This window comes from Paraburkholderia sp. CI2, assembly GCF_014201055.1.
In the GTDB taxonomy this organism is placed as follows: Bacteria; Pseudomonadota; Gammaproteobacteria; order Burkholderiales; family Burkholderiaceae; genus Paraburkholderia; species Paraburkholderia tuberum.
Window position 1 is genome coordinate 1 of record NZ_JACHDL010000018.1, and the last position, 115,343, is coordinate 115,343.

The window sequence follows — 115,343 nt, forward strand, 5'->3', positions numbered from 1 at the left end:
AGATGGTGTCCATGACGATCTCCCATAAGGAAACAGCCCGATCAGCGTAAGCCGATCGGGCTGTTTCGGTCAGGCTGACCATCTCATTAAAGCCCGTTCAAGTTCCCATGAACGGGCTTTGTCTGGCGGAGTGGACGGGACTCGAACCCGCGCCCCCCGGCGTGACAGGCCGTATCATATAGGCTGCGACGCCGGACTGGCATGGCGTGTGACTCCTGAGTAACGGAACACCACTCGTGAAATGAGTATATCGATGCGTATATCACGACCACATCAAGTCAAATATTTATTGAAAATCAACAGCTTGTGCAACCGATGAAAATCGCCACCTGGAACGTCAACTCCCTCAAAGTCCGCCAGCAACACGTCATCGACTGGCTCGCGAGCAGCGGCACCGACGTGCTGTGCCTGCAGGAACTGAAGCTTCCCGACGAAAAATTTCCGCGCGCCGAACTCGAGGCGGTCGGCTATCGAAGCTGGTACGCGGGTCAGAAAACCTATAACGGTGTCGGCATTCTGGTGCGCGAAGGTTTGAACGTCGACGAAAGCAGCATCGTGCGCAACATCCCCGGTTTCGAGGACCCGCAGCAGCGCGTGATCGCGGCAACCATCGACGGCGTGCGCATCATCTCCGCATATTTCCCCAACGGCCAGGCGCCCGGCACCGACAAGTTCGCGTACAAGCTGCGCTGGCTCGACGCGCTGCACGACTGGCTCGCAACCGAGATGACGCTGCATCCGAAGCTCGCCTTGCTCGGCGACTACAACATCGCGCCCGACGATCGCGACGTGCACGATCCGAAGGCATGGGAAGGTCAGAATCTGGTGTCGCCCGAGGAACGCGCGGCGTTCGTGCAGCTGATCGGCCTCGGCCTGCTCGACGCGTTCCGCCAGTTCGAGCAGCAGGAAAAAATCTATTCGTGGTGGGACTACCGGATGATGGCGTTCCGTCGCAACGCGGGACTGCGCATCGATCACATCCTGCTGTCGAAGGCATTGGCCGACACCTGCTCGGCGTGCGACATCGACAAGGTGCCGCGCAAGTGGGAGCAGCCGTCGGATCACGCGCCAGTGTTCGCGCAGCTGGGCTGATCCGGAATACAGCGACGAAACGAGGCAGCGCTGCCTCGCGTCCCTATTGCTTCAAGCGCCGCCCAGCACACCCCACAAGAACCCGAACACCATCGCATCATGCTCGGCCTGCTCCAACTCATCGGAGCCGCCGTGGCCGCCTTCCGTATTCTCCCGATACCACACGTGCTGCGCGCCCAGCGCCTGCATGCGCGCGGCCATTTTGCGCGCATGGCCGGGATGCACGCGATCGTCGGCGGTCGACGTCGTGAATAGCACCGGCGGATACGCGACACCCGCCGCGAGGTTGTGATACGGCGAATACGCGGCGAGCGCACGCGCTTCATCGGGTTCGTCGGGGTCGCCGTACTCGTCGATCCACGAGGCGCCCGCATGCAGCAGGTGATAGCGGCTCATATCGAGCAACGGCACCTCGCAGACGACCGCGCCGAATAGCTGCGGCCGCTGCACCATGCAGGCGGCCACGAGCAAACCGCCGTTGCTGCCGCCCTGAATGCCGAGCTGCGCGGCGCCCGTCACGCCGGTCGCGATCAGCACCTCGGCGACCGCGATGAAATCATCGAACGCGCGCTGGCGATGCTCGCCTTGCGCCGCCGTGTGCCAGCGCGTACCGAACTCGCCGCCGCCGCGAATATGCGCGACCACGTACACGCCGCCGCGTTCGAGCCAGCCGATGCCCTGCCCCGTCAGATAGCTCGGCAGCAGCGGAATCGCGAAGCCGCCGTAGCCGCTCAGCAGACATGGGCGCGGCGGGCTTTCATCGCCCGGCGACGACGGCGCTTCCTTCGGCCCAATCACCGTGTAGGGTACGCGCGTGCCATCGGCCGATACCGCATGTCCGCGCGTCACCGCAACGCGCGTCGCGTCGAACTGCGTCGGCCAACGGTCGAGCAACTCCCATTCGCCGGGCTCCTCGAACGCGAGATCGGAGAGCCAGTAGGCGGGCGGTTGCAGATAATCGTCGGTGTCGACGAACACTTCGTCGTTCAGTGTCGACTCGACCGGCGACACGTCGACCTGCGCATCGCCGCGCGACGCGAACACGCGCTCACGCCACTGCCAGGTGCCGTCCTCGCGCGGCGACGGCGTCCAGATCAGCGTCTTGCCGCGCACGTCGTCGAGATACGACACGATCAGATGATGGCGCGTATGCGACCACTCGCAGGCCGAGGTCAGCGGCGTCGGCGTGAATAGCGGCGTCACGTCGCGCTCGCCGCGCAGGAACGCGTCCTCGCGAATCGCGAGCAGCGCGCCGCCCGGATAGCGCGCGAGATTGCCGTCCCACTCGCATTCCCAATCGAGCCGCGGCTCGAGCAACAGCCAGCCCTGCCACGCCCCCACCGCGACGTGCGATGGCACTTCGTAACGATGCCAGGCGTCGCTAGCGTCGTCGAGGTAATACGTGTGCGAATCGAAAAAGTCGACGCTGCTCGTCACCGTATGCCGGCGATCGACCGGATCGTAATGCGCCTCCACGCCGATGTCGCCAAACTCGCCGCGAAACACGACGGGCGCATCGGCGAGCGCGGTACCGCGGGTCCAGCGCCGCACGTCGCGCGGATAACCGGAGCGCGTCAGCGTCTTGCGCCCATTGTCCCAGCCGACGTACAGCGTATCGCGATCGATCCACGACACCGTGTGCTTGCCCGCCTTCGCAATCGCGAAGCCATCGTCGACGAAACGCCGCGCGTCGAGATCGAACTCGCGCACGACGAGCGCATCCGAACCGCCCGGCGACATCGTGATTAGCGCGCGGTCGCCGTCCGGATAAAGGATATCGAGATCGACGCAGACCCACGGCGTGCCGTCGGCCGCGCCGAGCGCGTCGAAGTCGAGCAGGTTCTGCCACACCGGCGCGCCGTTGCGCCATGCGGCCCACACGGTGCGTCGCCAGATACCGCGCGGATTGCGCTCGTCCTGCCACAAATCGTAGGCCCAGTCCTTCCAGCGATCCGGAATCACCGGACGCTCGCGCGGCAGATAGGCATCGGCGAGCCGCCGTCTGAGCGAGTCGAACGACTCGCCGCTGCACCACGCCACGCGGGTGCGCGCATTCTGCGCGTCGACCCATGCGAGTGCGTCAGCGTCGTACAGCTCTTCGAGCGACAGGAAAGGATCGGGGGAAAGCGGCCACTCGAACGGGGCGGGAGAAGCTGAAGAAGCTGGCATCGTCGGCTGTTGGATCGGAACAGCGTTGATTATGCCTCGTGCGCGGTGGTTGACGGTTTGCCGCGGGGCGCGCTGCAACAACGACGAAGGCGGCCTGAGCCGCCCCCGCCTGCCGTGCAGCATCGCTCAGAACGAGCGTGTCAAGGCTCCAGATTGAGCTCCTGAATCTTGCGCGTAATCGTATTGCGCCCGATGCCGAGCCGCTCGGCCGCCTCGACCTTGCGGCCGCGCGTGAAGTCGAGCGCCTCGCGGATCACGGCCGCTTCGAAGCGGCGCGCGAGTTCGTCCATCACGTCGGCCGCGTTTTCGCGCAGCATGCGCGCGACTTCGGTGCGCAAGCCGCCTTCCCATGCGCTCAGCGCGGTGGCGACCGACGCACCGGCCGCCCCACCCGGATGCACGAGCGCGCCGCCGTTCGTGCCAGCGAGCGGCACGCCGCCCGCGATTCCCGCATGGGTCGCCACGGTCCCATCCGTCGTCGCGCCGGCAGCGGCGCCCGCACCAGGCTCGCTCCCGGCGCCATGCGCGGGACCGAGATCGGGCGGCAGATCCTTGGTTTCGATCGTCTGCGCGGGCGCCATCACCGTGAGCCAGTTCGCGAGGTTCTCGAGTTGCCGCACGTTGCCCGGAAACGGCAGCGACGCGAGATACGCGACCGCCTCCTCGGACACGCGCTTCGGTTCGACGCCGAGATCGCGCGCACTCTTTTGCAGGAAATGCCGCGTCAGCAGCGGGATATCCTCGTTGCGCTCGCGCAACGCGGGCAAGCGCAGACGGATCACGTTCAGACGGTGATACAGGTCCTCGCGAAACAGTCCCTGCCGCACGCGCGATTCGAGATTCTGGTGCGTCGCCGCGATCACCCGCACATTCGCGCGCAACGGATTGTGGCCGCCCACGCGATAGAACTGCCCGTCCGACAGCACGCGCAACAAACGCGTCTGCAGATCGAACGGCATGTCGCCGATTTCGTCGAGAAACAGCGTGCCGTTCTCGGCCTGCTCGAAGCGTCCCTGGCGCATCGCCTGCGCGCCGGTGAACGCCCCGCGCTCATGACCGAACAGTTCGGACTCCAGCAAATCCTTCGGAATCGCGGCCGTGTTCAACGCGATGAAGGGGCCGTTCGCGCGTGGGCTATGTCGGTGCAGCGCACGCGCGACCAGTTCCTTCCCGGTGCCTGATTCGCCGGTAATGAGCACGGTGGCCGCCGAATGCGACAGGCGGCCGATCGCGCGAAACATGTCCTGCATCGCGGGCGCCTGGCCGAGCATCTCGGGCGCTTCGGCGACGCGGTCGTCCCACGTCTGCTCGCCGCGCATGCTTTCGTCGACCGCGCGGCGAATCAGCTCGACGGCCTTGTCGACGTCGAACGGCTTCGCCAGATACTCGAACGCGCCGCCCTGGAATGCGGCGACCGCGCTATCGAGATCCGAGAACGCGGTCATGATGATGACCGGCAAGCCCGGCACCTTGTCGCGTACGGTTTGCAGCAACTCCAGCCCGGAGCCGCCAGGCATGCGGATATCGGAGACCAGCACCTGCGGGCTGTCGTGATCGAGCGCGGCCGACGCTTCGCGCACGTTCGCGAAGCTGCGCGTCGCGAAGTTCTCGCGCGCCAGCGCTTTCTCGAGCACCCAGCGAATTGATTGATCGTCGTCTACTATCCAGATCGGCTTCATATAGGTCGGTCAGAAGTCTTGAGGTGCTTGTGTTATCTAGAGATCGAGCGGCAGCAGAATCTGAAACTCGGTATGGCCCGGCCGGCTGTCCACCTCGATCAGACCTTCGTGCTGCTGCACGAAGGTCTGCGCTAGCGTGAGACCGAGACCGCTGCCGTCCTCGCGCCCCGACACGAGCGGATAGAAAATGCGGTCGCGAATCTCTTCGGGAATGCCTGGGCCGTTGTCGATGATATGCAAGTCCAATGCCAGCTTGCACAGGCGTTTTGAAATCGTGACCTTGCGCGCGATGCGGGTGCGCAATTCGATGCGCGCATCGCCCTGCGAGATCCGCTCGCGCAACGCCTCGGCCGCATTGCGCACGATGTTCAGCAGCGCCTGGATCAGTTGCTCCTTGTCGCCGCGCAGATCCGGCACGCTGACGTCGTAGTCGCGCTCGATCGTCAGGCCGCGCGGAAACTCCGCGAGAATCACCTGACGCACGCGCTCGCACACCTCGTGAACATTCACGTCGCCGACGATATGCGGATGCCGGTGCGGTTCGAGCAAGCGGTCGACCAGCGTCTGCAGACGGTCCGACTCCTTGATGATGACCTGGGTGTACTCGCGCAACTCGTCGCGCTGACGTTCGCCGAGTTCGAACTCGAGCAGTTGCGCGGCGCCGCGAATGCCGCCCAGCGGATTCTTGATTTCGTGCGCGAGATTGCGGATCAGATGCTTGTTGACGGCCGTCAGGTCGTTGATGCGCTCTTCGCGGTCGGTGCGCAGATGCCGCTCGTTCTCGAACAGTTCGAGCAACACGTAGTCCTGCGCGCCTTCCAGAAAACCGACGATCGCATGCACGTGCAGCGGCTCGTGGCCGGGACGCTCGAGCACGGCGTCCAGATGCGTCGCGTGAAAACGGTGTGCGGCGATCGCGGTGATCGTCGCGACCAGTTCGTCCGCGTTCGAGAAGATGTCTGGCCACGCCATCTGCGTGAGTTGCTTGCGAGACATCTCCAGCATCGACTCCGCCGACGGATTCGCAAACGCGACGCGCAGCGTGCGCTTCTCGAGCACCAGCAAGACGGTCGGCAGCGCCTCGAAGCCCGGCAGCAAGCCAGAACTCACGAGCTGCATGTCGTCCGACAGCGTCTGTTCGTGTCCTTTCCTTGCCTTGATCAGATTCTTGAGAACCATCTTGCAGTCTGGCCGGTAGGAGATGGTGATAAATCAGGAGTGCTGCTTTATTGTGCTTCACCGAATGCCGTGTTGCCCACGCGCGGCCGGCCGTGCGTACGGTCTAACGAAAAAGGGACGGCGCCGCCGTCCCTTCGTGACCGATCGCGAGCGTCGGGCAAAGCGCTTCGCCGGGTGAAGGGCGAAGCGCCATGGCCGCTTACAGCGAGTAGTACATCTCGAATTCGATCGGGTGCACCGACTGACGATAACGCTGCAGTTCCGTCGTCTTCAGTTCGATGTACGCGTCGAGCATCGCATCCGTGAACACGCCGCCGCGCGTCAGGAACTCGCGGTCCGCGTCGAGCGAGTCCAGAGCCTGGTCGAGGCCCGCGCACACGGTCGGGATCTTTGCATCCTCTTCCGGCGGCAGGTCGTACAGGTTCTTGTCGGCGGCTTCGCCCGGGTGAATCTTGTTCTGCACGCCGTCCAGACCCGCCATCATCAGCGCGGAGAAGCACAGGTACGGGTTCGCCAGCGGATCCGGGAAGCGCGTTTCGATACGGCGGCCCTTCGGGCTCGACACGTGCGGAATACGGATCGATGCCGAACGGTTGCGAGCCGAGTAAGCGAGCTTGACCGGTGCTTCGAAGTGCGGAACGAGGCGCTTGTACGAGTTCGTACCCGGATTCGTGATCGCGTTCAGCGCGCGAGCATGCTTGATGATACCGCCGATGTAGAACAGCGCGAATTCCGACAGACCTGCGTAGCCATTGCCTGCGAACAGGTTCGTGCCGTCCTTCCAGATCGACTGGTGAACGTGCATGCCCGAACCGTTATCGCCGACGACCGGCTTCGGCATGAACGTTGCCGTCTTGCCGTACGTGTGCGCGACGTTTTGGATGATGTACTTCAGTTGCTGCGTCCAGTCGGCGCGCTGCACCAGCGTCGAGAACTTCGTGCCGATTTCATTCTGGCCCATGCCCCCCACTTCGTGGTGATGCACTTCGACCGGAATGCCGATCTGTTCGAGCAGCAGACAGATTTCCGAACGGATGTCCTGGAACGAATCGACCGGCGCGACCGGGAAGTAGCCGCCCTTGGTGCCCGGACGGTGGCCGGTGTTGCCGCCTTCGAATTCCTTCGCCGACGACCACGGTGCTTCTTCCGAACCGATCTTCACGAAGCAGCCCGACTGATCCGTGTTCCACTGGACCGAGTCGAAAATGAAGAATTCCGGTTCCGGACCGAAGTACGCGGTGTCGCCGAGGCCCGAGCTCTTCAGGTACGCTTCGGCGCGCTTCGCGAGCGAGCGCGGGTCGCGCTCGTAGCCCTTGCCGTCAGCCGGTTCGACGACGTCACAGGTCAGCACGAGGGTCGATTCTTCGTAGAACGGGTCGATGAAGGCCGTGTTCGCGTCCGGGACCAGCAACATGTCCGATGCTTCGATGCCCTTCCAGCCGGCAATCGACGAACCGTCAAACGCATGGCCGCTTTCGAACTTGTCTTCATCGAATGCCGACACCGGCACCGAAACGTGTTGTTCTTTGCCGCGCGTGTCGGTGAAACGGAAGTCGACAAACTTGACGTCTTCGTCCTTGACGAGTTGAATGACGTCGGCCACGGATTTACTCATAACCTATCTCCTGATTAACAATTTCGGCGGATTCAGCCGCCGCCCAATCTAGCTGACCCATCCCGGCACGTCCACTTATATGGCGTCGCGGGCGGAAAATTCTGCCGGGATAAATCGATCGGCACCAATAAAGCAGATAGTGTGCCACCTCTGGACCCCGGATGGGCCAATCCGGCGCACACATTGCGCCGCTTATGTTTGCCGGCCACGCACGAGGCGCGAGCAGCCTCGCAAACAAACGTGCAGGCATCGCAACGCACCAATTTCGCGCATTCACCGCTTTGGAAACGACGATCCATACCATGTTGGTGCATTCAGCAGAGAATGCACCATATTTGCGCATCGAGGTTGGGATGGCGCCCGCGACTGCCCGGCGCCGTCCAGTCTACACAGGTCTGTGCGCTGCCTGCAGCGCGCTAGAATGATCATTTGGTCCGAAGGAGATTGACGCTCATGAGCACGCTCGAACAGCTTTACGCGAAGGCGGACGCCCGCCGCACCGAGAACCAACTGCCCTACGCGGGCGCGGTATCGCCGGCCGAGGCGTTCGAACTGCTGGAACTCGATCCGCGCACGCGTCTCGTCGACGTGCGTACCCGCGCCGAGCTCGACTGGGTCGGCCGGCCGGTGATCGGTGATGGCCAATACGCGCATGTCGAATGGACGCGCTATCCGGGCGCGGTGCCCAATCAGGAGTTCGTGCAGCAACTCGCGCAGGTCGCCTCGCCCGACACGCCGGTGCTGTTCCTGTGCCGCAGCGCCGCGCGCTCGAAGCTCGCCGCGATCGCCGCGACCCAGGCCGGCTTCACGAAGGCGTATGACCTGCTGGAAGGCTTCGAAGGCGACAAGGACGGCCAGGGGCATCGGAAGACGGTGTCGGGATGGTGTTTTCGCGGCTTGCCGTGGATCGGAGCCTGATGGCGCGTGGCACACTGCCCGCATCGGCGGAAGCCCGTGGCGCGGCGCTGAAGCACGCCGATTGAAACGGTTCGCGCCGACCACGCATTGATTGCATCGTCGGCGCGGGTTGTGACACTGCGATGTCGCGGTTCGCGCCAACCTAACCCTCAGGCGCGGACCGCTTGTTTTGTCGAGCGCCGCGCGCGCGGCGCTCCATTGTGTTCAGGGCGCGGCCGAAATCCCGAACACGTGCAACTTGCCCGCGCTGACCTGTTTCGGCAGCGTGATGCTCGTCACGAGCTTGCCCGGCGGCATCGCGATGGTCTGCCCCACCGCCACCGCGTTATCGAGCGGGCCGCCAGACAAGACGAAGCTCGCGCCATTGAAGGAGAACGGTTTGCCCGGCGCCGCGCCCGCCGCCGTCAAGGCCTGCGACGAGTAGCTGAACAGCGAGCCGTCGAAGTCCGCACCCAGACCATCGGTATCGCTGCTGCCGTCGCTGCCGATGCCGTGGTTGTTGAATGCGTCGGCCACATTCCGCGCGAGCGGCACCCGATACGAAGGGGGTGCGTCCGCCGCGCTCGTCCCCCCACTGGGAGGGAGACGAACCCATCACGAAGTTCAGCGTGGCGCCGCTGGCGAGCGCCTCGATGTCGAGCCACGAACCATGGTGGGCCGCACCGTTGACGCTCAGGCTCTGCACGTACTTCGCGCTGGGCGCACCGGGCGCATACCATCCCGACACCGCGCCGAGGTCGTCATTGCCGGGCAAACCGTTCGGCCCTGTGCCGAAGGCGCTCGCCATGATCTGCTGGACCACGTTCTGCGTGCCCGACGGCGAACCCGCCCAGTTATATAGCCACGGCAATATAGCCACGGCACCTCGAAGGTCGGTTCGTCGCCCATATAGAAATTGGGCAGACTCATCCCCGCGTTCAACACCGTAAAGAACGCGTTCAGGCGCGACACCGCCGCCGTGTTGCCGCCCAGTTGCGCAAACGGTCCGACCGGGTTGAACGGCACCATCCACGTGTACTGCCCGGCATTGCCTTCGACATAGTTGTTGGTGCTGCTCTGCGTCTGTGCAATCCAGCTTCCGTCCGAGTTGCGCGCGCCGATCAGAGGCGGCGGCAGCGACGCGTTAAGCAGGTTCTGCCAATAGGCCGAGCGGCTCAGCAGCATCTTCTGGATCGTTGAATTGCCCAGTTGGCCGGCAATCTGCGAAATGGCGAAATCGCTGCTCGCGTATTCGAGCGTCGACGATGCCTGCCCCCATTCGCCATTCGTGATGTAGCCGAACGGCAGATAACTGGCACGGCCGCCGTTCGTGGTCACGCCATTGCACGCCGTTCCGGGAGCGTTGGCCATCTTGATCATGTGCTTCAGCGCGCCCGAGGTATCGAACGCTCGCGCGCCGAATGCATAGGCGCCCGCCACGATCAGCGAGCCGGCGTCGCCGGGCATCACGCCATCCTCGACGGTGTCGTTGACCCAATGCGGAATCGCGCCGCACTGATCCGCATCGTTGACTAGCGACTGCGCCATATCGCTGGTTTCCTGAGGAAACAGCGTGGCTTTGAGCGCAATCAGCGAGCGATAGATGTCCCAGCCCGAAAAGCTGGTGTACTGCGCCGCGTGGCCCGCGCTAACCGTATGGACCTGCTGGTCGAAGCCGATATATTGGCCGTCGGAATCGCTGAATACGCTCGGCGCCCACCGCGCGTGATAGAACGCCGTATAAAACTTCGTCAAGCGCAGCCGTGTCCTGACTACTTACCTGAATCGTATTGAGGGCCCGCTCAGCTTCACGGCTTACCCGTGGCCGCTGCCGCCGCTGCCGCCGCCGCTTCAGGCTCGACGATATCGCCACCGAGCAGATGCACTCCCTCTCGCAGTTTCACGAACGCCGCGGCGACGGCTTCCGGTTCACCCTTCACACCCAGATCGATGTGATGCCGCGCATACACGCCGCCGCGCTCCGCATCCCCGACGCTCGGCAGGCTGAACACCCGCACGCCCGGAAAATCGCGCTCGATTTTCTCCATCAGCGGCGTCACGCGCGACTCCGGCAACTCGAACACCAGCAGCGATTTTTCAGCGTGCGGCGTCGTGTGATGCAGATGCGCGTACTGCGTGTCGAGCACCCACTCGATCATCGGCCAGGCCATCACCGGGAAACCCGGCACGAAATGGTGTTGGCGGATCGAAAAGCCCGGAATCTTGTTGTAGCCGTTCGGAATGATGTCGGCGCCCTGCGGGTACGTGCCCATATTCAGGCGATGCCGGTTCTCGGGCGAGTTCAGATCGAGCGGCGCCGGCGAGTTCGCCGGATACATGTCGCGGATACGCTCCTGAATCAGCTTCGCGGCTTCCGGATGCAACTCGAGCGGCACGCCGAGCGCGGCCGCCGCGCACTGGCGCGTGTGGTCGTCCGGTGTCGCACCGATACCGCCCGTCGAGAACACGATGTCGCCCGACGCGAACGTGCGCCGCAGCGTCGCCGTGATGCGCTCCGGATCGTCGCCGATGTACTCCGCCCAGCCGAGCGACAGCCCGCGCCCGCGGAGCAACTCGATGACCTTCGGCAGATGCTTGTCGACGCGTCTGCCCGACAGGATTTCATCGCCGATGATGATGACGCCAAATGCCATTGCCGCCTCTTTCGTTTGATCAATAGGGAACCGGCGCGACCTCGCGCGCGCCACCAGGCGCTTCCGCCCGCATGCGCTGCAGCGCGCGCAGGCAGTAGTTGCCGAACCATAGCGCCGAGAACACGAGGATGAACGCGTAAATCCAGATCGTCACCGTCGTGATCACCGGGAACAGCACAATCAGCCATACCGACGACGCCCACAACAGCGTCGGCAGCGAACCTAGCAGGCCGCTCACGATACCGATCAGCAGCAACGGCAGCCGGTGGCGCCGCACCAGTTCGCGCCGCTCGTCGCGCGTCGCATGCAACGAGAGCGCGTCGTAGGTCATCACGCGATACGTGAGCCATCCCCACAGCAGCGGCGGAATCAACGCGAAGAACGGCGGCACGAGCCACAGCGGCAACGTGACGATCAGCAGCGCCAGACACAGCAGCGTGGTCCAGAGCGCCTGACCGAGGCTACCGTACCACGTTCCGCCGTGGCGCATCTCCAGCCCGGCGAACTGGCGGGCCGCGAGAAAGCGGATCACGGCCGGCATCGACAGCATGGCGATCAGCAGCAGCACCGTGACGACGATCAGCGGGATCGCCATCGCAATCACGATGAACGGCGCGATGACCGCGTGCAGCGTCGAAAACCCGAGCACGTCGAACAGATGATAAAACGTGGCGGTGAAGGACCAGTCGTCGAGCCAGGTGCGGGTCGCGCCGGTCAGCGTCTGCCAGAAGAACCACAGGAGTACGCCCCAGCCGACCGTCGCGACGATAAACGGTTTGAAGGTCAGCCAGAGCATGCGCGGATGCAACGCGCTTGCGAGTGCGCGCCCAAACGAGCGCAACAGATCATTCATGCGAGCCAGTGCCTGCGAACGAAACGATGGACGGGAGAATCGCGCCGCGCCCGGGCCAGGCATGCTGGGGCACTGGAGGGTGCGCTCGAACGTGCACAGCATAAACCAAGGGACGCGCGGCCGGCGGAAGTGAGCAGCGCGGCGGAGTGCGCGCTCGAATGGATCCGCAATGGACTCAGAACGGACTCTGAACCGACTCAAACGGCAGCGGTGTCGTTGCCGGGTGCGCGGCGCTTCGATACGAGGCGATGCGCGATGCGCACGAAGGCGAACCAGTGCTGCGCCCAGAATCCATCGCCATAGCGGCGGCCTTCGAGCTGATCGCTGATACCGGTCGGCTCAATGTCGCGGCTCCACGACACGCTGCGGAACAACATGTCCCACCACGGGAACAGCACGCCGAAATTGCAACCGTAATTGAGCCCTTCGTGACCGTACCCGATCGCGTGGTGACGGCGGTGGAACGCCGGGCTGACGAGCAGCCGCTCGCCGAGCCAGCCGTAATACAGGCGGATGTTCGCGTGCTGCACGCTTTGCGCGAGATTCGTGATCGCAACCAGCACGACGAACTGCGACGGCGGCACACCGATTGCGAGCGCGATCATCGCGAAGAACGACGCCTGCAGCAGGTCGTCGAGCAGATGGTTGCGATCGTCGGACCACAGCGACATCTGCCGCTGACTATGGTGTACCGCATGCAGCTCCCACCACACGCCGAAGCGGTGCTGCCAGCGGTGATACCAGTAGCCGGCGAAATCGAGTACGAGCAGATACATGACGAACGTGACGAGCGGCTGCGTGGTCACGCCGGGCCACAGGTTGTCGAAATTCAGGTTCGCGATGCCGTGCAGCCGCAGCCAGCCTTGCACGTTGTCGAAGAACGGTTGCAGCGCGAAGAAAAAGAACAGGTTCAGAATGCCGAGCTTGGCGATCCACGTGTACAGCACGTCGACGCGCACGGCCTTGCGGTTCTCCCATTGCTCGACCGGGCGCAGCGCCTCGAGCGGACGCAGGATCGCGTACATCGCGAGCACCTCGAGCACACCGACGATGACCCAGTACAGGCTGTCGTAGGTGTCCTCGTCGTAGTCCATCAGATCGAACCGGAACAGCAGCGGCTGCACCACGTCGACGTACAGCCACGTCTGCGCGGCTGAAACGAAGCTGTCGAGTGAGGAGAAAATCAGATGGAACATGATGCTGGCCTGTTACTTCATCCTTGGTGGCTCGTGGCGTCCTGGCTCTGCCCTGTTGCCCTCAGGCACTGTCGGGCGCCCTCAGGCCCCTCAAGCGCCGTTCGGCGCCGTCACCGGCGCGCGGTCGAAGAAATAGATGCCGTGCGGCGAGCGGCCCACCGCAATGGTCTGGATCAGCTTGCGCGTGTTGAGATCGATGATGCCAACGTGCTTCGCGAAGCGGAAGGTAACCCACAGATAGCGTTTGTCGGCGGAAAGTTCCATATCGTCCGGTCCCGGCATCAGGCCGGTGATGTCGCCGACGTTGGTGAGCGTGTCTTCGTCGATGATGCTGATCGTGCTAGCGACGCGGTTCGACACCGCGACATGCTTGCCGTCGGCGAGCGAGCGGAAATTGTGAGCGCCCTTGCCCGTGTGAATCGTCTTGACGACCTTCTGGTTGCGCCAGTCCACCACGGCGACGCAGTCCTCGCCGGTCATGCCGACGAGCAGGTACTTTTCCCCCGGCGTCATCCACAGACCCGCGGGCACCTTGCCGACCTTCATCTTCCATTTGACGGTTTGCGTGGGCAGGTCGATGGCGGCGAGCTCGCCCGAGATCTGCAGCGAGACGAACACCGTCTTGCTGTCATTCGAGAACGCCATGTGGCTCGGCATCACCGCGAGCGGCAGCCGTGAAGCCAGCGTCATCTGGTTTTTCTGGTTGTCGTAGTGATAGATGTCGAGTCGATCGAGCCGCAGTCCCGTAGTGACGAGCCACTTGCGATCAGGCGAAAAACCGATCTGATAGGGATCTTCGATGTTCTCGACCCAGCGCTGTAACTGCCCCGTTTTCGGATCGACGAACATCAGGCTGTTCGACACCGAATTGGCGACGATCAGCGAGGAATTGTCCGGCGTGGCCATCAGGTGATGCGGTTCTTTGCCCGTGGGCACGGTGCCGATGACCTGGCGGCTGTTCTCGTCGATCAGGCTCAGCGTGGCCTCGCCGGAATTGAGCACGATCACGTTATTGGCGTGCGCCGCCGGAGAAAAAAAGCCTGCGGCGGCGACCAGCACCGCGGTCGCGGCGAACGTGGCACTCAAGCCGGGAAGAAAAAATTTACGCATGAAAACTCGCTTCGGAGAACAACGGTCATTGTAGAACGTTTGCCGGTCCGGGCGGTTGACGTAAGTCACTGGCGACGACCGAAAAATGACGGGTGCGATGAAGCGCGACCGCGTGCGGGAGGTTTCGTCTGCCACGTCCGGTTTGATGCTCGCGCCGCGGGTTTTCGAGTGAGGAATCAATGTGCTCTCCCTGTCAGGGTCAATCATGCATCAGCCACACGTTAAAATCGCGCAAATGATTAGCGGGAACAATAAGAATACTCCTCTTTCCTTATCAATAAAAACCTAGCCGTATTAATATATTTTTTAGCCCAATTGAATTTCGGAGTTGGCTGATATCTGAATTGCACGCGGACATCGGAGAATTCTCCATACGCGCCGCCCCGGTAGCGCCTCCCCCATGAATCCCGAGCGTACATCTCCGGGCTGACGCGCGCTCGGCCAGATAACGCAAGCCTTACCAATGACCGGCGTTTTTGTATTTTCAATATTTTCAAACCCACCAGGCAATAACTTCACGTCAAAGTCGGAATACGCGCTGTGTGCCACTAACCACAATAATGCGGAGGATTTTTAATTGATGAACAAGAATATTTCGATAATTCGCCATACCACGTCTCAAATAAAAGTCGCAGCGCCGCGAACTGCCTGCCTGCAAACACACCGTGCTTCCGCGCGCCAGAAAAGCATCGCCCGGGCGGTTCGAAGTACCGCGGGTGTTGCAATAGCGGCGGCGGCCCTTTACGTCACGGAAGCGACAGGCGCCGGCATCGATTCCGTCGAGGTAGGCACGGCCAGCGCGCCCGGCGACATCGCGGTCGCGATAGGTGCACAGGCCACCGCAAGCGGCAACTCATCGCTGGCGGTCGGCTCGCAGGCGAACGCGCAAAACGACGGCGCGATCGCGGTAGGGGCGAACGCCACGGCGCACGGCGATAGCGCCGTCGCCATGGGCCTCTCCTCTTCCGCACAAGGCGAAGGCGCGAGCGCCTTCGGGCCTTATGCGAATGCGCAAGCGGAACGCGCGACCGCGCTCGGTCTGAACGCGTCGGCGCTTGGCGTCGACTCAGTCGCAGCGGGCTCCGGTTCAATAGCGGCGGACTCGGCCGCCTCCGCGTTCGGCTCCCTATCCACGGCAACCAGCGTCGGATCGACCGCGCTCGGCTATGTCGCGCAGGCCGGAGGCGCCAACTCGCTCGCCGCCGGAGCATGGGCCTCGGCGCTCGCGGACTCGAGCGTCGCGCTTGGCAGTAATGCCGTCGTCAGCGGCGTCGGCGCCATCGCCCTCGGCGTTGCCGCGCAGGCACGCGGCGCCTACGCCAGCGCAATCGGCTTCGGTGCAACGGCCGCGGGAGCCGGCGCGATCGCGCTCGGCGGCAACGCAAACGCGAGCGCCGACAATAGCGTCGCGCTAGGCGCCAACGCCAGCACCACGACGGACCTGTCGCAAAGCGCGTTTGTGCCCGTGGGAACGGGCGCCACCCCGATCGCGGCCTCCAGCGCGACGGGCGAAGTCTCGCTCGGCTCGGCGAACAACGAGCGTCGCCTGACCAACGTCGCCGCGGGCGCCGCGCCCACCGACGCGGTCAACGTGAGCCAGTTGAGCGCGGTCGACAACAAGGTCGATGCACTCGCTCAAAGCAGCGCGCTGCATTACTTCAGCGCTGCTGACCCGGCCGACGGCTCCAACGAGGCGCTCGCAGACGGCACGCACGCGCTTGCCGCGGGCAGCAACGCCAGCGCTATGGGCAGCAACGCAACCGCATTCGGCACCAGCGCCAGCGCCAGCGCAACCGACTCGACCGCGATCGGCGCGGGCGCCGTCGCCGGCACGGCCGACGCGACCTCGCTGGGCGCGTCAGCGTCGGCCTACGGCTCCGGTGCGACGGCGCTCGGCTCCAACGCCACGGCGAACGGCGCCGGCGCCCTCGCGCTCGGCTCCGGTGCCAGCGCAGCCGCCGACAACGCACTTTCGCTCGGATCTAACTCGAGCGCGCTAGTTGCAAACTCCGTCGCGCTCGGCCAGGGCTCGATCGCCGATCGCGCGGGTACCGTGTCGGTCGGTTCAACGGGCAACGAGCGCCAGATCACCAACGTCGCGGCTGGCACCGCCGACACCGATGCGGTCAACGTCGCCCAGCTGAAAGCGGTGAGCGACCAGAGCAGCGCGACCGCAGCGAAGCTCGACGGCGCGGTCATGTACGACACGAACGCCGACGGCAGCATCAACCGGAACAGCGTTACGCTCGGCGGCGATACCACGGAGGGCACCGTCATCCACAACGTCGCAGACGGCGTACAGGCGTCCGACGCGGTCAACCTCGGTCAGCTGAACGCGGCGCTCGAAGGCGCGATCAATAACGCGACGATCGGCTCGGCCGACGCGTTGTTCAGCGCGGCAGGCGATAGCGCGACTGAGAGCGCGCAGGCGTCCGGCGCGCACGCGATTGCGGCCGGGGCGAACGCGCGGGCAAGCGGCGTCAACACGGTCGCCGAGGGTGCGAACGCAGAGGCGGCCGGCACGAACGCGATTGCCGTCGGAGCGAATGCACAAGCAAGCGGCACCAACGCGGCAAGCATCGGAGCGAACGCCATCGTCAGCGGCAACAACGCGACGGCGGTCGGTGCCGCAGCCAGCGCGAGCGCCGACAACGCGGTGGCGTTAGGCCAGGGCTCCGTCGCCGACCGAGCGAACACGGTATCGGTTGGCGCGGCGGGCCAGGAACGCCAGATCGCCAACGTCGCGACCGGCGTGCGAGGCACCGACGCGGTCAACGTCAATCAGTTGCAGCAAAGCGTAAGCGGCGCGATCAGCGCGTCGAATCGCTATACCGACGACCAGATCCGCTCAGCCCGTCGGGACAGCTACGGGGGCACGGCATCGGCGCTCGCGATGGCAGCTTTGCCGCAAGCGGTCCTGCCGGGACACGGCATGGTCGCCATGGCGGGTGGCACGTACGGCGGTCAATCTGCGCTCGCAATCAGCGTGTCGCAGTTGTCGGACACCGGCAAATGGATCTACAAGGTCCAAGGCAGCACCGACTCTCGCCGACAGTTCGGCGCATCGATCGGCGCGGGGATGCATTGGTGAAATCAGCTCGAGCGAACGTATCGGACCGAGTCCGGCCGCGACGGCGCTCAGAGGACGCTCGGTGTACCCCGCGCGCACCGGTGCGAGGGCTCGCTCATCGGCCGCGGTGCACACCCAGTGTCCAGCGTCCGCGAGCGAGCGCCCTGGCTTTAGCGCTGCATCGACTCCCACACCTTGTGCAGGCGCTTCACCGAAACCGGCATCGGGGTGCGCAACTCCTGCGCAAACAGCGAGATGCGCAATTCTTCGAGCAGCCAGCGGAATTCCGCAAGCCGCGGATCCACGACGCCGCCGCGCTGCGACACCGCGCGCTGATAGTGCTGCAGCAGCGGCTGGAATTCGGCGAACTGGCGCGAGTCGCGTATGGCGTCCGCGCGCAGCTTGTCGATACGCAGCGCCATCCCCTTCAGATAACGCGGGAAATGTGCGAGTTGGGCATACGGCGTATCGACGACAAAACGCTTGCCGATCAGCGCATCGAGCTGATTCTGCAGATCGGTGTACGCGGCCGCGAATGGCTTCGCCTGCAGGAGCTTCTTCGTCAGGCTCGCGTATTCGCCAAGAATCTGACCGACCAGCCGCGAAATTTCCTGCGCGAGCAACGTGAGGCGGCTACGCCCTTCGTCGCGGCGGACATGGAAGCTCGCATCGTCGTCGGGCAGCGGATCCTGCAGACACGCGCGGTCGAGTGCGGTGTCGATCAGCTGATCGCGCAGTTCCTCCTGCGTGCCGCGCGGCATGAACTGCATGGCCATTTCGCGCAGGCCCGGCAGATTCTTCTCCAGATACTTGATTGGCTCCTTCAACTGCAGCGCGAAGAGCCGACGCAAGCCCGCCCGATGAATCCGCGCGGCTTCTTCCGGCGAATCGAACACCTCGACGTCGCAATGGGTGCCACGGTCCACGAGCGCCGGGTAGCCAAACAGCGTCTGACCACCACGGCGAATTTCGAGCAACTCGGGCAACTTGCCGAAATTCCACGTGGTCAGGTTTTCATAGAGCGCGGTGGCTGGTGCGCCTTCGGGTGTCGCGGGTTGCGGCGCGGCCGCGCCCTTGCCGCGCAACGCGCCACTCTGAGCCAAATCTGGAGAGCGTGCAGGTGCCGCAACACCGCCGCCGCCCGCGTCGGCCAAGGCGGCGCCCGCCGCGCCCGAAACGAGCTTCTGGAAATGCTGCTGCGCCTGAGCGCCGAGCTCGGCGCGCAGTTGCGACAAATTTCGCCCCATCGCGAGTTGCCGGCCATGTTCGTCGATGACCTTGAAGTTCATGAACAGATGTGCGGGCAGCGTCTCGAGCTTGAAGTCGGACTGCTTCATCGCGACCTGGGTCTGCTCGCGCAGGTCGGCGATCAGCGCCTCGAGCAAGCCTCCTCCTCCGAAGCGCTGTGCGCCGTGCCGTTCGGCGAAGCCCGCCGCGTACTCGGGGAGCGGCACGCAATGCCGACGCAGCTTTTGCGGCAGCGACTTCAGCAGCATCTGCGCCTTTTCTTTCAGCATCCCGGGCACGAGCCACTCACAGCGGCGCGCGTCGACCTGGTTCAGCGCGTACAGCGGCACTGCGAGCGTCACGCCGTCGCGCGGCGTGCCCGGCTCGAAGTGATAGGTCAGCGCCATCTCGATGCCCGCCATCGTCAGCCGCTTAGGGAACAGATCCGTCGTGACACCCGCCGCCTCGTGCCGCATCAGATCGTCTCGGGACAAATACAACAGCCGCAGCTTGTCCTCCGCCTGGCCGCTCTTTTCGACCTCGTCGCGATACCAGCGCTCGAACGCGGCGCCGGTATGGATGCCGTCCGGCAGCGCCTGATCGTAGAACGCGTAGATCAATTCGTCGTCGACCAGCACGTCCTGGCGGCGCGACTTGTGCTCGAGCTGCTCGATGTCGGCGAGCAGCTTGCGGTTGTGCGCGAAGAACGCAAGCTTCGTGTCGAACTCCCCTTCAACAAGCGCACCGCGAATGAACAGCTCGCGCGCCCGCGCCGGGTCCTGCTTGCCGAATGCGACGCGCCGCCGGTGATAGATCGGCAGGCCGTACAGCATCGCGCGCTCGAACGCGGACACCTGCGCTGCGCGCTTTTCCCAATGCGGCTCGGACAACGACTTCTTGAGCAGATGCGCGCCGACCTTCTCGACCCACTCCGGCTCGATTTTCGCGATACAGCGCGCGTACAGACGGCTCGTTTCGACGAGCTCGGCGGCCATCACCCACTTGCCTGCCTTTTTCACGAGCGCCGAGCCGGGCCACAAATAGAACTTGATGCCGCGCGCGCCGAGGTAGTACGGCTCGTCGTCGGCTTTCAGGCCGATGTTGCCGAGCAGACCGGTCAGCAGCGCCAGATGGATCTGCTCGAATGTTGCCTCCGCTTCGTTCAGCCGCCAGCCGTGCTCGCGCACCACCGTCAGCAGCTGCGAGTGGACGTCGCGCCATTCGCGCAGCCGCAGTTGCGACAGGAAGTTCTTGCGGCACTCGTCCTGCAGCTGCCGGTTCGATTTCTTGTGCGCGATCGCTTCGTCGAACCAGTTCCAGATCTTCAGCCACTGCAGGAATTCGGAGCGCTCGTCGGCGAACCGGCGATGCGCCTGGTCCGCCTGCTCCTGCGCTTCGATCGGGCGATCGCGCGGGTCCTGCACGGACAGCGCACTCGCGATGATCAGCACTTCCTTCAGCGCCTGCTGGTCGCGCGCGGCGAGAATCATGCGGCCGACGCGCGGATCGAGCGGCAGTCGCGCAAGTTCGCGGCCGAGCGGCGTCAGGTGGGTGTCGTCGTCGACGGCGCCGAGCTCGTTGAGCAACTGGTAGCCATCGGAAATCGCACGGCCCGGCGGCGGTTCAATAAACGGGAAGGTTTCGATCGCCGTCAGATGCAGCGACTTCATGCGCAGAATCACCGAAGCAAGCGACGAGCGCAGAATTTCCGGATCGGTGAAGCGCGCGCGGCCCTGGAAGTCGCTGTCCTCATACAGACGAATGCAGATGCCATCGGCGACCCGGCCGCAACGCCCCGCGCGCTGGTTCGCTGCGGCCTGCGAAATCGACTCGACCTGCAACTGCTCGACCTTGTTGCGATACGAGTAGCGCTTCACGCGCGCAAGGCCCGTGTCGACCACGTAGCGGATGCCGGGTACCGTCAGCGAAGTTTCGGCGACGTTGGTCGCGAGCACGATGCGGCGCGCGTTCGACGCGCGGAACACGCGCTCCTGCTCGGCGGCCGAGAGCCGCGCGAACAGCGGCAGGATCTCCGTGTGGGGCGGATGATGTTTGCGCAGCGCCTCGGCGGCGTCGCGAATCTCGCGCTCGCCGGGCAGGAATACCAGTACGTCGCCGGGGCCTTCGCGGCACAGTTCGTCGACAGCGTCGACGATCGCCTCCATCAGATCACGATCAGTCTCGCGCTGCGTCTTCGGGCGCTCGCGGCCAGACGAGGTTGCACCCGAGGTCCCTTGCGCCGCCTTGACCGCCGGGCTGTCCTCGACGACCGGACGGTAACGTACCTCGACCGGATACATCCGGCCGCTCACTTCGATCACCGGCGCGGGTTTGTCGTCGCTGCCGAAATGACGCGCAAAACGGTCGGCGTCGATTGTCGCCGAGGTGACGATCAGCTTCAGGTCGGGACGCTTGGGAAGAATCTCCTTCAGGTAGCCGAGCAGAAAATCGATGTTGAGGCTGCGCTCGTGTGCTTCGTCGATGATCAGCGTGTCGTAGGCTTTCAGCAGCGGATCAGTCTGCGTTTCCGCAAGCAGAATGCCGTCGGTCATCAGCTTGACCGATGCGCCCGGCGCGAGGTTGTCGTTGAAGCGCACCTTATAGCCGACCACTTCGCCGAACGGCGTGCCGAGTTCCTCGGCGATACGGCGCCCGGTCGCCGACGCGGCGATCCGGCGCGGCTGCGTATGGCCGATCAGACCATTGCCGCCGGCACCGAGACCACGGCCAAGCGCGAGGCAGATTTTCGGCAACTGCGTGGTCTTGCCCGAGCCGGTTTCGCCCGACACGATCACGACCTGATTCTGCGCGATCGCCCGCGCGATCTCGTCGCGACGACCGGAGACAGGAAGCGCTTCGGGGAACGTGACCGGTGGAATCGGATTCGGCTCGACGACCCGCAACAGCCGCGCTTCGCGTGGCGCGCGAGGTTGTTCCTTGCGCGGCTCGCCCGATTGTTTGTCGCGCGATCCGTGACGTTGCTCGCCGCGGGTCGATCCGCGTTGCTCGCTACGTGGCCCGCGATCTCCCTGTTCGTTGCGAGACGCACGACGCTGTTCAACACGAGGCGTGTCCGAGTGCGCGTCGCGGATTTCATTGCGCTGCTCGCTTTGCCGCGCATCACCTCCCTCGTCGCGAGCCTGCTGGCCATGCTCACCGCGAGGCGCGGCCGAAGGCGTATTGCGGCGCTCGCCTTGCGGCCCGCCCCTCTGCCCGCTTTGCGGCCCATCGCTCTGCTGCTCACGGGCCGCGTTATGAAGCGCAGTACGGAATTGGCCAAGCTGCTCGCTCAACGAAGCGCCACGTTGCTCGCCACGAGCCCCACCGCCCCGCTTCGCACCAGACGCGTCATCCGATTCATCGCGGGATTCACCGCGCCGTTCGTCACGCGCGCCAGCGTGCTCTTCGCGACCTTTTCGACCTGCACCGCCCTCTTCAGGCGGCACCTTTCGCGCAGACGCGCCCGCCCCCCGACGCGCGTCACGCGCCTGATCGGGTTTCGCATCCTGCGCTGGGCGGCGCATCGTGTCGCCGGGGTTGGCCGGCTCGCCGGCCGACGCCGGTTTCTCGTTCGCCCCAGCGGGACTTTTGGGTACATTCGACATGGGGGCGCATTATAATCCCCGGCATGAATTCCCAAACCGACCTCGTCCCCGCGCCCGCGAGCGTCCCGGCCCCCGCCGACTCGCCGGAAACCCTCGCCCAGCACGCGCAATTCGTCGACTGGATGCGTTCCGTCGCCCCGTATATCCACGCGTTCCGAAACAAGACATTCGTCGTGGGTTTCGGCGGCGAAGTGGTGCATCAGGGGCTGCTGAATGCGCTCGTGTCCGACATCGCGCTGCTGCAGGCAATGGGCATCCAGATCGTGCTCGTGCATGGCTCGCGCCCGCAGGTCGAGGAGCAGATGAGCCTGCACGGCGTCGAATCGGAGTTTTCACACGGCATGCGCATCACCGACGCGCGCGCGCTCGAGTCCGCGAAGGAGGCGGCCGGCGAAGTGCGTCTCGACATCGAAGCCGCGATCAGCCAGGGTCTGCCGAACACGCCAATGGCGCACGCGCACATCAGCGTCGTATCGGGCAACTTCGTGACGGCGCGCCCCGTCGGCATTCTGGACGGCGTCGACTTCCAGCACACGGGCCTCGTGCGCAAGATCGACGCGGATTCGATCCGACACTCGCTTGCGAGCCGCAAGCTCGTGCTGCTGTCGCCGCTCGGCTTCTCGCCCACCGGTGAGGCATTCAATCTGTCGATGGAAGACGTGGCCTCGGCCGCGGCGATCGCGCTGCGCGCCGACAAGATCGTGTTCCTGACCGAAACGCCAGGCCTGATGGAAACCGGCGAAAGCGGCACCGAGCTGATCCGCGAACTGTCGCTCGACGACGCCTACAAGCTGCACGAAAGCGGCGAAGTGACCGGCGACGCCGCGTTCTACCTGAAGCATTCGATCCGCGCCTGCCGAGGCGGCGTGCCGCGGGCGCACATCATCCCGTACGCGCTCGACGGCAGCCTGCTGCTCGAACTGTTCCTGCACGATGGCGTCGGCACGATGATTTCGTACGAGAACCTCGAAAGCCTGCGCGAAGCAACGCCGGACGACGTCGGCGGCATTCTCGCGCTGATCGAGCCGCTCGAAACAGACGGCACGCTGGTACGGCGCGGCCGTCACCAGATCGAACGCGATATCGACCATTTCTCGGTGATCGAGCACGACGGCGTGCTGTTCGGCTGCGCGGCGCTGTATCCGTATCCGCAGGAGCGCATCGGCGAAATGGCGTGCCTGACCGTCGCGCCCGAAGCTCAAGGCACCGGCGACGGCGAGCGCCTGCTCAAGCGCATCGAACAGCGCGCGCGGGCACGCGGCCTCACGCGCATTTTCGTGCTCACCACGCGCACCGAACACTGGTTCCTGAAGCGCGGCTTCGTCAAGGTTACGGTCGACGACTTGCCCGAAGACCGCCGCCGACTCTATAACTGGCAGCGCAAATCGCTCGTGCTGATGAAACAGCTTTGAGTACTTCGTGATCGCCCCCATCTGATCCGAACCGGCGTCTGCCCGCCCCACATCGATTACAGGAGAAGCACAGCATGACTCGTATGGTTCAATGCGCGAAGCTCGGCAAGGAAGCCGAAGGCCTCGATTTCCCGCCGCTGCCGGGCGAACTCGGCAAGCGGATCTACGAAAGTATCTCGAAGGAAGCCTGGCAGAGCTGGTTGAAGCAGCAGACCATGTTGATCAACGAAAACCGCCTGAACATGGCCGATCCGCGCGCGCGGCAGTATCTGATGAAGCAGACCGAAAAGTTCTTCTTCGGCGAAGGCGCGGATACCGCGTCGGGCTACGTGCCGCCGTCGGCCTGAGCTTGCCTCGTCCGGGACGACACAACGTGTCGCCCGAACCGGATGAACGCACGCCCACAATCCGCGCCGCGAGCGCGGATTTTTTTCGCACCAACATCGGCCGCGCATCGCGCCCGCCGCTCGCATCGTCTTCGCCTCAAAAAAGCGCTCGCCAATGTTCTAAGCGGTCCGTTTTTCAGGGCCGTTCCGACCCCGCCAGATCTCCCGTCCCGCAACGGCTCGAGTCACATTGGCGGCCCTACCTCGCACCACCGATTTGCATGATCCTCTGGCATCGTGCTAACATGTGCCCTCGTTTCAGCCGCAATTCACCTTCATTCGTGTTCTTTCAAGTTGGTTCATCGTGTGTTTGTCCGCGCACGCGCCATCCTGAATTGAACTGTTTTTAAACAAGAAGGCTCGTCGGTCGTTTCCCCGCCTAAAGCGGAAAATTCAAGACCGGCCTTTTTCGTTTCAAGCCTTCAGTGGCGCATGGGTCAGTTTCCCGCCAGCCCCGCGTCCCTCATGCATCTGCCCCCCTTCCACGGCCACGCAGGTGCAACAGTCAGCACGATCTAGTCGAGTGTTTTTTCGCGAACTTACCGCGAGGCACGGGCGTTTGCTTCTTTTCGCCATCCGTTGCGCCGCCGGATAACCGGTGCCGCGAATAGCCTCGCCTTGCTCACGAAATTACACTTTCCGGCAACCGTGGCGGAACGCATCACGAGTTTCGTCGCAGTCATTGGAGTTTCAACCTTGACCGCTTCCAGCAACGGCTTCTGGCGACATCACAAACCGGAACAGCGTCTTTCCCTCGACGACATCACTGTCGTCGATCACTCCCTCCTGAAACGGGCCGTCGGCGCCATGGCGCTCGGCAACGCGATGGAATGGTTCGATTTCGGCGTATACAGCTACATCGCGGTCACGCTCGGCAAGGTGTTCTTCCCCTCGTCGAGCCCATCGGCGCAACTCATTGCGACCTTCGGCACGTTTGCCGCGGCGTTTCTCGTGCGGCCGATCGGCGGCATGGTATTCGGGCCGCTCGGTGACCGCATCGGCCGTCAGCGCGTGCTGGCAATGACGATGATCATGATGGCCGCGGGCACCTTCGCGATCGGCCTGATCCCCAACTACGCGACGATCGGCATTCTCGCGCCGGCGCTGTTGCTGCTTGCGCGCCTCGTGCAGGGCTTCTCGACCGGCGGCGAATACGGCGGCGCCGCGACCTTCATCGCCGAATTCTCGACCGACAAGCGTCGCGGCTTCATGGGCAGCTTTCTCGAGTTCGGCACGCTGATCGGCTACGTGCTCGGCGCGGGCACGGTCGCGCTGCTGACGGCGACGCTGTCGAACGACGCGCTGCTGTCCTGGGGCTGGCGCGTACCATTCCTGATCGCCGGACCGCTCGGCCTGGTGGGTTTGTACATCCGCATGAAGCTCGAGGAAACGCCCGCGTTCAAGAAACAGGCCGAAGAGCGCGAAGCCGAGGACCGCGCGCTGCCCAGCCAGTCGTTGCGCCAGCTGCTCGTGCAGCAGTGGAAGCCGCTGCTGCTGTGTGTCGGCCTCGTGCTGATTTTCAACGTGACCGACTATATGGCGCTGTCGTATCTGCCGAGCTATCTGTCCGCCACGCTGCACTTCAACGAAACGCACGGTCTGTTCCTCGTGCTGCTCGTGATGATCCTGATGATGCCGATGACGCTCGCCGCCGGCCGTCTGTCCGATGCGATCGGCCGCAAGCCCGTGATGCTGCTCGGCTGCGTCGGTCTGTTCGCGCTGTCGATTCCCGCGCTGCTGCTGATCCGGATGGGCACGGTGCTGCCGGTGTTCGGCGGTCTGATGATTCTCGGCGTGCTGCTGTCGTGCTTCACCGGGGTGATGCCGTCGGCGCTGCCGGCGCTGTTCCCGACCCGGATCCGCTACGGCGCGCTCGCGATCGGCTTCAATATCTCGGTGTCGCTGTTCGGCGGCACGACGCCGCTCGTGACCGCATGGCTCGTCGACCGGACCGGCAATCTGATGATGCCCGCCTACTACCTGATGGGCGCATCGCTGATCGGCATCGTGTCGGTACTCGCGCTGCGCGAAACCGCGCGCAAGCCGCTGCTCGGCTCAGGTCCGTGCGTCGCGACGCGCGCTGAAGCGCACGCGGTGCTGCGCGGTGAGCGCGAGGCCGAGGAGATGGATGAACGGTTCGCGGCGGCTGCGACCGCGCGTGCCTGACCTGCGCAGTCATCACGCCAGGCGTAGTTTCTGAAGCGGGCCGGCGACATTCGCCGGCCCGCTTTTTTACGTCAGCAGCGAATCGAACGTCGCACCAACCTGCGCGCCTTCGACGGTCAGCATGCCCGCGCACACCGGCAGCTTGAAGCGCCGCGGCCCCGCGCTGCCCGGATTGACGTACAGCACGCCGTCGCGCTCGGCGATCGACGGCTTGTGCGAGTGGCCGCTCACCACGACGCGAATGCCATCGTGCTGCGGCACGCAGCCCAGCTCGGCGATGTCGTGGACGACCAGAATCGTCACCTGCTGGATCGTCAGCCGCGCATGCGTCGGTAGAGACGCGGCCCAGTCACCGGTATCGTTGTTGCCGCGCACCGCGGTCAGCGGCGCGATCCGCGCGAGCGCGTCGAGCACGTCCGGGTTGCAGATATCGCCCGCGTGAATGATCGCGTCGCAGCCGTCGAGATAGCGCAACGCTTCGGGACGCACGAGGTTGTGCGTATCCGAAATGAGCCCGATGCGGGTAGCGGTCGAAGGTGAGCGACGTGAAGCCATGCGCAGTCTCACTCCGTCTGCGGCTGCGCCAACTCTCGCGCCGCCGCCTGGGCACGGCGCTGCCCAGCCAGCAGGCGCCGCGTCAACCCCTGCACGACGACCGACACCACCGCCGCGCACGCAAACCCCGTCGCCACACCGTACTGCGGCAGCAGCATCGCCGTCACCGCGAAGAACGCCGCGAACGAGCCGCGCCCGACCACCATGCCGCGCATCAAGAGCGCCACGAAGTCCGCGCCATGCGCACGCTGCGCCGACACCGCGAGCACGATGCCGAGCAGCGGAAACACCGACACCACGCCACTCCACGCGGCGCCCATCGATGCCGAAGCAGCCGTCACCGCGAGCGTCAGCAATGCGCCCGCGAGCATCCGCACGGCCAGATCCGCACGCCCGACGCGCGCCGCCGGCACATGGCCCGTCGCGCGCGGCAAGCAGCTCTGCGACACCGCGACGGCCGCGCACGCCGCCGCCAGCGCCCACCCAAGCGAGCCGGGCATCCGCACGATCAGCAGTCCCGCGCCGAGCCAGCCGGCCATGCCCGCGACCAGTGCGAGCGGCCAGTCGAAGCGTCGGCAGCTCCATCCATAAGCAAGATTGAATGCCTCGGATGCGGCGATCGCCGCAACCGACGCCGCCGACGCCTGCGCCGCGAACGCCGGCCCGCGCTCGACTGCAAGCAGCAGCATGATCGGTCCGGCGACGACCGGCAGTCCCGCGAGCCATCCCGCGACCGACGGCCCCCAGACGCGCGCGGCCGCCGTCAGCGCGGCGAGAAAGGCCGGCACCAGCACGAGCTTCAGCGCGAGCAGCATGCTCAGGCCTCCAGCACGTGTTCGATGCGACGGTCCGGTACGAACCACCACGCGGCGGCAAGCGCGTACAGCACGGCCGACGCCCACGGCACGACGAACGCGAGCCCGATGCCGGTCAGGTAAATGACGACGGAGACCTTGCCCTTGAAGTCGTTGCCGAGCGCTTTGGCCAGCGTCGAGTCGTGTCCATGCTGCGAAATCAGCGTGCGCGTCAGGATGAAATACGCGATCGCCGCCATGAACAGCACGATGCCGTACATCGCGGCCGGCCACGCGGCCAGATGGTTTTCGCCGACCCAGTGCGTCACGGCCGGCAAGAGGGATAGCCAGAACAGCAGATGCAGGTTCGCCCACAAGACCTTGCCGTTGACCTTCTGCACCGCATGGAACATGTGATGGTGATTGTTCCAGTAAATGCCGACGTACACGAAGCTCAGCACGTATGCGCAGAACACCGGTACGACCGGGCGCAGCGCCGCGAGATCGTGGCCTTCGGGCACCTTCAGCTCGAGCACCATGATCGTGATGATGATGGCGATTACGCCATCGCTGAAGGCTTCGACGCGTCCCTTGCCCATGCGAGTCCCGAAGATCAATGCGGTGGGGCGCACAGCCCGCCTTCGCCTTGCGCGCGGGCCGCGCCGCTGCCGATTATCGGTGATGGTGTGAGGATTTGTCGATGCGCGAGAGCCGGCCGCGCGGATGGCTCGATCCGCCGCGGCTCACGGGTAATGGACGGCGAGCCACACGCTCGGCTCGGTGTCGCTCGTCCATGCGACGCGGTGGCGGGAATGCGCCTCGATCAGCACGTGATCGCCGGGCTTCATCGGATGCGGCTGGGGGTCGTTGTCGAATTCGAGCATCGCCGCGCCGGTGAGCAGCACGACCCATTCGGCGCGCGGGCTGTCGTACCAGAAACCGGGCGGACTCGCCTGCCCGGTCGAGACGATCCGCTCGATCGTCACGCCGCCCCGCTCGACGAGCGCGTCGACCTGCTCCTCGGGCGTCGTCCCCAACTGCGCGACGAGGTCGAACAGATTGCCGCTGTTACGTGCGGGTTTGAGCGAGCTTGTCATCAGCGTGTCGCGCCAGCGTCAAGGCAGTTCATTGCATCGGCTTGAGCCCATCGAGCAGCGTCGGCACCAGTTCGCTGATGGTCGGATGCACGTGCATCGCGTATTGCAAAGTCGGATACGGCGCGCCCGCGGTCATGATGTCGACGAACGTATGGATCGCCTCGTCGCCCTCGATGCCGTGAATTGCCGCGCCGAGTAACTGTTTGCTGTTCGCATCGACGAGCGCCTTCATGAAGCCGTCGGTCTCGCCACGCTCGCGCGCACGGCCCACGCGCGACATCGGCATCGTCGCGATCAGCGCTTCGCGGCCGCTGTTGCGCACCTCCTGCTCGGACAAGCCGACGCGCGCGAGCGGCGGATCGACGAACACCGCATACGTCATGATCCGCGTGTCGACGCTGCGCGCGCCGCCGTCGAGCAGGTTCGCCGCGACGATCTGGTAGTCGTCGTAGGACGTATGCGTGAACGCGCCGCGGCCGTTCACGTCGCCGATCGCCCACACGCCCGGCACGCTGGTGCGCAGCTGGCCGTCGACGATGATCGTGCCGTGCCGGTCGGTCTCGATGCCGGCGACGTCGAGGCCGAGGTCGTCGGTATTCGGCCTGCGGCCGGTGGCCAACAGCAGATGCGACGCCTCCATGGCCGGGATGTTTTGCTCGAAGCCGATGCACACGTCGTTCGCGCGATGCGCATGCGGCTCGACGCGCGTCGGTTGCACGCCGAAATGAAACTCGACGCCCTCGCGCGCGAGCACCTTCTGCACCGACTCCGCGAAATCGGCATCCTCGCGGTTCAACACGCGCTCGCCGCGCACGAGCACGCTGACGCGGCTCCCGAAGCGGCGAAACACCTGCGCGAATTCGAGCGCGATATAGCTGCCGCCGACGATCACCAGATGATCCGGCAACGCGGTCAGTTCGAGCAGCGTCGAGTTCGTGTAGTACGGAATCCGCTGGATGCCTTCGAGCGGCGGCACGACGGCGCGCGTGCCGGTGTTGATGAAGATTTCGAACGCGCTGAGCTCGTCCAGCAATTCGCCGTCGCGCCCGCAGATAGCGAGCGTGCGTGCGCCGGTGTAGCGCGCGTGGCCGTTGAACACCGTGATGTTTTCCGTGCCGCGCAGCCATTTTTCGACGCCGCTGCGCGACTCTCCGATAATCCGGTCCTTGCGCGCCTTCACGGCCGCCAGATCGACGCCGACTGAACCCACCTGCACGCCGAGCTCCGCCGCATGGCGCGCCACGTGCGCCGCGCGGGCGCTCGCCACATAGGATTTGGTCGGCGTGCAGCCGACGTTCACGCAAGTGCCGCCAAACTCCGCGCGTTCGATCACCGCGGTGCGGCGCCCGCTTTGAGCGAGGCGCACGGCGAGCGGCGAACCGCCTTGTCCGGTACCGATCACGACTGCGTCGAAGTGCTGTGGCATGGCAACTCTCCCCGGCTGGGTGCAGGTCGTAGCATCTTACGCTTAGTGCCACGCGCTGCCATGTCATGTCTGATTGTGCGGGCGCTTTGGCGACGGCCCGTCTTCCCACGCGCCGCGCGCGAGGCGGCGCCAATCAGTTGGGATTACTGCGTATGCTGCGCGGGAAATCTCAGGCGTGGCAATGAACCGCGCAAATCAACTCGCGCGAACGTTGCAGTGCGGCCTGCGCGCCGCGCGCCGCGAACACCCAGCCGACCTGGCCGAGATTGAAGTCCTGCGACACCATCACCTGCATCAGCGCGACCATCGGCAGTACGACCGCTGGCCGGTAAAGCTGGTTTCTGATCAACTCTGACATGACAACCCCCAAACGCGGGGCGCCGCTTCGGCACCGCGCACCAATAATGTTTCGATGGGGGAATTTTAGGGAGTGCGTCGCCGCCGATAAATAGCGGCAACGCGAAGTCACTTGTTCGGCAATCTGAACAATCGCGTCAGGACGCCTTCGCCATGCCGATCAGCTTCGCGTCGTACAGCGTGCGCGCATACGCGCTCGCGCCGACCGGCCGGCTGTACAGATAGCCCTGCTGCTTGTCGCAATCGATCGCGCGCAGGAACGCCGCCTGCTCGGCGGTCTCGACGCCCTCGGCGGTGACGTTCATGCCGAGCGAGTGCGCCATCGCGACGACCGCCTGGGTGATCGCGACCGAATCGCGATGATCGGGCAGCCCCGCGACGAACGACCGGTCGATCTTCAGGTTATGCAGCGGAAAGCGCTTCAGGTACGACAGCGACGAATAACCGGTGCCGAAATCGTCGACCGAGACGCGCACGCCCATTGCGTTCAGCGCGCTCAGCATCGGCAGCACGGTATCGCTGTCGCTCATCAGCAACCGCTCGGTGATCTCGAGTTCGAGCGCGGCCGGTTCGAGCCCGGACTGCGCAAGACAACGTTCGATGCGCTCGAGCAGCCCGTCGTTGAACTGCCGCGGCGACAGATTGACCGCGACGATCAGATGCGGCGCGAGCGAGCGCCGCCACTGCGCGACCTGCTGGCAGGCGTGCTCGAGCACCCAGTCGCCGATCTCGACGATCAGCCCGGCATCCTCGGCGACCGGAATGAATTCGCCCGGCGACACGTTGCCAAGCTCGCTGTTGTACCAGCGCAGCAGCGCTTCCGCACCGATCGTGCGGCCGCTCTGGCTATCGACGATCGGCTGGTACACGAGGCTCAGCTCGTTGGCCGCGAGCGCGCGCCGCAGCGACTGTTCGATCGTGAAACGCCGCTGCAGATGCTGGTTCAGCTCGGCGGTGAAGAACTGGAAGTTGTTGCGGCCGCGCTGCTTCGCGTGATACATCGCCGAATCGGCGTTGCGCATCAGCGTCGCGACGTCCTGGCCGTCTTCGGGAAACAGGCTGATGCCGATCGACGCGCCCAGGTAGTACTCGTTGCCCGCCACCGCGAACGGCACCGCGATCATGTCCAGAATGCGGCGCGCGAGGCCGATCAGCCCGCCGGTATTGCCGTACGCACTGGCGACGATCACGAACTCGTCGCCGCCGACGCGCGCCAGCGTGTCGGCGCACCCGACGCAGGCCGACAGCCGTTCGGCGACGCTGCACAGCAAGGCGTCGCCGGCTTCGTGACCGGCGGTGTCGTTGACCTTCTTGAAGCCGTCGAGATCGACGAACAGCACGGCGACGCTGGTGAGCTCGCCATCATGGTCGCCGGCGGCGCGCGGCGCGAACAGGTCGCGCATCCGCTCGGTCAGGTAGGCGCGGTTGTAGAGGCCGGTCAGCGAATCGCGCGTGGCGAGGTACTTCAGCTGGCGCTGCGCCTCGCGCACCGGCCCGATGTCGGAAAACGAAATCAGCACGGAGTCCGGCTCGCTGTCGCCGGGCCGCAGGATCGGCACGACGTTCTGCGTGATCCACACGACTTCGCCGCCGATCAGTTCGAGGCCGACCGTCACGCCGAGCATCGGTTTGCCGGTCGCAAAGACCTGCGAGACCGGACGGTTGACTTCGCCGATGACCGAGCCGTCCTCGCCGAACGCGCGTGTCATCACGGTCCGCATGCTGCTGCCGACGACCTCCGGTGTCACGTGCAGCATGCGCTGCGCACTCGGATTGCAGGCGAGCACGATGCCGGTGCGCGACTGCACGACGATGCCCTCGCTGAGATGATCGACGACCAGCCGGTGACGCTCCTCGCTATGCGCGAGGCGCTGCGCCATCGCGTCCTGATGGACTGCGAGGCCGACGCTGCTGCCGATGTCGCGCAGCATCGCCTCTTCCTCGGGGGTCGGACAGCGGGTGGCGCGGTAGTAGACGGCGAACGCGCCGAGCACGATGCCCGCGTCGTTTTCGAAGGGCACGGACCAGCATGCGCGCAAGCCGTGCGGCAACGCGAAATCGCGGAAGTTTTCCCACAGCGGATCGGATTCGATGTCGTCGACGATCACCAGACGCCGCTCGAACATCGCCGTGCCGCACGAGCCGACGCGCGGACCGATCGCCGCGCCCTCGATCGCGGCGCTGTACGCGGGCGGCAGCGACGGCGCGCCGCCGACGCGCACATGCACGCCGTCCGGGTCGAGCAGCAGGATCGAGCAGCACGCGCCGTCGCCGAGCAGCGCCTCGGCGCGACGGCAGACTTCGTCGAGCAGTTCAGGCAGCGGCGTGTTGCGGGTGATCAGCCGCAACACGCTGCGCTCGGACGCGAGTACCTCCTCGGCCCGTTCCGGCCGATAGCGGCCGCCCTCCGACGCAGCTGTCGTCGTGCCACGTGATGTTGCTTCGCAAAGCATAGTTGCGCCCCCCAAACCCAACATCGGCAAGTTAGTGTACGCGGCACACCGGGGTTTACGCTAAGTCCAGCGTGAAAATCTGCCATGCATCGCGTGCGGACGGCTCCGGTGTGGCGTGCCAGCATCGGTTGATGCCGGTACGACGGGCGACGGCAGTGCTGGCGCCGTCTGTTCGTGGCCCGCAGGCGCCGCAGCGGCTCGACGCTGGGCCGGCAGTTGCGCGACGATCGGGTAGTCGGCAGCAGGGCCCGCGCGCACGTTGGACCCACTGTTCGTATAGGCCTGTGACTGCGCGCTGCCAACATATAGACGTTGCGCCTACTTCATGACACGCGAAGGTGCGCGAGCGCCGACCTGGGCCAGCAGCCCGCGCGGCAACATCTGGTAACGACCCGCCCGAATTCCCGCGTTGTTCGGACGTCCGCGAGGCGCGCGACCGGTCGATCATCGGCGGCATGATCAACCGATGCACCGCCCGGACCCTGATGACCCTCTTGCGCCCCCTCCTGATCGCCGGACTGCTGCTCGCGCATCCGCACGCCAACGCTGCGAGCTTCGATTGCCAGCGCGGCCGCTCGCCGGCCGAGCGCATGATTTGCGGCGACGCCGCCCTGTCGACGCTCGACGACACGTTGGGCCAACTCTACTGGAAGGCACGGCGGCGAGTCGCCCAGCGCCGCGCGTTCATCGACGACAGCGACAGCAAGTGGGCCTGGCGCGAAGCGAACTGCCGCGACGCCGCGTGTCTGCGGACGTGGTACGCGACGCGTATCGACGAATTGCAGCGACTGCTGGCGAGCCTGCCGAGCGGCGCGCGGCACGCGGCGTCCGTGGATGCGGATGCGCACTCCGACCCGTCGACGCTGCAATGCACGGCCGCGCAGCCCGACCTTGCGGTGAACGAGCAGTGTGCGAGCGTGATCGGGCAGTCCGGCAAGCGGTGGAAGTATCAGCCGCGCGATGCCGACTGGTTCTGCGGCGTGGCCACGCTCGAGGCGGCGGACATGGCGCCATCGCAATCACAACCGCAGGTGCAGGCGAGCGTCGGGCCATGAGACGGCGGAGCGCGCTGACTACGACAACAATCAACCCGTGCGCCGGATCAATTGCGCGCCGGCGGCAGTTGCGCCGGGACGCTCAGTCGGCGGCCGACGGCTCGCCGCCCTCGCTCGTGCCGAACAGCTCCGCGCAAAGCTGCGCGCCGATTTCACTCAGCGACGCGGCTCCGGTGCCATCGTCGTGGCACATCGTATCGACGAGACCGCTTCCCGAGAGCGCCGTCAATTGCCGCCGCAAGCTGCTCATCGGCACGCCGGCCTGCTTCGACAGCTTCGCGAGCGACCACGCGCGCCAGGGTGTCTCGCGATGCGCGCGCCATAGCTGTGCGAGTATCGCGGCGAGTTGCGGGTCGATGTCGTCGTCATCCATGTCGGTCTACCTGTCGTGATGTGTCGTTTTGCATCGCCGTAGCGCCTGTCACGCCATCGTCGTAGCCAGCTCACCGAGCGTCTTCAACGCCGCTTCGGCCTGCGCGGTCCACGGATAGCTGTAGTTGAGCCGGATGAAGTGCCGAAAATCGTTGCGCGTCGAAAACATCATCCCCGGCCCGACCGTGATCCCGCGTTCGAGCGCTGCCTGATAAAGCCGCATCGAATCGATCACAACGGGCAGCTCGACCCACAGCACGTAGCCGCCCCGCGGCGTCGACACGCGCGTGCCGACCGGGAAAAAGCGCAGCACCAGCGCGCTCATGATGCTCGCCTGCTGCCGGTACACGCGGCGCAGGTGCCGCAGATGGCGGTCGTAGCCGTCCTGACGCAAATAATCGGCGACCGCGATCTGGGGCACCGACGGCGTCGTCAGCGTATTCAGGAACTTGAGCTTCTCGACCTGCGCGCGATAGCGCCCCGGCAGCGCCCAGCCGATCCGGTACGACGCCGTCAGGCTTTTCGAAAACGACGCACAGTGCAGCACGAGCCCCTGGGTGTCGAAGGTCTTCAGCGTCGACGGCCGCGTGTCGCCGAAATACAGCTCCTGGTAGACATCGTTCTCGATCGCCGGAATCTCGTGCGCGGCCAGCAGTTCGACCAGTTGCCGCTTGCGCTCGTCGGACATGCAGAAGCCGAGCGGATTCTGGAAATTCGGCATCACCATGCACGCGGCGATCTTCTGCCGCGCGATCGCCTTCGCGAGCGCGTCGATGTCGATGCCGTCGACCGGATGCGTCGCCACCTCGATCGCGCGCATGCCGAGGCGCTCGATGGCGTGCAGCATCGCGTAGTAGGTCGGCGACTCGACCGCGACGGTGTCGCCCGGCTTGGCGACCGCCTGCAGGCTCAGGTTGATCGCCTCGGTCGCGCCGAGCGTGATCACGATTTCGCCCGGATCGACCGGCAGACCGTTTTCCGCATAGCGCCGCGCGATCTGCCGGATCAGCTCGGGGTTGCCCGGCGGCAGATCGTCGATCAGATTCCAGCTCGCGTGCCGCCGCGCGATCGCGTTGGCGTACTGGTTGATGCGCCGCCACGGGAACAGCGACGGATCGGGATACGGCGAGCCGAACGGCACGGCGTCATGCGCGCGGATGCTGCGTAGCGTCGACAGCACGAGCCGGCTCACATCGACCGTCGCGGGCACTGGCGGCGGCGCGGACTCGCGGCCCGCGCGGGCCGCGGCGGGCGCCGGCGCGAGCGCCCGCGCGGCCGCGTCGCGCACGAAATAGCCCGACTGCGGCCGGCTCTCGACGATGCCGCGGCTCTCCAGCAGCGCATACGCGTGCAGCACCGTCTTGATGCTGACGCCGTGCTGCTGGCTCGCCTGACGCACCGACGCAACCCGCTCGCCGGCCGCGAACACGCCGCGGCGCACGGCTTCGGTGATTTCGTCGGCGAGTTTTTCGTAGAGCTTCATGCGATTCGGGTGGATTCGGGCGGCTTCAGGCATCGTCGCGCAACTGTACTCCTATTCTTTCCGATTTTCTGTATCCAACGTGGTTTGTGGAACACAGTACGCTCTCCAACATTGGGCTGCAAAGCCTGTCGAATCTGTCCACCGCCACGTCATGAAGAACGAAACACAAGCCGAAGCCCGCATCGAGCCGTACAAGCACCCCGCCGCTGGCTGGGGCGCGCTGAAGTATGTCGCCATCAATCTGCTCAAGGAAAAGGTCGCGGGCCGCAACTACCGCACGCTGCTCAAGCAGAACCAGCCTGACGGCTTCGACTGCCCCGGCTGCGCGTGGCCGGATCGCGAGCACGCGTCGACATTCGAGTTCTGCGAAAACGGCGTGAAGGCCGTGGCCGCCGAGGCCACCGGCAAGCGCGTGACGCCCGCGTTCTTCGAGCGGCACAGCGTCACGGAGCTGATGACGCAATCCGACTTCGAACTCGAGCAGCACGGCCGCCTGACCGATCCGCTCGTCTACGACGCCGCGCGCGACCGCTATGTGCCGATCGGCTGGGACGACGCGTTCGCGCTGATCGCGAGCCATCTGAAGCGTCTCGACGATCCTGACCGCGCCGCGTTCTATACCTCGGGCCGCGCGAGCAACGAAGCCGCGTTCCTGTACCAGCTGTTCGTGCGCATGTACGGCACCAACAATTTTCCCGATTGCTCGAACATGTGCCACGAGGCGACGAGCCGTGGCCTGCCGCACACGGTCGGCATCGGCAAGGGCACGGTCACGCTCGATGACTTCGAACACGCGGATACGCTGCTGATCTTCGGCCAGAATCCGGCCACCAACCATCCGCGCATGCTCGGCGAGCTGCGCGAATGCGCGAAGCGCGGCGCCACGATCGTGTCGATCAATCCGCTGAAGGAGCGCGGCCTCGAACGCTTCGCGAGCCCGCAGCATCCGGTCGAAATGCTGACGATGGGCAGCACGAAAATCAGCTCGGTATTCATCCGTCCGAAGGTCGGCGGCGATTTCGCGCTGATCAAGGGCGTCGCCAAACGCGTGCTCGAACTGGATGACGAAGCGCTCGTGTCGGGCCTCGAGCGCGTGCTCGACTTCGGCTTCATCGCCCAGCACACAGTCGGCTTCGCTGCCTTCGCCGACGATCTGCGCGCCGAGCGCTGGGACACGATCGTCGCCGAGGCAGGCGTGCCGCTCGATGAGGTGCTGAAGCTCGCCGATATCTACGTGAAGGGCCGCGCGGTGATTTCGACCTGGGGCATGGGTCTCACGCAGCACAAGAACTCGGTCGCGACGGTACAGCTGCTGTCGAATCTGATGATGATGCGCGGCAATATCGGCCGGCGCGGCGCGGGGCTGTGCCCGGTGCGCGGCCACTCGAACGTGCAGGGCGACCGCACCGTCGGTATCGAAGAAAAGCCTGCTGAAGCGTTTCTCGACAAGCTCGGCGCAGCCTACGACTTCGCGCCGCCGCGCGAGCACGGACTCGACGTCGTCAACACGATTCAGGCGATGCTCGACGGCAAGGTGAAGGTGTTCATCGGGCTGGGCGGCAATTTCTCGATCGCGACGCCGGACACGCCGCGCACGTGGGACGCGATGCGCGCATGCGATCTGACCGTGCACGTGACGACGAAGCTCAATCGCAGCCACCTCGTGCATGGCCGCGACGCGCTGATCCTGCCGACGCTCGGACGCACCGAGATCGATGTACAGAACGGCGTGGCACAAGGCGTCAGCGTCGAGGATTCGATGAGCATGGTGCACATCTCGTATGGGATGAACAAGCCGGCGTCGGACAATCTGCTTTCCGAAGTGGCGATCGTCGCGCGCATGGCGCATGCGACTTTGGGCAGCGGCAAGATGGACTGGCTCGCCCATGCGGCCGACTACGCGCTGATTCGCGAGGGCATCGCGAAGGTGATCGACGGTTTCGACGACTACAACGAGCGTCTGAAGAAGCCGGGCGGCTTCCATCTCGGCGTCGCATCGCGCGATCGCATCTGGAAAACGCCGAGCGGCAAGGCACAGTTCATCGTCCACGCGATCGCGCTCGACACGCCGATTCATCAGGCGAAGAAGCAACATGGCGAACGCCTGATGACGCTGATGACCACCCGCTCACATGATCAGTACAACACGACGATTTACGGTCTCGACGATCGCTATCGCGGCGTGTACGGACAGCGGCGCGTGCTGTTCGCCAACAAGGACGATCTCGCGATGCTCGGGTTCGCGGCTGGTCAGCGCGTCGATATCACGAGCGTGTGGGCCGATGGCATCGAGCGACGCGTGGACGGTTTTCTGCTCGTCGAGTACGACATTCCGCGCGGCTGCCTCGGCGCTTATTATCCGGAGACGAATCCGCTGGTGCCGCTCTCCTCGGTCGCAGATGGCGCGGGTACGCCGACGTCGAAGTCGATTCCGGTGTTGTTGACGGCGTCGATGGTGGAGGATGCCGCGGAACTGGCGGCTTGAAGTCAGCTCCGTTTGTCGCGCCTGCCGCGCCTGCCGCGCGGCGTACCTCACACGGTCTTCTTCGCCAGATCGCGATGTGTCAGATACAGACGTAGATCGAATTCGATCTGGTGATAACCCGGCTGCATGAACTCGCACAGACGATAGAACGCTTTGTTGTGATCGCTCTCCTTCAGATGAGCGAGTTCGTGCACGACGATCATCTTCAGAAACTCCGGCGCCGCGGCCTTGAATAACGACGCGATGCGGATTTCCTTCTTCGCTTTCAGCTTGCTGCCCTGCACGCGCGAAATGCTCGTGTGCAGGCCGAGCGCGTGACGCATCACGTCGAGTTTGCCGTCGTAAGTGACCTTGTCGATCTGCTCGGCGTTGCGCAGGTGTTCGCGTTTGAGTTCCGCGCAGTACTCGTAGAGCGCGCGGTCGGTTTGCACCTCGTGCGTGCTCGGGTACTTCTGCGCGACGTAGGAGCCGAGCTGACCGGCGGCGATCAGCTTTCTCACCTTGTCTTGCAGAGGTGCGGGGTAGCCGGTGAGGTATTTGAGGGGGGACATGAAGGCGGAGTGAGGTTGGCGGGACCGATCTTACGCATAGTCGCGCTGATGGACAAGGTTGGGCATTTTCCGGATGCCGCTCCGTTCGAAGTACCGAAGATTCGTGAAGCGCCTTTTTCTGTTTCATCGAAAGCCGCGGCGATTTTGGGCTGTCGCCCATGTAAGGACAGAAGTGGCGCCGAGAATTCGGACAGGCCGGTAAGTGGAAAAGCTGGGACGTGAGTCGGTCATAATGGCCGGCAACAAGGAACCAGAAGATGACGAAACGCAACCGACGGACACACTCACCGGCGTTCAAGCAGGGATCGCTCCACAGGTGATGTCCTGAGCGATTGGCCTGAAAGCTCATGGGCCGTAAGCGCAAGCAACCCACCGACCTGATCGGCGAGAACGGATTCGGCCAGTGGCGCGCAAAGCGCAAACTCCGGCGAGGATTGGCGCGAACGCGATCTGGAAATATCCCTTGAACGGGGGAGCGAGAGGGGGTGATGCGGGAGGGAGCACGGCTGTTCGGCAACAACCAATCGCCTTCCGGCACTGGGCGACAAGGGGTTTTCACCTGGATATGCCGCCCCACTGCTGCCGGGCAACGCGGACTGGATTTTTTCTTTGCGGGCGGTCTACGCCACTTTCTGAGTCCTTGAACAAAAACCCGAGCGCGGCCAGCGTAAACGCGAAGCGTTGCGTCGCACACGTATCGCGGAAAATGCACCCATGGGCGCTAATATGGATGACCGTGATTGGCAGAGAGAAAATGCTCTATGAACCCATCGGTCATCTCCGCACTGTCCGCACTCGTCGGCGCCGCCATCGGCGGCCTGACTTCCGTTCTTGCCACATGGCTGACCCAACGCACCCAGGTTCGCGCGGAGTGGCGAGCGCATGACCGCGTGCGGCGGCAGGAGCTCTACAAGGAGTTCATCGAGGAAGCCACGAAGTGCTATGTCGACGCGCTGCAACACAACGAGCCGGACCTTTCCTCGCTCGGCAATCTCTACGCGAAGATCAGCCGCATGCGCGTCCAGTCGTCGCGCGAAGTCGCAGATGAAGCCGACGTGATCGGACGCAAGATCGTGGACACCTACCTTGCGCCGGACAAAACCTTCGTCGAGATTCGCGAGATGCTCGCGGATGGCTCGATCGACATCCTCGCCACATTCGGCGACGTGTGCCGCACGGAATTCGAATCGCTGCGCGCACAGCAGTTCTGAATCCTATATATGCGCCGTTCAACGCGACTTCAGTTCGACGGGCGGATCGGCGCGATAACCGCCGCCGAGCGCCTTCGTCAGTGCAATCTCCTGACTGAGCGTCTGACCGTTGAGTGTGAGCAGCGCAACCTGTTCGGCGATTACCGGCTGGCGCGCTTCGAGCGCCGCGAGCCGGCTCGTCAGTCCGCGTTGATAGGATGCTTCGGCGCTGTCCCGCGCAAACGCAACCGATTCGATCCGTTGTTTCTGCAACCCGGTCTCCGCATCGAGGGTCTGCAAACGGCTGCCTGTCTGCGCGACATCGCGTACCGCGTTGAGGACGGCCTGGTTGTACTGCTCGATCAACAGGTTGCTCCCCTCGCGTGCGCCGCTCAGGTTTGCGTTGAGCCTGCCGCCGTCGAAGATCGGTAAGTACAGGCCCGGAATCAGGTTGATCTGCTGGCTTGCATGCGTGAAGAGGTCCGCGAGATGCAATGCGTTGAAGCCGAAGAACGCCTCGATGTCGAAACTCGGATAGAACGCCGCTTTCGCTGCGTCGATCCGGTCGAACGATGACTCTACATACCATCGCATCGCCTGCAGGTCGGGCCGCCGGGCGAGCAGTTCGTATGAAAGCGTCGCCGGCAGGGCCGCTTGCGAGCGCGGCAGCGCGACGGGCTCGATCGCCGGCAAGCCGTTGGCTCCCGCGCCGACCAGCGCTCGCATCGATTCGCGAAACTGCTTGATCTGCCCTTGCGCCGACACGATCTGCCGTTCGATGGCCAGTTGCTGCGCGCGGCTTTCTTCCAGTAACGTGCGGGCTTCGAGACCCCGCGCCGCACGTGATTCGTGTGCCTGCACCGCGAACACCGCGACGTCGTGCGATTCATTCAGCAGATCGATAAGCTGGTAAGTCGTTTGAATGCCGTAGTAAAGCTGCGCGACATCCGTCGAAATTTCGAGTTCGACGGCGGCCGTCTCGGCGAGCCGCGCATTGCTCACACCAAGCGATGCGGCGACCTGCGCGCGCTGCTTGCCCCAGATGTCGACGTCCAGGCTTGCGCCAAGCCCGACGATGCCTTCGGTGTACCAGGGACCCGTCAGCCCCAACGCCGGTTCGTTCATCGCGAACGGGCCGATAAAGCCGTTCGCCGAGACATGCACGCGATTCAGCGACGCCAGCGCGGCCACCTGAAGGCTCGACCCCGTTCTGACAAGCTCGACGTCCGACTTCGCCTGCGCGACGCGGGTTCGCGCAATCACCATCGTCGGCGCATCGGCGAGCGCCTGATCGATAAGCGCGTCGAGCTGCGCATCGCGATAGCGGTCCCACCAGCGCGCCGCGGGCCAACCCTCTCGCGCAAGATGGATGTCGTCAGCAAGATTGATCTGCTCGGGCGCGATCTCGGTATAGGGCGTGCCGTTGTGATGGATCAGCGCGCAACCCGACAGCGCGAACGATATCCCCGCGACGCATACGAAGCATCGACGCCATTGCCAGGCACGCAAACCCGATCGCGTATTCATGTTCGTACGGCCTGTGAAGAGCTCGCCGCGACGGGTGCCTCGCTGCGCCAGTCCGGCAGGCCTGCGACCTGCCGCGACAGATCTTCCGCGGCGACGATGAGCGGCTGATCGGCCGGTTCGACGGCCTGGGCAACGATCCCGATGCGTTGCGGGGCGTACGCCACGGGCGGGCTGATGACAAGCCCGTCCGCGTAACGGTTGACCTCGGCGCAAGCCTGTTCCTGAGCCGCCCGAACTGCGCCCACGGCCTGCGGGCTCGATGACCCCGCCTGAGCCACCAGCGCCTTGTGCAGCGCATCGCCAGCGAGCATGATCTCGCGCCCCTGCGCGAGGACGGTTTGTGCGCGCAGCGTCAGTTGGGCCTGTTCCGCTTCCTGCCAGCCGGGCTCGAGTGCGACGCGCGACAGCGTCGCTTCGCAATCGGCCAGCACGGCCCACGCCTGCAACTGGCGCTGCGCATACGGCAACTCATCCCGTTCGTCGCTGCCAGCCTGTGGCGCGCATAGCTGGGCGGCAATCGCACGCAGCATCGTCGCGAGTTTCTGCCGCAACACGTCGCCCTCGCCCTCGCGCCAGAACGACATCTGCACAAAAGTCGCCACACCGACGCCCAGCAGAATGCCGACCAGCCGGTCGCGTATTTCAGTCAGATTGATGGTTGGACCGAACTGTTCGAACAAGGCGAGCGAGAAGGTGAAGATCAGCTGGACGCCCGCGTAGCCGATCCGTTCCGAACCGGCCGAGATCCATGCCCCGAACGCGACGACAGGCAGCGTCATCAGCAGCAGACCGACAATGTCGTCGAGATGAGGAACGACGAACACGACCATGAACAGCGCCAGCGCGCTTCCGATGGCAGCACCGGCCACCCGCAGCAACGCGCGCTGCGCCGATGCGCCGAGGCTCGGCAGCGCGACGATCACGCAAGTCAGCATGATCGTGTGGACGCCCTGCCAGTCGACGGCGTTGTAGAACACGTAGCAGGCCAGCACGGCGAGCAGCGTCTTCAGCGAAAAGCGCGCGTACGCGGGATTGGTCCATGCGTCGGGCGCGAGCATCGGCTCGCTCGCGGGCGGCTTGCCGGGTTCGACATCGCTTGCGGTGAGATCGGCGAATGCGCGCAGCGCCCGCTGCAATTCGGCCGCGGCGGGAAACGTATCGGCGGCAGCGCGTTCTTCAGTTGTTGCCGTGCTCACGTAGCGATACGGCTCGTCTGTCAGTACCGCTTCGTCGAGCGCGCGGCAGTTCGTGTGCAACTCGCGCAACATCGCCAGTTGCGCTGCCGACGCGCTTGGCCAACTGGGCGGCAGGTCACTCGCTCCGCGATAAAGACGCGACACTGTTGCAATGCATGCAAGCTGCAGCGCCTGATGCTCGCGATAGTGGGCGTCACGCATCGTCGTGAACCGGAGCAGCTTCTGCAGCGTCAGCGCGCCTTGCTGGAGGGCCGCCAGCGTGATCGGCTCGGCGTGCCTGGTGCCGTCGATCAGTTGCGTCAGGCGCATGTCCAGCGCCGCCAGTTGTCGATGGATTTCCGCCTTCAGCTGCAATTGCGGTTCGGCGGGCAACAACAACGTGTTGACCACGAGCGTCAGCGCGATCGGATAGTTAACGGCGACCCACACCCACAACACCGCGCGGATCAGCAGATCGGCCTGATCGGTCCGGTCGACGAAGCTCTGCACATAGATCACGACGATGGCGACTATGAAGAACACCACACCGATCTTGAGCACGCGTAGCAGATACACGCTGCCGAAGAACAGCAGGCTCGCGACGACGATGCGCAGCAACGGATAGCCGAATGTAAACTTCATCAGCAGGATCGACAGACCGATGCCGAGCGTCGATCCGACGATGAACATCAGGCCTACCAGCCGCGTGACCACCACGTTCGCCTGTGTCACGTAGAACACCACCAGCAACGACAGCGCAAGCTCCGGCACTTCGAGCGTCATCGACGCGACGATCACGATCGCGCTCGTCAACATGCAACGCAACATCACGTTGACGCGACCGGGGAAAGGCGCGAGCTCGCGGCTGAGGAACACGCCTGTATCGCGCAGTGTGACGGGCAGGTAGTCGGCGGCGGCCATGTGCGATCCTCAATGGCGCTCGCCGTCGTCGCCGCGCCCGGGGTGCAGAACAGCCACCGCCGATGTCCCGACGCGAAACAGCTCCGGGTTCGGATTGTCGACGCGGATCTTCACTGGGAAGCGCTGCGCGACGCGGACCCAGTTAAGCGTGCGTTGAATGCGCGGCAACCCGCCCTGCAACGCAAGGCCGGCTTCATCGGACGCGACGCCATAGCTGATCGAATCGACCCTGCCGTGGAAGCGCTGGCCCGTGTCGCTCATCAGGTAAACGATGGCGGGCGTCCCGGTCCGGATGCCTTTGAGCTCTGTCTCGCGAAAGTTCGCGACCACATACCAGTGGCGCGTGTCGATCAATGTGAAGACGGGTTTGAGCGCGGACGCGAACTGCCCCGTCGATGTTTTCAACGACACGATGCGTCCGTCGAACGGCGCCCGCACGGTCGAATATTCGAGGTTCAGCTCGGCAATCGAGATTTCCGCCATGACGACGGCACGCTGCGCAACCAGCGCGTCGACGCCGCTCACGGCCGCTGCCGCCTGTTGCGCCTGCAGTTGCGCGGCGCTGAGTTCGGCCTGCGTGGCACGTTGCGCGGTGCGCGCACGATCGACGTCCTCCGCCGATACATAGCCGTGCGACAGCAGCGGCTCCATGCGGTGCAGTGTATCGGACGCCTGGCCGGCAGCGGCTCGCGCGCGCTCGACGGCCGCACGCACCGACTGCGCGTTGTACTGCTGCGCATTGACCGTGCGCTGGGTCAGCTCGATCTGGCGGTCGAGCGCGACGAGGGATGCCTTGCCCCGCGTGAGCGCGTCCTGATAGGGACGCGGATCGATGCGGAACAGCAGATCGCCCTGCTTCACCGCCTGATTGTCGTGCACGGGCAGTTCGACGATGCGCCCATTGACCTCGGGCACCACGTCGATCGTATCCGCATAAACATAGGCATCGTCGGTGCGCGGCGCGCGGTCCAACTGGCGGATGACAAACACCGCCAGCAACAGTGTCACCACGACAAGAATGATGGCCGGCCATGCTATCTTCTTCGTTCTGCTGGCAGTTATCGCCATCGCATCTACCTGAGAAGATTCAATGTTGGAACAACATCAACCACACAGCGAGTGAAAGGAAGGCGAAGAGCGTGGGATATACCACGGCTGAAGGCCACATCAGTTGGTCGACCTGCCAACGCTTGAGAACCAGATAGATGACGACCGTGAGCACGACGCCCGCGACGATACAGAACAGCCAGTCGGGAAAGTATGCGCCGAGCACGCCAATGGACGGCGAGTTGGCACACCCGCCCGTCAGAGGGACAGCCGCCAGGGCAACAACGACTGAACGCGGCACACGTTTTGTTCTGAAGAACGGCATGTGGTCGCTCCAAAGTCGCTCGCGTCATCAGGATTTGCATCACCAATCCGAGCCTTTCGCGCGCGGTTCTACCCAATCGCAAGGACTTGGAAAGAGCTAGACGTCGCGGTATACCCTATTCTCTCGGGGATGCCCACGACCGCCAGCGTGATGTCTGCAATGATGTCGCGCGGCAGTTGTGCGGGGTCGATGGGCAGAAGTCTCTGCAGGAACGCAATGCGATGCAGATGAGAATCCGTGGAAGCCGCTGGTTTCATGTCGTCTCCACCCGCGCTGTGAGCTTGCCGACCAGCGCATCCGCCACGATCTCATCGACGATAACCACGTTGGATGCCCCCGCACTCTCGAACAGCCCCTTTCTCAAGGGATTTTCGCCGGGCACGATGATCGCGAGCGAGGCATTCAGCGAATGCGCCAGCAAGGTGATCGCCAGATTGTTATTGCTGTCGGGCGTCGTCACGACCAGCGCCTTGGCGGTGTCCAGCCGCGCGCGCCTGAGCACGTCGTCGAACACGCCCGGAGAACCGAGCACAACCATATGGCCGCGATCCGCCGCGCGGTCCGCCTGGTCCTGATCGCCCACGAGGACAAGCACCGTCTGTCGCGCTTCGCGCAACCGGTGTGCGACCAGTTCACCAAGCGAATGGAACCCAACCAGGACCACATGATTGGCGAGATGTACGAGCCTGCCTTCCATGACCCTATTCTCCCGATAAGCCATCACATCGTCGCCCGATAGCATGCCGGTGAGCCTCGAAACCGCGAATCCGCCGATCAGCAGCGTCGCGAACATGGCTAGCAGCATAAAGATCTTCTGCGGCTGATTGAACTCGGTAAAATCACCGAGTGTCGAGACGAGATTGACCCCGTCCCAGAGGGCCGCGAACACTTTATCGGGAATAGAGGCATCGGACTGATCGAGCAGGACCAGCCCAACAGCGGCGGCGCCCAGCAGCAGAACGAGCAGGCCGACGGTATGGCGCGCGCGGCGGCGCCATTCGCGAATACGGATGCCCCCGAGACGCGGCTCATCGACACGGAATATCCACATCATTACCTCGGGTAGGTATGCCGATGGAGACGACAGCGAACCCAATGCCAGATAATCACGCTCGCCTTGCGGATCAGTTGCCTATAGTCAGTCAAAAGTCTCTCGACAGGCCGCGCTTGGGACGCATAGCGTCATTCCTTTCCTCGCAAGCGCAGCAGGCCCATCAGAACCTCGTCGCGGTAGGTCGCAAGGTCCTCCTGTAAGGAGCGTGACTGAATCTCCTCGTGCACCCCCTTGATGATGGTCGCGCGAACGTCAGGCGTCAGTTCCGGCGTACCGAGTACATGCCACCACGCCGTCAACGGGCCGGTGAACTGTTCGAAGAAATGCTCGATGCCACCCTGACCGCCGCCGAGGTGATACAGAAGACTCGGCCCCATGATCCCCCAGCGCAAGCCCGGGCCCCACGAAACGGCGGCATCGGCGTCGGCCACGCTGACCACACCCTCCGCGATCAGATGGACCACCTCGCGAAAGAGTGCCGCCTGCAAACGATTGGCGACATGGCCCGGCACCTCCTTGTGCAGGCGTATCGTCCGCTTGCCCAGGCCGCGATAGAACGCGCTGACGCGTTCTATCGTCTCTTCTGAGGTCTTCGCGCCGCCGACGATCTCGACAAGCGGAATGAGATGCGGCGGATTGAATGGATGGCCGATCACGCACCGCTCAGGGTGGTTCGGGCAAGCCGACTGAATCTCGCTCATTGTCAAGCCCGACGAACTCGATGCAATGATCACGTCCGGCGCCAAGGCCTCATCGAGACGCCGGTAAAGATCTTTCTTGAAGTCGATTCGCTCCGGACCGTTTTCCTGAATCAGATCGCTGCCGGCGATGGCGGCATCGAGGTTGTCGGTGAATTCCAGCTTCGACGGGGCAGTTCCCGGGGCGAGGCCCAGATGCTCCAATGCAGGCCAGGCGGCCGAGATGAAATCGTCGAGCTTTTTCTTTGCGTCGGGGGCGATGTCGGTGGCGACCACCTCCAGGCCTTTCGCAAGGAACAGCGCAGCCCAGCTCGCGCCGATAACACCCGTCCCAATGATCGCGACGCGTTTGATTGGCTTGGCCATGACAGATGAACTCCGGTAATTTTAAACAAACGCACTGAAACCGGTGACCGCCTTGCCGACGATCAGCGAATTCATCTCGCGCGAGCCTTCATAGGAGTACAGCGCTTCCGAATCGGCAAAGAAGCGGGCTACGTTGTAGTCAAGCACAATGCCGTTGCCGCCCAAAATCTCACGAGCCGACGCCACCGTTTCGCGCATGCGCACCGTGCAGAAGGCCTTGGCAAGCGATGCATGCTGGTCCTTGAGCTTGTCCTGGTCCTGCAACTGCGCCAGCCGCACGACCAGGCACTGCGACGCGGTGATATTTCCCAGCATCTTCGCGAGGTGATCCTGGATCATCTGGAAAGACGCAATCGGTCTGCCGAACTGCTCGCGCGTCTGCGCATACTTCAGCGCATGTTCGTACGCGCCCATGCTGCAGCCGACCGCCTCCCACGCAACGTACTGCCGGGTCAAGCGGAGCACGCGCGCGGTGTCGCGGAACGACAGATCGCCTTGCAGGCGGTTTTCTTCGGGCACGCGGCAGTTATCCATCGTGATGACGCCGTTCTGCACCACACGCAGCGCAACCTTGCGCTCGATCTTCTCGACGGAAAATCCCGGCGTGGTCTTGTTCTCGACGATAAAACCCTTCACCTGATTGTCGGCGACGTCCCGCGCCCAGATAATCGAGACGTCGCACCACGGCGAATTGCCGATCCAGCGCTTCTGGCCGTTGAGGACCCATGTATCGCCTTCGCGTTTGGCCGTCGTCAGCAGGCCCCCGCCGGCACCGGAACCGACGAGCGGCTCGGTCAACCCGAAGCAGCCGATCTTCTCCATCCGCGCCATCGGTGGCAGCCACTTCTGTTTCTGCTCTTCCGATCCGCCCAGGTAGATCGAGCCCATCGCGAGGCCGCTGTGCACACCGTAGAACGTCGCGATCGATGCATCGACCCGCGCGATTTCCATTGCGATGAAGCCGTCGAGCAAGGTGCTGCCTCCCGGGCAGTCGTAGCCCTTGAAGCCGATTCCGGCAATGTTCAGCTCGCGGATACCGGGAATCAGATCGAACGGAAACCGGTCCTCAGCCCAGTACAGGTTGATGACCGGGGCGACGCTCGTTTCCATGAAATGGCGCACCTTCTTGAGGATGGCCTGCTCTTCCTCGCTCAGAATGTCGTGGATCTGATAGAAGTCGCTGTCGGGTGCAGGCAGCGACGGTTGGGAAGTCTTCGTCTCGGGCATGGCGATCTCGCACAGTGGGTCTGGACAACGTCTACGCAAGGTAGTTGTAGACGACCTCGGCATTCCCGAGAGACAGATCCGTCAGGATATGGACAGCTGACAGCACCTCGAGAACGGGAAGCTTCGCGACGGGTGCAAAGCAGTGTGGGTGCAGTTCCAGGGATGCGGGTCCCGACCAGGCGCCCTTCACTGTCAGATCGTCGACGTGGTATTTGACGATCTCGCAGACCCGCGCGGTGCCGTTCACATTCGGCAGGATCTTCAGCAAAAAGCCTGGCGCTTCGAGCGACTTCCTGACGCCGACGAGATCGAGCTCGGCGTATTTGTAGGCCATCGTCGCGGTGGCGATGCGTACGCCGTTATAGTCGAGCGTGCCGACCAGGGCGTCCTTGCGCACCTCGAGCTTCGGTTGCGCCAACACCTTCGGAAAACCCAGCAATTCGCGGCCGGAGGCAATGCCCGCTTCGCTGTCGAGATACATCGCGTGCGTGAACCCGCCCGCCACGCCGTTGAACGTCACGGGAATGACCTGGCCGGATTCGGTGTACGAGCCGAGTCCGCTCGAGTCGGGCATGTTGATGAATTCGTATTTGACAATCGGCTCGGTCGGCTTCAGCGGCGCCGGCACCACGCGGGCAAGCGCCTCCGGATCGGTGCGATAGGTGATGATCACGAATTCGCGGTTGACGAACCGGAACGGACCCTTAGGATAGGCGGGACTCGTCAACGGCATGGTATAGGCGCTCGAGCGTACTTCGTCTTCAGTCATGTGCATCTCCGTGTGTGCTGCAGCGCGACGTATGCGAAGCCGGGCGGTGGGGTGCCTGGTCCGGCGCCTGGATGCGCTACCTCATGATTTGTCTTCAAAGCGGGCGACGGCGCCGCCATCGTTCAGCCGCGCAATGTCGGCGTCGTCGAATCCCAGTTCCTTCAGGATTACCGCGCCGTGTTCGCCGAGCCGGGGCGCGACGGAGGGTTCGACCTTCGGTGCACCATGGATCTGAATGGGGCTGCTGACGGTACGGGCACCTGCTCTTCCGGCAACTTCGAGCGGCACGACGATACCGTTGGCCGACAGTTGAGGATCGTTGATGATCTCTTGCGCGATCTGCACGACGCCGAAAATCACGCGGCCCGCGCTCAGCACTTCCTTCCAGTGGGAAAGCGGTTGACTCGCAAAGATCGGATCAAGAATCTCAACAAGCTGTGCAGCATTGGCCGTGCGCTTGTCGTCGGTGAAACGCGGATCTTCGAGTAGCTCTGGCCTGCCGATCGTCTTCACGAATCCGGGCCAGTCCTTGCGCTGCGCAGCAACAAGGAGAATCCAGCGATTGTCCGACGTCTGGTACGGATTGAGCAGCGCATTGGGTGGAGACTTACGGTTATGTTGCGCGAAGAAATGGCCGCCATTGAGGCCGCCTTCGACCCACGCTGCCGCCGCCCAGATACCGTTTGCGATCAGTGAAGTCGAGACGTGGCTGCCCTTGCCCGTCGTCGCGCGCACATAAAGCGCTGTGACGATCGCCGCATAGAGCGTTGTCGCAGTCGCGTGGTCGCCGATGCCGGGTATCGGAAGCGTCGGCGGGCTTCCGGCATCATGCGTCACTTCCATCAGGCCCGAGCGTGCCCAATAGGCGGTCACGTCGAACCCTGGTGTATCGGCCTCCGGCCCCTCGGAGCCGTACCCTGTAATATCCGCGTAGATCATCTTCTCGTTCAGCGGCGCGAGATCTTCATAAGTGACGCCCAGAGAGGCCTTCACGCGAGGAGGAAAATTGACGACGACGACATCGGCCCAGCGCACAAGGCGCTGCATCACTTCTTTCGCGCGGGGAGACTTCAGATCGATGGCAATGCTGCGCTTGTTGCGGTTCGTCAGTTGCCACGCGTAGTTGACGTCGCTGGTTGGATTCGGCGGCATCGCCGAAAAAAAGCGATAGACGTCACCCGTACCGGGGGGTTCCACCTTGATGACGTCGGCGCCAAAATCGGCAAGGATCGTCGCCGCGGCCGGGCCCGCAATATAGCTTGCCAGATCGAGTACTTTCAGATCCGAGAAGATGTGGTTGCCGGTAGTCATCTGGTCATCTCCATGAATTAGGACTAACCTGGTCGCGTGGGTTACGCGCTGTATTTAAAACAGTAACGACGGTCGTATGGACAGTCGCTATTCATCGGCCGGTGAACTTTGGTGGCCGCTTTTCGAGGAATGCTTTAGTGCCTTCCGTCTTGTCTTCAGTGGATGCGCACAGCGCAAACAAGGCTCCTTCAAGGGCGAGTCCCTCAAACAGCGAGCCGTCGAGTCCGCGATTGACGGCCGCCATGGCGTAGCGCACCGCGAGGGGTGCATTCACGGCGATCTGCGCGAGAATTTCTTCTGCACGCGCGAGAAGCTTCGACGGCTCGACGATTTCGTTAACAAGGCCGATACGAAGCGCTTCTTCGGCGGTGATCATCTCGCCGGTGAGAATGAGCTGCAGCGCGATTCCCTTGCCGACAAGGCGCGCAAGACGCTGTGTTCCGCCAAAGCCCGGAATGAGGCCGAGTTTGATTTCGGGTTGCCCGAATTTCGCAGTTGATGTTGCGAGTCGGATCGTGCAGGCCAATGCGGTCTCACATCCGCCGCCAAGCGCAAGACCGTTGACCGCTGCAATGACCGGCTTGCCGAGGCTTTCGACGAGACTGAGCAAGGCCTGCCCGTCACGTGTGTGCTGCTCGGCCTCGACGGGTGTCGCGCTCGCAAGTTCGCCGATATCCGCTCCCGCAATGAATGCGCGATCACCTGCGCCAGTGACGATGACACCGCTGACCTGAGAATCATCCCGAGCGGCTTCGAACGCTGTCCTCAACTCGCTGATGGCTCGCTGGTTCAATGCATTGAGAACCTTGGGGCGATTCAGCGTGACGTAGGCGACAGCACCTTTCTTTTCAAAGACGATCGTTTCAAACGATTCCGGGGTAAGTGACTCAACCATGGATCTCAACACTCCGCATGAACGTTAAAAATGATCTACGATACTTTTGCGATCGCCAGAATTCCAAGTCCGTAGTTGCGCGCAATCCTTCTTTTCGCTTTTTCTCGGTTCCAGTGCCCGCTATCTCGCACACGTGGCGCGTGAGCCTCCCGCCGACCACCGGGGTTTTTTTGCGATGCGCGGTCAAGTCCATGAGATTAGTTTAGAAATGCGCCTCGCACAAAACCATGCTACGAACGGCTAGTCTTACTAACGAATTGGCATTGGATTCTCATACATTTGTATATCTTGACCATGAACAATGTAGTGGTCTAATACCTTGTACGGTTTTCTGTTGCGCTGGTTGCACTCGCAGTGTGCTGCGTTGTTGGTCTTTCGCTGCAGGCTCAGCGGTCCTATGAGCGCCTTGTAAGCGCACAGTGGGACGCGCGCGACTGTGTCGTAGAGACGTGCCATTCCAGCGAGGGTACCGATGACTTACCTGAACGGCGGCATGCGGAACGACTCGCGCCAGCGCGCGCACACCGCAGCAACCATGCAGACGACGCGCGAAACATTGCAACTTCTGGGCCCCACGCTGTCAACCCGATCTTTCCGAATGCGGCTTAACGCCAAGCGCTTCTGCCTTTCTGACGAGATCCGCTACCGAGCGCGCGGCCATTTTTTTCATCGCTTGTCCACGATGAATCTTTACCGTAATTTCGCTGAGTTTCATTTCCGCGGCAATCTGCTTATTCAGCAGGCCGGCCACGACGAATTCCATGACCTGTTTTTCTCGTCGCGTCAATGAATCATGGGAAATGCGGAGGGCGGCAATTGACTGTTCGGCCAGAAGCCGCTCGCGGTCACGTGTCAACGCATGAGTGACAGCATCCAGCATGTCCTGGTCGCGAAAAGGTTTGGCGAAAAAATCGAGAGCACCTGCTTTCATGGCCTTGACCGACATTGAAATGTCACCGTACCCGGTCATGAAAACGATCGGCATGCGAAGCGCGCTCTTTGCAACCTCCTCCTGAAATGCAAGACCGCTCTCGCCCCGCAGCCTGACATCGAGAATCAGGCAACTAGGTGCGTCATACCTCGGAAATGCCAGAAATTCCGGAGAAGATGCGAACGTTTCAACGTGTAGCCCGACAGAACGCAGCAGGGTGCCTAGCGCGAGTCTCATCGCTTCTTCGTCGTCGACAATGTACACCACCGATCGCGCGCCTTCGCTAGTGTCTTTGACCGAACTCAAATCTTGTCCCGAACTCATCAACGTCTCCCTATCGGCACAATGCGCGGCAAGGTTCTGCATACCGATACCGTTCTGATACCTTCATGCCGCAATGAACGCTTCTCGCTCAATCCGTTTTCTTTTGGATACGGCAAGATCCGCTGGTGCATCCTGTCGGGCTCCGGAAGAAGACGATCTAATGTCAAATCGGTCTGCTCGTCGTTGCTTGACGTATGTTCTCGACAACAGTGTCGACCGAAAGTGAATCACTAGAGATGCTGCAGCGCACCTATTGGGGTGCACGTTTGGTTAACTCCCGGAAGTCGATTTGTCCTCGTGCGTTATCCGGACGACCGATAATCGCAGGCAGGCCGAGTTGGAAGGTCGCGCCGTGGCCTGGCTTGCTGGACACCCACATCCGTCCTCCGTGAGCTTCGGCAATCGATTGGCAGATTGACAATCCCATGCCGAGACCGTTGGGTTTCGTCGTGAAGAAAGCATCGAATAGTCGTTCTGCATTCTCCGGATCAATTCCCGACCCTGAGTCCTGAACCGCGACGACCAGGTTTCCATCCTCATCCATGCGTGACTCAATGAGCAGCTCACGGGGCCGACCATGAATGCCGTCCATGGACTGAATGCCGTTCATCATAAGATTTATGATCACCTGCTGAAGCTGAACCCGGTCGCCCAGCAACGGGGGCAGCCCATAGGCAAGTTTGAGGCAGAGCGATACCTTGTGATTAAAAACTTCACGCTGAGTCAGGCAGACGACGTCATTGATCACGTCGTTGAGGTCCAGTAGCGTTTTCTGAGGAGAATCCTTCTTGGCCAGCGTGCGGATATGATGAACAATTTTGCTCGCGCGCCGGCCTTCGCCAATCATGCGCGTGATGCAGGACTGCACCTCCGCCAGTTCCGGGCTCGGGTGCCCCAGCCATCGCAGACAGGCCTCGCCGTTTGTGACAATCGCGGCGAGCGGCTGGCTGACTTCGTGGGCGATCGATGCGCTCAGTTCTCCCAGTGTCGTCACGCGCGTAACACGCGCGAGTTCTGTCTGTGCCTCATGCAACTTTTGCGCTGCAAGCTTCGTCGCGGTCACATCCATTATTGCGCCCACAAACCGCCGCTTGCCGGGTTCATCGGTCACCACATGGGCGACGACGTGGAGATGCTTGACGGAGCTGTCCGGCATCAGCAGACGATACTCACAATCAAATTGCTGTTCGCCGCTCGTCGCCTTATCGATCACTTGCCTGAAGAGGGCAACATCGTCGGGATGCACGCGTTCGAGCGTTAACTCGACCGTGGGGATGATGTCCGGGTCGTATCCAAAGATCCTGAAGCTTTGCTCGGACCAGAAAATCTCTCCGCTCGCTGGGTTCCAGCCGAAACTGCCGGTGAGGCTCAATTGCTGGGCTTCAGCCAGGTAGGCCGCCTGACTTCGGCGCAGCGCGTCTTCGGCGCGCTTGCGCAGCGTAATGTCATTGTTGGTTTCGAGAACCGAGATGGGGTGTCCGTTCGCACTGTGCTGCAATGACCAACGGCTAGCTACCACGACTTGCGAACCGTCCCGTTTGGCATGAACGAGTTCACCTTCCCAGCGCCCCATCTTCAGCAACGTGTTCATGATGTCGTCAATAGAGACGGGAAAGCGGGTTTGCAGGAGTTGGTGGGAAGTCCTGCCGAGTGCCTCACCCTTTTCCCATCCATAAAGCTCCTCCGCGCCGCGATTCCAATAGGTGATCACGGCGTTCATGTCGCGAACGAAGAAAGAGTCGTGGGACAGATCGAGGAGGCGGGCCTGCTCGCGTGCTGCTTTCCCGAGCCAACGTACGCGTCTCACAAGTGTGGTGATGGCGAGTGACGTGGTTAGAAAAGCAATCAGCGCTGCAACATCGCGTAACTCAGCGACCCGAAAGCCGAAGATCGGCTGCGTAAAGAAAAAAGCAAGGCAGCCAACAGCGGTTATCGAGAAAACTGCAGAGGTAATGAAGCTGTCCATTAACGACAGCAACACAATGACAATCAGATAGACAAATCCCGTTGTGCCAAGGCGAGCCTGAAGGTGGAAGCAGACCCCGGTCGCAGTCGCCATGGCAAAGCCACCGGCTAACCAAAGCCAGGCCAGATAACGTAATCGGGCAATCTGGTCGACCGAGGTATCTGATCGAAACAGCCGACGCTTTGGAAGGCAACGGAGCCGCTCCGACTGCTCGACCAATTCCGCGAAGAAATTCATGGGGTATCGTGATGTCAACCGGGGTGAACTAATCTCTGTTGATAGCTTGAGCCGTTGTGCCCGTGGGTCGTGAGTCATCCACCGATGGAGGAGCCGCCACCCCAAAGAGGTGACGGTAGGTTGTCCCGCTTTGTTTTCTGGCAGATCAATGCGAGGCCCAGCGTTCTGAGCGAAGCACAAACGTTTCGGCTAGCTTTCGCTTTTCTGCTGTGCTTCGCTTCGGCATCGTGAGTGGACGCAGTTGCAACGTTTCCATCATCAATATAGGGGGTACGCAACGCCCGACAGCGGCGCCGCGGCGGTCTGTACGACTAACGCACCGTCCCACAACGATTCGTTAAATGTGAAGGACGCCGGCTTTGCTTGCCCGATTCGCCGTCTATGAACCTTGCAGCCACAAGTTTAGATGTGGCCTCGCGCGCCAGATTGACTGATCGTGCCATTCATGCCCGAAATATGGTCTGTAAGTGCCACAGAAGACCATTGCCGGCCTTCGGTGATGTACGCCTTTCCTCGGATCAAATCGTCCCCGCGCCGGAACGCTCAGCGAAGGGCATCCAACACGGGCCGAGGATTCGCAAAGGTTCGCACCTTATGTTCGGATCACGACGCTGCTCAGGAAACCTGATTGACCAGGCGATCTCAGCGTCCTAATCTTTGCTTAATCACCATAAGAGGAAGAATATGTGGAGCGTCGAGCCACCTTCGATTGCGCGGTTGTCGACGCAAGATGTGCCACCAGTGCAGCGGCTTGACTACTGGGCCGACGTTCTCGCCTCTGCCCTCGTGCCGATGGCGATCGGTTGCCACTCGCCACGCCAGTTCGAGTCGAACCTCGTGAGCACCCCGCTCGGTATGGTTACGGTAACAGCCCAATGTGGATCAGCACACGATGCCCTGACCACGCCACGTGAGATTGCGCGGAGCCGGGGTCGTTCGTTTCACCTCGTGATGAGCCGTAACCACCCGTGGACGACGACGCACCGCGGGCAGGCGCGGATTCTGCCTGGCGAGTTGGTACTTTTTGATTCGCAGCTTGAGTTCGAGATGAATTGTCCGGACACGTACGACTTCCTGAATTTGACGCTCCCGCCAGAATGGCTGGCCACGTGGGGCTCGAACGTGGAGGGACTAACAGGTCGGAGAATTTCAGCAGACTCGGGATGGGGGCGAGTGCTGTCAAGCTATGTGAGCCAGCTCTCGCCTGAGTTCACCCTTCACGCGCCGCTGGCTGAATCCGTTCTCGCCGATCAACTCGGTGCATTGCTTGCGCTTACGGCCCACGAGCTTTCGGGCGAATCGTTCAAGACATCGCCTACGGAGCGATCCCTGCTTGAACGGATTCACGAGTGCATCATGCAGCGTCGTACTGAGTCGCAGTTGACTGCAAGCGACATTGCAGCAGCGTTAAATGTGTCGCCTCGCACTTTGCACCGGGTTCTGGCAAGCAGCGGCGAGACGTTCGGTCAACTGTTGCTGAAAGCCAGGACAGAAGCGGCCGTGCGTATGCTCCAGTCACGGGCATTTGATCACGTAACAACCGCTGAGATCGGCCGACGCGCCGGATTCTCGGATGCGTCGCATTTCGTGCGCGTGATTCGCCAGAGGACCGGCCGCACTCCCCGGCAGCTTCGGCAAGGCCGAAAAGTCAACGAAGGCGCAGGCTAGCGCACGCGGCTTCATCACCGCGTCAGGTTTGCGTAGTAAGAAGCGGCAGCGGCGATCTCATCCGGCGTCATATTGCGCGCAATGTTGCGCATCTGCTCCGAGATATCGTTATGCCGCTCGCCCGACGCGAACGCCTGCAGCTGCGCCTGCGTATAGGCCGCCGGCAAGCCGTCGAGCCAGGGGCTGCCCGCCTTGTTGTCGATCCCGCCATGGCACGTCGCGCACGCCGGAATATTGCGCAGCGGCGCGCCATGCAGGACGATCCCGGGGGCGCCCGCCGCATCGAGGCCCTGCGCCAGCCTCGGTCGCGGCAGCGACGCGTAGTAGGCGGCCAGATCGCGCATGTCCTGGTCGCTCAGGTTCGCCGCCATCGGCGCCATCACGGCGTTCACACGTGCGCCGCTCTGGAAGTCCTGCAACTGCTTGTAGACCATGATCGCATACTGCCCCGCCAGATTCGGCGAGTTCGCCCCGCTCATGCCGCGCTCGCCGTGGCACATCGTGCAGCGCAGCGATAGAGTGGCGCCCCGTCCGATCGATAGCCGCGTCGCCCCCGCGAGCAATTGAGGCGTCACTTCCACCTTGCTCAACCGCACGTGCGGCGCCACCGGCGCCTCGTTGGCCAGCCAATGCTGCGGCACCCCCGCCGCGCTACAGATCGCATTCCAGAGACCCTGGAACTGCGCATCGCGCTGCACCGACGGCAGCCATACGAAGCCCACCGCCACGCCGAACACGAACACCGCGGCCGTGGCGGTGACGCTCGTCTTGAACCAGCGATTGCTCCACGAGAACAGGCGTTCTTCGCTCATCGCCGGGCTCCAATCGGAATTACCGGGACGGTGTCGCCTCTTGCCATCAACTGCGCGATCGGATAGCCGTAGTTGAGCACCGTCAGCGCAACCATCAGCGTGAGCCACAGCGCGAAGCCGTTGAGCGCCACCGGCACCGTACGCGGCTCGTGCACCGCGGTACTGAAGCGGTATTCCTCGGGCTCGGCGGCTTCGCTGCGATGCCCTTGAATCAGAACCACGAAGAACACGATCGCCGAGAGCACGAGGATGAAGCCGCCGATCGCCGACATCACCACCCAGATCGCCTGCGCCGCGATCTCCGGGTCGGTGTAGTCGTAGTACGCCATGCGGCGCGGCATGCCCAGAATGCCGACCCAGTGCCACGGGAACGTCAGCACGATCATGCCGATGAACCACAGCCACAGCTGCAGGCGCATGAGCCTCCAGTTCGTCATCGCGCGGCCCGTGATCTGCGGCCACAAGTCGTAGGCGATCGCGAAGTACATGATGACGATCGCGCCAGCGTAGATCAGGTGGAAGTGCCCGGTAATCCACTGCGTGTTGTGGATCGTCAAGTCGAGCTGGTAGCTCATGTTGATGAGGCCACCCGCGCCGCCGAAGCCCAGCATCACAAACGAGAGCGCGAGCGCTAGCATCTGCGGGTTGTCCCACGGCAGCGCGCGAAGCCAGCCGAACGCGCCCTTGCCGCCGCGCAGGCGCGCGGCAATCTCCACCGATGCACAGATCGTGAACACCGTCAGAAGCGTGGGCACCGCCACCAGCGCCGTGAACACCGACTGCAGGAACTTGAAGCCCGAGCCCACTTGCGGATCGGCGAACAGGTGGTGAATGCCAATCGGCATCGCCACCACGAGAAACAGGATGAACGCAATGCGCCCCATCATATCGCTGTAGAGCCGCCCGCCGATCGCGCGCGGCACGATCGTGTAGAACGCGATATAGGCCGGCATCAGCCAGAAATAGACAATCGCGTGAAGCGTCCACGAGAAGAACACGCGCGCGAGGCCCGCATCGATCGTCGTCTTCCAGCCGAAGGCGACCGGCAGGATCTGGAAGATGATTTCGAGCGCCGCGCCCACGGCGGTCCACCCCCACAGATAAGCACCCGCCACGGTCGCGAACATCGGCAGCGGCACCGGCGTGCCGGGGTTGTCGCGCTTCCACGCCGCGAGGTTCACCGACATCAGCGCCACCCATATCCACGAGCCCACCACCACCAGCACCACGCCGAGGTAATAGAACACGCTGCCGATCATCGGCGGATAGAACGTGTAGAGCACCGAGGCCAGCCCGAGCGCGACCGTGATCGAGGCCATGACCGCGCCCGCCGCCACCAGCACGAACCCGAGCCACGCCCAGCGCACACCGATGAGCGTGCGCTTGAGAGAAAGCTCGGTGACCGCATAGCCGAAGCCCATCGCCACGAGCGTCGGGAACACGTAGCCCATGACAGTGCCGTGCTCGGTCACCGAGCGGTAGTAGATTTCGGAGTCCTGCAGCCACGCGTGCAGCGGGCTGCGCACATACATCTGCCACGCGCCGAGCAAGAGCGCTGCGCCGAAGACGCCGAACGCCAGCCAGAAATGCGAGAGCACGAGTCGCTTGTTATTTAACACAGCTGAGTCTCCGCGAATTGGCGGCCATTTGCATGAACCTGGCCTTGTCGATGACCTTCACATGCGCCCACATCCCCTGGTGGCCCGTGCCGCAATATTCGTGGCACGGCATCAGGTGATCGCCCGGCTCCGGGAAAGTGGTGCTGAAAGTGGAGATATAGCCGGGCTCAACCATCGAGTTGATGTTGGTATGGGTGACGAGAAAGCCGTGCACGACGTCGGCGCTCGTCGCGCGAAAAGTAATCGGTGTTTCAGCGGGAACCAGTAGGCACTGCGGCGTGAACGAGTACTGCTGCGCGATGATGCGCACGGTGACTGAGCCGTCGGACTCGAGAGCGCTGCCGAGATTGCTCTCGATAAATTCGCCTGCGATGTTCAGCGTTTCAGGCCGGATCGTCTCGACGCGCGAGGGCGGCATCGCCGCCCAGTGCAGTCCGGTGAAGATCACCACTGCGACGGTGCTCGCGATGAGCAGCACCGCGAGTGCTGCCCAGCGGCGCTCGATGCGCGCGGCGACTTCAGCGGCGGTGTGCGGGTCGGGAATAGTAGGGTTCGACATGGCGCCATCTGGTTCGATGAGTGATTCGCTTATTGGATGACGCCGCGCGGCAGGAACACCAGGAAGTAGAACACGTACCACATGCCTATCACGATGGCCGTCGCGACGCCGGCCACCGCGATCGCGCCGCGCGGGCCGCTGCCGACAATCTGGTCGACGCGGTCTGCTTCGTCGCCGGAGGCGGTGCTACCGTCGCCTGGAGGAAGGGGGGATTGGATCATCACTGCCTCAAAAGAGCGGTGCCGGGCGCAACTCGTTGACTTCCTTCACGGTCACGGGTGTGCCGTGATTGCCCCATGCCGTGCGGATGTAGGTCACCACGGCGGCCACTTCTTCGTCCGACAGGGTCTGGGCGAACGGCGGCATGCCGTACGGCATTGGATTCTTGCTGGTGCCCGGCGCATAGCCGCCGTTCAGGACCATGCGGATCGGATTGACCGACGAGCTCATCTGGATCGACTGGTTTTCGGCGAGCGGCGGGAAGTTCGGCAACTTGCCCTGCCCCTGCGCAGCGTGGCAGATCGCGCACTGGGCGTCGTAGATTTTCTTGCCGAGCGGCGTCAGACGATTCTCTTCCTCGGTCATCGCGGCGCCGGGCGGGTTCTGCTGCGCTTCGCCGGAGCGCGCCGGCAACGCCTTGAGGTAGACCGCAACCGCGCGCACGTCGTCTTCGGAAAGGTACTGGAAGCTGTCATAGACGACTTCGGCCATCGGCCCGTACACCGCACCGCGCCGCGACACACCCGAGTGCAGCAGGTCGACGATGTCGTCGATGCTCCAGTCGCCAAGGCCGGCTTCCTTGTTCGAGGTCAGCGACGGCGCATACCAGTTCTGCATGGGAATCAGGCCGCCTTCGAACTGCTTCGAGGGGGAGTTGCCGCCCAGCGCGTTGATCGCCGTATGGCACATTGTGCAGTGGCCAAGCCCTTCGACAAGATAGGCGCCACGATTCCATTCGACCGACTGCGTCGGGTCCGGCTGATACTCGCCCTCGTGCATATACAGCGCGCGCCAGCCGCGCAGCAACTGGCGCTGGTTGAACGGGAAGCGCAGTTCGTGCGGACGGTTCGGCTGATGGATCGGCGGCACCGATTGCAGATACGCGTAGATTGCATCCGAGTCGGCCCGCGTGATCTTCGTATAGGACGCGAACGGCATGGCCGGATACAGCAGCGAGCCGTCGCGCGACTTGCCGGTATGCATCATCCGGTAAAACTCGTCGGCACTCCACTTGCCGATGCCGTCGACCTTGTCCGACGAGATATTGGGCGTATAGAGCGCGCCGAACGGCGTGTCCATCGGCCGGCCACCGCCGAACAGCTTGCCAGCGGGCTGGGTGTGGCAGGCGATGCAATCGCCGGCGCGGGCCAGATATTCGCCGCGCGCGACGATGTCCGCGCGGCTGTCTACCGGCGTGCCGGCCTGCGCGACGGAAACGCCCGACAGCGCTGCGGCGCAAAGCAGCAATCCGGCAAGTGCGGTGACGGCGGTGGGCTTTCGGAAACTGGGCACTTCGCAGCCTCGGCTAGTGAGAAACGCTGCCGCAAGCAAGCGGCATCTTCAAGGTGCCCGCAGCGGCGGGCTGCGGATCGGCAGGCGCGGGCTGCGCGGCGAGCCACGCCGCGATCGCAGTGATGTCGCTGTCGCTCAAATGCGTCGCAATCGTGTGCATGCAGTCCGGCGCCACGGTGCGGCGCGTGCCATAGCGGAACGCGCCCAGTTGCGCGCTGATGTAGTCGGCGTGCAACCCCAGCAGCCCTGGAATCGCCGGCTCCATGCCGGTCAGCGCCGCGCCGTGACAGCTGGCGCAGGCGGACACGCCGCGCGCGCGGTCGCCGTCGCTCACGAGCGCCTTGCCGAGCGCGAGCGTCTGCGCGCCGACGCTCGCGGTGGCAGGCACGGGATAAGGCGGACGCTCGGCGGCGAAGTAGTCCGCGATCTGGCGCAGATAGGCGTCGGGCAAATAGGCCAGCAGATAATTCATCGGCGGGTACTTGCGGCGGCCATCGCGAAACGCCAGCAACTGGTTGTACAGATAGCCGGCCGGCTTACCGGCAAGGCGCGGGAAATAGTCATTGTCAGTGCCTTCACCGTGCGCGCCGTGACAGGCCGCGCAGCCCATGACGCGAGCCTGCATGGTGTCGGGCGCCGCCTCGGCGTTGGGGCTCGAGACGTGCGTCGGTTCAGCGGACATCGCGCACACCGAATACAGCGCGACGATGGACAATGCGATGCGATTCGTCACCAGTTTCCTCGTACGGATTGCCTTGGCTGAAGCGAAGTTGACCTTCGCCGTGTTTGCCTGACCGCCTTTCTTCTAGCGCCGCCCCACCACCCTCGTGCGTCTGCGCGCTGCCACAAAATCAACTTAGGTTTTCAAGAAAACAAAGCCCGTTCTACGAACGGTTGGCATACACCTGCATAGCTACGGCAAACTCATACTTGTCCCGAGTGACCCGACAGTCTAAAACCGACGACCCAGCACTCTTCATACGCGACAAGCGCTACGGCAACGAGCACGAAGTACTCCATTTCCAGCGCCCCACTTGCGAGCATCGCACCGCCTACGGCTGGCCCAGCGCGACATTGAGCCAATGCGCCATGGCAGCGGCGCCAACCGGCTTCTCGAGCAAAACCAGTGCGCCGTTCGCCTGGATTTCCGCCTGCAGCGAAGCGGTCGGAAACGCAGTGATGAAAATGATCGGCGGCGCAGCTCCTAGTCCGAGAAGGTGAGTGTGCATGGCAACCCCCGACATGCCGGGCATCCGCACATCTGAAATCAGGCACGACGTGTCGCCGACGTGGCCAGACCGCAGGAATTCCTCCGCCGACGCAAAGGTGCGCACACTCCAGCCCAGGGAACGCACGAGGCTAGAAGTCGCCAGACGAACCGCCTCATCGTCATCGACTATCGTAACTATCTGGGAGGTATCCAAACGGAGGACCCCGGTCTTTCGGGAAATGGGACACAAAAGCGCGATCAATTACGAGCACGTCCATTACAGCAAGCGTAGTTCGGAGCAAACCAAACGAGAATCATACGAACGTATAGCGCATCGAACATGTGATGGCTACCCGAAAAGATGGGCACGCTCACTGATCGACAGGTATGGTCGATTCATACTTTCGTGTGGGTGCTCGAACCGGTCACCTAAACACTACGCAACAATCGGGCACCGGATCTCATCGTCATGTCATTCGCTATTGAATGCAGACTCGGCTCAGATCGACGGTCCTTCGATAGATGTTCTTGTTCAGCCATGGCACGAACGTGTACTCGTCGTATGCGTTGCTGCCGATAAAAATCCAGTTATGCAGAGCGTTCAACATGACGGCATCCTCGAATCAACCCATCCCAGTGTGACTAACTGCGCACGCGCTAACTACGTCGCGACATGCACCACTAAAAACGGCGTTCAAATACTTCCTCGGTGTGCGGTCCTTCCGATGGCGTTGCGCGAAGGTATTCCGCGCAAGCGCAAACAACCATCGCGGTTTTTCCTACGCATTCGACCAATGAGATGAACACGATCAAAGTTGACTCTTTGAACTCCAATGGCAACATCGGTGCGATGGCTATCACGCTCGTGCCGCAGAGGAAGACGAAGATTGCCCGGGCGAAGCGGACATCCACGACAGCCGCAAAACCTTCCACGATAACGATCAGTCTTGCCACAACGGCAGCAGGCAGCATGGCATCATTGTTTCCCATGCCGAACTCCGATGGCACTTCGATCAACGAATACCAGCAGACAAAAATAATCAGGGGCGTGGCGGTCGTTTCCGAAGCCAATCGCGGCATGTCCGAGGCGAACGGACTCGATACGCGCTTTGAAGAAATGTGGTCGCCATTGACGTTGGCCCACTCACATCCTATGTCTTGCTCGATCATCAGTCGTCTCCTTCTGAAGTCGTTTGACCTTCCCGAAAGACGGTTCATGGAAATTGAACCGAGCAACCGTACCGGCCATGCAATCATGGTTAGGCAAACAGGACCGGCAAAGCTATTCTACGAACGGTTGAGATAGTCCCCGCATAGGTGTTGGGAACTCATACGTGGGTATATCCCATGTGCTGCGAGAGGCAGTGGATGGCAGCCGATGCCCGCAGTCGGAATAAGGACTCGCGCGACGTTCAAAGGAGGAATGGACGGGCGATGCCAATTCTCGATAAACATGACGAAACGGTATGCCGCATCATGAACATATGATGCATTTCCTCGGAATACGCCGGAAACAAAAAACCCGCCATGCTTGCGCTATAGCGGGTTTCAAGGTTTCTTCGGAACTACAGGGACCACTAGATGGTGCCGGGGACCGGACTTGAACCGGCAAGCCCGAAGGCGGCGGATTTTAAGTCCGCTATGTTTACCAATTTCATCACCCCGGCAAAGGTGGCAATCGCGCGTGGTCGCGAATTCTACCATCGCCTCGCGGCAGCCCCAAAAAAGCGCCCGACACCCGCATTCATCCCAAAGTCACAAACGTTGCCGATAATCCGCTCACGAAAACGATTACAGCGGGCCGAAAACCGATGACGCCGACGATCAAGGATGTCGCCGCCCACGCGGGCTTTTCCATCGCCACGGTATCGCGCGCGATCAACGCGCCGCACACCGTGAACCCCGTCACGCTCGACAAGGTACGTCAGTCGATCGACGCGCTGAACTTCCGCCCGAGCCCGCTCGGCCGGCAATTGCGCGGCGAGCGCACGCGCCTCGTCGGTGTCGTTCTGCCGACGCTCGCGAACCCGGTGTTCGCCGAATGCCTGCAAGGCATCGACGATCTCGCGTCAGCGCAAGGCTATCGGCTGATGCTGATGACCACGCAGTACGACGTGGACCGTGAACGTCACGCAATCGAAACGCTGCGCGAGCATCGCGTCGAAGGACTGATCCTGACCGTCGCCGATGCCGACACCCATCCGCTGCTCGACGAACTCGACCGCGACGGCCTGCTATACGTGCTGATGCACAACGACACGGTGCGCCGCCCGTCGGTGTCGGTCGACAATCGCCTCGCCGCCTACGACGGCGTGCGCCGGCTCATCGCGCACGGCCATCGCCGCATCCTGATGCTGGCCGGCTCGTTCGCGGCCTCGGATCGCGCGCGTCAGCGGCATCTCGGCTACACGCAGGCGATGCAGCAGGCCGGCCTCACGGCCGCGCCCGCGCTCGAAGTCGATTTCAACGCCGACGAACTCGCGCCGTCCGTGCTCGCGCACCTGACGCACGGCGCAAACCGTCCGACCGCCCTCTTCTGCAGCAACGATCTGCTCGCGATGGTCGTGATGCGCGGCCTGCGCCGCGCGCGTCTGAGGATTCCGCAGGACATGTCGATTCTCGGCTTCGACGGCCTCGCAATGGGCGAACTGCTGTCGCCGGCGCTCGCGAGCATCTGCGCGCCGAATCGCGAAATCGGCTGTGCGGCGTGGCAGCGCCTGCTCGCACGCATCGGCGGCGCGCGCGACGAGCGCGCGTTCTGCGCAACCTCGCGCGCGTTGACGCTGCCGCATAGCTTGCGCGAAGGCGCGACGATCGCGGCGCTCGGCTCGCACGCGAATCTCGACGGAGCGTCGCCGACCCACGTCCCGAGCGCTGCGGCCGCCACCGAAAAGCCGCTCGCATAAGAAGCCCAATGAAGGCACGCGCATGCGCGCGCCCTAGCTGTCATCCCCAACCCTCGCAACCCATCCGACACAGGGAGACCCGCAGTGCCCCGCTCAACCTCACGCTTCGCATCCTCGCTCATACCGCTGTGGCAGAAACTCTCGCGCGCCGCCGCGACCGCACTGCCGGCGAGCCTGCTCGTCGCCGGCGCGGCGCTCGTCGCGCTCGCGCCGCAAGCCGCGCGCGCCGACGAAACCGCGATCTGCTACAACTGCCCGCCCGAATGGGCCGACTGGGCGAGCCAGATCAAGGCGATCCAGCAAAAGACCGGCATTCGCGTGCCGTTCGACAACAAGAACTCAGGACAATCGATCGCGCAGCTGATGGCCGAGCAGAAAAGTCCGGTCGCCGACGTCGTGTATCTCGGCGTCTCGTCGGCGTTCCAGGCCAAGGACAAGGGCTTGATCCGGCCGTACAAGCCCGCGCACTGGGACGACATTCCCGCCGGCCTGAAAGACCCGCAAGGCTACTGGTTCACGATCCACTCGGGCACGCTCGGCTTCTTCGTCAACAAGGACGCGCTCGAAGGCAAGCCGGTGCCGCGCTCGTGGGCCGATCTGCTGAAGCCCGAATACAAAGGCATGATCGGTTATCTCGATCCGTCGAGCGCATTCGTCGGCTATGCGGGCGCGGTCGCGGTGAACCAGGCGCTCGGCGGCACGCTCGACAACTTCGAGCCGGGTCTCGACTGGTTCAGAAAGCTCAAGGCGAACGCGCCGATCGTGCCGAAGCAAACCGCGTACGCGCGCGTGCTGTCCGGCGAAATTCCGATCCTGCTCGACTACGACTTCGACGCGTACCGCGCGAAGTACAAGGATCACGCGAACGTCGAGTTCGTGATTCCGAAGGAAGGCACGATCTCGGTGCCGTACGTGATGAGCCTCGTGAAAGGCGCGCCGCACGAAGCGAACGGCAAGAAGGTGCTCGATTTCGTACTGTCCGACGAAGGCCAGAAGCTGTGGGCGCAGGCGTATCTGCGGCCGGTGCGCGCGAGCGCGATGAGCGCCGAGACGGCTGCGCAGTTCCTGCCCGCGAGCGAATACGCGCGCGCGAAGCCGGTCGACTTCGCGAAGATGGCCGACAAGCAGTCGAGCTTCGGCGAGCGCTATCTGCAGGTGATGCATTGAACGAAGTCACGTTCCCGCTGCGCTGGCGCATCGCGTTGCTCGCGCCCGCGCTCGCGGTCTTCATCGCGTTCTGGCTGCTGCCGATGGTCGCGCTCGCGCAGCTCTCCGGCGGCGGCCATGCGTTCGCGACGTATCGCGCAATGCTGACGAATGCGCGTTACATGTCGAGCCTTGGCGCGACCGTCGTGCTGGCGGCGGCGGTCACGGCGGCCACGCTGGTGCTGTCGGTGATCGCGGGGCTGCTGCTCGCGCGTCGAGAGTTCGCCGGCAAGCGCCCGCTGCTCGCGCTGCTGACGTTTCCGCTCGCGTTTCCGGGTGTCGTCGTGGGCTTCATGGTGATCATGCTGGCGGGACGTCAAGGGTTGATCGGCGCGCTGTCGCTGAAACTCGCGGGCGATCGCTGGGTGTTCGCGTATTCGATGAGCGGCCTGTTTCTGGGCTATCTGTACTTCTCGATTCCGCGCGTGATCGTCACCGTGATGGCTTCGGCGACCAAGCTCGATGCATCGCTCGAAGAGGCCGCGCGCTCGCTCGGCGCATCGCCGTGGCGCATCATGCGCGACATCGTGTTGCCGGCGCTGTCGCCCGGACTGATCGCGGCGGGCGCCGTGTGCTTCGCGACCGCGATGGGCGCGTTCGGCACGGCGTTCACGCTCGCCACCGACATCGACGTGCTGCCGATGACCATCTATACCGCGTTCACGCTGAACGCGAACATGGTGACGGCCGCGGGCCTGTCGATCGTGCTGGGCATCGTCACGTGGGCAGTGCTGGCGATCGCGCGCAGCGCGAGCGGTTCGGGCGTGGCGGCGAGCGCGTGAACGGCGCGTCGCCGGAGCCGCGCGTTCGCGAACGCAACGACTACCTACCTATGAACTCAATCACCGCCCCTTCGCCGTCTTCGCAACCGGCAGCGGGACCGCGCGCGCGACGCGCGTGGCCTGCCACGCGAACATGGCTCGCCGCGGGTCAATGGTTCGTCACACTACTGCTGTGCGCGTTCCTGATCGTGCCGGTCGTCATGTCGATCGTCGCCGGGCTGACGGTCAACTACTTCAAGGGCGTGTCGAGCGGACTCACGCTGCGCTGGCTCGTCGAAGTGTGGACCCAGTATCACGACTCGGTGTGGCTGTCGCTCGAAGTGGCCGCGGCGACGCTCGTCGTCACGCTGCTGACCGGCGTGCCCGCGGGCTATGTGCTCGCGCGCAGCAAGACGCGCTTCGCACGCATCGTCGAAGAGTTTCTGGTGCTGCCGATCGCGCTGCCCGGCCTCGCATCGGCACTCGCGCTGCTGGTGATCTACGGCGGCTTCACGGCGTTTCGGATGAGCGCGGCGTTCATCGTCGTCGGGCATGTGGTGTTCACGCTGCCGTTCATGGTGCGCGCGGTCGCGGCGGTCTGCGCGAGCAGCGATCTGCGCACGCTCGAAGAAGGCGCGGCGAGCCTCGGCGCAAGCTTCTTCACGCGCTTCGTCACGATCGTGCTGCCGAACGCGCGGCCAGGCATCGTCGCGGGCGCGCTCGCGGTGCTCACGCTGTCGATCGGCGAATTCAACCTCACGTGGATGCTGCACACGCCCGACACGAAGACGCTGCCGGTCGGCCTCGCCGACACCTACGCGTCGATGCGCATCGAGATCGGCAGCGCGTACACGATCCTGTTCTTCATCATGACGATGCCGCTGCTCGTCGCGATGCAATGGCTCGGCGTCGATGCGACCGGCCAGCGCAGCGCGTCGAAGAAGCGCGGCGCCGCCTCTTCCGCGAAGCCCATCGACACACCATGAAACTGACCTCGGTTCCCATCACGCTCACGCAGTGCGCCAAAACGTTTCGCGGCACGCGCGTGCTCGAACCGCTCGACCTGACGATCGGCGCGGGCGAAACCCTCGTGCTGCTCGGACCGTCGGGCTGCGGCAAGACGACGACGCTGCGCCTGATCGCGGGCCTGGAAACACCTGACGCGGGCGGCCGCATCGCATTCGGCGACGACGACGTGACCACGCTGCCGATCGAAAAACGCGCGGTCGGCATGGTGTTCCAGAGCTACGCGCTGTTTCCGAACCTGACCGTGCGCGGCAACATCGGCTACGGTCTGAAGATCAAACGCGTGCCGGCCGCAGTCGCGCGACAACGCGTCGACGAACTGCTCGGCATGATGCGGCTCATCGCGCACGCCGACAAACCGATCGATCAACTGTCGGGCGGCCAGCGTCAACGTGTGGCGCTCGCGCGCGCACTCGCGGTGCAGCCGCGCGTGCTGCTGCTCGACGAACCGCTGACTGCGCTCGACGCGCGTCTGCGCGACGCATTGCGCAGCGAGATGAACGCGCTGTTGCGCGAACTCGGCATCACGACCGTCTACGTGACGCACGATCAGGCCGAAGCGATGGAGCTCGGCGATCGCATCGTCGTGATGAGCGCGGGACGCATCGAGCAGATCGGTTCGCCGCGCGACATCTACTATCGTCCGGCCAATCGCACGGTCGCGCAGTTCGTCGGCACGATCAACCGTGTCGCGGGCGAGCCGCGCGACGGCATGCTCGCGACGAGCGGCGGCGCCGTGCCGTTGCCCGCGCATGCGTCGAACGCGCGCGGCGCGCACGAAATCTTCTTTCGCCCCGAGGATGCCCGGCTCACCGACCCCGCGCTCGCGCAGCTGCGCGGCCAGATCGAAAGCACCGCGTTCCTCGGCGAACGCACGCGTCTGACGATTGGCGGTGCCGCGCCCGAGCCGCTCTTCGTCGACGTCGCGGGCCGCATCGAGCTTGCGCGCGGCACGCCGGTCGGCATCTCGATCGAACCGGACGCACTGATTGCGCTATCGTAGGTAAAAACAGCGCCGCATCCTGGCGCCCGACACGAAGCAACCCGAAGGACCTCTGTCATGCTGCTGGCTCAAATTAGCGACCTGCATATCAAGCAACCCGGCGCACTCGCGTATCGCCGCGTCGATACCGCCCCCTACCTCGCGCGCTGCGTCGACGCGCTCAACGCGCTCACCCCGCGCCCCGACGCGGTGCTGATCACCGGCGACCTCGTCGATCAGGGCGACCCCCAGCAGTACGCACGCCTGAAAACACTGCTCGCGCCGCTCGCGATCCCCTACTTCCTGATGGTCGGCAATCACGACGAACGCAACGCGCTGCGCGCGGCGTTTCCCGAGCGCGAGGAATTGCTGAGCGGCGGCGAGTTCGTGCAGTACGCGCTCGACGTCGGCCCGCTGCGCGTGATCGCGCTCGATTCGCTGGTGCCCGGTTCGAGCGCCGGCATGCTGTGCGACACGCGGCTCGCGTGGCTCGAGCGGCAGCTCGATGCGGCGCGCGGCAAGCCGGTCGTGGTCGCGCTGCATCACCCGCCGTTCGCGTGCGGCATCGGGCATATGGACGAGATCCGGCTCGACCGGGCGGCGTCGCACAAGCTCGCGGCGTTGATCGCTCAGCATCCCAACGTCGAGCGCGTGCTCTGCGGGCACGTGCATCGGTCGATGTTCGTGCGCTTCGGCGGCACGATCGCGAGCGCGATTCCAGCGCCCGCGCACCAGGTGGCGCTCGATTTTCGCGAGGACGGACCGTCGGCGTTCGTGATGGAGCCGCCCGCGTATGCGCTCCATTACTACGATCCGGCGACGGGCATCGTCACGCATCATGCGTATGTCGACGCGGCCGACGGCCCGTATCCGTTCTACGACGCTGGCGCGTTGATCGACTGAACCACCGGACACACTTCGCAACCGCCTGACACCGGATGCGCGGGCGAGCCTCGCGCGGCCGTCAGCACGAACCCCGCCGCTCCGGTATGATCGGCACGCTTGAGGACCGCGCATGGGCCGGTCCGTCGATCCGCCCCTGTCATGTCCACTTCCGACGCTTCCACTTCCGCTTCCTCCGCCCGGTCGCTGCGCGGCGTGTTGCTGCTGCTCGCGACGATCGCCGGTGTCTCGGTCGCAAACATCTATTTCAACCAGCCGCTGCTCGATAACTTCCGCCAGTCGTTTCCGGGCAGCGCGTCATGGGTCGGCGCGGTGCCGGCCGTCACGCAGCTCGGCTACGCCGCCGGCATGCTGTTGCTCGCGCCGCTCGGCGATCGCTTCGACCGGCGTCTGCTGATCCTGCTGCAGATCGCCGGCATGTGCGTCGCGCTCGTGATTGCGGCGTCGGCACCGACGCTCGCGGTGCTGATCGTCACGAGTCTCGCGATCGGCGTGCTCGCGACGATCGCGCAACAGGCGGTGCCGTTCGCGGCCGAACTCGCGCCGCCGTCCGAGCGCGGCCACGCGGTCGGCACCGTGATGAGCGGCCTGCTGCTCGGCATCCTGCTCGCCCGGACCGCGGCGGGCATCGTCGCCGAATACTTCGGCTGGCGCGCGGTGTTTGGCGCATCCGTCGTCGCGCTGCTCGCACTCGCGGTCGTCATCATTTTGCGTTTGCCGAAGAGTCAGCCGACCTCGACGTTGCCGTACGGCAAGCTGCTCGTGTCGATGTGGCACCTGGTCACCGAGCATCGCGCGCTGCGCGAGGCATCGCTGACCGGTGCGGCGTTGTTCGGCGCGTTCAGCATTTTCTGGTCGGTGCTCGCGCTGCTGCTCGCGGGCGCGCCGTTTCATCTCGGGCCGCAGGCGGCAGGGCTGTTCGGTATCGTCGGCGCGGCCGGCGCGCTGGCCGCGCCGCTCGCCGGCAAGTTCGCCGACCGGCGTGGACCGCGCGCGATCATCACCGTGTCGCTCGTGCTGGTCGTGATCGCGTTCGTGATCTTCGGTGCGTCGGCGAAGAGCATCGCGGGACTCGTGGTCGGCGTGATCATTCTCGACATCGGCGTGCAGGCCGCGCAGATTTCGAATCAGTCGCGCATCTACGCCTTGAAGCCCGATGCGCGCAGCCGCGTGAATACCGTGTACATGGTCGCGTATTTCATCGGCGGGGCGCTGGGCTCGGGTGTCGGCGCGATCGTGTGGCCGGTGTTCGGGTGGGTCGGCGTGACGATCGCGGGGATCGCGTTTGCCGGGCTCGGCGCGTGGAATCATTTGCGGTTGCCGGCGCGGGCTGGGCATTGATATCAGCCGGAGGATCGTCTGTAATGAATGACACATGGCTCGATCTCGCTCGGTTCATCCGCGAAATGCGCACTCCCGCCGGGCTGCCTCTCGACGACAAGCTGACCCGTGACATGGATCTGTATCACGATCTGGATTGGGAGCCGGCGAAAATCGTCGAGGTGATGCAGGCATGGGCTGACCGCTTCCACGTGGACCTGCGCGATTTCGACGTCGCTTACCACGTTCCATCCGCCAACATGCGAAAGCGCGACATCGTCGTGGCCGCGTTGAAGTCCCCGTTCAGTGCCAGCGCGCGAGAATTGCTCGGCGGACGTTCGCTTACCCTTGGGATGCTCGAAGAAGCGATGAAGCGCGGAGCGTGGAAACAGGACAAGAAACGCCAACTACGGTCGAGTCGTTACACCGCGCCACCCCGCCCCAACGCATACTCATGCAGCGCATCGAGCACGCGATCGAACTCGAACGATTTGTCGTAAAAGTGCCGCACGCCATACTGCTCGCAGCGCTCGCGGTACGCGGGCAACGCGTGATTGGTCAGCACCGCCGCGAACATCGAATCGATCAGCCCCTCGCGCTGCAGATACGCGAGCACCGGCACGCCCGAGCCCAGCTTCAGCTGCAAATCGACGATCACCGCGTCGAACGCTTCGTCGCCGAGCAGCGCAATCGCCTGATCGGCGGAATCGGCATAAGCGGCCACGCGCAGCAGGCCCGACGCATCGATCGCCTCCACGAGGCTGCGGCGGATCAGCGGCGAATCCTCGATCAGCAGCACGCGCAACGGCGCGCGGCTGGCTGACTCGGTAGCGGGGTTCGGTTCGCTGTTCATCGGGATATCTCGATCGTCCGTCATTCGATCAGGCCATTCTTGATCGCGTAATACGTGAGGTCCGCGTTGTTCGCGAGACGCATCTTCTCGAGCACCCGCGCGCGATACGTGCTCACCGTTTTGACCGACAGATGCAGCTCTTCGGCAATCTCGGTCGGCAACTGGCCGGCCGCGAGCTTGCAGAAGATCTGGAATTCGCGCTCCGACAGTGCTTCATGCGGACGCCCGGCGGCAGGCTTGTCGAGATTGTCGGCAAGCGTATCGGCGACCGCCTCCGACAGATAGCGATGCCCGCGCGCGACCGAGCGGATCGCGCGCACGATTTCTTCCGGCTCGCAGTCCTTGTTCAGATAGCCGTTCGCGCCCGCGCGCAGCAGATTGATCGCGTACTGGCTCTCGGGATAGCCCGATAGAATCAGCACGCCCTGCTCGGGACGCACCTGCTTGATCACACGCAACGTATCGATGCCGTTCTTGTCCGGCATCGCGATGTCGAGCAGCACGACGTCGAATGCCTGCTCGCGCACGAGGCAGATCGCTTCCTCGCCGGTGGCGGCCTCGGCGGCGACGCACATGTCCGGCTCGTCGGCGACGAACTGTCTGAAACCACCTCGAACGATCGCATGATCGTCAGCTATCAGCACTCGAATCATCGGTTGGGTTCCGTGCAAAGGGAGTCGCTCCGATGCGGACATTGTAATGATCCGGGGCCACGGCCGGACGCGGAATGCGAGGGCGGCTTCGCACCGCAGCTGCCGGCATTCCCGAGTTCGCCCGCGACCCGGTCCGTCGACGCTTCCTTGTCGCCTAGTGCGCTACTCGCGCCCCGCGAGCAGATCCGCCATATCGTCGGCATGCTCTTCTTCGACCGCGAGAATCTCCTCGAACAGCCGGCGCGTGGTCACGTCCTTCTCGCCGAGATACCGTACGATCTCGCGGTACGTGTCGATCGCGATGCGCTCCGCGACCAGGTTCTCGCGAATCATGTCGGTCAGATCGGTGCCTTCCTTGTATTCCGAATGCGCGCGTGCCTTGATGCCGTCCGGCGCGAAATCCGGTTCGCCGCCAAGCTGCACGATGCGCTCGGCGATGCGATCGGCGTGCTCCTGCTCCTCGGTTGCGTGCTCGGCAAATTCCCTCGCGACCGCTTCGGAATTGATGCCCTTCGCCATGAAGTAATGGCGCTTGTAGCGCAGCGTGCAGACGATCTCGGTGGCGAGCGCGTCGTTGAGCAGCTTGAGCACCGTCTCGCGATTCGCACCATAGCTCTGCGTGACCGGACCATCCGACATATGCTTGCGCGCGTCCTCGCGGATCTTCTTGATGTCCATCACGAACGTGTCGCCAGATTGCTTCGCCATCGAACTTCTCCTTTATCCGGTATTGGGGGAATCGCGCCTCAGCACGAATCGCGCCTGATGCGCCGAGGGTGGAATGACGGCGCGCTTCGAACGCGGGCGCCTCAATCGGGGATTCAAACGCCGCGCGTTCACGCGCCTTGTTGACTACCTGTTCCTACATTGCGTACTTCGCTGCCTACCTCATGTTGCGTGCATCCGGCTCGCGCGGCTAGGTTCGAAACACGCCGAGCAGCAACGTGACCACGAACACGACGAGAAAGATGTAGAACAGGATCTTCGCGATTTCGGCCGCGCCGGCCGCGATGCCGGTAAAGCCGAACACGGCTGCGATGATCGCAATCACGAAGAAGACGATGGCATAGTGAAGCATGGCATTTCTCCCTTTTGTTGGCCTTCCAATCGACTACCAGCAAATCGCTCGCCTGCTGTGAGGGCGCGGCTTGCCGCCACCGCGATGGCCGCGCTAATCGATCATTTTCTTCGTCACGACGAAGCCCAGCACGAGGAACACCACGCACAGCACGACAAAGACGAAGAACAGGAACTTCGCGATCGCCGCCGCGCCGGCCGCGATGCCGGTGAAGCCGAGAAGACCGGCGATCACCGCGACGACCGCGAAGAACAGTGCCCACTTCAACATGATGGCTTCCTCCCGAAACATTGCATGAACGATCGGGTCCATGCTATCGATGCGCGGCGCCGCGCGCATTCCGACGCTCGCCGTTTTTCGTGTGAGAATCCGCTTACATTGGATTACGACGACATTACGCGCGCGGCTTCGCGCGATGCCGGTGTCGATGCCCTCTTTCTGGAGCCGAAAGTGTCGAATCTGCAGAACCCGCCGGAACAACCTGGCGCGCGCGCCACGGCGCGGCTCGCCGAGTGGATGCGCAATCGCAGCTGGGCGATCGCGATGACGGTGGCGATCGTGATCACGGTGGGAGGCCTCGTGATTCTGGAGACCGCGCGTCAGCGCATCACCGCCGAGTATGAGACCGCGCTTGAAGCGCGCGACGTCACCGTGCGACTGAGCACACTCGCGAGCGATCTGTCGCGCCTCACCGCGCAACAAAACCAGTTTCTTCTGACGAAGGACGACGCATCCGCCCACGCGTTCTGCGCGAGCGCCGCGCGCATCCGCGACACCACGCAGCAGTTGGACCACTTCTATCGCGGCGGCCGCGCGGACAGCGCGGAACTCGCGAGCTTCACGCAGATTCTCGCGCTGATCGACGCGCGCATCGGCGCGGGCGCCGCCGCGATGCAGCACGCCGCGCCGCATCCGCTCGATCTCGGCGCATGCGGGAGCGCGAGCGACGTCAACCCGGCGGACGCGTCGTTGATCGACAGTACGCTCGCGCTGCTGCGCGACAACGAGGAGCGCCGCGCTCAGCACGCGCTGGCCGCGAGCCGCGCCGACCAGCGGCTCTCGACGCTGTGCGCGGCGGGTCTGTCGGCGCTGAACATCGTGCTGTTCATCCTGCTGTTTCGCAATCTCGGCATCCAGATCGACCGGCAGGCGCGCACGCAGCGTCAGTTGATCACGCAGCAGGAGGAACTCGACCAGCTCGTCAACGAGCGCACGCGGCAGCTCGAAGCGCTCGGCTGGCATCTGCAGGCGGTCAGCGAAAACGAAAAGACCCAGCTCGCGCGCGAGTTGCACGACGAGCTCGGCGCGATTCTGACCGCATGCCGGATGGACGTCGCATGGGCGCGCCGCAAGCTGAAGGACAGCGAGCCGGACATCGCCGACAAGCTGCAGCGCGCGCTCGCCAATCTCGACCAGGGCATCGCGTTGAAGCGGCGCATCATCGAGGACATGCGGCCGACCGTGCTGGCCAATTTCGGGCTCGTTACCGCGCTGCGCACGCTCGCCGACGAAGCCGCGCAGCGCAACAACTGGACGCTCGAGCTGCACCTGCCCGCCGACGATATCCAGCTCGACGAGCAGACCGAAATCGCGCTGTTTCGGGTCGCGCAGGAATCGCTGACGAACGCCGCCAAGTACGCGCGGGCCTCGAAGGTCGGCATCGCATTGCGGGTCGGCGACGGCGAGGTCGCGCTGCATATCGCGGACAACGGCGTCGGCATCATGCCGGCCGACCTGAAGCGCACACATACGCACGGCCTGCTCGGCATGCGTCAGCGCGTGGCCGCGCATGGCGGGCGCTTCGACATCCGCCGTGGCGCGCAAAACGGCACCGACATCGACGTCGTGATGCCGAGCGCGAGCGCCGCGACGCCTTCGGTCGATCAGCCGCTGACCTCGCCGGCCACGCCGCCCACTTCGTCGCAAAGCCCCGTCTGACAGATGCTCGTCGCAGCGCCCCCAAGCCGTTGTAGGAGTGCGCCGACGCAAACACCGGAGCACGCCTACGACAAAATCGCGGCACGGCCGACAGCGCCGCCCCCCGCCCTTTTTTTACCATGCAATCAGACCGGTTCGAAACCGGTTCGAAACCGGATCGAGACCTGATCGACTGGCATGGCCCCGGTCGGACGACATCAACCGATGCATTCTCGACAAGGAGAAGTTTCATGACTCGACTGATCGCTTTGCTTGTGCTCGCAGGAACTGCCATGCTTGTCACCGGCTGCAACACGATGGCGGGCGCCGGCGAAGATATTTCGAAGGGCGGCCACGCCATCACGAACGAGGCGGAAAAGGCGAAATAAGCCGGCACATGGCAGCAGGATTTGCAAAGCCCGTCGCGGGATGCCGCTGCGGGCTTTTTTTTCGTGAATGATTGCGTGCTGGCTGGCACTCGACGCGACGCGTTGGTGCGCGAGCGCGGCGGCCTGAAGCCGCCTGTTGCCGCGCAACCGGTGCGGCAGATCTGGCTATTGCAGCGCACGGCCGGCAAGCTCGGCGCGGGCCTCGGCAAGACGTCGGGCTGGGTGCGTCGCGCGACGCTCGCGCGCAACGGGGTGCAAATGCTCGGCGGCGTCGAGTATCGGGAGATCAGCGCGCGCGGTCTCAGAATCGCGCGAGACGGTGCCGACGCATGGCTCGACGTCGATACGATCGTCGTGTGCGCGGGGCAGGAGTCGTTGCGCGAGCTGTTGCCGTCGACGGTCGATCGCAACCACGGCAGCGGCGGCCCGCGTTTTCATGTGATCGGCGGCGCGAAGCTCGCGACCGGGCTCGATGCGAAGCGCGCGATCCGCGAGGGCGCGGAGCTGGCGGCAAGGCTTTGACAGCGGGCGCGCGGTTCGACGAGAACCGCGCCGCTATCAGGCGCTGCGCTTCTTCCGGTAATCGAACCAGAAAGACAGGCCGACGCTGATCAGAATCACGATCGTCGCGATTACCGTCGAGCGGGTGACCGGCTCGCCGAGCAGCAGCGCGCCCAGCGCGACCGCGACGACCGGATTCACGTACATGCAGCTGCTCGCGATGATCGGGCTCGTGTGGCGAATCAGATAACCGTAGGCGACGTACGCCGCCATCGTCCCAATCAACATCAGATACAGGAACGCGACGAGAGGCAGCAAATGCAGCTCGAGCATCCGCTCGCCCGACGCCCACGCGACCAGCGTCGACATCGCGCCGCCGAGGCCGATCTGCAGCGAGGTCGACAGAAACAGGTCCGACGGCAGCTTCAGCTGCCCGGCCAGATGCGCGCCGCCGGCCCAGAACAGCGCGCCGCACAGAATCGCGAGACTGCCGCCCGTCGAGCCCGGCGTGCTGTCGCCGTGACTCAGAATCACGATGCCGGCGAGCCCCAGCCCGACCGCGAACCATTCGCCGCGGCCGATCTTGCGTCCGGCGACGGCCGCGATCACGGTCGCGAACAGCGGCACGGTCGCGACCATCACGGCCGCGGTGCCGGTGCCGACCGTGCGCATGCCGTAGGCGAGCATGCCGCTCGACAGACCCACCAGCATGGTGCCGACGAGGCCCGCGTTGCGGATTTCGGCGAAGCTCGGCCAGATCGGCTTGCGGCGCGCGGCGAACACGAACAGACCGATGCCGGCGAACAGGTTGCGCAAGCCCGACATCAGCAGCGGCGGGAACGAGCCGAGCGCGACGTGCACGCCGAGGTACGTCGAGCCCCACACCAGATAAACGACGGCAAGCGCGAGCGCGATCCGCCCGTTGCGCGACTGCGGCAGACGCAGCGGCCAGCCGCGCGGAGAAAAAGCTGAACGTTGCAGCGACATGCTTCAGTCCGCCGTCGCCACTCGACCCGCGCGATGCGCTCGATGCCCGCGAGGCGCCGAGCCTGCGTCGATACCTTTCGGGCGGGATGGCGGGCACCGCATCGGCGATGCGGTCGGACGGGCGAGGCTGGCGGACATGTCGGTGGAACGGTAAGACGATGGGCGGCGCCGGAAGCGCCAGAAACGGCGGTGGCGGCGGCGCCGGTCAAAACGACACGATGCAACGCGGCCGCGCTGCGCGGCGGCAAGGTTGGCAAAGCCGCGGCGCGCACCGCATTATGCAGTAAGCGCCGAGAACACCACGCGAGAGAATCGTAACTTTTGGGTTTCCTGCAACAGAAAAGCCGGGGACGCATCCCCGGCTTGCGGTCAGTGTCGGATCCGTTCGATGCGCGGCCGTGCATCGGCAGGATCGCCAGGCACCCTCGGCGCCGACTCAGTTGCCCATCGTGCCCGACGCCTCGTGTTTCATCGCGTCGCCGCCCTTTTTCATCGAGTCGTGCTTCATCGTGTCCTTTTTCATGCCGTCCTTCGACATGCTGTCTTTGGGCATCGAATCTTTCGACATCGCATTCTTCGACATCTCATCGTTCGACATCGCGCCGCTCGCCTGCGCGAAGGCCGTGCCGCCGCTTGCCAGCATCAACAATGCGATCGTGGTAACTGCAATCTTCTTCATGGGATGACTCCTTGGGGGTGGATGAATCGAAGCCGGCGAGAGCCGGCGTGCTTCCGAAGCCGCTGCCGCAAGCGCGCGTGCGCCCGCATGCGTCAGGAGCCTCCGAACCAGTTGTAGCCCTGGTCGACCCAATAGCCGCCGGGATACGTGTTGGTGACGAATATTTCGACGATGTGCTTCGGATTCTTGTAGCCGAGCTTGGTCGGCATGCGCAGCTTCATCGGGTAGCCGTATTTCGCGGGCAGCCGTTCGCCGTCGTAGGAAAACGTCAGCAGCGTTTGCGGATGCAAAGCGGTCGGCATGTCGATGCTTTCGAAGTAGTCGTCCGCGCATTTGAAGCCGACGTACTTCGCCGTCGTGTCCGCGCCGACGCGCCGCAGAAAATCGCCGAATGGCGTGCCGCCCCAGCGGCCGATCGCGCTCCAGCCTTCGACGCAGATATGTCGCGTGATCTGCTCGGCATGTGGCAGCGCGTACAGTTCGGGCAACGTCCACACGCGCTGGCCGGTCACGAGGCCGCTCAGCTTCAATTGATAATCTGAGCCGTCGACGTGCGGCACGTCGTCGATGCCGTAGTACGCGTTGAATGGAAACGGCCGCGTGATCTGCGCTTCGGTGTAGGTCGGCGCGAGCTGCTTCGGATCGAACAGCGCGGCCTGCGCGCGATCGTTCAGCCGCGACACGGCGGTGAGGAAACGATTCACGGAAGCGTCGTCGGTCAGCGAGCAGCCGGTCAGCATCGACAGGCCGCCGAGCGTCAAGAGCTGCTGGCCGAACAGGCGTCGCGACGGCATCGCCAGTTCGCGCTTCGCATCGAGCAGGATCGACGCGCGGTCGAGCTTGTGGCTCACACGATGTGCGGATGGGTCCGCTGGTTTCTCTATCGGCTTGTTCATGATTCGGTATCCGTTTGGAATTCGCGTTGCGATTTCATGAGCGTGAGCATGCGCGTGGGTAGCCGCGGGCTCAACGTCCGCGCAACATCGCGAGCAACGAGCGCGGCACGAGCGCGACCATCGCCAGATGCACGGCGAGAAACGCGGCCAGCAGCGACATCGCGCTGAAGTGCACGATGCGCGCGTTGTCATAGCCGCCCATCAGTTCGCGCAGCAGCGGAAACTGCACCGACTTCCAGATCGCGAGCCCCGATAGCACGAGCACGATCAGATCGGCGATCGCGAACAGGTAGGCGAATTTCTGCACCGCGTTGTAGACGCGCAGATCGCCATGCGACAGCTTCCCGCGCAACGCGGCGACGAAATCGCGCAGTACCGCGCGCGGCGTCAGCGGCAGGAACTTGCGCACGAAGCGCCCGCTCGCGAGATTCAGCGCGATATACATGAGGCCGTTGAACACCAGCAGCCACATCGCCGCGAAGTGCCATTGCAGCGCGCCGCCGAGCCAGCCGCCCAGCGTGATCGCGGTCGGGAAGCTGAACGCCGGGAAGATCGGCGACGCGTCGTAGATGCGCCAGCCCGACAGCATCATCACGATCGCCGCGAGCGCATTCAGCCAATGCGTGATGCGCAGCCACAGCGGATGAATGACGCCGCGCTTCGGCGCGGTGGGCGCGGCGGGTGCGCTGGGGCGCAAGGCGTGGGGTGTGGACATGGGGCTCTCCTCGAGCAGCGGTAGTGAATGCGGCGCGCGCGAGGTCGATCAACGGCACGCGGGAAGGTCGGTCGCTTGCAGCACGTCGCCGCTCGCGTCGCTTTCGACGAACGCGACCACGCCGAAGCGGTCGGCGGCGTTGGCGCCCGGATCGGCTTGCGCATCGACGCTCGCAGCGTGTACATCGATGTCCTGATGAATCCGCGCTTGACCGGAGACGAGTGGCACGGGCCCGAACCAGGCGCGCACGACGCGCTCGTGATGCAGCGTCGCGCCGCGGTTTTCGCCCGCGCCGACCTGCGTCGTCAGCGCGTTCTCGTAGATCGCGAGATAGGCGCTCAACGCACCCGTGGCGGCGGCTGCCGTCGTGCTGAACTGCGCATCGACATCGAACGCGCCGGGCGCACGCGGGCTCAGCGCAAGTGCGACGCTCGCCTGGGCGGGTTCGGCGACGAGCTCGTCGATGCGGCGCTCGAAACTGTCGCGTTGCGACCAGTGGCGCAGCTCGCGGCCCGCGACGAACACTTCCGGCGTATAGAGCGTGTGCGCGCCCGCGAGACGCGTCAGCGTTTGCTGACGTTCAGTGAAGCGATGCTGGGAAAAGCGGTCGGTCCAGCCGAGGCTGTTCCAGTAGTCGACGTGCAGCGCGAGCGGCACGATGCCGTGCGCCGCGCCGTCGCTTTTCCATTGACTGAGCCAGCGGTCGGCGGGCGGGCAGCTATCGCAGCCCTCGCTGCTGTAGAGCTCGACGAGCGCGACGCGGTGCGCGGGGCTGTGCGTGGTGCATAGGGGCCCGGCCGCGTCGGCCGCACTGATCCCGGAACCGCTCAGCAGAAAAAGCGCGAGGCCGACGGCGGGCGTCGAAAAAGTCGTAAAGCGCTGAAGTATCGAGCGATTGTGCGCGGTCGACATGACGTGCTCCGATCGTAATCTGCACGTTTGTCGAGCCGCGCGGCCGGTTATGACAAGCCTCTTTTAATTTTTTTTCCGGCGCGGGATGAGCCAGCCAAAGCTCGCCCGCGACTCAGTCGTAACTGACCACCACCGTCACGCGCGTGTCCGTATCGGTGCGCTTCGCGTTCAGCGACAGCACGCCGCCCGCGCGATCGACCGCGTAGTGGCCGTCGCGGGCCGTCGCGACGCGCCCGGTGCCATCGACGAAACGCGCCGCCACCAGATCGCGCGACTGCGTGCCGCCGTTCACTTCGAGCGCGACATCGGCCCCGCTGACGACGCCCGGCGGCGCGCTGAACGTCACCGTGCGCGAGAAGCGCTGACCCGCCACGCTCGCGCTACCGACGGCGACGCCAGGGGGCGCCGTATCCACGCTGATCTGTATCGGCGGTGCAACGATCATCCCCACGAACCGGATCACGCCGCCCGTCACCGTCGATGCCGCCGGCGCCGCCAGCGGCGCGGCGAGCAATGCCACCACCGCGACTGTGCGACCGAACGTTCGCCACCGCCTGCTTTCCGCTTTCATGTGCACCTCTTTGTCAATCGGCGCGAGTCGCCTCGCGCCATTCACGCGCCATCCCGCGAATCGCTTCGCCGGAGTGCGGCCTTCGCTGCACTTTGTTTAACGGCAATCCTCTGACTGGCTTGAACGCAATGCGGACCACACCGCTTTCTTCTCGCACCGCACAAAAACGGTCAATCGACGGGCGCGACGTCGCAAACGGAACTGCGTGAGACAGCGTGCTACCATCAAACTTTCGTCTCGCTGCTGCCGCGCGGCCTCACGCTTTGTCGCCCGGCGCCTCTCGATCGCTCTTCCCCAACACCTGGTCGTTTTGCCCGTGACTTCTCTGCGTCGTCCGACTTTCCGTGCTCTCGCCCGCTTGCGCCCATGCCGCGCAGGCGAGTGCGCGCGCGCGGGCGTCGCGTCGCACGGCCCCGGCGAGACGTCCCGAACGGTCCCGCTTCACGCCGCCCGGCGCCCTCGCTGACGCAGCCCGCCAATTCCCAGGGCCGCGTCGCCGGGCACCGGGCTCTCCCATTCGTCCACTCATCCGCCGACCACCCCATGGGTCGTTGCACGCGGCCATCCATGACCGCCTTATCCGGAGTCCTGATGATGAAGAAGATCAAAACCTGCTACCTGACCGAACTCGACGTGACCCGCCTCGAGAAATACGCGGCCACCGACGCCAAGTTGCAGCACATGCTCGACGATGTGCTCGAACGCGCGGTGATCGTCGACTCGCACGACATCCCCGCCGACGTCGTCACGATGAACTCGCAAGCCACGCTGATCGACGCGGCGAGCGGCGAACAAATGACGTGGACCGTCGTCTATCCGCCCAACGCCGATTTCGCGCAAGGGCGCCTGAACGTGTTCTCGCCGGCTGGCCTCGCGCTGCTCGGCGCGCGCCGCGGCGAGAGCATCCGCTTCACGCCACCCAGCGGCGATCAGAAAGTGCTCAAGCTCGACAAAATCCTGTATCAGCCTGAAGCCGCCGACGATTTTTCACTGTAAGGCGGCCGTTCCCTCGCTGTAAGTTGCCCTGTCCGATGCGGTCTCGAATCAAGCATAGGAGATGTCTGGTTTCATCCGGACCAGTTTTTTTGAGTCATTCAGACAGGTTGCCAAACCGCGGGCGGGCGGTGTATCGTGTGCGCTGCTAACGCGGGGGTCCTGCGTAGCGCGGAGCTGGAGGTCCGTGTTGCGTGGGTGAGAAATACCCTTTGAACCTGATCTGGATAATGCCAGCGCAGGGAAGCGTACGGATTTCGCTCCAGCCTCAAGGGCCTCACCTCTGCGCGATTTTCCGACTACTTCCATCTCGGTCTCCTGCTTAGCCGCCCCACTTTGTACGGAGACTTACATGAACGCCAACCCGAAGTTTATTTCCGCCGAAGCCCACGTGGACGAGGCCGCCGTCGCGCCGTTGCCGAATTCGCGCAAGGTCTACGTGACCGGCTCGCGCCCCGACATCCGCGTGCCGATGCGCGAAATCTCGCAGGCCGACACGCCCGACAGCTTCGGCGGCGAAAAGAATCCGCCGATCTACGTGTACGACACCTCGGGCGCCTACTCCGACCCGGACGCCAGGATCGACATCCGCGCGGGTCTGCCCGCGCTGCGCGAGGCGTGGATCGAGGAGCGCGGCGACACCGAGCCGCTGACCGGTCTGTCGAGCAGCTTCAGCCGCGAGCGCGCCGCCGATCCGGCCACCGCGCAGCTGCGCTTTCCGGGACTGCATCGCACGCCGCGCCGCGCGATCGCCGGCAGGAACGTGACGCAGATGCACTACGCGAAGCAAGGCCTCATCACGCCGGAAATGGAATACATCGCGATTCGCGAAAACCAGCGCCGTGCCGAGTACCTCGAGACCCTGAAGACGAGCGGCCCGAACGGCGCGAAGCTCGCCGCGATGATGGGCCGTCAGCACCCCGGCCAGGCATTCGGCGCGAGCGCGTTCGGTCCGAACGGCCTCACCGAAATCACTGCGGAATTCGTGCGCGAGGAAATCGCGCGCGGCCGCGCGATCATCCCGAACAACATCAATCACCCGGAAAGCGAGCCGATGATCATCGGCCGCAACTTCCTCGTGAAGGTCAATGCGAACATCGGCAACTCGGCGGTGACATCGTCGATCGGCGAGGAAGTCGACAAGATGACGTGGGCGATCCGCTGGGGCGGCGACACGGTGATGGATCTGTCGACCGGCAAGCACATTCATGAAACGCGCGAATGGATCATCCGCAACAGCCCGGTGCCGATCGGCACGGTGCCGATCTATCAGGCCCTCGAAAAGGTCAACGGCAAGGCTGAAGACCTCACCTGGGAAATCTTCCGCGACACGCTGATCGAGCAGGCCGAGCAAGGCGTCGACTACTTCACGATCCACGCGGGCGTGCGTCTGCAATATGTGCCGCTCACGGCGAACCGGATGACCGGCATCGTGTCGCGCGGCGGCTCGATCATGGCGAAGTGGTGTCTCGCGCATCACAAGGAAAGCTTCCTGTACGAGCATTTCGAAGAGATCTGCGAAATCATGAAGGCCTACGACGTGGCCTTCTCACTCGGCGACGGCCTGCGTCCCGGCTCGATCTACGACGCGAACGACGAAGCGCAACTGGGCGAGCTGAAGACGCTCGGCGAACTCACGCAGATCGCGTGGAAGCACGACGTGCAGGTGATGATCGAAGGTCCGGGCCATGTGCCGATGCAACTGATCAAGGAGAACATGGACCTGCAGCTCGACTGGTGCGACGAAGCGCCGTTCTACACGCTCGGGCCGCTGACCACCGACATCGCGCCGGGCTACGACCACATCACGTCGGGCATTGGCGCCGCGATGATCGGCTGGTTCGGCACCGCGATGCTGTGCTACGTGACGCCGAAGGAACACCTCGGTCTGCCGAACAAGGACGACGTGAAGACCGGCATCATCACGTACAAGCTCGCCGCGCATGCCGCCGATCTCGCGAAGGGTCATCCGGGTGCGCAGGTGCGCGACAACGCGCTGTCGAAGGCGCGCTTCGAATTCCGCTGGGAAGACCAGTTCAATCTCGGTCTCGACCCGGACAAGGCGCGCGAATTCCACGACGAAACGCTGCCGAAGGATTCGGCCAAGGTCGCGCATTTCTGCTCGATGTGCGGCCCGCACTTCTGCTCGATGAAGATCACCCAGGACGTACGCGAGTTCGCCGCGCAACAAGGCGTCACCGACGACGAAGCGCTGAAGAAAGGCATGGAAGTAAAGTCGATCGAGTTCATGAAGCAAGGCGCGGAGATTTATCAGCGGCAATGAGCGGATTGCGCGATTCGCGCTAACCGGCACTGCAGTATCGAAGCCCGCCGGCATGGCGGGCTTTTCTTTTCCACCGCATCGAGCAGGCACGTTGCGTGCTAAGAGAAGGGAAACATCTGTTTCCAACAACGAGCGGAGTCAGCATCATGAAATCGATCCGTCATCTCGGTACTCGTCTTGGTACGGTCGCAACCGCCCTTTCACTTGTCGCGGGTCTCGCGGCATGCGGCGACATGTCCCCACGCACACGCGATACCGCGATCGGCGCGGGTGTCGGCGGCGCCGCTGGCGCGGCGATCGGTGGCAGCGGCTTATCGACGTTGGGCGGCGCGGCGGTAGGCGGTGTCATCGGTAACCAGGTCGGCAAGTGAGCGGCAAGTGAGCGTTGCGTCCGATGACGCGTCTAACGATTCATACAGGACAGCAAACGATTTTTTCGGACCACGATCCGGACTGCCGAGGGCGGCGGATGCGGTGCGCCCTCGTCCCGACAACGCGCGTGGAAATAGGCTGAAATATGCGGTTGCAGTTTTGCCACAGCGCTGCCGCGGCAAGAGCGTAAGCTCCTCGTAACGACGTCGCGCAAGGCGGCATCGGTTCATCGAGGAGCGCGCCATGAAGTCCTGCGTCGTCACCCATCTTTGCGTGGTGCGCCTCTCGACGCCACGCGATTCGTCCAGTTTTTCCGCGAGGTTCGCGCGTCCCGCCACCGCGATTTGCGTGCTCGCCTCGAGTCTCTTTTTGGCAGGCTGCTATTACCCCGCCGGCTACTATCCCGCCGGCTATTACCCGTCGTACTATTCGACCGCGCCCGCGACCACAGCCGACCAAACCGCGCCGGCGACCGATCAACAGCAGCCGCCTCAAGCCCAGGCGCAAATGCAGGTCGCACCGCAAGACATGCCGCCCGGTTATGCGGTCCCCGCGCCCGGTTATGCGGCGCCGCCGGTTTATCCCGCCTACTATCCGCCGCCGGCTTATCCTTATCCCGCTTATTACGGCTACCCCGCCTACTACGGACCGTCGATTGCGATCGGCATTGGCGGATATTGGGGCGGCCATTGGGGCGGTCATGGGGGCGGTCATGGGGGCGGCCACTCGCATTGACCTGTCCTCTTTCGTCGCGGAGCGTGCACGCGCCGGCACTTCCACTGCCGGCGCGCGCGCTTCTTCATGAGTCGTTTTTCCGCGCGTATCGCCCTCCACCGCGCATACCCCGCCCGTACTTTCCCGGCTTGACGCGCCGGTAAGGCGCTCTATCCTTGGAAGGTTTCATGCAGCACCCGCTTAAATCGGGCGACGCCGCTTTGTCGAGGCCACTTGCGAGCGTCCGCCGAATCAGAGCGACGCGCCGTCATGCGCAATCCCCCGCGTCGAATTACACAACAACGAAGGAGACGTAATGTTTCATCAACTACTCACTCCGGTTGGCAATGCGCTTTTTCCGTCGTTCATCGTCGCCGCGCTGCCGATCATCGCCGTGCTCGCGCTGCTCGGCTGGGCGCGCAGGCCCGCGTGGCAAGCGTCGCTCGCGGGACTGATCATCGGTTTGATCGTGGCGATTTTCGTCTGGCAGTTTCCGGTCGGGCTCGCGTTCAACTCGGTCGCGGCTGGCGTCGTGTTCGCGATCTGGCCAGTGATGTGGATCGTGGTCACCGCGATCCTGCTGTACAACATCGCGCAGCGCTCGGGACGCTTCGAGGCCTTCCGCCTGTGGATGATCGACAACCTGCCGAACGACCGGCGCATCGTGCTCGTCGTGGTCGGCTTTTCGTTCGGCGCGCTGCTCGAGGGCATTTCGGGTTTCGGCACGCCGGTCGCGATCACGAGCTCGCTGCTGATCATGCTCGGCTTTCCGACGCTCGAAGCGCTGACCTTCACGCTGATCTTCAACACCGCGCCAGTCGCGTTCGGCGCGCTCGGCGTGCCGATCACGGTGCTCGGCGCAGTCACCCATCTGCCGTCCGATGTGCTCGGCAAGATGGTCGGGCGGCAATTGCCTTTCTTCGCGGTCCTGCTGCCCTTCTATGTGATCGCCGTGTACGCGGGCTTTCGCAACATGCTGCGGATCTGGCCGGTGCTGCTGGTCTCGGGCCTGAGCTTCGCGCTGACCCAGTTCGTCGTCTCGAACTTCATCAACTACAGCCTGACCGACGTGCTGTCGTCGCTGGTTTCGCTGATCCTCACCGTTGCGTTCCTGCGCGTCTGGAAGCCCGCCGTCGATCCGAAATTCGCGGTCAACGTCGATCGCATCAGCGAGGTGCGCGGCAAGATCGGCGGCGCACAGGGCTGGTATCCGTGGATCATCGTGTCGGTCGTCGTGATCATCTGGACGATCGCGAGGATCTTCACGATCGGCGACATCAAGGTGTCGTGGCCCGGTCTCGACAAGGCCGTGTTCATCACGCTCTACAACACGCCGTACGGCGCGGTCTGGGACTTCCAGCCGCTCGCGACCGGTACCGCGATCCTCGTCGCCGCGCTCATCACGGCGTTCGTCGTACGGCTCTCGCCCGCCGAGTTCGGCAAGGCGATCTCCGATACGTGGGTGCAAACGCGCATCGCGATCCTGACCGTGGCAACGATCGTCGGCCTCGCTTACCTGATGAACTACTCGGGACTCACCTACACGCTCGGTCTCGGCGTTGCGTCGGTCGGGCCGCTGTTTCCGCTCGTGTCGGCGTTCCTCGGCTGGGTGGCGGTGTTCCTGTCGGGCAGCGATACGTCGGGCAATGCGCTGTTCGGCAATCTGCAGGTTGTCGCGGCCAACCAGCTCAATCTGAATCCGGTGCTGATGGCGGCGACCAACTCGTCGGGCGGCGTGATGGGCAAGATGATCTCGCCGCAGAACATCGCGACCGGCGTCGCGACCACCGAGTTGAAGGGCAAGGAAGGCGTCGTGTTCGCCAAGACCTTCAAACATTCGATTCTGCTGACGGTGCTGCTCGGCGTGCTCGTCTGGGCGCAGCAGAACGTCCTGCCATGGATGATTCCGCATTGAGGTCGCGCCAGTAACGGTGCAATGCAATTCACATCTTTTCGGACGGCCGCCCGCGCATCGCGGGCGCCGTTTCCGATCCCATCCCCACTGCCGTTCCGCCGATCGCAATTTTTCTCACATATCGGCGAGAATTGCTCGTTTGGCGCGCGCCCTCGCAGCGCTTACCATCTACCTCACCGGACGCGGCCGTCTCCCGGATCTTGCCGTTTCATCCTGTACTGAAACGATTCGCGCGATCGCACTGTTACGATGAGCTGGCGTCCCGACTCAACTGCGCGCGGCGCCATTCCAATGAAAACCAGAAACCTGCTGCAACTGCTGATCCTCGCTGCCCTGTGGGGCGCATCGTTCCTGTTCATCCGCGTCGGCGTGACCGACTTCGGCGTCGCGCCGCTGATGGCGCTGCGCGTCGGCATCGGCGCCCTCTTTCTCGCGATCGTGCTGATCGCGCGACGGCCGCTGCAACAGTCCGCCACCGTGTTGCGCACGCACGCAGCGCCGCTGCTCGTGGTCGGTATCGTCAATTCGGCGGCGCCATTCTGCCTGTTCGCGTATGCCGAGCTGACACTGTCGGCGGGCGTCACGTCGGTGATCAATGCGTGCGCGCCGCTGTGGGGCGCGCTGGTCGGCTTCCTGTGGCTGCGCGACCGGCTCAGCGCACTGCGCACGCTCGGTCTCGTGGTCGGCTTTCTCGGCGTGCTGATGCTCGTGTGGGATCAGATCGCGGCGCCGGCCGGCTCGGCCGCCTCGCCGCTGAGCGTCGCGCTCGCGGCCGGCGCCGCGCTCGGCGCCACGCTGCTCTACGGCATCGCCGCCAACTACACGAAGCGTCACCTGACTGGCGTCGACGCGCTGACCGTCGCGACCGGCACGATGATCGGCGCGACGATCGTGCTGCTGCCGCTCGCGGTCATCTACTGGCCCGCCGCGCCGATCTCGCTGCGCGCGTGGGGCGCGGTGATCGCGCTCGGCGTCGCCTGTACCGGCATCGCGTACATGCTTTTCTTCCATCTGATCGCAGTCGCCGGGCCGACGCGCGCGATCACCGTGACCTTCGTGATTCCGATCTTCGGCATTCTGTGGGGCGCGTTGTTTCTCGGCGAGACGGTGTCGCCCGGCATGCTCGAAGGGTGCGCGGTGATTCTGGTCGGCACCGCGTTGGCGACCGGCGTAGTCAAGCGCTTGCCGTGGATGGGGACGCGGCGCGCGGATACCTGAGCGCACGGAGTCAATCGGCAACCGCGTCGGGTCGCGGCTTGCCGATCCGGTCACGTTACATCGGCTCACGCGCGCGCCGTTCGCGCGTCAAATGCATAGTCAAAAAAAAACCGCCCGGATTTCTCCGGGCGGTTTCGTCGAACCGGCGGCGTCGGCCGCGAGGCTCTCGTATCAGTGCAGCTGGTCGGCCATCAGGCTCATGATCTGCTTGGCCTGCGAGCTTTCGTCGAGCTGACCCTTGTCGTCGACCACGGCCACGCGGGTCTGGTTCGGCGTCACGGCGCGCACGTTCACGCGATACTGCCTGGCGACCTTCTCCTTCTTGCCGTGGAAGACCTGGCTCCAGAAGCCCTGCTCGGCCGACGACATATCCTTCGGATCGACGTAGCGCACGAAATAGAGGCCGCGGCTCATGTCGCGATCGTCGACCGTGAAATTGCTGCGATCGAGCGCGAGGCCCACGCGCAGCCACGCGCGGTCATACGGCTCGGCGAGTGTGAGTTCGGTCGATGAGAGCTGCGCCGACGTGTTGTTGGCCGAATCCGCGTCCGGCATAGGCGGTTGCGCCGCGAGCGCGACGTTCTGCGCGACAACGGCGGCCGTCGCCGACTTCGCACCCGCCGTCGCCGCGTTCGGCGCGATCTGCGTGCCCGCGGGCGACAGCTCGGCGTTCTGTGTGCCACCCGCGTTGCTACCCGAATCGGCCCGCGCCAGCGAGACCATCAGGCGCTTCAGGTATTCCTCCTCGAGCGCCGGGTCGTTCGGCTTGGGTTGCCACTGGGTCGACTCGTTGTTCGTACCGGTGATCGCCTCACGCATGCCTTTCTGGCTGACGAACACATAGGTGCCGCCGTTCGGCGCCGCTTCGAGACGCGTGCGGAACTTGTTGCGCTCCGAACTCACGTAGCTGTTGCCCATCGCCTTCGACAGCGTGTTGCGGATAAAGCCGTCGTTGATCTGCGCGTGGGTTTCGTTCCAGTCGGTTTCCATCACGCCCTTGTCGCGCTGGTCGACGACGAGCAGGAAGCCCTGCTCCTGCCAGAAGCGGCGGATTTGCGGCCAGGCCTGATCGGGCGTTTTGTTGTCGATCACGAGCCAGCTCTCGGTGCCGTCGCGCTGGATGTGGATGCCCTGGACGGGCGGCACGACCGCGACCGCGTCGCCGGCCGGCGCCTGTGCCTGCACCTGTTTCAGCGTGGACAGCGAGGTTTCGCCGCCCTGCGGCGGCAGCGAACGCTGATCGGCCGTCTCGTCGATCATGTTCGGCGGTACGGCAAGCGATACCTGCTTCGAACGGGAGTCGCTCCTATAGTCGATTTTGGTCGGCGACGAGGTGCCGCAGCCGGCGACCAGCCCGCCTGCCATGAGCATTACTGCAAACCGCTTGGTGAGACGAAAATCAGTCATGTTCGGGGAATCCTTCCGCTACGCCACGGCAAGTTTCCGTGGATCAACCCAACATTTTACCGGTCCCGGCGAGGCCTGTGCAAAAACTGGGGTTTGCCCGCGAATCGCCGCATGCCACGGCTACGAAGCGACCACGGGAAAAAAGTCCGCGCCCATCATGCTATTTGCCTTCTTATGAGGTAAATTTAACACTCAATAACACTTTCGGGTTGACTTTGGGAGTATTCCAAGTCTTTGCCGGAGGCCCGCCGAATAAGGGCTTCCGGTCTGCATGCGGCTTGTTTTTAAACATGGCGCGCGGTCCTGTCCGCCGCGATGTGCAAAGACCAGAAAAAACCAGCGCCAGGTTAATCGAGTTATCTCAATAAAAAATCCGGCGCCAAACGAGGAAGGCCTCATGTCCCAGTCCTGTCTCAATCCATCCGCGATCGCCTCGGCGATCGCCGTCGTCGCGTGCTGCGCGAGCTTCGGCGCGCATGCCGAATTGGGCGGCACGATGCCGAACCAGGCGGTGTTGGGCGCGAGCGCGCCGCGCACGCTGCTCAATGGCGCACTGCGCGAGCGCACGTGGACCGACGCTGGCAATACGACCATCAACGAATACGCGACCAGCACCGGCCTGATCGTCGCCTACGCGTGGCAAGGCCCGACGATGCCGGATCTGCACGCGCTGCTCGGCAAATACGGCGACTCGTACAAGACAGGCGCCGCGGCGGCGGCCGGCAGCGGCAATCTGCATTCGTCGCGGGTCACGCGCGCCGACGTGATCGTCGAGTCCGGCGGACCGATGCGCGGCTACGTCGGCCGCGCGTGGCTGCCGGCGGCTTTGCCCGCCGGCGTCACCTCCGACGACATCCAGTAACGCGTGCGCCCCGCACGCGTCGCTCGCGCCCCCTTCACGCCTGAGTTCCACCCGACGGATCGCCACGCCATGAAATCCGCCTTGCGTTTCCATGCCCTGCTTCTGATCGTCTGTGCGGCCCTCGTCGGCTGCGGCGGCGGAGGCGGCAGTTCCTCGTCCAGCTCGTCCGGCTCGGGCTCGACGCCGTCCGCGACCGCGCCGACCTCGTCGACCAGTTCCACGAGCGCGTCGAACACGACGCAGAGCGCGAACGTGCCGCAATCGACCACGCCCAACGTGCAGCTGGTCACGGTCGGCGTATCGCCCGGCAGTACGCGCAACATGCTGACGACGAGCGTCACCGTCTGCCAGGCCGGCACCAGCAACTGCGCGACGATCGACGACATCCAGGTCGACACCGGCTCGAACGGCCTGCGCATCCTCGCATCGGCGCTGCCGACGACCCTGTCGCTGCCGACCATCGCCGCGGGCGGCGGCGTGAGCGCCGAATGCGCGGTGTTCGGCAGCGGTTATGCGTGGGGCTCGATCCGCAACGCGGACGTACGCATGGCTGGCCAACAGGCGTCATCGATTCCGATCCAGGTAATCGCCGACAGTGCGCTGCCCGCTGCACCCACCGACTGCGCGAACTCCGGCGCGTCGCTGCTGACGGTGTCGAGCCTGCACTCGAACGGGATCCTCGGCGTGGGCCTGTTCCCGGTCGACTGCGGCAACGGCTGCTCGAACTCCGCATTGCCGCGCTGGTACTACAGCTGCACGACGAGCGGCTGCACCGCAACCGCGCAGCCGCTCGCACAGCAGGTGACCAACCCGGTCAGCAGCTTCCCGCTCGACAACAACGGCGTCGTGATCGACCTGCCGGCCGTCGCCGATGCGGGCGCGGCCAGCGTGTCGGGCTCGTTGATCTTCGGCATCGGCACCCAGTCGAACAACACGCTGACGAGCCCGAACGTCCTGAAGGCGAACGCCGCGACCGGCTACGTGACGACGAACTCGGGCGGTCAGACCTATGCGGTGAGCTATCTCGACAGCGGCTCGAACGGCCTGTTCTTCCACTCGACGCAGTTCCCGTTGTGCGGCTTCTGGTACTGCCCGACTTCGACGCAGTCGGCGAGCGCGTCGATCTCCGGCATCGATGGCGTGTCGAGCACGGTGTCATTCGACATAGCCAATTCGAGCACGCTGTTCTCATCGTCGAACAACGCGTTCGACAATCTCGCCGGCAATTCGAGTCAGGGCTTCGGCTGGGGCTTGCCGTTCTTTTACGGCAAACGCATTTACACGGCGATTGCGGCGCGCAATACGTCGGCCGGCCAGGGGCCGTATTACGCGTTCTGAGATTGATTGGGTTGGATGCGCAGCGATGGCGCGAGACGCGGACGGGAACTCAGCCCGCCGCGCTGGCCGGATGCGCGGCCGGCGCGGCCAGCTTTGCCGGCGCGAGCCAGCGGAATACGTCCAGCTCTTCGCCGTGGAACGTGCACTCGGCGGCGGCCGGCGTGCTGACCCTCTTCGGCTCGGCCTGCTTCGCGGCCACGTTGACGTCCGTCGCCGCTTGCGATGCCGATGCCGCGAGCGGCGCGGAGACCGCCACCTCCGACGCGCTTAGCCGATGCTCGATCGTCCCCTCCACCACGACGCGCGAGCCGCGAATCGCGGCCCCGCGATGCGTGACCCGCAGCGTATCCGACGACATCCCCGACGACGCCTCGGCCAGCTTGCTGCGCATCAATTGTTCGCATGCGCCCGAGTTGCGGGTACCGATCGTGCAGGCCGCCAGCAGCGCCGCGGCGCTCGCGACACAGGCGATAGAGAGAAGGCGAATCTTCATCGATGTTCCGTTGTTCCAGGCCTCGGTCATTGTAGCTTACGACCCCATCGCCCGGCTTAGCGGCCGCCTGCCGCTTGACCTTGATGCGGCGCATCGGCATTGTGTTGACCGGTCGCACGCTCGATGGCGCAGCCGGCAGCCCGGTTGCCCACATTGCGCGGCGAATTCAAAACGACTCTACCCCCGGTAACGATCTCGGCTTCTTCATGCTCAGCCTCGTCCTGCTCGCGATCGTCGCCTACGCCGCGACCAATATCGACAACCTGTTCGTGCTGCTCGGCTTTCTGACCGAAACGGGCGTGGAGCGGCGCCGCGTGGTTGCGGGACAGTACGCGGGCTCTTTGATCCTCGTCGCCGCGGCGCTCGTGCTCGCGGCCTTGCTCACGCGCCTGCCGGCCGGTTATGTGGGCCTGCTCGGCTTGCTGCCGATCGTCGTGGGCCTGCACAAGGCCTGGCAGCGCTTCGGCCCCGGCCGCGCGCGGCGCAACGCCAGCGAAGATAGCGAGGACAGCCGCGCAAGCGCCCCGCCATCCGTTCGCGGCTCATCGAGCTGGACCGTCGCGAGCGTCGCCATCGCCAACGGCTCGGACAACCTCGCCGTCTACGTGCCGCTGTACGCGAGTCGTACGCCCGCCGAGAACGCGCTGGTTTCGCTCGTGTTCGTCGTGATGATCGGGCTCTGGTGCGCGGGCGCGGCATGGCTGGTCGACCACCCGTTGCTCGGCGCGCCGATCCGACGCTACGGCTCGGCGCTGCTGCCGCTGATCCTGCTCACGATAGGCGTATCGGTGATTGTGAACAGCGATACGTTGCGACTTTTGTCCGGCGCGTGATCAACGCGGGGCGTCGACGAAGACTGCGCGGCACGCACCGGCTTCAGCTTGCCGCCTTCAGCGTCGTAGTCTTCGTCTGCCGATCCTGCTTCGCCAGTCTCAATTCGCCGGCTGGGTCGGTTGCACGTAAGTACGCAGGCCCGCCAGCGGCGCGCCATAGCCGCCCGCGCTCGCGTTGTTCGGCAAGCCGTTGACCAGTTGCGCACGCGGATCGGTCGGATTCAGATTCAGCTCGCCCGCCTGCTGGTTGCCATGCGTCGGATACTCGCTGCCGCGCGCCGCCTGCGGCATCAGACGCGTACTGTTCTGCGGCGCGTTCATGTCGTTCTGCGCGCTGAGCCCCTGCGCGCCGGCCTGCCCGACGAACCCACATGCCAACGCCGCGCACGCGCAGATCCTCGCGAGGCTGGATATCTTCGCTACCCTTTTCATGTTCACCTCCTGCTCTGTGAATTGACGACGCCTAGTGAGCTCACCCCTGAATCGAGTGCCGCGCGAGCGTCCCACGGCACCTTCCATACGAGCGGCCGCTCGCCCCCTTCTGCAGCCGAGCAGGCCGCGGCCCACTCCACCTCGGCCCTTGACGCTTTCTCAATAATATGTTCCTATTGCGCACTATGTACCGCGCCCAGACCACCCTATCGCTACTACTAGCCCGCTCTACCGGGCTAGGTCTGCTGCTGCGCGCGTCCGCTTCTCTCTGATACACCGAAGCATCGCTTGAATCCCCAGTAACTGACCCAGCCCCGGTTTCCGACCGGCGGCCCAGTATCGCGTTTTCGTCGTCCGGTCGACACCCATTCCACGGTCTCTCCCCCGGATGATGAAAATGTTGAAAAACCCTGCTACCAAGTACCGTTCGTTCAAGCCGATCAATTTGACGGATCGCCAGTGGCCGTCGCGCACCATCACGCGCGCGCCGATCTGGATGAGCACCGATCTGCGCGACGGCAACCAGGCGCTGTTCGAGCCGATGAACGCCGAGCGCAAGATGCGCATGTTCAAGACGCTGGTGCAGATCGGCTTCAAGGAAATCGAAGTCGCGTTTCCGTCGGCGTCGCAGACCGATTTCAACTTCGTGCGCGAGCTGATCGAGGGCGGCCATATTCCCGACGACGTGACGATCGAAGTGCTCACGCAGGCGCGCGACGATCTGATCGAGCGTACTTTCGAATCGTTGCGCGGCGCCCCGCGCGCGATCGTCCATCTGTACAACGCGACCGCGCCGGAATTCCGCAAGATCGTGTTCGGCCTCGAAAGGAGCGGCGTGATCGAACTCGCGCAGAAGGCCGCGCGCACGATGAAACGTCTCGCCGACGCGCAACCGGACACGCACTTCACGCTGCAATACAGCCCGGAAGTATTCAGCGGCACCGAACTCGAATTCGCGAAGGAAGTCTGCGACGCGGTGTTCGACATCTGGCAACCGACGCCCGAGCACAAGGCGATCGTCAATCTGCCGGCCACCGTCGAAATGGCTACGCCGAACGTCTACGCCGACCAGATCGAATGGATGCACCGCAATCTCGCGCGCCGCGACTCGCTGATCGTCTCCGTCCACCCGCATAACGACCGCGGCACGGCCGTCGCGGCCGCGGAGCTCGCGGTGATGGCGGGCGCGGATCGCGTCGAAGGTTGTCTGTTCGGCAACGGCGAGCGCACCGGCAACGTCGACCTCGTCACGCTCGCGTTGAACCTGTACACGCAGGGCGTCGACCCCGAGCTCGATTTCTCGAACATCAACGAAGTCGCGCGCACGGCCGAGGAATGCACGCAGTTGCCGGTGCATCCGCGTCATCCGTATGTCGGCGATCTCGTCTTCACCGCGTTCTCGGGCTCGCACCAGGACGCGATCAAGAAGGGCTTCGCCGCGCAGAAGCCGGACGCGATCTGGGAAGTGCCGTACATGCCGATCGATCCGAGCGACCTCGGCCGAACCTACGACTCCGTGATTCGCGTGAACAGCCAGTCGGGCAAGGGCGGTATCGCGTACCTGCTCGAGCAGAGCTACGGCGTCGTGTTGCCGCGCCGCCTGCAGGTCGACTTCAGCTCGGCCGTGCAACGCTTCACCGACCAGAGCGGCCAGGAAGTCACGCCCGCGCAGATCTGGGAACTGTTCCAGCAGGAATACGTGCGCACGGCCGAGCCGGTCCGCTATATCAGCCACAGCCTGTCCGAGCATGACGGCCGCGAGCACATCAAGCTCAACGTCGAAATCAACGGCACGCCGCGCGTGCTGGGCGGCGCCGGCAACGGCCCGCTCGACGCGCTGATGCACGCCTTCGACGTGCCCGTGCGCATCCAGCACTACGAGGAACGCGCGCTCACGCAGGGCGCCGATGCGCGCGCGATCGCGATCGCCGAAATGGCCGGCACCGATGTGGCCGGCAGCGCGTTCGGCGTCGGTGTCGATGCGAACCTGATCACCGCGTCGATCCGCGCGGTGATCAGCGGCGTGAACCGCGCGTATGCACGCGTGAACACGGATGCCCAGGAGCGCTTCTTCGACGCCGCGCTGAGCGACGCGACGGTGTGAGGCCAGCGTCTGCCGCGTTGAACGTGCGGCACGCCGCATGTTCGACGGGCTGACGACAACCAAGAAGGGGCGTTTCGACGCCCCTTCTTTTTTAATGTGGATTTATCCGCGTCAACGTTTCGGCCGACGGTCAATGAAACACGTCCCGGCCGAAGTACTTCAGCGAAATCCGCTGATACGTACCGTCTTTTCTCATGCCGGCGAGCGCGTCGTCGATCGCCAGGCGCAGCTTCGGATTGCCCTTGCGGATCAGTACGGCCGACTTGTCGCTGCTATCGGGCGACGTATCGACCGCGACGACCTTGATCCTCGCCTCGGGCTCGCGCTTCCTGTAGTCGAGAAACGACAATGAATCGTTGACGGTCGCGTCGACGCGGCCCGCGAGGAGCAGCTCGATCGATTCGTCGAAGCCCTGCGCCGGAATCACCTGCGCGCCGTGCGCGGCCGCGATCCTGCCGACGTTGCTGGTCAGCGTATTGGCCGATTTGCGGCCCTTCAGGTCGTCGAAAGATTTGATCGTCGTGTTGTCCGATGCGACGATCAGCACCGCGTGCGACGTGATGTACGGGTCCGAGTAATCGTATTTGAGCTTGCGCTCGTCGGTGATCGCGACCTCGTTGATCACCGCGTCGTAGCGATTGACGTCGAGACCGGCGACCAGTCCTTCCCATTTGCCTTCGATGAATTGCGGCTTGACGCCGAGACGCTGCGCGATCGCGCTCCCAATCTCGACGTCGAAGCCGGTCAGCTTGCCCGCGTCGTCGTGGTAGGTGAACGGGGCGTACGTACCTTCGGTGCCGATCCGGAACACGCCCGATGCCTTGATCCGCGCGAGATCGTCGGCGCTAGCCGGATGCGCGAGTGCTGCCTGCAACAGCGCAATCATCGCAAGTGAACGAATCGGCTTCATCGGACGGCTCCGTCTGAGTGCCTGCGCAGGTGGCGGACTGCCGCGTTGGCGGGGAGTCCCGGCGTGCGGCCGGCTGTGTGGGCCGACTGTAGCAAACCGTCCGCGATTTTCAAAGCGCTTCGCGCGCGGTGCGTCGATCCGCACAGGTCAGCCGCTGCGCTCTTCCGTCAAGCATATGACGCAGGCAAAAAGGCCCCGCAAGCGCTCATGCTTTCACGAGCCTTTGCGGAGCCTTTTCGCGGAGCTTTCGGTGTGGGTCGGCGCGTCGGCGCGCCGCTCAGTACGTCTCCAGATGCAGCCGCCCTTCCCGCTTCAGCTTCGCCCACAACGCTTCCCAATCGAGCTGATGCTGCTCGCCGATATCCTTGAGCGCCTGCAGCACACCGTCCTCCATGCCCTTGAGGCCGCACACGTAGATATAGGTGTTGTCGTCCTTCAGCAGGTTCGCGACGTCGGCCGAACGTTCGCGCATTGCGTCCTGCACGTAGCGCTTAGCCTGTCCCGGGGTGCGCGAAAGCGCGAGCGTGGTCTCGATGAAATCCTTCGGCAGATTCGTCAGCGGTCCAAAGTACGGCAGCTCCTCCTCGGTACGCGCGCCGAAGAACAGCATCAGCTTGCCGGTCGCGCCTTTGAGGCGCTTGCGGCGGCGATACTCGGTCATCGCGCGCATCGGCGCGGAACCGGTGCCCGTGCAGATCATCAGCAGATGCGAGTTCGGATGATTCGGCATCAGGAAGGTGCTGCCGAACGGACCGATCACGTTGACCACGTCGCCCTTCTTCAGATCGCACAGATAGTTCGAGCACACGCCGTCGATCGCGTCGCCGTGCTGCTGCGACACCCGCTTGACCGTCAGCGACACGTTGTTATAGCCGGGCCGCTCGCCATCGCGCGGACTCGCGATCGAGTACTGGCGCGCGTGATGCACGCGGCCGTCGGCAGCAGCTCCCGGCGGCAGAATGCCGATCGACTGGCCTTCGAGCACCGGAAACGGCATCGAGCCGAAATCGAGCACGATGTGATGGATGTCGCTCGACGTCGCGCTGTCGGTGAGCCGGTAGTTGCCGACCACCGTCGCGGTGGTCGGCGCCTTATGCGTGTAGAGATTCACGTACGGCTTCGCGGCCGACCACGGCGGCACGACCGCGCCGCGCACGGTATCCACTTCGATGCCGTCCGCTTCGGCGGCGCTGTCGCCCGCGGTAGACGCGGCCACCGGTTCTTCAGCCGGCACCGCCATCGTGTTCTGCTCCGGCAACACGTCCCACGTAAACTGCTCGTCGATCGAATACGCGTCGGCCTTCAGCACGGTGCGCCAGTTGTCGATCGCGCCGGTCGGGCACGGCGGCACGCAGGCCATGCAGCCGTTGCAGACGTCGGCCTTCACGACGTAGTTGTTGGCGTCGTGCGTGATCGCATCGACCGGACAGGTCTCTTCGCAGGTATTGCAGCGAATGCAGATCTCCGGATCGATCAGATGCTGCCGCAGAACTTCGACCGATACTGGCCCGTTCATGACTTCCTCCACCTGGTAATACGGCGCGCGTGCAGCGCGCCTTTCGTGCTTCGCCTGCTTCAGTTGAAGCGCACGTATTCGAAATCGACCGGCTGACGGTTCACGCCCATCGCGGGCGGCGCGATCCAGTTCGCGAACTTGCCCGGCTCGGCGACGCGGCCCATCAGCGAAGCGACGAACGCGCGGTCTTCCGGCGTGGCGAGCCAGTTCGCTTCGTTGGCGGCCCATTCGGCTTCGCTGAGCACGCGGCCGTCCGGCGACACCCGCGTGCCGGCGAACGTGCCGATCTGCCGGTTGAACGCCTTGTGCGGCACCGTCATGCGAAAGTCGACGCCGGCCTTCTCGAGCACCTTGTTCCAGCGCCCAACGCCCGCAACCGAGTCCTTGATGTAATCGTCGCGCAGCACTTCGTTCATCGCGTTGAGCATCGGCACTTCGCGCTCGACGAGCTTGCCGTCCTGCACGTCGAGCAGCTTGTAAGCATGCTCGTTCAGGCGATGATCGTCGTCGCGCTTGCCTTCCTCGTAGCGGCCCTTCAGACCCGAGCTATAGAACGTCGCCGCGTTCGACGAATGATCGGCGCCGAACAGGTCGATCGTGACCGAGTAATGGAAGTTCAGATAGCGCTGGATGGTCGGCAGATCGATCACGCCGGCCGCGCGGATCTTCGCGACGTCGTCGGTGCCGAGTTCGTTCATCACCTGAGCGGTGCGCTGGATCACGCGCGACACGCCCGATTCGCCGACGAACATATGATGCGCTTCCTCGGTCAGCATGAACTTCGTCGTGCGCGCGAGCGGATCGAAGCCCGACTCCGCGAGCGCCGACAACTGGAACTTGCCGTCGCGGTCGGTGAAGTACGTGAACATGTAGAACGCGAGCCAGTCCGGCGTTTTCTCGTTGAACGCGCCGAGAATGCGCGGGTTGTCCTCGTCGCCGGAGCGGCGGCCGAGCAAGGCTTCGGCTTCCTCACGACCGTCGCGGCCGAAGTAGCGATGCAGCAGGTACACCATCGCCCACAAGTGGCGGCCTTCCTCGACGTTGACCTGGAACAGGTTGCGCAGATCGTACAGCGACGGCGCGGTCAAACCGAGGTGACGCTGCTGCTCGACCGAGGCCGGTTCCGTATCGCCCTGCGTGACGATGATGCGGCGCAGGTTCGCGCGATGCTCGCCGGGCACGTCCTGCCACGCGGCTTCGCCCTTGTGCTCGCCGAAGTGGATCGTGCGATCCTGCTCGCCCGGCGTGAGGAAAATGCCCCAGCGGTACTCGGGCATCTTCACGTAGTCGAAGTGCGCCCAGCCGCCCGCATCGACGCTGACCGCGGTGCGCAGATACACGTCGTACCCGTGCGAGCCTTCCGGGCCCATGTCGCCCCACCATGACAGAAAGTTCGGCTGCCATTGTTCGAGCGCGCGTTGCAGCGCGCGGTCGTCGGCGAGGTTGACGTTGTTCGGAATCTTTTCGCTGTAGTTGATCGAGGACATGGTCGGTTCCCTGGGTCAATTCCCTGTTCGGAAGCTGCAGTGGCGAGAGGCGCGTATCGGCAGGCGGCGTCGTTTAGTCCGAGTGAGCGCGGCGCATCTCACACGCGCGACACATCGAATTGCGCCTTGCTGCCCTTGCCGTACACCTTGAGCGCACCCTTCTCGCCCACTGCGTTCGGCCGGTTGAAGATCCAGTTCTGCCAGGCGGTGAGACGGCCGAAAATGCGCGTCTCCATCGTCTCCGGCCCATTGAAGCGCAGATTCGCTTCGAGGCCGGTCAAGGCATCGGGCGACATCGCCGCGCGTTCTTCGAGCGCGATGCGGATTTCGTCGGCCCAATCGATGTCGTCAGGCGATGCGGTGACGAGACCGAGGCGCTCCGCGTCGAGCGCCTTGACCGGCTGGCCGATCAGCGCGCGCGCCGCGTCGAGCGGCTCGGCTTCCTCGTAAAAGCGCCGCGCGAGCCGCGACTGATGCGTCACCATCGGATACAGGCCGAAGTTGACTTCCGACAGCGTGATCGCCGGCTCTTCGTCCTCGTTGTCGGGCAGCGCGGCCATGTAGATGCGATCGGCGGCGAACGCGAGTTCCGCGAACGTGCCGGCGAAGCATGAACCCGGCTCGATCAGCGTGAAGATGGAGCGCGACGACACGTCGAGGCGCGCGAGCGTGCGGCGCAGCATGCCGATCGTTTCGCGCACGAACCAGTGATCCCGGTGCTGCAGCAGCGTCGCATCGACCGCGAGCAGGTGGCGCGCGTCGCCTTCGGTCTTGAACACCCAGGTGCCGATGTCGAGCGCGTTGGTGCGCATCGAGAGGATCGCGTCGTCGAGTTCGCGGGCGAATTGCAGCGGCCACCAGTTGGCGCCGGCCGCGGCGATCGCGGCGATGCCGGTCGGTTGCTCGGTCTGTGGCGCGCGCGCGGTGAAGGTCGCCACACGTTTCGCGCGATCGATCGTGACGTCGACCGTCTGATAGCTGAGGCCAGCTTCGCGATCCGTGCGTTCGATGCGCGTGAGCGCGACGCCCGGCGCTCCGGCCGGACGATCGCTGTGCGCGCCGAGTTCGAGCGCGCGCGCCTGAATGGCCTGCTCGAACTGGTTCGGCTTCACGACTTCGTCGACGAGACGCCAGGCCTTCGCGCGTTCGCCGCGCACGCCCTCGACCACCGTGCAGAAGATATCCGCGCGATCGTGGCGCACCTTGCGCTTATCGGTCACGCGCGTGAGTCCGCCGGTGCCGGGCAGCACGCCGAGCAGCGGCACTTCCGGCAGCGACACCGAAGAGGAACGATCGTCGATCAGATAGATTTCATCGCAGGCGAGCGCGAGTTCATAACCGCCGCCCGCGCACGCGCCGTTCACCGCGGCGAGAAACTTAAGCCCCGAATGGCGCGACGAATCTTCGAGCCCGTTGCGCGTTTCGTTCGTGAATTTGCAGAAGTTGACCTTCCACGCGTGCGATGACAGCCCCAGCATGAAGATATTCGCGCCCGAGCAGAACACCCGGTCCTTCAGGCTCGTCACCACCACCGTGCGGACTTCCGGATGCTCGAAGCGAATGCGCTGAATCGCGTCGTGCAGCTCGATGTCGACGCCGAGATCATACGAATTGAGCTTCAGCTTGTAGCCGTCGCGAATGCCGCCGTCCTCGGCGATGTCGATGCCGAGCGTCGCGACCGGACCGTTGAAGCTGAGCTTCCAATGCTTGTACTGCGACGGGTCGGTGCGATAGTCGACCGGCGCGGCCTGAGCAACGGCGGTGGGTGCTGTGGACATGGGGCGTCTCCTGACTGGACGATGCAATCTGTTTTTTGAACAATAGTGCATCGTCACGCCAGCGTAAAGCACTTTAGTGCATTTTTACGGGGAAACCCTGGCGCCCGCGATCGGTCAGTTCACGCGCGCCTCGTCGGGGGCTTCCGCCGCGAGACGCGCGGCGAGACGGTCGCGCAACTGCAGGTACGCATCGGCGAGCGTCCTTTCGCTGGTGTCGAACGACATGTCCGCGCGTCCGTACAGCTCGGCGCGCCCGGCGAGGATGCGCTTCAGGTCGTCCATCGCCTCGCGGTTGCCGGACATCGGCCGCAGATCGCCTTGCGCGACGACGCGGCGCATATGTTCCTCGGGCGTCGCCTGCAACCACACGGTGAAGCAGTGCGACAGCAGCAGGTTGAACGTGCCCGCTTCCGACACGAGCCCGCCCGGCGACGCGATCACCGCGTGCGGATGCTCGTGGATCACCGCCTCGAGCGCGCGTTGCTCGTAGCGTCGATACGCGCTCGCGCCGTACAGCGAATGAATCTCCGACGGCGGACAGCCCGCGAGCTGTTCGATCACGCGCGTGAGCTCGATGAACGGCACCTTGCGCTCCTGCGCGAGCATGCGCCCCAGCGTCGACTTACCCGCGCCGCGCAGGCCGATCAGCGCGATGCGGTCCTTGCGGTGCGGGTCGCGCGGCGCCTGCGCGAACATCTCGGCGAGCGCGATGCGCGCGCGCTGCAGTGCCGCCTGGTCGCGCCCCCGCAGCAGCTCGCGGATCAGCAGCCATTCGGCGGACGCGGTGGTTTCGTCGCCGATCACCTCGGCGAGCGAGCAGTTCAGCGTGGCCGCGAGCTGCCGCAGCACCAGCACCGACGCATTGCCGACGCCCGATTCGAGGTTCGCCAGATGCCGCTCCGACAAACCGGTTTCGGCCGCCAGCGTCTTGCGCGTCATGCCGCGGCGCGCGCGCAGCAAACGCACACGCTCGCCCATCGCGGTCAGGAACGGATCGCGTTCTTCGCGCTCGCCGCCACGTTCGGCCGTGCGTTCACCCGCGCGCCCGGTGCGTTCGGCGCGGGCCGCGCCGTCGTCGGTTTCGTCCAACGGTGCGGGAGGGTACTTTTGATTCATGTTTTGCGACCTCGTGACTACGATACATGTACTATAGTGCTTGACACGCACCAGGTGAACGGTTTAATTTTCGCCAAAAGCTGATCCAATCACAAACACAGTCGCGCGCCGCCTTGGCATTCCGGCCGCGTCACGGAGACGGCGCCGCAATACGCATGCACCCAAGTTCCGGCGGCCGGCGATCCGGCGGCCGGCGACCCGGCGGCCGGCCTGCGTGAGCGCGCTTCAGGAGGCTCGCATGTCCCCACAGGAATTCCAGCGCCTGATCGCAGGCGTCACTGGGCAACTCGCCGGGCGGCCGCTCGACGGCGCGCTCGCGGACTGGCTGAACGACACCTGGCCCGCCGGCAGCCCCACCTTTCACGAACTCGCGAACGCATGCCGCTGCGGCGTCGCCGAAGGCTGGCTGTGCAACCGCGAGGCCGGCGGCATCCGCTACGGCCGCATCTTCAAGGCGCTGCCCGACACGCACGGCTTTTCCGTCGACGTCGTCGACATGCAGGACATTGCCGGTCCGCACCACGTCCATCCGCACGGCGAGATCGATCTGATCATGCCCCTCACCGACGGCGCGACGTTCGACGGCCATCCGGCCGGCTGGTGCGTGTACGGCCCCGGCTCGGCGCATCGTCCGACCGTCGCGAACGGCCGGGCGCTGGTGCTGTATCTGCTGCCGCAAGGGGCGATCGAATTCACGCGCGCGTGAGCCGCGAGCAGATCACGATCACACAAGAGCCGGACCGTGTCCACGGATGGAGGAGACATATGGAAGCCCTGCTGGAAACGAGCGCACGCGAGCCGGTTGCGCCGCCGCCCCCGCTGTTCAACTTCGCGAGGCATCTGTTCCAGTTGAACGAAGCGCGCGCGAGCAAAGTCGCCTATATCGACGACGACGGCGCGATGACCTACGGCGAACTCGAACAGCGCGCGCGGCGCTGCGCCAGCGCACTGCGTGCGCTCGGCGTGCATCCCGAGGAACGCGTGCTGCTCGTGATGCTCGACACCGTATCGCTGCCGGTCGCATTTCTCGGCGCGCTTTACGCCGGCATCGTGCCGGTCGTCGCGAACACCTTGCTGAGCGCCGCCGACTATACGTACATGCTGACGCACAGCCACGCGCGAGCGGTGATCGTATCGGAACCGTTGCTACCTAACGTGACGGAGGCGCTGAGCAGCATCGACAACGACGGCTGCCAACCGATCGTCTCGCAGCCTCACGCCTGCACCGAAGCGCCGCTCGCGGCGCCCCGCTTCGAAACGCTGGTCGACACCGCGCTACCCGCCGTCAAAGGCTGTGCAAGCAACGCGGACGACATCGCGTTCTGGCTCTATTCGTCGGGCTCGACCGGCAAGCCGAAAGGCACCGTCCATACGCACGCGAATCTGTACTGGACCGCCGAGTTGTATGCGAAGCCGGTGCTCGGCATCGTCGAGAGCGACGTGGTGTTTTCGGCGGCGAAACTGTTCTTTGCATATGGGCTCGGCAACGCGCTGACGTTTCCGCTGTCGGTCGGCGCGACCGCGATCCTGATGGCCGAGCGCCCGACCGCCGAGGCGATTTTCGCGCGCCTCGTCCGGCACCGCGCGACCGTGTTCTACGGCGTGCCGACCTTGTACGCGAACATGCTGGTGTCGCCCAACCTGCCCGCGCGCGCCGACGTCGCGATCCGCGTGTGCGCGTCGGCCGGCGAGGCGTTGCCACGCGACGTCGGCGAACGCTTCACCGCGCACTTCGGCGCCGAGATTCTCGATGGCATCGGCTCGACGGAAATGCTGCACATCTTCCTGTCGAATCGCGCGGGCGAAGTCGAATACGGCACGACCGGGCGCCCCGTGCCGGGCTACGAAGTCGAGTTGCGCGACGAAGCCGGGCGGCCGGTGCCCGATGGCGAAGTCGGCGATCTGTTCATCAAGGGGCCGAGCGCGGCGCTGATGTACTGGAGCAATCGCGAGAAAACGCGCGCGACGTTTCTCGGCGAATGGATCAGAAGCGGCGACAAATATCGGCGTCTCACGAACGGCTGCTATGTCTACGCGGGCCGCAGCGACGACATGCTGAAAGTGAGCGGCCAATATGTGTCGCCGGTCGAGGTCGAGATGGTGCTCGTCGCGCATCCGGCGGTGCTCGAAGCGGCGGTGGTCGGTGTCGATCATGGCGGGCTCGTGAAAACGCGCGCGTTCGTCGTGCTCAAGCGCGACTTCATGCCGTCCGACCTGCTCGCCGAGGAACTGAAGACCTTCGTCAAGGAACGGCTCGCGCCGCACAAGTACCCGCGCGATATCGTGTTCACCGACGATCTGCCGAAGACCGCCACCGGCAAGATTCAACGCTTCAAGCTACGCGAACAGTCATAGGTGATTCATTGATGCAGAACCGAGGTACCGCCCCTGCCACTTCCTCCGCGAGCGCCGCCAGCCGCCTTGCCGAACTGCCGGCGAGCGCGTCGCATGGACCGCTGCGCATCGAGTACCGCTGGGTCAACGAGCAGGCGAATGCTCAGCAGGACGATTCGCCGATCGCGGTATTCCTGCACGAAGGTCTCGGCTCGATCGCAATGTGGCGCGACTGGCCGCAGACGTTGTGCGCGCGACTCGGCATGCGCGGACTCGTCTATTCGCGGCCAGGCTACGGACTCTCGACAGCGCGTGCATCTGACGACAAATGGCCGGTCGATTTCATGACCGCCCAGGCGCGCGACATCCTCCCCACCCTGCTCGACGCGCTCGATATCGACCTGCGCCAACGCCAACGCATGTGGGTGATCGGTCATAGCGACGGCGGCTCGATCGCGCTGCTGTATGCGGCGCTGTACCCCGATGCGCTCGCGGGCGCGGTCGTGATCGCGCCGCACGTATTCGTCGAAGACATCTCGGTGCAAAGCATCGCCCATACGAAGCAGCTTTACGAAACCACCGATCTTCGCGCGAAGCTCGCCCGCTATCACGCGGACGTCGATTCCGCGTTCTACGGCTGGAACGATATCTGGCTCGACCCTGCGTTCAGGCGCTGGTCGATCGTCGAGGCGCTCGCGCCGATCCGTCGACCGCTGCTCGCGATCCAGAGCCACGACGACAACTACGGCACGATGGCGCAGATCGACACGATCGCCGCGCGCGTGCCGCACGCGCAACTCGTGAAGCTCGACGCATGCGGACACTCGCCGCATCGCGACGCGCCCGCCGCACTCAACGACGCCATCGCGGCGTTCGTGCGCGCACAACGATAAGCGGCGCCCGTCTGTTACCGATACTTCATAAAAATTACACGGATCGGCGATTATGCTGCTGCATCGCTGACCTCGGCACATCGATTGCGAGGCATCCCTTCCCCGCCAGGAGACAGTGCCATGCCCTTCGTGTCGAAGCCGAGTCGTGCGCCCCGTCGCAAACGTTTGACGGGCGCCATCGCGGTGATCGCGCTGTGCGCGCTAGCGGGAGCATGCAGCGACGACGCCCCGCCCGCCAGCACGAATACGATCAGTTCAACCGACCATTCCGCCGCTAATCCCGGCGACCCATCGATCGCCCCGCCGCCGGCCGACTCCGCGCCGCCGACGCTGACGATCCAGACACCGGCGGCACCCGCATCCGAAGCCGGCACGGCGCTGTCCGCCACCTCGCCGCCGCTGGCCAGCCCCGTCATCCATACCGTCGATTGAGAATCGCGCCGCGCGCGGCGGCTAGCCCGCCTTCGCGCGTCCGACGCAGCATCGCCGTTTCAGTACCGCAATTTGTCGTCCCCGTGCCTTTCTCCTCCACCGAAGATCAAAGCCACCACCGCCCCAACCATGACCTCAAACAATCGTCGTGATTTTCTGCGCTCGGCCGCGCAAGCCGCCGGTTCCTTCACCGCGTTGAGCATGCTGCCGCCGGGCATCCGCAATGCGCTCGCGATTCCGGCCAACAACCGGACCGGCACGATCCGCGACGTCGAGCACATCGTCGTGCTGATGCAGGAGAACCGTTCGTTCGACCACTACTTCGGCACCCTCAAAGGCGTGCGCGGCTTCGGCGACACGCGCGCGATCAACCTCGCGAACGGCCAGCCGGTGTGGTATCAGCCGCAAACCGCCGATGCCAGCGGTGCCAGCTACGTGCTGCCGTTCCGTCCGGGCGCGCCGAACCTCGGCCTGCAATTCCTGCAGGATCTGGCGCACGACTGGGGCTCCACGCACGCCGCATGGAACGGCGGCCGCAACGATCAGTGGGTACCGTCGAAAGGCGCGACCACGATGGCCTACCTGACGCGCGACGACATCCCGTTCCACTATCAGCTCGCCGACGCATTCACGATCTGCGACGCCTACCACTGCTCGCTGATGGGCCCGACCGATCCGAATCGCTACTACATGTGGAGCGGCTGGGTCGGCAACGACAGCAGCGGCGGCGGTCCGGTAATCGACAATTCGGAACTCGGCTACGGCTGGTCGACCTACCCCGAAGTGCTGCAGAACGCGGGCATCTCGTGGAAGATCTATCAGGACATCGGCACTGGGCTCGACGCGAACGGCTCGTGGGGCTGGACGCAGAACGCGTACATCGGCAACTACGGTGACAACTCGCTGCTGTATTTCAATCAGTACCGCAACGCGCAGCCGGGCAACCCGCTATACGACAACGCGCGGACCGGCACCAACGCGGCCAACGGCGACGGCTACTTCGACATTCTGAAGCGCGACGTGCAGAACGGCACGCTGCCGCAGGTGTCGTGGATCGTCGCGCCCGAAGCGTACAGCGAGCATCCGAACTGGCCGACCAACTACGGCGCGTGGTACATCGATCAGGTGCTGCAGATCCTCACGTCGAACCCGGACGTGTGGAGCAAGACCGTGCTGCTGATCAACTACGACGAAAACGACGGCTTCTTCGATCACATCGCCGCACCGTTCGCGGCCGCGTCGAGCGCCAACGGTTTGTCGAGCGTCGACATCACGAACGAAATCTATGCGGGCGACGCGAAGAACGTCGCCGGGCCGTACGGGCTCGGACCGCGCGTGCCGATGCTGGTGGTCTCGCCGTGGTCCAAAGGCGGCTACGTGTGCTCGGAAGTGTTCGACCATACGTCGGTGATCCGCTTCATCGAAAAGCGCTTCGGCCAGCAGCACAATCTCGGCGAATCGAACATCACGCCGTGGCGTCGCGCGGTGTGCGGCGATCTGACCTCCGCGTTCAACTTCGCGAATCCGAACGCGTCGGTGCCGTCGCTGCCGGGCACGAGCGGCTACGTGCCGCCCGACCAGAACCGTCACCCGGACTACGTGCCGCAACCGCCGACGGTGCAGACGGTGCCGAAGCAGGAAGCGGGCGTGCGCCCGGCGCGCGCGTTGCCGTACGAACTGTTCGTGCGCGTCGAGGAAGGCTCGAACGGCAAGCTGACGATGCGCTTCGTCAACACGGGCCGCGCGGGCGCGGTGTTCCTCGTGTACGCGGCCAATAGCGCCGACGCGCCGCGCAGCTATACCGTCGAAGCGGGCAAGCATCTGCAGGACGCGCTGCTGCTCAACGCCGACGGCAGCTACGACTTCAGCGTGCACGGGCCGAACGGCTTCCTGCGCCGCTTCGCGGGCAAGGTGGTCGCACGGAACTGGTGGAATGGTTCGGACACCGCACGGCCGGCCGTCGCCGAAGGCTACGATGTCGCGAACGGCAATCTGCAACTGCGGCTCGAGAACGTCGGCAGCGCGCGTTGCCAGTTCACGATCGTCAACGCGTACGACGCGAGCCATGTGATCAAGCATTCGGTACGCGGCGGCGACACCGACAATCTGTACCTCGATCTGCGCAACGCATACGGCTGGTACGATCTCGCGATCACCGTCGATACGGACCCGACGTTCGCGCGCTGCATCGCCGGTCATGTCGAGACGGCAAACAACAGCATGAGCGATCCGGCGCTGGGCGGCTGAGCGTCGCTGTAACCCAACGCTGCAAAAGCAACGGCCGCTGGCTCTTCGAGCACAGCGGCCGTTTTTCATCCAGCTCTCGAACGCAAGCCCGCAATCGCGCGCGCGTCTACGATTCGAAATCGAGCCCGCCGATCAACGTAACCGGCTCACCCTGCGTGTGCGTGGAGAAATCGAGTTCGCGCGCCTGGGTCCACGCATTGAGCTTGCGCGGCAGCGCGGCCAGATATCTGGCGAAACGCGTCGCGCCCTGCTCGCCCATCAGCCTTTCTATTTCGTCGCTGTCCCAGGTCAGATACAGATTCAACGGATGCGGGTAATGACCGAGCTCATCGAGCGGCGTGGCATGAATCCGCACGCGGGTGGGCTGACCCTGTTCGCCATGCGGCAACACGTCGGTGTGCACGGTCTTGGCGATACACGCGGCGATCGCCTCGGCAATGCGCGGCGCGAACTCCTGGTCGAAACGCATTGCACTCTCGGGGCGCATCCAATCTCTCCGCTGTGATTCCCATCGTGGGTTGGTCATCGTAGCAGACTCAGTTTTTCGCCGGTGGGATCGCGTCCGGACCGTGCGTCAGCGCCTCGCGCAGCGTCTTGCGGATCACCTTGCCGGTGGCCGTCATCGGCAGGCTTTCGACGAAGCGAATCTCGCGCGGATATTCGTGCGCGGCCAGACGCGTCTTCACGTGCTGCTGGATCTCACGCACGAGTGCGTCGTCGCCGACGAAACCCGCTTTCAGCACGATGAACGCCATCACGATTTCGGTGCGCTCGCGATCGGGGGCGCCGACCACGGCCGCCATCGCGACGGCCGGATGACGCAGCAGCGAATCCTCGATCGACGCCGGCCCAATCCGGTAACCGGCGCTCGTGATCACGTCGTCGCCACGACCGACGAAGCGGATGAAGCCGTCCGCGTCGCGCGTGCCGAGATCGCCGGTCAGCAGAAACCTGCCGCGGAATTTGTCGTTGGTGGCCGCAACGTTGCGCCAGTAGCCGAGAAACATCACCGGATCGGGCGCGGCCACCGCGATATCGCCGATCGCGCCCGGCGGCAGTTCGTTGCCGGCGCCATCGACGATCGCGACATGGTGCCCCGGCACCGCGCGCCCGATCGCGCCGAAGCGCGGCTCGAACAGCGCCGCGCACGACGACACCACGACGTTGCACTCGGTCTGCCCGTAGAACTCGTTGATCGTCACGCCGAGTGCGTCGCGCCCCCAGCCGATCAGTTCCTCGCCCAGCGATTCGCCGCCGCTCGCGACCGATTGCAACGCGAGACGCAGATGAGCGGGCCGCTCGACGCCGCGCATCATCTTCAGCGCGGTCGGCGGTAGAAACGCATGGGAGACCGCGTGACGCGCGAGCAGATCGAACGCGGCGTGGCCGTCGAATTTCGCAAAACGGCGCGCCAGCACCGCGACACCGTGATGCCACGATGGCAGCAGCACGTCGAACAGACCGCCGATCCACGCCCAGTCCGCGGGCGTCCACATCAGCGTCGCGCGCGCGGGAAAGCCCTGCTGCGACATCTCGACGCCGGGCAGATGCCCGAGCAATACGCGATGCCCGTGCAACGCGCCCTTCGGTTTTCCGGTCGTGCCCGACGTATAGATGATGATCGCCGGATCGTCCGCGGCGGTGTCGGCCGGCGTGAACTCGGCGCAAGCGCCATTCAACGCCTGCCAGAACGACCGCACCGGCGCGTCCGATGCTTCGTCATCCTGCTCGATATCGACACTGAACACGTGTCGCAACTCGGGCAGCGCGCCGCGAATTTCGTCGATCTTTTGCACGCCGGCGTGATCGGTGATCAGTGCGAGCACGCCGCTGTCGCCGAGCCGATGCTCGATCGCGTCCACGCCGAACAGCGCGAACAGCGGCACCGCGACCATGCCGGCCTTGTAAGCCGCGAGATGCGCGATGGCCGTTTCGATCGATTGCGACAGAAAGATGCCGATGCGCTCGCCGCGCCGCGCGCCCGCCGCGAGCAGCGCATTGGCGAAGCGGTCGGACAGGGCTTTCAGTTCGTCGAACGTATAGCGGGTCGCGCGCCCGTCGGCGTCTTCGTAGATCAGCGCGAGACGCCCCGAGCCATCGGCCCACCGGTCGCATGTGTCGACGCCGATGTTGTAGCGCGGTGGAATACGCCACGCGAATCTGGCCGTGAGCGAATCGTAAGTCTCGCCGTCGAGGTTCATCGGGTCTCCTGATATCGTCGTTCTCGCTGCATGGCGTGATGCATGGTCCGTCGCTTGCTGCCTCTGCGCGCATGGCCGGTGTTCCGCAGTTTAGCCCACGACCTTGCGCACTCGGTTGATGCATTGCCGTGCGCAACTGAATTCGCCAGATACGACATAGTCCCGCTCATAATCGCCGACTCGTGGCGCTGAACTCAACGTTTTGCGACAACTCCTGTGCGATTCAAGCCCTTTACATCTGACTTGTGCCGTGCCCGTCTAGGATCGTTACACAGGTTCGGCGTCCATGTTGCGCCGCACGATCGCTACCCTGGATGACATATGCGCAAGGCAAGGTTTGCATCGTTCTGGCACGGCCCGGAGCTTTCTCCCTACGAGATCGCCTGTCTGAATTCGTTCACGCTGTACGGCAGCGAGGTCGCGCTCTATAGCTACGAGCCGATCGATACTCTGCCGCCCGGCGTGATCGCGAAGGACGCGACCACGATACTGCCGCGCGACTCGCTGAACGACTTCCCGATTCACGGCGTGCCGTCGATGCAGCATTTCACCGACTATTTCCGCTTCGTGATGTTCACGAAGACCGATGAGATCTGGGTCGATACCGACATGCTGCTGCTACGCGATTTCGATCTCAACGCCAAGGGCGATCTGATCGGCCGGGAAACCCAGTCGAGCATCTGTAATGCGATTCTGAGGCTCGATCCGGATCAGCCGCGCTTGCACGAGGCGATCGAACGGGTCGAAGCGATGAAAGGCCGGGCACTGAAGTGGGGCGACACCGGCCCGCGTCTGCTGACCGCCATCTACGGCGTGAAGGCCGGTCTTCCCGAAAGCCTGTTCTATCCGGTGCACTTCAACGATTACTACAAGGTGTTCCTGCCGCGCTATTTCGACGAGTGCGCGGCGCTCTGTTCCAATGCGTACACGCTGCATCTGTGGAACAACCGGGTGGTCAAGATGGGCCTGTTCAAGCGCATCGGCCCCCCCGTTGGGTCGCTCCTGCACCACGTGTTCGAGCAAACCGGCGCCAACACGCTGTTTCGCGAGTTTTATCCGGCGAGCGTGATGCAGGCGATGATCGACAACGCGGTGGAGAAAGTCGGTAGCGACGAAGGCGTGCGCAAGCTGCTGCGCGTCGGCGTGCCGATGGTCACGACGGCCATCGCGCGCAGACTCGGCGCCTGAGTTCGCAGCTTCAGTTCGCGCCGCCCCTGCCCGAGCCCTGCGCCTGCTCCAGCACGAAGTCGATGAACGTCGCCGCCGCGCGCGTGTGATGCCGATTCGGCATGTACAGCATGTACATGTGCGTGCCGAAGATGCTGAGCCGCCAGGCATCGAGCGCGGTCAGCACGGCGCCGAGCTTCAGATCGTCCTGCACCACGTAGTCGGGCACGAGTCCGACACCGAGACCGGCCAGCACCGCCTGGCGCAAAAATAGAAAGTTTTCCGAAATAATCGTCGGTTCGAGCAGGACTTCATGACGCTCGTCGCGCAGATACGCGGCGAGCCGCAACTGCTTGCCGATCACGGCCGCGGTAATCAGCGGCGCGGTGCGCAGGTCGTCGAGCGTCGCGGGCATGCCGTGTGTCCGCGCGAATTCGGGGGATGCGCAGGCCACGTACCGGACTGGCCCCATGTCCCGCGCGACGAGGTTTTGCGGCGGCTCCGACATCACGCGCACCGCGATGTCGATCTCGTCGCGCATCAGATCCTCGACACGGTTCTCGAACATCACATCGAGCACGATACCCGGATACAGCCGCTTGAACGCGATCAGCCAGTCGGACATCACGAGCTGGCCATAGCCGCTCGGCACGCTGAGCCGCACGCGCCCCTGCAGGCTCTGGCCCAGTGTCGTCACCGACTCGCGCGCGGCCAGCAGCGCGTTGCGGATCGTGCGGCCGTGCTCGTAGAGCCGCAGACCGATCTCGGTCGGCTCGACGCGACGCGTGGTGCGTCGCACCAATTGCAGGCCGACCGAACGCTCGAGCTGATTCAGGTGATAGCTGACGTTCGCGCGGCTCATTTTGAGCCGGCGTGCCGCTTCGCTCAGATTGCCGGCGTCGAGGATGTCGACGAGCAGGGTCAGCGAGTTGACGTCCATCGCCCAGTCTTTGTCAAAATAATTTTGACAGTCTGTCAATCAACGGTGTAATTGTCAATGAACGTTGACCACTCCAGAATGGGACGATCCGGCGCGCCTCGCCATCCTCAAACGGAGACACCTACGATGACCCTTTCCTCCTCAGCCGACGTCGTCACGCGCGAATTGCACGGCAAGGTCCTGCTCGTCACGATCGACCACGCGCCGGTCAACGCGCTATCCGCCGACGTTCGGCGCGGCCTGCTGGCCGCGATCGAAGCCGCCGACGCCGACCGCGCGGTCGAAGCCGTGCTGATCGTCGGCGCGGGGCGCAACTTCATCGCCGGTGCCGATATTCGCGAGTTCGGCAAGCCGCCGGTGCCGCCTTCGCTGCCGGACGTGTGCAACCGCATCGAGGCATGTACGAAACCCGTGATTGCCGCGCTGCATGGCGCGGCGCTCGGCGGCGGGCTCGAAGTGGCGCTCGCCGCGCATTACCGGATCGCCGTCGACGGCGCGAAGCTCGGCCTGCCCGAAGTGCAGCTGGGTCTGCTGCCTGGCGCGGGCGGCACGCAACGCACGCCGCGTCTGATCGGCGCGCCGGCGGCGCTCGACCTGATGCTGAGCGGCCGTCACGCGAGCGCGAAGGAGGCGCTCGCGCTCGGCCTCGTCGACCGTCTCGGCGACAGCAGCGACATCCTCGCCGAAGGGCTCGCCTACGCGCACGAGCTGCTCGCCGCGCACGCGCCGGTACGCCGCACGCGCGACGCCGCCGCATTGATCGATCGCGCCGCGAGCCGCGCCGCCGTCGCGAAAGCGCGTGACGAAACCGCGAGGAAAGCGCGCGGCCTGTTCTCGCCGCTGAAAATCGTCGATGCCGTCGAAGCCGCGATCGAACAGCCCTTCGAGGAGGGCTTGAAGCTCGAACGCAAGCTGTTCCTGCAATGCCTCGACAGCCCGCAGCGCGCCGGCCTGGTTCACGCATTCTTCGCCGAGCGCGAAGTGCTGAAGGCGCCCGAAACGCGCGACGCGAAACCGCGCGCGCTCGAGGCGATCGGCGTGATCGGCGGCGGGACGATGGGCGCGGGCATTGCGGTCGCAGTGCTCGACGCGGGACTGCCCGTCACGCTGATCGAACGAGACGAAGCGGCGCTCGCGCGTGGCCGCGCGCACATCGACAAGGTCTACGACGGGCTGATCGCCAGGGGCCGCCTCACCGCTGAGAAGAAAGCCGCGACCATGGCGCGCTGGAGCGGCAGCACGTCGTACGATGCGCTTGCTCACGCCGACCTCGTGATCGAAGCCGTGTTCGAAGATCTCGACGTCAAAAAGGCCGTATTCGCCGAGCTCGATCGCGTCTGCAAGTCCGGTGCGGTGCTCGCGACCAACACGTCGTATCTGGACATCGACGCGATCGCAGCCAGCATCTCGCGCCCCGCCGACGTAATCGGCCTGCACTTCTTCTCGCCCGCCAACATCATGAAGCTGCTCGAAGTCGTGGTGCCGAAGCAGGTCAGCGCCGACGTCGTCGCGACCGCGTTCGAGCTCGCAAACAAGCTGCGCAAGACGCCGGTGCGCGCCGGCGTGTGCGACGGCTTCATCGGCAATCGCCTGCTTGCCGTGTACCGCGCCGCCGCGGACGCGCTGATGGAAGACGGTGCATCGCCGTATCAGATCGACGCGGCGGTGCGGGCGTTCGGCTTGCCGATGGGCCCGTTTCAGGTGGTCGATCTCGCGGGCGGCGACATCGGCTGGGCGGCGCGCCAACGCCGCGCGGCCACGCGCGACCCGAACGCGCGCTACGTGCAGATCGCCGACCGCCTGTGCGAGCGCGGCTGGTTC

At 64.3% G+C, this 115,343-nt stretch carries 99 protein-coding genes, 1 tRNA gene, 3 pseudogenes and 1 riboswitch (1 of these 104 running past the window's edge); of the genes and pseudogenes, 38 read left to right on the plus strand and 65 right to left on the minus strand.

Annotated features, from left to right (window positions below; translation table 11 throughout):
- Positions 1 to 315 precede the first annotated feature (315 nt).
- Positions 316 to 1,092, plus strand: coding sequence for an exodeoxyribonuclease III (xth, locus tag HDG32_RS23035; RefSeq protein WP_184070927.1), 777 nt, complete (start codon positions 316 to 318; stop codon positions 1,090 to 1,092).
- 51 nt (positions 1,093 to 1,143) lie between these two features.
- Here the strand turns inward: xth and HDG32_RS23040 are convergent, their stop codons facing one another.
- From HDG32_RS23040 to glnA, 4 genes are all read right to left on the minus strand, one after another.
- Positions 1,144 to 3,261 carry a prolyl oligopeptidase family protein gene (locus HDG32_RS23040; RefSeq protein ID WP_184070929.1) on the minus strand — a complete coding sequence of 706 codons (2,118 nt, stop codon included), beginning with the start codon at positions 3,259 to 3,261 and terminating at the stop codon, positions 1,144 to 1,146.
- Positions 3,262 to 3,401: 140 nt separating this feature from the next.
- Positions 3,402 to 4,940: a nitrogen regulation protein NR(I) gene (ntrC, locus tag HDG32_RS23045; protein WP_184070931.1), complete on the minus strand. Its 1,539-nt coding sequence runs from the start codon at positions 4,938 to 4,940 to the stop codon at positions 3,402 to 3,404.
- A gap of 36 nt (positions 4,941 to 4,976) precedes the next feature.
- Positions 4,977 to 6,119, minus strand: a complete 1,143-nt coding sequence (glnL, locus tag HDG32_RS23050; RefSeq protein ID WP_184070933.1) for a nitrogen regulation protein NR(II) — start codon at positions 6,117 to 6,119, stop codon at positions 4,977 to 4,979.
- A 199-nt stretch (positions 6,120 to 6,318) separates the two neighbouring features.
- Positions 6,319 to 7,734 (minus strand): type I glutamate--ammonia ligase, encoded by a 1,416-nt coding sequence (glnA, locus tag HDG32_RS23055; RefSeq protein WP_184070936.1) that lies wholly within the window; start codon positions 7,732 to 7,734, stop codon positions 6,319 to 6,321.
- Positions 7,735 to 8,187: 453 nt separating this feature from the next.
- Here glnA and HDG32_RS23060 point away from each other — a divergent pair, with 453 nt between their 5' ends.
- The gene (locus HDG32_RS23060; protein ID WP_184022229.1) at positions 8,188 to 8,652 is read left to right on the plus strand and encodes a rhodanese-like domain-containing protein; all 465 of its coding nucleotides are present in this window, start codon (positions 8,188 to 8,190) and stop codon (positions 8,650 to 8,652) included.
- A gap of 261 nt (positions 8,653 to 8,913) precedes the next feature.
- Here the strand turns inward: HDG32_RS23060 and HDG32_RS23065 are convergent.
- The 5 genes and pseudogenes from HDG32_RS23065 to HDG32_RS23085 form a co-directional block, all read right to left on the minus strand.
- Positions 8,914 to 10,426, minus strand: a pseudogene (locus HDG32_RS23065) (glycoside hydrolase domain-containing protein); the annotation flags it as partial.
- Between the two features lie 13 nt (positions 10,427 to 10,439).
- Positions 10,440 to 11,285: a molybdopterin-binding protein gene (locus HDG32_RS23070; RefSeq protein WP_184070938.1), complete on the minus strand. Its 846-nt coding sequence runs from the start codon at positions 11,283 to 11,285 to the stop codon at positions 10,440 to 10,442.
- 19 nt (positions 11,286 to 11,304) lie between these two features.
- Positions 11,305 to 12,138, minus strand: coding sequence for an EI24 domain-containing protein (locus HDG32_RS23075; protein ID WP_184070940.1), 834 nt, complete (start codon positions 12,136 to 12,138; stop codon positions 11,305 to 11,307).
- 197 nt (positions 12,139 to 12,335) lie between these two features.
- A complete protein-coding gene (locus HDG32_RS23080; protein WP_184070942.1) occupies positions 12,336 to 13,334 on the minus strand; it encodes a sterol desaturase family protein in 999 nt (332 codons plus the stop codon).
- A gap of 90 nt (positions 13,335 to 13,424) precedes the next feature.
- Positions 13,425 to 14,444: a beta-propeller fold lactonase family protein gene (locus HDG32_RS23085; RefSeq protein WP_184070944.1), complete on the minus strand. Its 1,020-nt coding sequence runs from the start codon at positions 14,442 to 14,444 to the stop codon at positions 13,425 to 13,427.
- A gap of 580 nt (positions 14,445 to 15,024) precedes the next feature.
- Between HDG32_RS23085 and HDG32_RS23090 the strand changes: the two genes are divergently transcribed.
- On the plus strand, positions 15,025 to 17,535 hold the full coding sequence (locus HDG32_RS23090) for a YadA family autotransporter adhesin (protein WP_184070946.1): 2,511 nt from the start codon (positions 15,025 to 15,027) through the stop codon (positions 17,533 to 17,535).
- A 149-nt stretch (positions 17,536 to 17,684) separates the two neighbouring features.
- On the opposite strand, the gene hrpA is transcribed toward HDG32_RS23090, so the two are convergent.
- A complete protein-coding gene (gene hrpA / locus HDG32_RS23095) occupies positions 17,685 to 22,346 on the minus strand; it encodes an ATP-dependent RNA helicase HrpA (protein WP_409340053.1) in 4,662 nt (1,553 codons plus the stop codon).
- A 23-nt stretch (positions 22,347 to 22,369) separates the two neighbouring features.
- Here hrpA and argA point away from each other — a divergent pair, with 23 nt between their 5' ends.
- The 3 genes from argA (at position 22,370) to proP (ending at position 26,310) form a co-directional block, all read left to right on the plus strand.
- Positions 22,370 to 23,758, plus strand: a complete 1,389-nt coding sequence (argA, locus tag HDG32_RS23105) for an amino-acid N-acetyltransferase (protein ID WP_184070952.1) — start codon at positions 22,370 to 22,372, stop codon at positions 23,756 to 23,758.
- 74 nt (positions 23,759 to 23,832) lie between these two features.
- Positions 23,833 to 24,105, plus strand: coding sequence for an oxidative damage protection protein (locus tag HDG32_RS23110; protein ID WP_026225286.1), 273 nt, complete (start codon positions 23,833 to 23,835; stop codon positions 24,103 to 24,105).
- A gap of 735 nt (positions 24,106 to 24,840) precedes the next feature.
- Positions 24,841 to 26,310, plus strand: a complete 1,470-nt coding sequence (gene proP / locus HDG32_RS23115) for a glycine betaine/L-proline transporter ProP (RefSeq protein WP_090800879.1) — start codon at positions 24,841 to 24,843, stop codon at positions 26,308 to 26,310.
- Positions 26,311 to 26,376: 66 nt separating this feature from the next.
- Here the strand turns inward: proP and HDG32_RS23120 are convergent, their stop codons facing one another.
- The 8 genes and pseudogenes from HDG32_RS23120 to HDG32_RS36620 form a co-directional block, all read right to left on the minus strand.
- Positions 26,377 to 26,865 carry a metallophosphoesterase family protein gene (locus HDG32_RS23120; protein ID WP_184070954.1) on the minus strand — a complete coding sequence of 163 codons (489 nt, stop codon included), beginning with the start codon at positions 26,863 to 26,865 and terminating at the stop codon, positions 26,377 to 26,379.
- Between the two features lie 8 nt (positions 26,866 to 26,873).
- On the minus strand, positions 26,874 to 27,680 hold the full coding sequence (locus HDG32_RS23125; protein WP_184070957.1) for a hypothetical protein: 807 nt from the start codon (positions 27,678 to 27,680) through the stop codon (positions 26,874 to 26,876).
- Positions 27,681 to 27,682: 2 nt separating this feature from the next.
- Positions 27,683 to 28,258 carry a TMEM175 family protein gene (locus tag HDG32_RS23130; RefSeq protein WP_184070959.1) on the minus strand — a complete coding sequence of 192 codons (576 nt, stop codon included), beginning with the start codon at positions 28,256 to 28,258 and terminating at the stop codon, positions 27,683 to 27,685.
- A gap of 144 nt (positions 28,259 to 28,402) precedes the next feature.
- On the minus strand, positions 28,403 to 28,756 hold the full coding sequence (locus HDG32_RS23135; RefSeq protein WP_184070961.1) for a cupin domain-containing protein: 354 nt from the start codon (positions 28,754 to 28,756) through the stop codon (positions 28,403 to 28,405).
- A 28-nt stretch (positions 28,757 to 28,784) separates the two neighbouring features.
- On the minus strand, positions 28,785 to 30,182 hold the full coding sequence (locus tag HDG32_RS23140; protein ID WP_184070963.1) for an FAD-containing oxidoreductase: 1,398 nt from the start codon (positions 30,180 to 30,182) through the stop codon (positions 28,785 to 28,787).
- A 169-nt stretch (positions 30,183 to 30,351) separates the two neighbouring features.
- Complete coding sequence (locus HDG32_RS23145) at positions 30,352 to 30,540, minus strand: hypothetical protein (RefSeq protein WP_062129896.1); 189 nt, start codon at positions 30,538 to 30,540, stop codon at positions 30,352 to 30,354.
- Positions 30,541 to 30,676: 136 nt separating this feature from the next.
- Positions 30,677 to 32,992, minus strand: a complete 2,316-nt coding sequence (locus HDG32_RS23150; protein ID WP_184070965.1) for a bifunctional diguanylate cyclase/phosphodiesterase — start codon at positions 32,990 to 32,992, stop codon at positions 30,677 to 30,679.
- A 210-nt stretch (positions 32,993 to 33,202) separates the two neighbouring features.
- Positions 33,203 to 33,295, minus strand: a pseudogene (locus HDG32_RS36620) (peptide-binding protein); the annotation flags it as partial.
- A 182-nt stretch (positions 33,296 to 33,477) separates the two neighbouring features.
- Between HDG32_RS36620 and HDG32_RS23155 the strand changes: the two are divergent.
- Complete coding sequence (locus tag HDG32_RS23155) at positions 33,478 to 34,047, plus strand: lysozyme inhibitor LprI family protein (protein ID WP_184070967.1); 570 nt, start codon at positions 33,478 to 33,480, stop codon at positions 34,045 to 34,047.
- Positions 34,048 to 34,129: 82 nt separating this feature from the next.
- Here the strand turns inward: HDG32_RS23155 and HDG32_RS23160 are convergent, their stop codons facing one another.
- A complete protein-coding gene (locus tag HDG32_RS23160; RefSeq protein ID WP_184070970.1) occupies positions 34,130 to 34,420 on the minus strand; it encodes a helix-turn-helix domain-containing protein in 291 nt (96 codons plus the stop codon).
- A gap of 48 nt (positions 34,421 to 34,468) precedes the next feature.
- On the minus strand, positions 34,469 to 35,902 hold the full coding sequence (locus tag HDG32_RS23165) for a PLP-dependent aminotransferase family protein (protein WP_184070972.1): 1,434 nt from the start codon (positions 35,900 to 35,902) through the stop codon (positions 34,469 to 34,471).
- A 151-nt stretch (positions 35,903 to 36,053) separates the two neighbouring features.
- Between HDG32_RS23165 and HDG32_RS23170 the strand changes: the two genes are divergently transcribed.
- Positions 36,054 to 38,387, plus strand: a complete 2,334-nt coding sequence (locus tag HDG32_RS23170; RefSeq protein WP_184070974.1) for an FdhF/YdeP family oxidoreductase — start codon at positions 36,054 to 36,056, stop codon at positions 38,385 to 38,387.
- A gap of 47 nt (positions 38,388 to 38,434) precedes the next feature.
- Here HDG32_RS23170 and HDG32_RS23175 read toward each other — a convergent pair whose 3' ends face one another.
- A complete protein-coding gene (locus HDG32_RS23175) occupies positions 38,435 to 38,938 on the minus strand; it encodes a M48 family metallopeptidase (RefSeq protein ID WP_184070976.1) in 504 nt (167 codons plus the stop codon).
- 761 nt (positions 38,939 to 39,699) lie between these two features.
- On the opposite strand from HDG32_RS23175, the gene HDG32_RS23180 reads away from it, so the two are divergent.
- The gene (locus tag HDG32_RS23180; RefSeq protein ID WP_184070978.1) at positions 39,700 to 40,149 is read left to right on the plus strand and encodes a hypothetical protein; all 450 of its coding nucleotides are present in this window, start codon (positions 39,700 to 39,702) and stop codon (positions 40,147 to 40,149) included.
- 18 nt (positions 40,150 to 40,167) lie between these two features.
- On the opposite strand, the gene HDG32_RS23185 is transcribed toward HDG32_RS23180, so the two are convergent.
- The 12 genes from HDG32_RS23185 to HDG32_RS23240 all read right to left on the minus strand — a co-directional run bounded on the left by HDG32_RS23185 (position 40,168) and on the right by HDG32_RS23240 (position 54,901).
- The gene (locus HDG32_RS23185; protein ID WP_184070980.1) at positions 40,168 to 41,655 is read right to left on the minus strand and encodes an MdtP family multidrug efflux transporter outer membrane subunit; all 1,488 of its coding nucleotides are present in this window, start codon (positions 41,653 to 41,655) and stop codon (positions 40,168 to 40,170) included.
- The gene (locus HDG32_RS23190) at positions 41,652 to 43,751 is read right to left on the minus strand and encodes an FUSC family protein (protein WP_184070982.1); all 2,100 of its coding nucleotides are present in this window, start codon (positions 43,749 to 43,751) and stop codon (positions 41,652 to 41,654) included. The genes HDG32_RS23185 and HDG32_RS23190 overlap by 4 nt, the downstream gene beginning before the upstream one ends.
- Before the next feature lie 9 nt (positions 43,752 to 43,760).
- The gene (gene mdtN, locus HDG32_RS23195; protein ID WP_184070983.1) at positions 43,761 to 44,819 is read right to left on the minus strand and encodes a multidrug transporter subunit MdtN; all 1,059 of its coding nucleotides are present in this window, start codon (positions 44,817 to 44,819) and stop codon (positions 43,761 to 43,763) included.
- A 19-nt stretch (positions 44,820 to 44,838) separates the two neighbouring features.
- Positions 44,839 to 45,123, minus strand: coding sequence for a YtcA family lipoprotein (locus tag HDG32_RS23200; protein WP_184070986.1), 285 nt, complete (start codon positions 45,121 to 45,123; stop codon positions 44,839 to 44,841).
- A gap of 253 nt (positions 45,124 to 45,376) precedes the next feature.
- Positions 45,377 to 46,177, minus strand: coding sequence for an NAD(P)-binding protein (locus HDG32_RS23205; protein WP_260336566.1), 801 nt, complete (start codon positions 46,175 to 46,177; stop codon positions 45,377 to 45,379).
- Positions 46,178 to 46,305: 128 nt separating this feature from the next.
- Positions 46,306 to 47,241: a 3-hydroxyacyl-CoA dehydrogenase NAD-binding domain-containing protein gene (locus HDG32_RS23210; RefSeq protein ID WP_184070988.1), complete on the minus strand. Its 936-nt coding sequence runs from the start codon at positions 47,239 to 47,241 to the stop codon at positions 46,306 to 46,308.
- A 21-nt stretch (positions 47,242 to 47,262) separates the two neighbouring features.
- Entirely contained in the window at positions 47,263 to 48,468 is a 1,206-nt protein-coding gene (locus HDG32_RS23215; protein WP_184070990.1) for an acyl-CoA dehydrogenase family protein, read from the minus strand.
- Positions 48,469 to 48,499: 31 nt separating this feature from the next.
- Positions 48,500 to 49,237 carry an acetoacetate decarboxylase gene (locus HDG32_RS23220; RefSeq protein ID WP_184070992.1) on the minus strand — a complete coding sequence of 246 codons (738 nt, stop codon included), beginning with the start codon at positions 49,235 to 49,237 and terminating at the stop codon, positions 48,500 to 48,502.
- An 81-nt stretch (positions 49,238 to 49,318) separates the two neighbouring features.
- Positions 49,319 to 50,548, minus strand: coding sequence for a CaiB/BaiF CoA-transferase family protein (locus tag HDG32_RS23225; protein ID WP_184070994.1), 1,230 nt, complete (start codon positions 50,546 to 50,548; stop codon positions 49,319 to 49,321).
- A 91-nt stretch (positions 50,549 to 50,639) separates the two neighbouring features.
- Positions 50,640 to 51,443 (minus strand): enoyl-CoA hydratase-related protein, encoded by an 804-nt coding sequence (locus HDG32_RS23230; RefSeq protein WP_184070996.1) that lies wholly within the window; start codon positions 51,441 to 51,443, stop codon positions 50,640 to 50,642.
- 580 nt (positions 51,444 to 52,023) lie between these two features.
- A complete protein-coding gene (locus HDG32_RS23235) occupies positions 52,024 to 52,698 on the minus strand; it encodes a response regulator transcription factor (RefSeq protein WP_184071142.1) in 675 nt (224 codons plus the stop codon).
- Between the two features lie 250 nt (positions 52,699 to 52,948).
- On the minus strand, positions 52,949 to 54,901 hold the full coding sequence (locus HDG32_RS23240) for an ATP-binding protein (protein ID WP_184071006.1): 1,953 nt from the start codon (positions 54,899 to 54,901) through the stop codon (positions 52,949 to 52,951).
- A 684-nt stretch (positions 54,902 to 55,585) separates the two neighbouring features.
- Between HDG32_RS23240 and HDG32_RS23245 the strand changes: the two genes are divergently transcribed.
- A complete protein-coding gene (locus tag HDG32_RS23245) occupies positions 55,586 to 56,569 on the plus strand; it encodes a helix-turn-helix domain-containing protein (RefSeq protein WP_184071008.1) in 984 nt (327 codons plus the stop codon).
- A 14-nt stretch (positions 56,570 to 56,583) separates the two neighbouring features.
- Here the strand turns inward: HDG32_RS23245 and HDG32_RS23250 are convergent, their stop codons facing one another.
- The 10 genes from HDG32_RS23250 to HDG32_RS23290 all read right to left on the minus strand — a co-directional run bounded on the left by HDG32_RS23250 (position 56,584) and on the right by HDG32_RS23290 (position 63,948).
- Entirely contained in the window at positions 56,584 to 57,381 is a 798-nt protein-coding gene (locus HDG32_RS23250) for a c-type cytochrome (protein WP_184071009.1), read from the minus strand.
- Positions 57,378 to 59,000, minus strand: coding sequence for a cbb3-type cytochrome c oxidase subunit I (locus HDG32_RS23255; protein WP_184071011.1), 1,623 nt, complete (start codon positions 58,998 to 59,000; stop codon positions 57,378 to 57,380). The genes HDG32_RS23250 and HDG32_RS23255 overlap by 4 nt, the downstream gene beginning before the upstream one ends.
- On the minus strand, positions 58,990 to 59,559 hold the full coding sequence (locus HDG32_RS23260) for a cytochrome C oxidase subunit II (RefSeq protein ID WP_184071013.1): 570 nt from the start codon (positions 59,557 to 59,559) through the stop codon (positions 58,990 to 58,992). The genes HDG32_RS23255 and HDG32_RS23260 overlap by 11 nt, the downstream gene beginning before the upstream one ends.
- A 29-nt stretch (positions 59,560 to 59,588) precedes the next feature.
- Entirely contained in the window at positions 59,589 to 59,780 is a 192-nt protein-coding gene (locus HDG32_RS23265) for a hypothetical protein (RefSeq protein ID WP_184071015.1), read from the minus strand.
- 7 nt (positions 59,781 to 59,787) lie between these two features.
- Entirely contained in the window at positions 59,788 to 61,071 is a 1,284-nt protein-coding gene (locus tag HDG32_RS23270; RefSeq protein ID WP_184071017.1) for a cytochrome c, read from the minus strand.
- A gap of 13 nt (positions 61,072 to 61,084) precedes the next feature.
- A complete protein-coding gene (locus HDG32_RS23275) occupies positions 61,085 to 61,753 on the minus strand; it encodes a c-type cytochrome (RefSeq protein ID WP_184071144.1) in 669 nt (222 codons plus the stop codon).
- Positions 61,754 to 62,123: 370 nt separating this feature from the next.
- Positions 62,124 to 62,495: a response regulator transcription factor gene (locus tag HDG32_RS23280; RefSeq protein ID WP_184071019.1), complete on the minus strand. Its 372-nt coding sequence runs from the start codon at positions 62,493 to 62,495 to the stop codon at positions 62,124 to 62,126.
- Positions 62,496 to 62,760: 265 nt separating this feature from the next.
- Positions 62,761 to 62,889, minus strand: coding sequence for a hypothetical protein (locus tag HDG32_RS36625; protein ID WP_260336567.1), 129 nt, complete (start codon positions 62,887 to 62,889; stop codon positions 62,761 to 62,763).
- A 73-nt stretch (positions 62,890 to 62,962) separates the two neighbouring features.
- On the minus strand, positions 62,963 to 63,451 hold the full coding sequence (locus HDG32_RS23285) for a hypothetical protein (RefSeq protein WP_184071021.1): 489 nt from the start codon (positions 63,449 to 63,451) through the stop codon (positions 62,963 to 62,965).
- 412 nt (positions 63,452 to 63,863) lie between these two features.
- Positions 63,864 to 63,948, minus strand: a tRNA-Leu gene (locus tag HDG32_RS23290).
- 144 nt (positions 63,949 to 64,092) lie between these two features.
- On the opposite strand from HDG32_RS23290, the gene HDG32_RS23295 reads away from it, so the two are divergent.
- The 8 genes from HDG32_RS23295 to HDG32_RS23330 all read left to right on the plus strand — a co-directional run bounded on the left by HDG32_RS23295 (position 64,093) and on the right by HDG32_RS23330 (position 71,885).
- Positions 64,093 to 65,187 (plus strand): LacI family DNA-binding transcriptional regulator, encoded by a 1,095-nt coding sequence (locus HDG32_RS23295; RefSeq protein ID WP_184071023.1) that lies wholly within the window; start codon positions 64,093 to 64,095, stop codon positions 65,185 to 65,187.
- A gap of 84 nt (positions 65,188 to 65,271) precedes the next feature.
- Positions 65,272 to 66,354, plus strand: a complete 1,083-nt coding sequence (locus HDG32_RS23300; RefSeq protein ID WP_184071025.1) for an ABC transporter substrate-binding protein — start codon at positions 65,272 to 65,274, stop codon at positions 66,352 to 66,354.
- On the plus strand, positions 66,351 to 67,175 hold the full coding sequence (locus HDG32_RS23305; RefSeq protein ID WP_184071027.1) for an ABC transporter permease: 825 nt from the start codon (positions 66,351 to 66,353) through the stop codon (positions 67,173 to 67,175). Before HDG32_RS23300 ends, HDG32_RS23305 begins: the two co-directional genes overlap by 4 nt.
- Before the next feature lie 50 nt (positions 67,176 to 67,225).
- Positions 67,226 to 68,140 carry an ABC transporter permease gene (locus HDG32_RS23310; RefSeq protein WP_184071028.1) on the plus strand — a complete coding sequence of 305 codons (915 nt, stop codon included), beginning with the start codon at positions 67,226 to 67,228 and terminating at the stop codon, positions 68,138 to 68,140.
- Positions 68,137 to 69,183 carry an ABC transporter ATP-binding protein gene (locus tag HDG32_RS23315; RefSeq protein ID WP_184071030.1) on the plus strand — a complete coding sequence of 349 codons (1,047 nt, stop codon included), beginning with the start codon at positions 68,137 to 68,139 and terminating at the stop codon, positions 69,181 to 69,183. The genes HDG32_RS23310 and HDG32_RS23315 overlap by 4 nt, the downstream gene beginning before the upstream one ends.
- A 57-nt stretch (positions 69,184 to 69,240) precedes the next feature.
- On the plus strand, positions 69,241 to 70,065 hold the full coding sequence (locus HDG32_RS23320; protein ID WP_184071032.1) for a phosphodiesterase: 825 nt from the start codon (positions 69,241 to 69,243) through the stop codon (positions 70,063 to 70,065).
- 141 nt (positions 70,066 to 70,206) lie between these two features.
- On the plus strand, positions 70,207 to 71,406 hold the full coding sequence (locus HDG32_RS23325) for an MFS transporter (RefSeq protein WP_184022067.1): 1,200 nt from the start codon (positions 70,207 to 70,209) through the stop codon (positions 71,404 to 71,406).
- A gap of 113 nt (positions 71,407 to 71,519) precedes the next feature.
- A complete protein-coding gene (locus HDG32_RS23330; RefSeq protein ID WP_260336576.1) occupies positions 71,520 to 71,885 on the plus strand; it encodes a DUF1493 family protein in 366 nt (121 codons plus the stop codon).
- Here HDG32_RS23330 and HDG32_RS23335 read toward each other — a convergent pair.
- The 5 genes from HDG32_RS23335 to HDG32_RS23355 form a co-directional block, all read right to left on the minus strand.
- Positions 71,807 to 72,238: a response regulator gene (locus tag HDG32_RS23335; protein ID WP_184071034.1), complete on the minus strand. Its 432-nt coding sequence runs from the start codon at positions 72,236 to 72,238 to the stop codon at positions 71,807 to 71,809. The genes HDG32_RS23330 and HDG32_RS23335 overlap by 79 nt on opposite strands.
- A 20-nt stretch (positions 72,239 to 72,258) precedes the next feature.
- Positions 72,259 to 72,891 carry a response regulator transcription factor gene (locus HDG32_RS23340; RefSeq protein ID WP_184022064.1) on the minus strand — a complete coding sequence of 211 codons (633 nt, stop codon included), beginning with the start codon at positions 72,889 to 72,891 and terminating at the stop codon, positions 72,259 to 72,261.
- Positions 72,892 to 73,053: 162 nt separating this feature from the next.
- Entirely contained in the window at positions 73,054 to 73,599 is a 546-nt protein-coding gene (locus HDG32_RS23345; protein ID WP_184071036.1) for a bacterioferritin, read from the minus strand.
- Positions 73,600 to 73,807: 208 nt separating this feature from the next.
- The gene (locus HDG32_RS23350; protein WP_006052455.1) at positions 73,808 to 73,969 is read right to left on the minus strand and encodes a DUF1328 domain-containing protein; all 162 of its coding nucleotides are present in this window, start codon (positions 73,967 to 73,969) and stop codon (positions 73,808 to 73,810) included.
- Positions 73,970 to 74,062: 93 nt separating this feature from the next.
- Entirely contained in the window at positions 74,063 to 74,239 is a 177-nt protein-coding gene (locus HDG32_RS23355; protein WP_129961306.1) for a DUF1328 family protein, read from the minus strand.
- A 24-nt stretch (positions 74,240 to 74,263) separates the two neighbouring features.
- Between HDG32_RS23355 and HDG32_RS23360 the strand changes: the two genes are divergently transcribed.
- The 3 genes and pseudogenes from HDG32_RS23360 to fadH form a co-directional block, all read left to right on the plus strand.
- Positions 74,264 to 75,907, plus strand: coding sequence for a sensor histidine kinase (locus HDG32_RS23360; RefSeq protein ID WP_260336568.1), 1,644 nt, complete (start codon positions 74,264 to 74,266; stop codon positions 75,905 to 75,907).
- Positions 75,908 to 76,137: 230 nt separating this feature from the next.
- The gene (locus tag HDG32_RS23365; RefSeq protein WP_184022056.1) at positions 76,138 to 76,275 is read left to right on the plus strand and encodes an entericidin A/B family lipoprotein; all 138 of its coding nucleotides are present in this window, start codon (positions 76,138 to 76,140) and stop codon (positions 76,273 to 76,275) included.
- A 96-nt stretch (positions 76,276 to 76,371) separates the two neighbouring features.
- A pseudogene (gene fadH, locus HDG32_RS23370) lies at positions 76,372 to 76,797 on the plus strand (NADPH-dependent 2,4-dienoyl-CoA reductase); the annotation flags it as partial.
- Positions 76,798 to 76,833: 36 nt separating this feature from the next.
- Here the strand turns inward: fadH and HDG32_RS23375 are convergent.
- From HDG32_RS23375 to HDG32_RS23400, 6 genes are all read right to left on the minus strand, one after another.
- Positions 76,834 to 77,763: an EamA family transporter gene (locus HDG32_RS23375; RefSeq protein ID WP_184071038.1), complete on the minus strand. Its 930-nt coding sequence runs from the start codon at positions 77,761 to 77,763 to the stop codon at positions 76,834 to 76,836.
- Positions 77,764 to 78,199: 436 nt separating this feature from the next.
- Positions 78,200 to 78,442 (minus strand): pentapeptide MXKDX repeat protein, encoded by a 243-nt coding sequence (locus HDG32_RS23380; protein ID WP_184071040.1) that lies wholly within the window; start codon positions 78,440 to 78,442, stop codon positions 78,200 to 78,202.
- Positions 78,443 to 78,534: 92 nt separating this feature from the next.
- Positions 78,535 to 79,338 (minus strand): molybdopterin-dependent oxidoreductase, encoded by an 804-nt coding sequence (locus HDG32_RS23385; protein ID WP_184071041.1) that lies wholly within the window; start codon positions 79,336 to 79,338, stop codon positions 78,535 to 78,537.
- A 70-nt stretch (positions 79,339 to 79,408) separates the two neighbouring features.
- Positions 79,409 to 80,053 (minus strand): cytochrome b/b6 domain-containing protein, encoded by a 645-nt coding sequence (locus HDG32_RS23390; RefSeq protein ID WP_184022043.1) that lies wholly within the window; start codon positions 80,051 to 80,053, stop codon positions 79,409 to 79,411.
- A 48-nt stretch (positions 80,054 to 80,101) separates the two neighbouring features.
- Positions 80,102 to 80,965, minus strand: a complete 864-nt coding sequence (locus HDG32_RS23395; RefSeq protein ID WP_184071043.1) for a thioredoxin family protein — start codon at positions 80,963 to 80,965, stop codon at positions 80,102 to 80,104.
- Between the two features lie 112 nt (positions 80,966 to 81,077).
- Positions 81,078 to 81,536 carry a hypothetical protein gene (locus tag HDG32_RS23400; protein WP_184071045.1) on the minus strand — a complete coding sequence of 153 codons (459 nt, stop codon included), beginning with the start codon at positions 81,534 to 81,536 and terminating at the stop codon, positions 81,078 to 81,080.
- Between the two features lie 594 nt (positions 81,537 to 82,130).
- Here HDG32_RS23400 and HDG32_RS23405 point away from each other — a divergent pair.
- From HDG32_RS23405 to HDG32_RS23430, 6 genes are all read left to right on the plus strand, one after another.
- Positions 82,131 to 82,532, plus strand: coding sequence for a GreA/GreB family elongation factor (locus tag HDG32_RS23405; RefSeq protein ID WP_184071150.1), 402 nt, complete (start codon positions 82,131 to 82,133; stop codon positions 82,530 to 82,532).
- 142 nt (positions 82,533 to 82,674) lie between these two features.
- Positions 82,675 to 82,792: riboswitch (TPP riboswitch) on the plus strand.
- A gap of 89 nt (positions 82,793 to 82,881) precedes the next feature.
- Positions 82,882 to 84,813 (plus strand): phosphomethylpyrimidine synthase ThiC, encoded by a 1,932-nt coding sequence (gene thiC / locus HDG32_RS23410; protein WP_184071047.1) that lies wholly within the window; start codon positions 82,882 to 82,884, stop codon positions 84,811 to 84,813.
- A 146-nt stretch (positions 84,814 to 84,959) separates the two neighbouring features.
- Entirely contained in the window at positions 84,960 to 85,184 is a 225-nt protein-coding gene (locus HDG32_RS23415; RefSeq protein WP_184071049.1) for a glycine zipper 2TM domain-containing protein, read from the plus strand.
- A 244-nt stretch (positions 85,185 to 85,428) separates the two neighbouring features.
- On the plus strand, positions 85,429 to 85,920 hold the full coding sequence (locus tag HDG32_RS23420) for a hypothetical protein (protein WP_184071051.1): 492 nt from the start codon (positions 85,429 to 85,431) through the stop codon (positions 85,918 to 85,920).
- Positions 85,921 to 86,215: 295 nt separating this feature from the next.
- Entirely contained in the window at positions 86,216 to 87,814 is a 1,599-nt protein-coding gene (locus tag HDG32_RS23425; RefSeq protein ID WP_184071053.1) for an L-lactate permease, read from the plus strand.
- Positions 87,815 to 88,105: 291 nt separating this feature from the next.
- A complete protein-coding gene (locus HDG32_RS23430) occupies positions 88,106 to 89,032 on the plus strand; it encodes a DMT family transporter (protein ID WP_260336569.1) in 927 nt (308 codons plus the stop codon).
- Between the two features lie 171 nt (positions 89,033 to 89,203).
- Here HDG32_RS23430 and bamC read toward each other — a convergent pair whose 3' ends face one another.
- Positions 89,204 to 90,439 (minus strand): outer membrane protein assembly factor BamC, encoded by a 1,236-nt coding sequence (gene bamC, locus HDG32_RS23435; protein ID WP_184071057.1) that lies wholly within the window; start codon positions 90,437 to 90,439, stop codon positions 89,204 to 89,206.
- Between the two features lie 397 nt (positions 90,440 to 90,836).
- Between bamC and HDG32_RS23440 the strand changes: the two genes are divergently transcribed.
- Both HDG32_RS23440 and HDG32_RS23445 read left to right on the plus strand, forming a co-directional pair.
- Positions 90,837 to 91,301: a DUF2844 domain-containing protein gene (locus HDG32_RS23440; RefSeq protein WP_184071059.1), complete on the plus strand. Its 465-nt coding sequence runs from the start codon at positions 90,837 to 90,839 to the stop codon at positions 91,299 to 91,301.
- Positions 91,302 to 91,370: 69 nt separating this feature from the next.
- Positions 91,371 to 92,639: a DUF3443 domain-containing protein gene (locus HDG32_RS23445; RefSeq protein ID WP_184071061.1), complete on the plus strand. Its 1,269-nt coding sequence runs from the start codon at positions 91,371 to 91,373 to the stop codon at positions 92,637 to 92,639.
- 49 nt (positions 92,640 to 92,688) lie between these two features.
- Here HDG32_RS23445 and HDG32_RS23450 read toward each other — a convergent pair whose 3' ends face one another.
- Positions 92,689 to 93,132 (minus strand): hypothetical protein, encoded by a 444-nt coding sequence (locus tag HDG32_RS23450; protein ID WP_184071063.1) that lies wholly within the window; start codon positions 93,130 to 93,132, stop codon positions 92,689 to 92,691.
- Between the two features lie 206 nt (positions 93,133 to 93,338).
- Here HDG32_RS23450 and HDG32_RS23455 point away from each other — a divergent pair, with 206 nt between their 5' ends.
- Positions 93,339 to 93,965, plus strand: coding sequence for a cadmium resistance transporter (locus HDG32_RS23455; protein WP_184071065.1), 627 nt, complete (start codon positions 93,339 to 93,341; stop codon positions 93,963 to 93,965).
- Positions 93,966 to 94,064: 99 nt separating this feature from the next.
- Here the strand turns inward: HDG32_RS23455 and HDG32_RS23460 are convergent, their stop codons facing one another.
- Complete coding sequence (locus HDG32_RS23460; RefSeq protein ID WP_184071067.1) at positions 94,065 to 94,397, minus strand: hypothetical protein; 333 nt, start codon at positions 94,395 to 94,397, stop codon at positions 94,065 to 94,067.
- Positions 94,398 to 94,794: 397 nt separating this feature from the next.
- Here HDG32_RS23460 and leuA point away from each other — a divergent pair, with 397 nt between their 5' ends.
- On the plus strand, positions 94,795 to 96,501 hold the full coding sequence (gene leuA / locus HDG32_RS23465) for a 2-isopropylmalate synthase (RefSeq protein ID WP_184071069.1): 1,707 nt from the start codon (positions 94,795 to 94,797) through the stop codon (positions 96,499 to 96,501).
- 130 nt (positions 96,502 to 96,631) lie between these two features.
- Here leuA and HDG32_RS23470 read toward each other — a convergent pair whose 3' ends face one another.
- From HDG32_RS23470 to HDG32_RS23490, 5 genes are all read right to left on the minus strand, one after another.
- Positions 96,632 to 97,411 carry an amino acid ABC transporter substrate-binding protein gene (locus tag HDG32_RS23470; protein WP_184071071.1) on the minus strand — a complete coding sequence of 260 codons (780 nt, stop codon included), beginning with the start codon at positions 97,409 to 97,411 and terminating at the stop codon, positions 96,632 to 96,634.
- A gap of 277 nt (positions 97,412 to 97,688) precedes the next feature.
- The gene (boxA, locus tag HDG32_RS23475; RefSeq protein ID WP_184071073.1) at positions 97,689 to 98,927 is read right to left on the minus strand and encodes a benzoyl-CoA 2,3-epoxidase subunit BoxA; all 1,239 of its coding nucleotides are present in this window, start codon (positions 98,925 to 98,927) and stop codon (positions 97,689 to 97,691) included.
- 59 nt (positions 98,928 to 98,986) lie between these two features.
- Positions 98,987 to 100,414: a benzoyl-CoA 2,3-epoxidase subunit BoxB gene (boxB, locus tag HDG32_RS23480; RefSeq protein WP_184071075.1), complete on the minus strand. Its 1,428-nt coding sequence runs from the start codon at positions 100,412 to 100,414 to the stop codon at positions 98,987 to 98,989.
- A 98-nt stretch (positions 100,415 to 100,512) separates the two neighbouring features.
- Complete coding sequence (boxC, locus tag HDG32_RS23485) at positions 100,513 to 102,192, minus strand: 2,3-epoxybenzoyl-CoA dihydrolase (RefSeq protein WP_184071077.1); 1,680 nt, start codon at positions 102,190 to 102,192, stop codon at positions 100,513 to 100,515.
- A 114-nt stretch (positions 102,193 to 102,306) separates the two neighbouring features.
- Positions 102,307 to 103,308, minus strand: a complete 1,002-nt coding sequence (locus HDG32_RS23490) for a helix-turn-helix transcriptional regulator (RefSeq protein ID WP_184071079.1) — start codon at positions 103,306 to 103,308, stop codon at positions 102,307 to 102,309.
- 238 nt (positions 103,309 to 103,546) lie between these two features.
- On the opposite strand from HDG32_RS23490, the gene HDG32_RS23495 reads away from it, so the two are divergent.
- The 5 genes from HDG32_RS23495 (at position 103,547) to HDG32_RS23515 (ending at position 109,214) form a co-directional block, all read left to right on the plus strand.
- A complete protein-coding gene (locus HDG32_RS23495) occupies positions 103,547 to 104,014 on the plus strand; it encodes a DUF4863 family protein (protein ID WP_184071081.1) in 468 nt (155 codons plus the stop codon).
- 59 nt (positions 104,015 to 104,073) lie between these two features.
- Positions 104,074 to 105,663, plus strand: coding sequence for a benzoate-CoA ligase family protein (locus tag HDG32_RS23500; RefSeq protein ID WP_184071083.1), 1,590 nt, complete (start codon positions 104,074 to 104,076; stop codon positions 105,661 to 105,663).
- 11 nt (positions 105,664 to 105,674) lie between these two features.
- A complete protein-coding gene (locus HDG32_RS23505) occupies positions 105,675 to 106,535 on the plus strand; it encodes an alpha/beta fold hydrolase (protein ID WP_184071086.1) in 861 nt (286 codons plus the stop codon).
- 120 nt (positions 106,536 to 106,655) lie between these two features.
- Positions 106,656 to 106,967 carry a hypothetical protein gene (locus HDG32_RS37290; protein WP_409340054.1) on the plus strand — a complete coding sequence of 104 codons (312 nt, stop codon included), beginning with the start codon at positions 106,656 to 106,658 and terminating at the stop codon, positions 106,965 to 106,967.
- A 129-nt stretch (positions 106,968 to 107,096) separates the two neighbouring features.
- Positions 107,097 to 109,214 (plus strand): phosphocholine-specific phospholipase C, encoded by a 2,118-nt coding sequence (locus HDG32_RS23515; protein WP_184071090.1) that lies wholly within the window; start codon positions 107,097 to 107,099, stop codon positions 109,212 to 109,214.
- Between the two features lie 106 nt (positions 109,215 to 109,320).
- On the opposite strand, the gene HDG32_RS23520 is transcribed toward HDG32_RS23515, so the two are convergent.
- Together HDG32_RS23520 and HDG32_RS23525 are read right to left on the minus strand one after the other, a co-directional pair.
- Positions 109,321 to 109,701, minus strand: a complete 381-nt coding sequence (locus HDG32_RS23520) for a DUF5594 family protein (RefSeq protein WP_090800962.1) — start codon at positions 109,699 to 109,701, stop codon at positions 109,321 to 109,323.
- A 49-nt stretch (positions 109,702 to 109,750) separates the two neighbouring features.
- Entirely contained in the window at positions 109,751 to 111,415 is a 1,665-nt protein-coding gene (locus HDG32_RS23525) for an acyl-CoA synthetase (protein ID WP_184071092.1), read from the minus strand.
- 321 nt (positions 111,416 to 111,736) lie between these two features.
- Between HDG32_RS23525 and HDG32_RS23530 the strand changes: the two genes are divergently transcribed.
- Positions 111,737 to 112,603 (plus strand): hypothetical protein, encoded by an 867-nt coding sequence (locus HDG32_RS23530; protein WP_184071094.1) that lies wholly within the window; start codon positions 111,737 to 111,739, stop codon positions 112,601 to 112,603.
- A gap of 10 nt (positions 112,604 to 112,613) precedes the next feature.
- On the opposite strand, the gene HDG32_RS23535 is transcribed toward HDG32_RS23530, so the two are convergent.
- Positions 112,614 to 113,522 (minus strand): LysR family transcriptional regulator, encoded by a 909-nt coding sequence (locus HDG32_RS23535; protein ID WP_184071096.1) that lies wholly within the window; start codon positions 113,520 to 113,522, stop codon positions 112,614 to 112,616.
- 126 nt (positions 113,523 to 113,648) lie between these two features.
- On the opposite strand from HDG32_RS23535, the gene HDG32_RS23540 reads away from it, so the two are divergent.
- Positions 113,649 to 115,343, plus strand: partial view of a 3-hydroxyacyl-CoA dehydrogenase NAD-binding domain-containing protein gene (locus HDG32_RS23540; protein ID WP_184071098.1) — the 5' portion only. It continues 426 nt past the right edge of the window; only the first 1,695 of its 2,121 coding nucleotides appear in the window; it begins with the start codon at positions 113,649 to 113,651; the stop codon falls past the right edge of the window.

Coding starts and splice junctions, on each gene's coding strand:
- HDG32_RS23080 (WP_184070942.1), bottom strand. CDS start 13,334: ATGTTCCATCTGATTTTCTCCTCACTCGACAGCTTCGTTTCAGCCGCG.
- HDG32_RS23060 (WP_184022229.1), top strand. CDS start 8,188: ATGAGCACGCTCGAACAGCTTTACGCGAAGGCGGACGCCCGCCGCACC.
- HDG32_RS23425 (WP_184071053.1), top strand. CDS start 86,216: ATGTTTCATCAACTACTCACTCCGGTTGGCAATGCGCTTTTTCCGTCG.
- HDG32_RS23455 (WP_184071065.1), top strand. CDS start 93,339: ATGCTCAGCCTCGTCCTGCTCGCGATCGTCGCCTACGCCGCGACCAAT.
- HDG32_RS23200 (WP_184070986.1), bottom strand. CDS start 45,123: ATGCCGTTCTTCAGAACAAAACGTGTGCCGCGTTCAGTCGTTGTTGCC.
- HDG32_RS23450 (WP_184071063.1), bottom strand. CDS start 93,132: ATGAAGATTCGCCTTCTCTCTATCGCCTGTGTCGCGAGCGCCGCGGCG.
- HDG32_RS23180 (WP_184070978.1), top strand. CDS start 39,700: ATGAACCCATCGGTCATCTCCGCACTGTCCGCACTCGTCGGCGCCGCC.
- HDG32_RS23140 (WP_184070963.1), bottom strand. CDS start 30,182: ATGCCACAGCACTTCGACGCAGTCGTGATCGGTACCGGACAAGGCGGT.
- HDG32_RS23330 (WP_260336576.1), top strand. CDS start 71,520: ATGGATCTGTATCACGATCTGGATTGGGAGCCGGCGAAAATCGTCGAG.
- HDG32_RS37290 (WP_409340054.1), top strand. CDS start 106,656: ATGCCCTTCGTGTCGAAGCCGAGTCGTGCGCCCCGTCGCAAACGTTTG.
- HDG32_RS23090 (WP_184070946.1), top strand. CDS start 15,025: ATGAACAAGAATATTTCGATAATTCGCCATACCACGTCTCAAATAAAA.
- HDG32_RS23310 (WP_184071028.1), top strand. CDS start 67,226: ATGAACTCAATCACCGCCCCTTCGCCGTCTTCGCAACCGGCAGCGGGA.
- xth (WP_184070927.1), top strand. CDS start 316: ATGAAAATCGCCACCTGGAACGTCAACTCCCTCAAAGTCCGCCAGCAA.
- HDG32_RS23380 (WP_184071040.1), bottom strand. CDS start 78,442: ATGAAGAAGATTGCAGTTACCACGATCGCATTGTTGATGCTGGCAAGC.
- HDG32_RS23085 (WP_184070944.1), bottom strand. CDS start 14,444: ATGCGTAAATTTTTTCTTCCCGGCTTGAGTGCCACGTTCGCCGCGACC.
- HDG32_RS23170 (WP_184070974.1), top strand. CDS start 36,054: ATGAAGAACGAAACACAAGCCGAAGCCCGCATCGAGCCGTACAAGCAC.
- HDG32_RS23495 (WP_184071081.1), top strand. CDS start 103,547: ATGTCCCCACAGGAATTCCAGCGCCTGATCGCAGGCGTCACTGGGCAA.
- glnL (WP_184070933.1), bottom strand. CDS start 6,119: ATGGTTCTCAAGAATCTGATCAAGGCAAGGAAAGGACACGAACAGACG.
- HDG32_RS23070 (WP_184070938.1), bottom strand. CDS start 11,285: ATGGCATTTGGCGTCATCATCATCGGCGATGAAATCCTGTCGGGCAGA.
- HDG32_RS23160 (WP_184070970.1), bottom strand. CDS start 34,420: ATGGATGACGACGACATCGACCCGCAACTCGCCGCGATACTCGCACAG.
- HDG32_RS23130 (WP_184070959.1), bottom strand. CDS start 28,258: ATGGGCAAGGGACGCGTCGAAGCCTTCAGCGATGGCGTAATCGCCATC.
- HDG32_RS23500 (WP_184071083.1), top strand. CDS start 104,074: ATGGAAGCCCTGCTGGAAACGAGCGCACGCGAGCCGGTTGCGCCGCCG.
- HDG32_RS23155 (WP_184070967.1), top strand. CDS start 33,478: ATGACCCTCTTGCGCCCCCTCCTGATCGCCGGACTGCTGCTCGCGCAT.
- argA (WP_184070952.1), top strand. CDS start 22,370: ATGAATTCCCAAACCGACCTCGTCCCCGCGCCCGCGAGCGTCCCGGCC.
- glnA (WP_184070936.1), bottom strand. CDS start 7,734: ATGAGTAAATCCGTGGCCGACGTCATTCAACTCGTCAAGGACGAAGAC.
- thiC (WP_184071047.1), top strand. CDS start 82,882: ATGAACGCCAACCCGAAGTTTATTTCCGCCGAAGCCCACGTGGACGAG.
- HDG32_RS23325 (WP_184022067.1), top strand. CDS start 70,207: ATGTCCACTTCCGACGCTTCCACTTCCGCTTCCTCCGCCCGGTCGCTG.
- HDG32_RS23430 (WP_260336569.1), top strand. CDS start 88,106: ATGAAAACCAGAAACCTGCTGCAACTGCTGATCCTCGCTGCCCTGTGG.
- HDG32_RS23535 (WP_184071096.1), bottom strand. CDS start 113,522: ATGGACGTCAACTCGCTGACCCTGCTCGTCGACATCCTCGACGCCGGC.
- leuA (WP_184071069.1), top strand. CDS start 94,795: ATGTTGAAAAACCCTGCTACCAAGTACCGTTCGTTCAAGCCGATCAAT.
- HDG32_RS23040 (WP_184070929.1), bottom strand. CDS start 3,261: ATGCCAGCTTCTTCAGCTTCTCCCGCCCCGTTCGAGTGGCCGCTTTCC.
- mdtN (WP_184070983.1), bottom strand. CDS start 44,819: ATGGCGATAACTGCCAGCAGAACGAAGAAGATAGCATGGCCGGCCATC.
- HDG32_RS23365 (WP_184022056.1), top strand. CDS start 76,138: ATGACTCGACTGATCGCTTTGCTTGTGCTCGCAGGAACTGCCATGCTT.
- HDG32_RS23470 (WP_184071071.1), bottom strand. CDS start 97,411: ATGAAGCCGATTCGTTCACTTGCGATGATTGCGCTGTTGCAGGCAGCA.
- HDG32_RS23185 (WP_184070980.1), bottom strand. CDS start 41,655: ATGAATACGCGATCGGGTTTGCGTGCCTGGCAATGGCGTCGATGCTTC.
- HDG32_RS23190 (WP_184070982.1), bottom strand. CDS start 43,751: ATGGCCGCCGCCGACTACCTGCCCGTCACACTGCGCGATACAGGCGTG.
- hrpA (WP_409340053.1), bottom strand. CDS start 22,346: ATGTCGAATGTACCCAAAAGTCCCGCTGGGGCGAACGAGAAACCGGCG.
- HDG32_RS23440 (WP_184071059.1), top strand. CDS start 90,837: ATGTCCCAGTCCTGTCTCAATCCATCCGCGATCGCCTCGGCGATCGCC.
- ntrC (WP_184070931.1), bottom strand. CDS start 4,940: ATGAAGCCGATCTGGATAGTAGACGACGATCAATCAATTCGCTGGGTG.
- HDG32_RS23420 (WP_184071051.1), top strand. CDS start 85,429: ATGAAGTCCTGCGTCGTCACCCATCTTTGCGTGGTGCGCCTCTCGACG.
- HDG32_RS23285 (WP_184071021.1), bottom strand. CDS start 63,451: ATGATCGAGCAAGACATAGGATGTGAGTGGGCCAACGTCAATGGCGAC.
- HDG32_RS23210 (WP_184070988.1), bottom strand. CDS start 47,241: ATGGCCAAGCCAATCAAACGCGTCGCGATCATTGGGACGGGTGTTATC.
- HDG32_RS23295 (WP_184071023.1), top strand. CDS start 64,093: ATGACGCCGACGATCAAGGATGTCGCCGCCCACGCGGGCTTTTCCATC.
- HDG32_RS23360 (WP_260336568.1), top strand. CDS start 74,264: ATGAACGATCGGGTCCATGCTATCGATGCGCGGCGCCGCGCGCATTCC.
- HDG32_RS23225 (WP_184070994.1), bottom strand. CDS start 50,548: ATGACTACCGGCAACCACATCTTCTCGGATCTGAAAGTACTCGATCTG.
- boxC (WP_184071077.1), bottom strand. CDS start 102,192: ATGTCCACAGCACCCACCGCCGTTGCTCAGGCCGCGCCGGTCGACTAT.
- HDG32_RS23230 (WP_184070996.1), bottom strand. CDS start 51,443: ATGGTTGAGTCACTTACCCCGGAATCGTTTGAAACGATCGTCTTTGAA.
- HDG32_RS23340 (WP_184022064.1), bottom strand. CDS start 72,891: ATGATTCGAGTGCTGATAGCTGACGATCATGCGATCGTTCGAGGTGGT.
- HDG32_RS23445 (WP_184071061.1), top strand. CDS start 91,371: ATGAAATCCGCCTTGCGTTTCCATGCCCTGCTTCTGATCGTCTGTGCG.
- HDG32_RS23120 (WP_184070954.1), bottom strand. CDS start 26,865: ATGGCTTCACGTCGCTCACCTTCGACCGCTACCCGCATCGGGCTCATT.
- HDG32_RS23265 (WP_184071015.1), bottom strand. CDS start 59,780: ATGATCCAATCCCCCCTTCCTCCAGGCGACGGTAGCACCGCCTCCGGC.
- HDG32_RS23520 (WP_090800962.1), bottom strand. CDS start 109,701: ATGCGCCCCGAGAGTGCAATGCGTTTCGACCAGGAGTTCGCGCCGCGC.
- HDG32_RS23260 (WP_184071013.1), bottom strand. CDS start 59,559: ATGTCGAACCCTACTATTCCCGACCCGCACACCGCCGCTGAAGTCGCC.
- HDG32_RS23125 (WP_184070957.1), bottom strand. CDS start 27,680: ATGCTGCTCGCGCTGAAGCTCGTGCTGGTGCCGGCCTTTCTCGCCGCG.
- bamC (WP_184071057.1), bottom strand. CDS start 90,439: ATGACTGATTTTCGTCTCACCAAGCGGTTTGCAGTAATGCTCATGGCA.
- HDG32_RS23275 (WP_184071144.1), bottom strand. CDS start 61,753: ATGTCCGCTGAACCGACGCACGTCTCGAGCCCCAACGCCGAGGCGGCG.
- HDG32_RS23460 (WP_184071067.1), bottom strand. CDS start 94,397: ATGAAAAGGGTAGCGAAGATATCCAGCCTCGCGAGGATCTGCGCGTGC.
- HDG32_RS23385 (WP_184071041.1), bottom strand. CDS start 79,338: ATGAACAAGCCGATAGAGAAACCAGCGGACCCATCCGCACATCGTGTG.
- HDG32_RS23315 (WP_184071030.1), top strand. CDS start 68,137: ATGAAACTGACCTCGGTTCCCATCACGCTCACGCAGTGCGCCAAAACG.
- HDG32_RS23395 (WP_184071043.1), bottom strand. CDS start 80,965: ATGTCGACCGCGCACAATCGCTCGATACTTCAGCGCTTTACGACTTTT.
- HDG32_RS23150 (WP_184070965.1), bottom strand. CDS start 32,992: ATGCTTTGCGAAGCAACATCACGTGGCACGACGACAGCTGCGTCGGAG.
- HDG32_RS23245 (WP_184071008.1), top strand. CDS start 55,586: ATGTGGAGCGTCGAGCCACCTTCGATTGCGCGGTTGTCGACGCAAGAT.
- HDG32_RS23490 (WP_184071079.1), bottom strand. CDS start 103,308: ATGAATCAAAAGTACCCTCCCGCACCGTTGGACGAAACCGACGACGGC.
- HDG32_RS23525 (WP_184071092.1), bottom strand. CDS start 111,415: ATGAACCTCGACGGCGAGACTTACGATTCGCTCACGGCCAGATTCGCG.
- HDG32_RS23215 (WP_184070990.1), bottom strand. CDS start 48,468: ATGCCCGAGACGAAGACTTCCCAACCGTCGCTGCCTGCACCCGACAGC.
- HDG32_RS23075 (WP_184070940.1), bottom strand. CDS start 12,138: ATGAATGATCTGTTGCGCTCGTTTGGGCGCGCACTCGCAAGCGCGTTG.
- HDG32_RS23515 (WP_184071090.1), top strand. CDS start 107,097: ATGACCTCAAACAATCGTCGTGATTTTCTGCGCTCGGCCGCGCAAGCC.
- HDG32_RS23375 (WP_184071038.1), bottom strand. CDS start 77,763: ATGTCGCTGCAACGTTCAGCTTTTTCTCCGCGCGGCTGGCCGCTGCGT.
- HDG32_RS23390 (WP_184022043.1), bottom strand. CDS start 80,053: ATGTCCACACCCCACGCCTTGCGCCCCAGCGCACCCGCCGCGCCCACC.
- HDG32_RS23350 (WP_006052455.1), bottom strand. CDS start 73,969: ATGCTTCACTATGCCATCGTCTTCTTCGTGATTGCGATCATCGCAGCC.
- HDG32_RS23235 (WP_184071142.1), bottom strand. CDS start 52,698: ATGAGTTCGGGACAAGATTTGAGTTCGGTCAAAGACACTAGCGAAGGC.
- HDG32_RS23505 (WP_184071086.1), top strand. CDS start 105,675: ATGCAGAACCGAGGTACCGCCCCTGCCACTTCCTCCGCGAGCGCCGCC.
- HDG32_RS23175 (WP_184070976.1), bottom strand. CDS start 38,938: ATGTCCCCCCTCAAATACCTCACCGGCTACCCCGCACCTCTGCAAGAC.
- HDG32_RS23320 (WP_184071032.1), top strand. CDS start 69,241: ATGCTGCTGGCTCAAATTAGCGACCTGCATATCAAGCAACCCGGCGCA.
- boxB (WP_184071075.1), bottom strand. CDS start 100,414: ATGTCCTCGATCAACTACAGCGAAAAGATTCCGAACAACGTCAACCTC.
- HDG32_RS23355 (WP_129961306.1), bottom strand. CDS start 74,239: ATGTTGAAGTGGGCACTGTTCTTCGCGGTCGTCGCGGTGATCGCCGGT.
- HDG32_RS23205 (WP_260336566.1), bottom strand. CDS start 46,177: ATGATGTGGATATTCCGTGTCGATGAGCCGCGTCTCGGGGGCATCCGT.
- HDG32_RS23335 (WP_184071034.1), bottom strand. CDS start 72,238: ATGAACAGCGAACCGAACCCCGCTACCGAGTCAGCCAGCCGCGCGCCG.
- HDG32_RS23530 (WP_184071094.1), top strand. CDS start 111,737: ATGCGCAAGGCAAGGTTTGCATCGTTCTGGCACGGCCCGGAGCTTTCT.
- HDG32_RS23405 (WP_184071150.1), top strand. CDS start 82,131: ATGAAGAAGATCAAAACCTGCTACCTGACCGAACTCGACGTGACCCGC.
- HDG32_RS23250 (WP_184071009.1), bottom strand. CDS start 57,381: ATGAGCGAAGAACGCCTGTTCTCGTGGAGCAATCGCTGGTTCAAGACG.
- HDG32_RS23240 (WP_184071006.1), bottom strand. CDS start 54,901: ATGAATTTCTTCGCGGAATTGGTCGAGCAGTCGGAGCGGCTCCGTTGC.
- HDG32_RS23345 (WP_184071036.1), bottom strand. CDS start 73,599: ATGGCGAAGCAATCTGGCGACACGTTCGTGATGGACATCAAGAAGATC.
- HDG32_RS23415 (WP_184071049.1), top strand. CDS start 84,960: ATGAAATCGATCCGTCATCTCGGTACTCGTCTTGGTACGGTCGCAACC.
- HDG32_RS23135 (WP_184070961.1), bottom strand. CDS start 28,756: ATGACAAGCTCGCTCAAACCCGCACGTAACAGCGGCAATCTGTTCGAC.
- boxA (WP_184071073.1), bottom strand. CDS start 98,927: ATGAACGGGCCAGTATCGGTCGAAGTTCTGCGGCAGCATCTGATCGAT.
- HDG32_RS23145 (WP_062129896.1), bottom strand. CDS start 30,540: ATGTCAGAGTTGATCAGAAACCAGCTTTACCGGCCAGCGGTCGTACTG.
- HDG32_RS23400 (WP_184071045.1), bottom strand. CDS start 81,536: ATGAAAGCGGAAAGCAGGCGGTGGCGAACGTTCGGTCGCACAGTCGCG.
- HDG32_RS23220 (WP_184070992.1), bottom strand. CDS start 49,237: ATGACTGAAGACGAAGTACGCTCGAGCGCCTATACCATGCCGTTGACG.
- HDG32_RS23165 (WP_184070972.1), bottom strand. CDS start 35,902: ATGAAGCTCTACGAAAAACTCGCCGACGAAATCACCGAAGCCGTGCGC.
- HDG32_RS23110 (WP_026225286.1), top strand. CDS start 23,833: ATGACTCGTATGGTTCAATGCGCGAAGCTCGGCAAGGAAGCCGAAGGC.
- HDG32_RS36625 (WP_260336567.1), bottom strand. CDS start 62,889: ATGTTGAACGCTCTGCATAACTGGATTTTTATCGGCAGCAACGCATAC.